The organism is Neisseria sp. P0006.S004, assembly GCF_051963015.1.
GTDB lineage: Bacteria > Pseudomonadota > Gammaproteobacteria > Burkholderiales > Neisseriaceae > Neisseria.
Genome location: NZ_JBQCUS010000006.1, coordinates 1 through 107,438, shown reverse-complemented (window position 1 = coordinate 107,438; position 107,438 = coordinate 1). Strand labels below are relative to the sequence as shown.

94 protein-coding genes and 7 tRNA genes are annotated in these 107,438 nt (G+C 48.6%); 46 read left to right on the top strand and 55 right to left on the bottom strand.

The genetic code is table 11. The features are described 5' to 3' along the window. The 6 genes from ACTHR2_RS09085 to ACTHR2_RS09060 all read left to right on the top strand — a co-directional run. Positions 1-711: RHS repeat domain-containing protein (locus ACTHR2_RS09085; protein WP_440375640.1), on the top strand; the 711-nt coding region annotated here is incomplete at its 5' end. Then, positions 708-1,001: a hypothetical protein gene (locus ACTHR2_RS09080; RefSeq protein WP_070695324.1), complete on the top strand. Its 294-nt coding sequence runs from the start codon at positions 708-710 to the stop codon at positions 999-1,001. The genes ACTHR2_RS09085 and ACTHR2_RS09080, both read left to right, overlap by 4 nt. Positions 1,002-1,003: 2 nt before the next feature. Next, a complete protein-coding gene (locus tag ACTHR2_RS09075) occupies positions 1,004-1,396 on the top strand; it encodes a hypothetical protein (protein WP_263337439.1) in 393 nt (130 codons plus the stop codon). Between the two features lie 253 nt (positions 1,397-1,649). Then, a complete protein-coding gene (locus ACTHR2_RS09070) occupies positions 1,650-2,135 on the top strand; it encodes a hypothetical protein (RefSeq protein WP_150538093.1) in 486 nt (161 codons plus the stop codon). Beyond that, positions 2,074-2,484, top strand: a complete 411-nt coding sequence (locus tag ACTHR2_RS09065; protein WP_224783330.1) for a sel1 repeat family protein — start codon at positions 2,074-2,076, stop codon at positions 2,482-2,484. The genes ACTHR2_RS09070 and ACTHR2_RS09065 overlap by 62 nt, the downstream gene beginning before the upstream one ends. Positions 2,485-3,074: 590 nt before the next feature. Continuing rightward, a complete protein-coding gene (locus tag ACTHR2_RS09060; RefSeq protein WP_263337444.1) occupies positions 3,075-3,362 on the top strand; it encodes a hypothetical protein in 288 nt (95 codons plus the stop codon). A 94-nt stretch (positions 3,363-3,456) separates the two neighbouring features. Here ACTHR2_RS09060 and ACTHR2_RS09055 read toward each other — a convergent pair. Together ACTHR2_RS09055 and ACTHR2_RS09050 are read right to left on the bottom strand one after the other, a co-directional pair. After that, positions 3,457-3,531, bottom strand: a tRNA-Glu gene (locus ACTHR2_RS09055). 12 nt (positions 3,532-3,543) lie between these two features. Then, positions 3,544-3,620, bottom strand: a tRNA-Arg gene (locus ACTHR2_RS09050). A gap of 115 nt (positions 3,621-3,735) precedes the next feature. On the opposite strand from ACTHR2_RS09050, the gene ACTHR2_RS09045 reads away from it, so the two are divergent. Next, the gene (locus ACTHR2_RS09045; protein WP_440375639.1) at positions 3,736-5,127 is read left to right on the top strand and encodes an exonuclease domain-containing protein; all 1,392 of its coding nucleotides are present in this window, start codon (positions 3,736-3,738) and stop codon (positions 5,125-5,127) included. Between the two features lie 197 nt (positions 5,128-5,324). After that, on the top strand, positions 5,325-6,116 hold the full coding sequence (locus ACTHR2_RS09040; RefSeq protein ID WP_263337448.1) for a Cof-type HAD-IIB family hydrolase: 792 nt from the start codon (positions 5,325-5,327) through the stop codon (positions 6,114-6,116). 67 nt (positions 6,117-6,183) lie between these two features. On the opposite strand, the gene ACTHR2_RS09035 is transcribed toward ACTHR2_RS09040, so the two are convergent. The 4 genes from ACTHR2_RS09035 to ACTHR2_RS09020 all read right to left on the bottom strand — a co-directional run bounded on the left by ACTHR2_RS09035 (position 6,184) and on the right by ACTHR2_RS09020 (position 9,275). Beyond that, positions 6,184-6,390, bottom strand: coding sequence for a DUF2788 domain-containing protein (locus ACTHR2_RS09035; protein WP_003680520.1), 207 nt, complete (start codon positions 6,388-6,390; stop codon positions 6,184-6,186). 89 nt (positions 6,391-6,479) lie between these two features. Further along, on the bottom strand, positions 6,480-7,649 hold the full coding sequence (gene metZ, locus ACTHR2_RS09030) for an O-succinylhomoserine sulfhydrylase (RefSeq protein ID WP_263337453.1): 1,170 nt from the start codon (positions 7,647-7,649) through the stop codon (positions 6,480-6,482). A gap of 143 nt (positions 7,650-7,792) precedes the next feature. Continuing rightward, the gene (locus tag ACTHR2_RS09025) at positions 7,793-8,353 is read right to left on the bottom strand and encodes a DUF3465 domain-containing protein (protein WP_107738057.1); all 561 of its coding nucleotides are present in this window, start codon (positions 8,351-8,353) and stop codon (positions 7,793-7,795) included. 121 nt (positions 8,354-8,474) lie between these two features. Continuing rightward, the gene (locus tag ACTHR2_RS09020; RefSeq protein ID WP_263337460.1) at positions 8,475-9,275 is read right to left on the bottom strand and encodes a hypothetical protein; all 801 of its coding nucleotides are present in this window, start codon (positions 9,273-9,275) and stop codon (positions 8,475-8,477) included. Positions 9,276-9,441: 166 nt separating this feature from the next. Here ACTHR2_RS09020 and ACTHR2_RS09015 point away from each other — a divergent pair, with 166 nt between their 5' ends. From ACTHR2_RS09015 to ACTHR2_RS09005, 3 genes are all read left to right on the top strand, one after another. Then, a complete protein-coding gene (locus tag ACTHR2_RS09015) occupies positions 9,442-9,693 on the top strand; it encodes an NGO1151 family protein (protein WP_070588139.1) in 252 nt (83 codons plus the stop codon). Positions 9,694-9,769: 76 nt separating this feature from the next. Next, on the top strand, positions 9,770-10,573 hold the full coding sequence (locus ACTHR2_RS09010) for a basic amino acid ABC transporter substrate-binding protein (protein ID WP_049347925.1): 804 nt from the start codon (positions 9,770-9,772) through the stop codon (positions 10,571-10,573). A gap of 129 nt (positions 10,574-10,702) precedes the next feature. Further along, the gene (locus ACTHR2_RS09005; RefSeq protein ID WP_070588140.1) at positions 10,703-10,942 is read left to right on the top strand and encodes a putative hemolysin; all 240 of its coding nucleotides are present in this window, start codon (positions 10,703-10,705) and stop codon (positions 10,940-10,942) included. Between the two features lie 65 nt (positions 10,943-11,007). Here ACTHR2_RS09005 and serS read toward each other — a convergent pair whose 3' ends face one another. After that, positions 11,008-12,303, bottom strand: coding sequence for a serine--tRNA ligase (serS, locus tag ACTHR2_RS09000; protein WP_003680530.1), 1,296 nt, complete (start codon positions 12,301-12,303; stop codon positions 11,008-11,010). A gap of 125 nt (positions 12,304-12,428) precedes the next feature. Next, positions 12,429-12,504: transfer RNA gene (locus tag ACTHR2_RS08995), tRNA-Glu, on the bottom strand. Between the two features lie 133 nt (positions 12,505-12,637). Between ACTHR2_RS08995 and ACTHR2_RS08990 the strand changes: the two genes are divergently transcribed. The 4 genes from ACTHR2_RS08990 (at position 12,638) to dcd (ending at position 15,546) form a co-directional block, all read left to right on the top strand. Then, a complete protein-coding gene (locus ACTHR2_RS08990; protein ID WP_440375638.1) occupies positions 12,638-13,537 on the top strand; it encodes a recombination-associated protein RdgC in 900 nt (299 codons plus the stop codon). A 78-nt stretch (positions 13,538-13,615) separates the two neighbouring features. Next, positions 13,616-14,398: an ADP-ribosylglycohydrolase family protein gene (locus ACTHR2_RS08985; RefSeq protein WP_263341828.1), complete on the top strand. Its 783-nt coding sequence runs from the start codon at positions 13,616-13,618 to the stop codon at positions 14,396-14,398. Between the two features lie 24 nt (positions 14,399-14,422). Further along, entirely contained in the window at positions 14,423-14,854 is a 432-nt protein-coding gene (locus ACTHR2_RS08980) for a hypothetical protein (RefSeq protein WP_128581718.1), read from the top strand. Positions 14,855-14,979: 125 nt separating this feature from the next. Next, on the top strand, positions 14,980-15,546 hold the full coding sequence (dcd, locus tag ACTHR2_RS08975; protein ID WP_003680541.1) for a dCTP deaminase: 567 nt from the start codon (positions 14,980-14,982) through the stop codon (positions 15,544-15,546). Between the two features lie 55 nt (positions 15,547-15,601). Here dcd and ppsR read toward each other — a convergent pair whose 3' ends face one another. Then, on the bottom strand, positions 15,602-16,423 hold the full coding sequence (gene ppsR, locus ACTHR2_RS08970) for a posphoenolpyruvate synthetase regulatory kinase/phosphorylase PpsR (protein ID WP_070588146.1): 822 nt from the start codon (positions 16,421-16,423) through the stop codon (positions 15,602-15,604). 416 nt (positions 16,424-16,839) lie between these two features. Between ppsR and ppsA the strand changes: the two genes are divergently transcribed. The 5 genes from ppsA to ACTHR2_RS08945 all read left to right on the top strand — a co-directional run bounded on the left by ppsA (position 16,840) and on the right by ACTHR2_RS08945 (position 22,324). Beyond that, a complete protein-coding gene (gene ppsA, locus ACTHR2_RS08965) occupies positions 16,840-19,224 on the top strand; it encodes a phosphoenolpyruvate synthase (protein ID WP_440375637.1) in 2,385 nt (794 codons plus the stop codon). A 270-nt stretch (positions 19,225-19,494) separates the two neighbouring features. Continuing rightward, a complete protein-coding gene (locus ACTHR2_RS08960; protein WP_440375636.1) occupies positions 19,495-20,199 on the top strand; it encodes a peptidoglycan DD-metalloendopeptidase family protein in 705 nt (234 codons plus the stop codon). Positions 20,200-20,371: 172 nt separating this feature from the next. Continuing rightward, positions 20,372-20,866, top strand: coding sequence for a hypothetical protein (locus tag ACTHR2_RS08955; protein WP_036491298.1), 495 nt, complete (start codon positions 20,372-20,374; stop codon positions 20,864-20,866). A 192-nt stretch (positions 20,867-21,058) separates the two neighbouring features. Next, positions 21,059-22,018, top strand: a complete 960-nt coding sequence (locus tag ACTHR2_RS08950; protein WP_263337492.1) for a DnaJ C-terminal domain-containing protein — start codon at positions 21,059-21,061, stop codon at positions 22,016-22,018. A gap of 15 nt (positions 22,019-22,033) precedes the next feature. After that, complete coding sequence (locus ACTHR2_RS08945) at positions 22,034-22,324, top strand: chaperone modulator CbpM (protein WP_049332077.1); 291 nt, start codon at positions 22,034-22,036, stop codon at positions 22,322-22,324. A gap of 117 nt (positions 22,325-22,441) precedes the next feature. Here ACTHR2_RS08945 and ACTHR2_RS08940 read toward each other — a convergent pair whose 3' ends face one another. Together ACTHR2_RS08940 and ACTHR2_RS08935 are read right to left on the bottom strand one after the other, a co-directional pair. Further along, positions 22,442-22,636: a YbdD/YjiX family protein gene (locus ACTHR2_RS08940; RefSeq protein WP_003747442.1), complete on the bottom strand. Its 195-nt coding sequence runs from the start codon at positions 22,634-22,636 to the stop codon at positions 22,442-22,444. After that, positions 22,626-24,707 carry a carbon starvation CstA family protein gene (locus ACTHR2_RS08935; RefSeq protein WP_263337500.1) on the bottom strand — a complete coding sequence of 694 codons (2,082 nt, stop codon included), beginning with the start codon at positions 24,705-24,707 and terminating at the stop codon, positions 22,626-22,628. Before ACTHR2_RS08935 ends, ACTHR2_RS08940 begins: the two co-directional genes overlap by 11 nt. Before the next feature lie 330 nt (positions 24,708-25,037). Here ACTHR2_RS08935 and ACTHR2_RS08930 point away from each other — a divergent pair, with 330 nt between their 5' ends. Next, positions 25,038-25,781, top strand: coding sequence for a pseudouridine synthase (locus tag ACTHR2_RS08930; protein WP_263337502.1), 744 nt, complete (start codon positions 25,038-25,040; stop codon positions 25,779-25,781). Between the two features lie 59 nt (positions 25,782-25,840). Here the strand turns inward: ACTHR2_RS08930 and alr are convergent, their stop codons facing one another. Then, positions 25,841-26,899 carry an alanine racemase gene (gene alr, locus ACTHR2_RS08925; RefSeq protein WP_263337504.1) on the bottom strand — a complete coding sequence of 353 codons (1,059 nt, stop codon included), beginning with the start codon at positions 26,897-26,899 and terminating at the stop codon, positions 25,841-25,843. A gap of 217 nt (positions 26,900-27,116) precedes the next feature. On the opposite strand from alr, the gene ACTHR2_RS08920 reads away from it, so the two are divergent. Beyond that, positions 27,117-27,578, top strand: a complete 462-nt coding sequence (locus ACTHR2_RS08920; RefSeq protein WP_003747450.1) for a winged helix-turn-helix transcriptional regulator — start codon at positions 27,117-27,119, stop codon at positions 27,576-27,578. A gap of 574 nt (positions 27,579-28,152) precedes the next feature. Further along, the gene (locus ACTHR2_RS08915; protein ID WP_263337507.1) at positions 28,153-29,490 is read left to right on the top strand and encodes a GTPase/DUF3482 domain-containing protein; all 1,338 of its coding nucleotides are present in this window, start codon (positions 28,153-28,155) and stop codon (positions 29,488-29,490) included. Positions 29,491-29,564: 74 nt separating this feature from the next. Here the strand turns inward: ACTHR2_RS08915 and ACTHR2_RS08910 are convergent, their stop codons facing one another. The 3 genes from ACTHR2_RS08910 to ACTHR2_RS08900 are packed head-to-tail and all read right to left on the bottom strand — an operon-like array spanning position 29,565 to position 35,520. After that, positions 29,565-30,971, bottom strand: coding sequence for an efflux transporter outer membrane subunit (locus tag ACTHR2_RS08910; protein ID WP_263337510.1), 1,407 nt, complete (start codon positions 30,969-30,971; stop codon positions 29,565-29,567). Positions 30,972-31,027: 56 nt separating this feature from the next. Beyond that, positions 31,028-34,240, bottom strand: coding sequence for an efflux RND transporter permease subunit (locus tag ACTHR2_RS08905; protein ID WP_440375635.1), 3,213 nt, complete (start codon positions 34,238-34,240; stop codon positions 31,028-31,030). Between the two features lie 11 nt (positions 34,241-34,251). Further along, entirely contained in the window at positions 34,252-35,520 is a 1,269-nt protein-coding gene (locus tag ACTHR2_RS08900) for an efflux RND transporter periplasmic adaptor subunit (RefSeq protein ID WP_440375634.1), read from the bottom strand. A 232-nt stretch (positions 35,521-35,752) separates the two neighbouring features. On the opposite strand from ACTHR2_RS08900, the gene mtrR reads away from it, so the two are divergent. Beyond that, entirely contained in the window at positions 35,753-36,388 is a 636-nt protein-coding gene (gene mtrR, locus ACTHR2_RS08895; RefSeq protein WP_440375633.1) for a multidrug efflux system transcriptional repressor MtrR, read from the top strand. A 65-nt stretch (positions 36,389-36,453) separates the two neighbouring features. On the opposite strand, the gene ettA is transcribed toward mtrR, so the two are convergent. Beyond that, positions 36,454-38,130: an energy-dependent translational throttle protein EttA gene (ettA, locus tag ACTHR2_RS08890; protein ID WP_440375632.1), complete on the bottom strand. Its 1,677-nt coding sequence runs from the start codon at positions 38,128-38,130 to the stop codon at positions 36,454-36,456. Between the two features lie 341 nt (positions 38,131-38,471). Between ettA and ACTHR2_RS08885 the strand changes: the two genes are divergently transcribed. From ACTHR2_RS08885 to pgmB, 3 genes are all read left to right on the top strand, one after another. Further along, complete coding sequence (locus ACTHR2_RS08885) at positions 38,472-39,824, top strand: SLC45 family MFS transporter (protein WP_070588154.1); 1,353 nt, start codon at positions 38,472-38,474, stop codon at positions 39,822-39,824. Between the two features lie 74 nt (positions 39,825-39,898). Then, positions 39,899-42,157: a glycoside hydrolase family 65 protein gene (locus ACTHR2_RS08880; RefSeq protein ID WP_263337529.1), complete on the top strand. Its 2,259-nt coding sequence runs from the start codon at positions 39,899-39,901 to the stop codon at positions 42,155-42,157. Positions 42,158-42,169: 12 nt separating this feature from the next. Continuing rightward, a complete protein-coding gene (gene pgmB, locus ACTHR2_RS08875) occupies positions 42,170-42,835 on the top strand; it encodes a beta-phosphoglucomutase (protein ID WP_263337532.1) in 666 nt (221 codons plus the stop codon). Between the two features lie 70 nt (positions 42,836-42,905). Here the strand turns inward: pgmB and murI are convergent, their stop codons facing one another. Together murI and ACTHR2_RS08865 are read right to left on the bottom strand one after the other, a co-directional pair. Then, positions 42,906-43,715: a glutamate racemase gene (gene murI / locus ACTHR2_RS08870; RefSeq protein WP_003747483.1), complete on the bottom strand. Its 810-nt coding sequence runs from the start codon at positions 43,713-43,715 to the stop codon at positions 42,906-42,908. A 61-nt stretch (positions 43,716-43,776) separates the two neighbouring features. Continuing rightward, the gene (locus ACTHR2_RS08865; protein ID WP_440375631.1) at positions 43,777-45,006 is read right to left on the bottom strand and encodes a multidrug effflux MFS transporter; all 1,230 of its coding nucleotides are present in this window, start codon (positions 45,004-45,006) and stop codon (positions 43,777-43,779) included. Positions 45,007-45,247: 241 nt separating this feature from the next. Between ACTHR2_RS08865 and ACTHR2_RS08860 the strand changes: the two genes are divergently transcribed. Continuing rightward, positions 45,248-46,777, top strand: coding sequence for a helicase HerA-like domain-containing protein (locus ACTHR2_RS08860; RefSeq protein ID WP_440375630.1), 1,530 nt, complete (start codon positions 45,248-45,250; stop codon positions 46,775-46,777). A 67-nt stretch (positions 46,778-46,844) separates the two neighbouring features. Here ACTHR2_RS08860 and ACTHR2_RS08855 read toward each other — a convergent pair whose 3' ends face one another. The 3 genes from ACTHR2_RS08855 to ACTHR2_RS08845 all read right to left on the bottom strand — a co-directional run bounded on the left by ACTHR2_RS08855 (position 46,845) and on the right by ACTHR2_RS08845 (position 49,741). Further along, positions 46,845-48,200 (bottom strand): PFL family protein, encoded by a 1,356-nt coding sequence (locus tag ACTHR2_RS08855; protein ID WP_070503808.1) that lies wholly within the window; start codon positions 48,198-48,200, stop codon positions 46,845-46,847. Between the two features lie 15 nt (positions 48,201-48,215). Then, positions 48,216-48,488 carry an ACT domain-containing protein gene (locus ACTHR2_RS08850; RefSeq protein ID WP_003680574.1) on the bottom strand — a complete coding sequence of 91 codons (273 nt, stop codon included), beginning with the start codon at positions 48,486-48,488 and terminating at the stop codon, positions 48,216-48,218. A 107-nt stretch (positions 48,489-48,595) separates the two neighbouring features. Then, the gene (locus tag ACTHR2_RS08845; RefSeq protein WP_263337558.1) at positions 48,596-49,741 is read right to left on the bottom strand and encodes a polyamine ABC transporter substrate-binding protein; all 1,146 of its coding nucleotides are present in this window, start codon (positions 49,739-49,741) and stop codon (positions 48,596-48,598) included. A gap of 328 nt (positions 49,742-50,069) precedes the next feature. Between ACTHR2_RS08845 and ACTHR2_RS08840 the strand changes: the two genes are divergently transcribed. Both ACTHR2_RS08840 and parE read left to right on the top strand, forming a co-directional pair. Then, positions 50,070-50,606 carry an RNA pyrophosphohydrolase gene (locus tag ACTHR2_RS08840; protein WP_070461986.1) on the top strand — a complete coding sequence of 179 codons (537 nt, stop codon included), beginning with the start codon at positions 50,070-50,072 and terminating at the stop codon, positions 50,604-50,606. Positions 50,607-50,674: 68 nt separating this feature from the next. Beyond that, on the top strand, positions 50,675-52,660 hold the full coding sequence (gene parE, locus ACTHR2_RS08835; RefSeq protein WP_440375629.1) for a DNA topoisomerase IV subunit B: 1,986 nt from the start codon (positions 50,675-50,677) through the stop codon (positions 52,658-52,660). Between the two features lie 193 nt (positions 52,661-52,853). On the opposite strand, the gene ACTHR2_RS08830 is transcribed toward parE, so the two are convergent. The 4 genes from ACTHR2_RS08830 to ACTHR2_RS08815 form a co-directional block, all read right to left on the bottom strand. Continuing rightward, positions 52,854-52,930, bottom strand: a tRNA-Asp gene (locus ACTHR2_RS08830). A gap of 32 nt (positions 52,931-52,962) precedes the next feature. After that, a tRNA-Val gene (locus ACTHR2_RS08825) sits at positions 52,963-53,038 on the bottom strand. Between the two features lie 125 nt (positions 53,039-53,163). Next, positions 53,164-53,757: a GTP cyclohydrolase II gene (gene ribA, locus ACTHR2_RS08820; RefSeq protein ID WP_003685106.1), complete on the bottom strand. Its 594-nt coding sequence runs from the start codon at positions 53,755-53,757 to the stop codon at positions 53,164-53,166. Next, the gene (locus ACTHR2_RS08815; protein WP_263337571.1) at positions 53,750-54,415 is read right to left on the bottom strand and encodes a hypothetical protein; all 666 of its coding nucleotides are present in this window, start codon (positions 54,413-54,415) and stop codon (positions 53,750-53,752) included. Before ACTHR2_RS08815 ends, ribA begins: the two co-directional genes overlap by 8 nt. Before the next feature lie 161 nt (positions 54,416-54,576). Between ACTHR2_RS08815 and ACTHR2_RS08810 the strand changes: the two genes are divergently transcribed. Then, positions 54,577-54,661, top strand: a tRNA-Leu gene (locus ACTHR2_RS08810). A 158-nt stretch (positions 54,662-54,819) separates the two neighbouring features. Then, on the top strand, positions 54,820-56,160 hold the full coding sequence (locus ACTHR2_RS08805) for a DUF2868 domain-containing protein (RefSeq protein WP_440375628.1): 1,341 nt from the start codon (positions 54,820-54,822) through the stop codon (positions 56,158-56,160). A 73-nt stretch (positions 56,161-56,233) separates the two neighbouring features. On the opposite strand, the gene ACTHR2_RS08800 is transcribed toward ACTHR2_RS08805, so the two are convergent. The 3 genes from ACTHR2_RS08800 to grpE all read right to left on the bottom strand — a co-directional run bounded on the left by ACTHR2_RS08800 (position 56,234) and on the right by grpE (position 59,511). Further along, positions 56,234-56,452, bottom strand: coding sequence for a hypothetical protein (locus ACTHR2_RS08800; RefSeq protein ID WP_107722973.1), 219 nt, complete (start codon positions 56,450-56,452; stop codon positions 56,234-56,236). A gap of 269 nt (positions 56,453-56,721) precedes the next feature. Continuing rightward, the gene (gene dnaK / locus ACTHR2_RS08795; RefSeq protein WP_263337579.1) at positions 56,722-58,650 is read right to left on the bottom strand and encodes a molecular chaperone DnaK; all 1,929 of its coding nucleotides are present in this window, start codon (positions 58,648-58,650) and stop codon (positions 56,722-56,724) included. Positions 58,651-58,950: 300 nt separating this feature from the next. Beyond that, positions 58,951-59,511: a nucleotide exchange factor GrpE gene (gene grpE, locus ACTHR2_RS08790; protein ID WP_070735055.1), complete on the bottom strand. Its 561-nt coding sequence runs from the start codon at positions 59,509-59,511 to the stop codon at positions 58,951-58,953. 150 nt (positions 59,512-59,661) lie between these two features. Between grpE and cysE the strand changes: the two genes are divergently transcribed. Next, positions 59,662-60,480, top strand: a complete 819-nt coding sequence (gene cysE, locus ACTHR2_RS08785; RefSeq protein WP_070461975.1) for a serine O-acetyltransferase — start codon at positions 59,662-59,664, stop codon at positions 60,478-60,480. 74 nt (positions 60,481-60,554) lie between these two features. Here the strand turns inward: cysE and ACTHR2_RS08780 are convergent, their stop codons facing one another. Further along, complete coding sequence (locus ACTHR2_RS08780; protein WP_440375627.1) at positions 60,555-61,145, bottom strand: tyrosine-protein phosphatase; 591 nt, start codon at positions 61,143-61,145, stop codon at positions 60,555-60,557. Positions 61,146-61,270: 125 nt separating this feature from the next. Here ACTHR2_RS08780 and mnmC point away from each other — a divergent pair, with 125 nt between their 5' ends. Next, a complete protein-coding gene (gene mnmC / locus ACTHR2_RS08775) occupies positions 61,271-62,881 on the top strand; it encodes an FAD-dependent 5-carboxymethylaminomethyl-2-thiouridine(34) oxidoreductase MnmC (RefSeq protein WP_440375626.1) in 1,611 nt (536 codons plus the stop codon). A 77-nt stretch (positions 62,882-62,958) separates the two neighbouring features. On the opposite strand, the gene ACTHR2_RS08770 is transcribed toward mnmC, so the two are convergent. Further along, positions 62,959-65,436: a TonB-dependent hemoglobin/transferrin/lactoferrin family receptor gene (locus ACTHR2_RS08770; RefSeq protein ID WP_440374216.1), complete on the bottom strand. Its 2,478-nt coding sequence runs from the start codon at positions 65,434-65,436 to the stop codon at positions 62,959-62,961. Positions 65,437-65,610: 174 nt separating this feature from the next. After that, positions 65,611-66,234 (bottom strand): biliverdin-producing heme oxygenase, encoded by a 624-nt coding sequence (locus tag ACTHR2_RS08765; RefSeq protein ID WP_314460702.1) that lies wholly within the window; start codon positions 66,232-66,234, stop codon positions 65,611-65,613. A 413-nt stretch (positions 66,235-66,647) separates the two neighbouring features. Between ACTHR2_RS08765 and ACTHR2_RS08760 the strand changes: the two genes are divergently transcribed. Genes ACTHR2_RS08760 through ACTHR2_RS08750 form a run of 3 tightly spaced genes read left to right on the top strand, consistent with a single transcriptional unit; the run spans position 66,648 to position 70,134 of the window. Then, positions 66,648-67,958, top strand: coding sequence for a paraquat-inducible protein A (locus ACTHR2_RS08760; protein WP_263337600.1), 1,311 nt, complete (start codon positions 66,648-66,650; stop codon positions 67,956-67,958). Next, a complete protein-coding gene (gene pqiB, locus ACTHR2_RS08755; protein WP_263337603.1) occupies positions 67,955-69,616 on the top strand; it encodes an intermembrane transport protein PqiB in 1,662 nt (553 codons plus the stop codon). The genes ACTHR2_RS08760 and pqiB overlap by 4 nt, the downstream gene beginning before the upstream one ends. Next, entirely contained in the window at positions 69,616-70,134 is a 519-nt protein-coding gene (locus ACTHR2_RS08750; RefSeq protein WP_070646708.1) for a PqiC family protein, read from the top strand. The genes pqiB and ACTHR2_RS08750 overlap by 1 nt, the downstream gene beginning before the upstream one ends. Before the next feature lie 56 nt (positions 70,135-70,190). On the opposite strand, the gene ACTHR2_RS08745 is transcribed toward ACTHR2_RS08750, so the two are convergent. Continuing rightward, complete coding sequence (locus ACTHR2_RS08745; protein WP_263337606.1) at positions 70,191-70,901, bottom strand: GrxB family glutaredoxin; 711 nt, start codon at positions 70,899-70,901, stop codon at positions 70,191-70,193. Positions 70,902-70,988: 87 nt separating this feature from the next. Between ACTHR2_RS08745 and ACTHR2_RS08740 the strand changes: the two genes are divergently transcribed. The 4 genes from ACTHR2_RS08740 to putA all read left to right on the top strand — a co-directional run bounded on the left by ACTHR2_RS08740 (position 70,989) and on the right by putA (position 80,003). Further along, positions 70,989-73,202: a RelA/SpoT family protein gene (locus tag ACTHR2_RS08740; protein ID WP_263337609.1), complete on the top strand. Its 2,214-nt coding sequence runs from the start codon at positions 70,989-70,991 to the stop codon at positions 73,200-73,202. Between the two features lie 198 nt (positions 73,203-73,400). Continuing rightward, positions 73,401-74,195 carry a formate/nitrite transporter family protein gene (locus ACTHR2_RS08735; RefSeq protein WP_070825559.1) on the top strand — a complete coding sequence of 265 codons (795 nt, stop codon included), beginning with the start codon at positions 73,401-73,403 and terminating at the stop codon, positions 74,193-74,195. Positions 74,196-74,647: 452 nt separating this feature from the next. Beyond that, positions 74,648-76,174, top strand: a complete 1,527-nt coding sequence (gene putP / locus ACTHR2_RS08730; RefSeq protein ID WP_263337615.1) for a sodium/proline symporter PutP — start codon at positions 74,648-74,650, stop codon at positions 76,172-76,174. A 223-nt stretch (positions 76,175-76,397) separates the two neighbouring features. Further along, the gene (gene putA, locus ACTHR2_RS08725; RefSeq protein ID WP_263337618.1) at positions 76,398-80,003 is read left to right on the top strand and encodes a bifunctional proline dehydrogenase/L-glutamate gamma-semialdehyde dehydrogenase PutA; all 3,606 of its coding nucleotides are present in this window, start codon (positions 76,398-76,400) and stop codon (positions 80,001-80,003) included. Between the two features lie 57 nt (positions 80,004-80,060). Here putA and nth read toward each other — a convergent pair whose 3' ends face one another. The 4 genes from nth to ACTHR2_RS08705 all read right to left on the bottom strand — a co-directional run bounded on the left by nth (position 80,061) and on the right by ACTHR2_RS08705 (position 84,327). Next, on the bottom strand, positions 80,061-80,690 hold the full coding sequence (gene nth, locus ACTHR2_RS08720) for an endonuclease III (RefSeq protein ID WP_049323145.1): 630 nt from the start codon (positions 80,688-80,690) through the stop codon (positions 80,061-80,063). Positions 80,691-80,827: 137 nt separating this feature from the next. Beyond that, a complete protein-coding gene (nhaC, locus tag ACTHR2_RS08715) occupies positions 80,828-82,207 on the bottom strand; it encodes a Na+/H+ antiporter NhaC (protein ID WP_039862424.1) in 1,380 nt (459 codons plus the stop codon). A 180-nt stretch (positions 82,208-82,387) separates the two neighbouring features. Further along, positions 82,388-83,011 carry a lysophospholipase gene (locus tag ACTHR2_RS08710; RefSeq protein ID WP_263337633.1) on the bottom strand — a complete coding sequence of 208 codons (624 nt, stop codon included), beginning with the start codon at positions 83,009-83,011 and terminating at the stop codon, positions 82,388-82,390. A 92-nt stretch (positions 83,012-83,103) separates the two neighbouring features. Further along, the gene (locus ACTHR2_RS08705) at positions 83,104-84,327 is read right to left on the bottom strand and encodes a sugar MFS transporter (RefSeq protein ID WP_263337636.1); all 1,224 of its coding nucleotides are present in this window, start codon (positions 84,325-84,327) and stop codon (positions 83,104-83,106) included. Positions 84,328-84,600: 273 nt separating this feature from the next. Between ACTHR2_RS08705 and ACTHR2_RS08700 the strand changes: the two genes are divergently transcribed. Further along, positions 84,601-85,014: a YqaA family protein gene (locus ACTHR2_RS08700; protein WP_440375625.1), complete on the top strand. Its 414-nt coding sequence runs from the start codon at positions 84,601-84,603 to the stop codon at positions 85,012-85,014. Positions 85,015-85,078: 64 nt separating this feature from the next. Here ACTHR2_RS08700 and ACTHR2_RS08695 read toward each other — a convergent pair whose 3' ends face one another. The 4 genes from ACTHR2_RS08695 to ACTHR2_RS08680 all read right to left on the bottom strand — a co-directional run bounded on the left by ACTHR2_RS08695 (position 85,079) and on the right by ACTHR2_RS08680 (position 88,881). Then, positions 85,079-86,272 carry an amino acid aminotransferase gene (locus tag ACTHR2_RS08695; RefSeq protein ID WP_070588069.1) on the bottom strand — a complete coding sequence of 398 codons (1,194 nt, stop codon included), beginning with the start codon at positions 86,270-86,272 and terminating at the stop codon, positions 85,079-85,081. Positions 86,273-86,370: 98 nt separating this feature from the next. After that, positions 86,371-87,021 carry an HAD family hydrolase gene (locus tag ACTHR2_RS08690; protein ID WP_440375624.1) on the bottom strand — a complete coding sequence of 217 codons (651 nt, stop codon included), beginning with the start codon at positions 87,019-87,021 and terminating at the stop codon, positions 86,371-86,373. 69 nt (positions 87,022-87,090) lie between these two features. After that, complete coding sequence (locus ACTHR2_RS08685; RefSeq protein ID WP_440375623.1) at positions 87,091-88,035, bottom strand: cation diffusion facilitator family transporter; 945 nt, start codon at positions 88,033-88,035, stop codon at positions 87,091-87,093. A 15-nt stretch (positions 88,036-88,050) separates the two neighbouring features. Then, positions 88,051-88,881: a ferritin-like domain-containing protein gene (locus ACTHR2_RS08680; protein ID WP_440375622.1), complete on the bottom strand. Its 831-nt coding sequence runs from the start codon at positions 88,879-88,881 to the stop codon at positions 88,051-88,053. Between the two features lie 289 nt (positions 88,882-89,170). Between ACTHR2_RS08680 and lolA the strand changes: the two genes are divergently transcribed. Beyond that, a complete protein-coding gene (gene lolA / locus ACTHR2_RS08675; RefSeq protein ID WP_440375621.1) occupies positions 89,171-89,791 on the top strand; it encodes an outer membrane lipoprotein chaperone LolA in 621 nt (206 codons plus the stop codon). Positions 89,792-89,866: 75 nt separating this feature from the next. Here the strand turns inward: lolA and glmM are convergent, their stop codons facing one another. Together glmM and ACTHR2_RS08665 are read right to left on the bottom strand one after the other, a co-directional pair. Continuing rightward, positions 89,867-91,204 carry a phosphoglucosamine mutase gene (glmM, locus tag ACTHR2_RS08670; protein ID WP_003747557.1) on the bottom strand — a complete coding sequence of 446 codons (1,338 nt, stop codon included), beginning with the start codon at positions 91,202-91,204 and terminating at the stop codon, positions 89,867-89,869. 216 nt (positions 91,205-91,420) lie between these two features. Beyond that, complete coding sequence (locus ACTHR2_RS08665; protein WP_263337662.1) at positions 91,421-92,287, bottom strand: c-type cytochrome; 867 nt, start codon at positions 92,285-92,287, stop codon at positions 91,421-91,423. Positions 92,288-92,572: 285 nt separating this feature from the next. On the opposite strand from ACTHR2_RS08665, the gene ACTHR2_RS08660 reads away from it, so the two are divergent. Next, positions 92,573-92,648: transfer RNA gene (locus ACTHR2_RS08660), tRNA-Arg, on the top strand. A gap of 91 nt (positions 92,649-92,739) precedes the next feature. On the opposite strand, the gene ACTHR2_RS08655 is transcribed toward ACTHR2_RS08660, so the two are convergent. Together ACTHR2_RS08655 and ACTHR2_RS08650 are read right to left on the bottom strand one after the other, a co-directional pair. Then, positions 92,740-93,933, bottom strand: a complete 1,194-nt coding sequence (locus ACTHR2_RS08655) for an amino acid aminotransferase (RefSeq protein ID WP_263337665.1) — start codon at positions 93,931-93,933, stop codon at positions 92,740-92,742. 110 nt (positions 93,934-94,043) lie between these two features. Beyond that, positions 94,044-94,817 (bottom strand): FadR/GntR family transcriptional regulator, encoded by a 774-nt coding sequence (locus ACTHR2_RS08650; protein WP_263337668.1) that lies wholly within the window; start codon positions 94,815-94,817, stop codon positions 94,044-94,046. Positions 94,818-95,156: 339 nt separating this feature from the next. Between ACTHR2_RS08650 and ACTHR2_RS08645 the strand changes: the two genes are divergently transcribed. Next, positions 95,157-97,133: a TonB-dependent copper receptor gene (locus tag ACTHR2_RS08645; RefSeq protein WP_263337671.1), complete on the top strand. Its 1,977-nt coding sequence runs from the start codon at positions 95,157-95,159 to the stop codon at positions 97,131-97,133. Positions 97,134-97,260: 127 nt separating this feature from the next. Here ACTHR2_RS08645 and ACTHR2_RS08640 read toward each other — a convergent pair whose 3' ends face one another. The 4 genes from ACTHR2_RS08640 to ACTHR2_RS08625 all read right to left on the bottom strand — a co-directional run bounded on the left by ACTHR2_RS08640 (position 97,261) and on the right by ACTHR2_RS08625 (position 101,528). After that, positions 97,261-98,598 (bottom strand): sodium-dependent transporter, encoded by a 1,338-nt coding sequence (locus tag ACTHR2_RS08640; protein WP_263337673.1) that lies wholly within the window; start codon positions 98,596-98,598, stop codon positions 97,261-97,263. A 267-nt stretch (positions 98,599-98,865) separates the two neighbouring features. Continuing rightward, positions 98,866-99,771 carry a metal ABC transporter solute-binding protein, Zn/Mn family gene (locus ACTHR2_RS08635; protein WP_107849034.1) on the bottom strand — a complete coding sequence of 302 codons (906 nt, stop codon included), beginning with the start codon at positions 99,769-99,771 and terminating at the stop codon, positions 98,866-98,868. Positions 99,772-99,850: 79 nt separating this feature from the next. Further along, positions 99,851-100,726 (bottom strand): metal ABC transporter permease, encoded by an 876-nt coding sequence (locus ACTHR2_RS08630; RefSeq protein ID WP_003685375.1) that lies wholly within the window; start codon positions 100,724-100,726, stop codon positions 99,851-99,853. Positions 100,727-100,802: 76 nt separating this feature from the next. Next, entirely contained in the window at positions 100,803-101,528 is a 726-nt protein-coding gene (locus ACTHR2_RS08625; protein ID WP_070607635.1) for a metal ABC transporter ATP-binding protein, read from the bottom strand. Positions 101,529-101,798: 270 nt separating this feature from the next. Between ACTHR2_RS08625 and ACTHR2_RS08620 the strand changes: the two genes are divergently transcribed. After that, positions 101,799-102,095, top strand: a complete 297-nt coding sequence (locus ACTHR2_RS08620; protein ID WP_440375620.1) for a DUF2288 domain-containing protein — start codon at positions 101,799-101,801, stop codon at positions 102,093-102,095. A 67-nt stretch (positions 102,096-102,162) separates the two neighbouring features. Here ACTHR2_RS08620 and apaG read toward each other — a convergent pair whose 3' ends face one another. From apaG to ACTHR2_RS08585, 7 genes are all read right to left on the bottom strand, one after another. After that, positions 102,163-102,531, bottom strand: coding sequence for a Co2+/Mg2+ efflux protein ApaG (apaG, locus tag ACTHR2_RS08615; protein WP_003682575.1), 369 nt, complete (start codon positions 102,529-102,531; stop codon positions 102,163-102,165). A gap of 96 nt (positions 102,532-102,627) precedes the next feature. Continuing rightward, positions 102,628-103,116, bottom strand: a complete 489-nt coding sequence (locus tag ACTHR2_RS08610; RefSeq protein ID WP_263337715.1) for a phosphatidylglycerophosphatase A family protein — start codon at positions 103,114-103,116, stop codon at positions 102,628-102,630. Then, positions 103,109-104,065 carry a thiamine-phosphate kinase gene (gene thiL / locus ACTHR2_RS08605; protein ID WP_263337718.1) on the bottom strand — a complete coding sequence of 319 codons (957 nt, stop codon included), beginning with the start codon at positions 104,063-104,065 and terminating at the stop codon, positions 103,109-103,111. Before thiL ends, ACTHR2_RS08610 begins: the two co-directional genes overlap by 8 nt. 185 nt (positions 104,066-104,250) lie before the next feature. Next, complete coding sequence (locus ACTHR2_RS08600; protein WP_003682583.1) at positions 104,251-104,970, bottom strand: SDR family oxidoreductase; 720 nt, start codon at positions 104,968-104,970, stop codon at positions 104,251-104,253. A gap of 95 nt (positions 104,971-105,065) precedes the next feature. Beyond that, positions 105,066-106,373, bottom strand: coding sequence for a hydroxysqualene dehydroxylase HpnE (hpnE, locus tag ACTHR2_RS08595; protein WP_263337725.1), 1,308 nt, complete (start codon positions 106,371-106,373; stop codon positions 105,066-105,068). Next, positions 106,370-107,218: a presqualene diphosphate synthase HpnD gene (gene hpnD, locus ACTHR2_RS08590; RefSeq protein ID WP_263337728.1), complete on the bottom strand. Its 849-nt coding sequence runs from the start codon at positions 107,216-107,218 to the stop codon at positions 106,370-106,372. Before hpnD ends, hpnE begins: the two co-directional genes overlap by 4 nt. A 140-nt stretch (positions 107,219-107,358) precedes the next feature. Further along, a complete protein-coding gene (locus ACTHR2_RS08585; protein ID WP_107723650.1) occupies positions 107,359-107,427 on the bottom strand; it encodes a prepilin-type N-terminal cleavage/methylation domain-containing protein in 69 nt (22 codons plus the stop codon). Positions 107,428-107,438 lie beyond the last annotated feature (11 nt).

Below are 107,438 nucleotides of genomic sequence, written 5' to 3'. Positions count from 1 at the left end.
GACCAAATCGGTATCCCGAGAGAGATGACCGATAAGGACGGCAACCTCTTATGGTTCGGCAACTACACCGGCTGGGGCCGTCTGAAAGAGGAAACCAAGGTAACGGATAGCGCATACCAGCCCTTCCGCCTGCAAAACCAGTATTGCGACCGTGAAACGGGGCTGCATTACAACTTCTTCAGGTATTATGAGCCTGATGGGGGGCGGTTTGTGAATCAGGATCCGATTGGGTTAGAAGGTGGAGAGAATCTGTATGCGTTTGCGCCGAATGCTCAAGACTGGGTTGACCCTCTTGGTTTAAGCAAATGCTCATCAAGATCGAAAACACCAAATCCATATCAAGGTGTAAAAGAAGCATCTAAATATTTAAAATCACAAGGAGTTCCAAGAAAATATAGGAAACAAATTTTAGAATCTTTTGATAGAGAAACGATTAAAGTACGTTCGGCAGGAACTAGTGAATATGGATTAAGGTACTTTGACGGAATAAATGCTCAAGCTAAAGGTCGTTATTTATTTGAAACATTCCCTGCTACCAGAAGTAGCCTCGCAGTCAAACCAAAATGGAACCACATGACTAATATTGCTCAATTTAAAGTGAAACCAGGAACAACTATTATTGAAGGTAAAGCTGCACCTCAAGGTTTGGGGTTGCCTGGTGGACAAACACAAAAATATATTAATGACTTAGAAAGGTTAATAAGACAATGAATCAGGAGCAATTTATAAAAAAGATTAATATAGTTTTAGTCGAAATTGATAAAATGATTAATAATTGTGATGAATATAGTTATACAAATAAACAGCAGTTGATTTCTATAAAAAATGAACTATATGACATGATTAATTATCTAAATTCAGAAAGTATTTTTCAACAAAAAAAAGGAAAAGAATTTTTATTGTCTCGGATAGTAATTGATTCTTGGCCATTTAATAATGAAGTTGGTAAACTCCTTGTAGAATTAGAAGAAGATTTCAATTCTTTGACAAGAAAAATATAAAAATGTCTAAATTAAAAATTTTGAATGAAACTCCTTTAGACTTTCAAGAAAAATTTTTGTTTGACAAATGGGAAGTCAGCTACCTTGATTTGATGGAAGTAAATCAAGGTTCTCCCTTAGTTGGAAGTCTATCCATTAACGGTCAAGTTATTATTAAAGAACAGGGATTTGGAGGGCCTTTGTTGTATTTCAATAGAAAAATATATATTCCAGTTTTCATTAGACGATTTTGCGTTGTTGGATTTAGGCTTGTAACATTAAATTTAGATGATTTATCAATTGAGTATATTGGGGGTATCGAAGACTTGGTTTATCTGAAAGAGATAAAAGGTAATAGAATTTATTTCTATACAGATATATATAAAAGCACAGAAAAGAATTTAACTTTATATTAACAAATATATCTCAATAATATGCTGTAAACTGAAGCGTGCCGAGATAAATAAGATGATTTTTTGAGAAAAATGAAGTGCTGTTTTATTTCATAATGTGAAAGCTATTTTCAAATCCTGCCGATCTTAAGGCAGGATTTTTAATTAAGCGATGGCGTCATCGCTATCCGATAGGGTTGATGGGTGGGATAATCTTTATCAATTTGCACCTAATACCCAAGTATGGGTCGATTGGTTAGGTTTAGCTGGAGTTGATATGAATTTATTCTCAAGTAATGAAGACATACACTCTTACGCTCATAAAGTTGCCAATAAACCGAATACTTTCCAAGTAGGAGGGCATGGTAATCCTTCATTGATGGTAGATGGGGCTACAGGTGAAAGATTAGATGCTAAAAAATTAGCAGCGAGAATTAAAAAAAATCCTAACTATAAATCAGGTATGACGGTTGAGATTTTATCCTGTAATACAGGAAAAGGAGCAAACCCTCTTGGACAACAACTTGCTAATGAATTAAATACTACAGTTAAAGCACCAAATGAATATCTTTGGTTTTCAAGTAACGGGAAATTAACACCGATGGGAATGAAGGCTGATCGCTCGCAAGATACAAGCAAACCAGGCACCATGAGAAGCTTTACTCCTCAAAGTAAAAAAATAAGTAAGGAACATGCTAACTATGGAAATACTGAAAAATTTCTTAATTTTATTTTTGTTATTAACTCCTTTAATATCATGTAAACAACATCCGGAAAGAAATGAGAAAATGACTGACTTTATATCAACAGGTAGTACTTATTGGATTCCAGATGAAGAAATTCAAATTCTCGAAAAGAACGCCACTAATAGAGATAAAAACTCAGCATTCAAATTATATCAATACCATATGTTTGTATCTTTAGATCAAGATTTGGAATTTAAATGGCTAGAGATAGCGGCAAAAAATGGACATCCAATTGCCCAATCCAATTTAGCCGATTTATTTTTCACACAAGGCAATAAAGAAAAAGCCATATTTTGGGCTAAAAAGGCATATAGAAATGGCGCCAAACTACCAGACGAATTAAAAATACTGATAAATATCAATTGATTAATAAGATTTAGCGGATTATCGTTACAAACCTAAAACTTCTAGAGGAGGATTAAGAAAATGTTGGAAACTTCCTAAGGGGCACATTATCGAACGGGACTCATTCCATGGAGAATATTTGATATCAAATAAAGTTTCAAAAATTAATCTTACTTATTTAAGAAATTGGACACAAACAATTATGACTATTTTTTGCCCTGTTAAGAAGATATTGTTTACCCAATAATGTGAAGATAATATCTTAACAGAGCATTAAGTTTGTCTGAAAGGAATGTTTTAAGACAACCTGAATGCCATAGCTCATAATACCTGAAAAAGTTGTAATGCATAATCGAAATGGTTAGCGAGCAGTTCCAGATATGTCCATTTCTCTTTTTAGTTTGCCCCAGTCGTAATAATTCCCAAACCAAAGGTTATCTTCACAGTCGGTCATCCCTCTTAGGATACCAATTTGATTACAGAGGAGGTAGTGTGTCTGTTGGCTGCTTTCTTCTGCAGTTGTCTAATCGTGAATTTACACCAGTAGCTTGACTCTTTCGGCACCTGAAAACCAGAAAGAGAAGATAGTACTGGAATAGAGGCAAGCCCTAATGGGTCAATCTATCTTTCCCCAAAAAATTGAACCTAATTCACAAATCGTCCCTCATATACCGGACAACCCCCTTAAAGAATACAACGGCAGCAACTATTACTACGATCACTTCGGCAACCTGATCCACCGTGAACTGGCCGACGGCGAAGTACAGAACTACTTCTACGATCTGCATGACCAACTGGTCAAAGCCGGAATCTTCAAAAAAGACGGCACAAAAGAGACTTGGGCCTACACCTACGATGCTTTGGGTAGAAGGATAGGCAAAGGACGTCTGAACAACTAAGAAAGCTATTTAAAAAATTAAATAACTATAAACTTTTAAATGTGAAATAAATAAGCCATCACTATTCTTTAGTGATGGCTTATTTTAAAGTAACTGGCACGCCCACGGGGAATCGAACCCCGGTTACCGCCGTGAAAGGGCGATGTCCTAACCGCTAGACGATGGGCGCGGAGATTTTCTGTGGCGCACCCGGAGCGATTCGAACGCCCGACCCTCTGGTTCGTAGCCAGATACTCTATCCAACTGAGCTACGGGTGCATCAAGAAAGATTTGGATTATAAAGAGAGGGCTATTTGCTGTCAAGCGTTTTATTTGGAAAACTTGCAGACAGCGTGTAAAATGCGCATTTGCTATTGAATTTACAGAGAATAAAATGTCAGATTTCGCACGCTGGCCGCTCTTATCCGAAGCATTTTCCCGTTTGGGACGGCCTGTGGTCGTAGTGGATTTGGAGACGACCGGTGGAAATTTCTATCAAGACAGGATAACGGAAGTCGCCCTTGTTCGTTTTGAGCAAGGATGCTCCACACATTACGAGCAGTTGGTCAATCCTTGCCGCAACATTCCCGAATTTGTTGCCAGACTGACCGGGATTCATGATGAAACGGTGAAAAACGCGCCTGTCTTTGCCGATATTGCAGCCGATTTGTTGCCGCTGTTGCAAGGAGCAGTGGTTGTTGCGCACAACAGCCGCTTTGACTACACCTTCCTGCGCCACGAGTTTGCCCGTATCCATACTGACTTTGCCGCACCCTCGCTCTGTACGGTTCAACTGTCACGCCGCCTGTATCCTGAGTTTTACAAACACAGCCTCGACAGCATTATCGAACGCACCGGCATTCAGACGGCCAACCGCCACCGCGCCATGACCGATGTTGCTGCATTGTGTGATTATCTCGAATTAAGTCTGGCAGAAAAAAATCATCAACAATGGGACGAACACGTCCGTGTATTGATGAATCCGAAAATGTTGCCCACTTGGCTGCCTGATTCGCTTGCCCAGCAACTCTATGCCCTACCCGACAGTTACGGCGTATTGGTTTGGTTTGACCATTTCGGCAAAGCCCAAGCCATTGAAGCACACGAACGCGCATACAGTGAAACCGCCACCCTGCTGCACATCAAAAAACTGCCGCCGCACATCAAAGCCGCAGCCTCCATCCGTTTTATTCCGGCAGTCGGACAGCTTCATACATTATGGCTCAAAGCCCAGGCCATGCAGGAATACCAACTGATGCCGTCTGAAAAGTCCACATCGTTTTCTACCGTCCGCTTTATCGCTGACGAACACGGCAGCCTTCAAGCACGCATTGTCTTGTTAAACAGCGGCACCAAAAACTGGCGTCCTTACGGTTTGTTTGCCCACAAAAAAGCAGCCAAACGCGCTTTGACGCAATGGTCGCAAGAACACAGACTCTGCCCGGATTCGCTTAATATTTTGCCGACCAGCTACGCAAAGGGAGAACCCTGCCCAGTCGAGGCTGTCGGAAAATGCAACGGCGACTGCCGCCAGCCAAACGGCATCAAACATCAAAACCAACGCATTACCGAACTGGCCGCCCTACTCCCCGTAACCGATTGGGGCAAAGCGCACGAAATTGAAATTACCGAAACCGACCCCCTGACCGGAAACAGCATTACCCTGCTCTGCGCCGGCGGCGCGTTGGCATTGCCTGATGGAAGCTGGTATTTCGACAGCAGTCTGCCTCTAGTGATTAAAAACAAATTCAGGCAAGACAAAGAAAATATCCGTTTGATTGCTTAAAACAAGGCCGTCTGAAAACCAAATTTTCAGACGGCCTATTGTGAATAACTTTCCGCTTATTCTCAAAATAAAACTCTGCCTAAATTTTAATCAGAACTTATTTTTATAATAGCAATCAAATACTAAACCGATTTATACACAAGCTGTTCACACAATTTTCAATGAAAGCTGTGTATACCCAGCCCGATGAGTAAACCATGAACAATCCTGAAATCATCTTCTTTGACATCGACGACACCCTCTACCGCAAATACACGGATACCCTGCGTCCTTCGGTTACCCAAGCCATGCGCGCATTGAAAGCCAAAGGCATTTTGACTGCCATTGCCACCGGCCGTCCTGAAGCCGCTATTCCTGCCAAAGTCAAAGCCTTGATTCAAGAATGCGGTATCGACATGCTCGTTACCATCAACGGCCAATATATTTCCTTTCGCGGCGAACTCCTGCAAAGCTACCCCTTGGATATTGCCGACATCGAAACCGCCATCAACCTGCTTGAACAACACAAAATAGACTACGCATTCGTCAACAACCAAGAAATTGCCGTTTCCTCCCATTCGCCACGCGTTGTCGAAGGCTTATCGCATATCCTGCCCAACTTCCTGACCGACAAAGAATATTTCCGCAAACAACCTGTTTATCAAATGTTGGTCTTTGTGGATAAGGAAGAAGAAAAAATCCTGCAACCGCTGACCCAGCAACACGGCTTCAAATCCGTCCGCTGGCATGAATATGCTGTGGACCTGCTGCGCAAAGAAGGTTCAAAAGCACGGGGCATCGCCCACGCAGTGGAAAAACTGGGCATTGATATGAGCAAAGTAATGGCATTCGGCGACAGCTTCAACGACTTGGAAATGCTGTCAACCGTCGGTTTTGGCATTGCCATGGGCAATGGCGAAGAAGCAGCCAAAGCGGCCGCACAATTCGTCTGCCCACGTGTTGATGAAGACGGCGTCTTGCGCGGCTTGCAAGAATTGGGCGTAATTTAAAACATCAAATCAAAAGGCCGTCTGAACATTTTTTCAGACGGCCTTGTTCTATCAATAAACTTCCTGCCTACTTCGGCAATACCAAAAAGCTAATCAGCAATTCTTTAAATACGAACCCAAACACACCCAAGCCCAAAACCAAGAAGAGCATGGCAATGCCGAATTTGCCGGCTTTGGATTCTTTACCCAAGTTCCAAACGATAAAGCCCAAAAAGATAATCAGGCCACTCAGTAGGATTTTCATTGCCCATGAGGCGAATTCTGCTTCAGTCATTATTTTTTTCCTTTTATTCTTAAGATGTGTGTTTAATTGCTTTCAGACGGCCTATTAAAATTTAAGGCCGTCTGAAATTTGTTTTTAGATTATTTGTTCAATGCTTGTTGCAAATCATCAATCAAATCGTCGATGTATTCCAAACCGACAGAGAGGCGGATCAAGCCCGGACGGATATTGGCGGCGAGTTTTTCTTCAGGCTGCATCCGGCCGTGCGTGGTTGTCCACGGATGGGTGATGGTCGAGCGCACATCGCCGAGGTTGGCAGTACGGGAGAAAAGCTCCACGCCGTCCACGACTTTCCATGCGGCTTCTTGGTCGGCGACTTCAAAGCCGATGACGATGCCGCCACCGTTTTGTTGCTTGCGGATAAGCTCTGCCTGCGGATGGTCGGGCAAACCGGTGTAGTACACGGCTTGGACTTGCGGCTGTTGTTGCAGCCATTGGGCGATTTTTAACGCATTGTCAAACTGTTTTTCCATACGGATACCGATGGTTTCGATGCCACTGAGCAGTTCCCAAGCATTGAATGGCGACATCGCTAGCCCGCAAGAGTTGCAATATATGGCAACTTGCGTCATCAATTCTTCCGAACCGGCCAACACACCGCCCATCACGCGGCCGTGTCCGTCAATCGCTTTGGTTGCAGAAGACACGGAAATATCCGCACCGTGTTTCAAAGGCTGCGAACCGGCTGGCGACAAGAGGCTATTGTCCACCACCAAAAGCGCGCCGATGCTGTGCGCCAGTTCAGCCAGCGCTTCCAAATCGGCAACTTCGCCCAATGGGTTGGACGGAGTTTCCAAGAAAAACAGTTTGGTATTGGGCTTGATTGCCACTTTCCATTCATCTACATCAACCGGTGATACATGGCTGACTTCGATGCCGAACTTGGTAACGATGTTGTTGATGAAACCGACGGTCGTGCCGAACAGGCTGCGGCTGGAAACAACGTGGTCGCCTGCTTGCAAGAAGGTAAAAAACGCCGCCTGAATTGCAGACATACCGGTCGAAGTGGCTACCGCGCGCTCTGCGCCTTCCAATGCGGCAATGCGTTTTTCAAAAGCGGCAGTAGTCGGATTGGCTGTACGGGTATAGGTAAAGCCTTTAATTTTTTTGGAAAACAAATCTGCCGCATGTTGCGCGCTTTCCCACATGAAGCTGCTGGTCAAAAACAGCGCCTGATTGTGTTCGCGATATTCGGTCTGCTCTTTGCCGCCCCGGATGGCCAGCGTTTGCGGATGAAGTTTTTTGTTCATTTATTCTCCAATCTACTGTGTATTCCAATGGACGGAACAATATTTTCCGTCTGTTTAACTTGTTAACATTTTGCGCCGATTTCTACCATCTTTCAAGCCGAAGGCCGTGTTTCGGGCCGTCTGAAAAAACAGGAAAACCGTTTTTACTGATAAAGTCGGCCATCGTGTTTCAACCAGCCGTCAGTATGCCGGCCTGACGGGTCATGGTGCGTCCAATGGATAACGCCGCCCTGCTCTGACCATTCGTATTCGCCGTAAAATGCTACTTTATCGCCTTTTTTCAAACCCTTAATCTTATCGGCAAGGTCGATATTGTGTGCCACCAAAAGCGTCTGGCCGCTGGAGAGCTTCAAGATAAAGCGTTGGTGGCGCGTGCCTTTGTTGTCATCCGGCAGGGTTTTCCATACCGTGCCCTCGCCCTCAACCTGAATATCGCTTTGTTCGTTTTCAAACGCCTGTTTCAAAACCGCTTCAGCTGATTCTTTGTCCGAACCGATTTGCTGCTGAGCCGTATCGGCGTTTTTTCTACCCGAATTATTTTGTTTTTGAACGGCTTCTATTTTCTGCTGATTCTGCGATTGTACCGGCTGCTTGTTTTGCATTTTGTTATAAGCAAATACGGCAACCAAAGCAATCAGCAATACAATGATTTTATTTTTATTCATAACAATCTCAAAAAAAATGCCCGATTCTGCATCGGGCATATCAACTATTTAGAAAGGATATTTATCACGAAAACGTGAGCCGCTATTATACACGCTTCGTAAAATTTTAAGGGAAATTTACGCCGAAGGCCGTCTGAAACTTTTCAGACGGCCAGGATACTCAACGGCGGTATTTCATTTCAGTCTTCATATCGTCCAAGATACGTTTGACGTTGTGTTCCAATACATCTTCCACCAAGCCCGGCGCCTGCTCGTTGAGCATTTGCTGCAACTGATAAGTGAACAAGGCCATTTGTTTTTGTACGGCAATCCGAATCATGCCGTTGACCGCATCGGCCACATGGGGGCGCAAACGCTTAATCAGGCGCTCGGTCAAATCTTTTTCAGAAACGCAGAATACTTCCCGACGGCCGATCGCTTGCGGGTTCAATACATTGATATGGACATTGATGGCCGGTTCTTCTTCAATGCCGTCTGAAACTGCCTCTTCAGCCGCTTCCGCATCATCATTTTCCGGTTTTTCAGTTTCTTCCACTTCAGGCATATCAAAATCTACCGCACCTGATTTCGGATTCAGTCTGACGGTACGCGTTGATTCGATATGACGCTCTGAAGCCGCGGCCTGCAATGCCGATTGCGCGCTCAACCAGTTGTCCTGCAAAACCACCATCGCATCGGTTTCCACTGCTTCGCCATCGTCGGCCAAGGCTGTATTGTGTTCCAACTGCCAACGGTACAAATACTCTTCCAATACTTTTTCACGATTGCCTGCATCCAATTTATATTCTTTTTTAGACGTGGTTTTAGACACGGCATCGACAGCGTCGTCCGATTTTTTGACCAATGGCGCATGAGTCGGCGCGGTATTGAATTGTCGTGCCTGACGCAATCTTTCCAGGCGTTTTTCCCAATTCAGGTCTTCTTCCTCGAGGGTTGCGGGGTCAAGACGGTTGTTTTCCATAATAATCTCTTTTTTTCATTTTTATTGTGAACCGCATTCAAACCTAAAATCACTTGACATACGGCCGATGGTTGGACATATCCGGCAAGCCGGCGCAAGCGTCACATTTTAATATTAATTCACTATATAATCACTATTTTATTTAATATACCCTCAAGGATACATCATGAGCAGCATCGAACAACGCCTCGAATACTTGGAAGAAGCCAACGACGTTTTGCGTATGCAAAACCACGTCCTCGCCACCGCCCTCAAAGGCCTTATCCGCTCCCTGCCCTCCGACATGGCCAACGATGCCGTAGAATCCATCCAGCTTGCCTTTGAAGACGCGTTGGCGGAATTGAGCTATGAAGACAGCCCGCACACCGACCTCTTCCATGACGTAACCTACGCATTTTTCCGAGAAAAAGACCACTGATTTCGGCTAGTTTGTTCACAAAATTATGCTAAACTAAGATTTTATCCGTTAACATTTTATTAAGAAAGCACATATCATGAACATGAAAAAATGGCTGGCCACTGCCCTCGCTTGTTCCGCCCTTGCCCTGACTGCCTGCGGCGGTCAAAGCAACAATGCCTCTGCTCCTGCCGATAAAGTGTACCGTGTCGGCTCCAATGCCGAGTTTGCCCCATTTGAATCTTTGGATTCTGCCGGCAAAGTGGAAGGTTTTGACGTAGATTTGATGAATGCCATGGCCAAAGCCGGCAACTTCAAAGTCGAATTCAAACACCAGCCATGGGAAAGCCTCTTCCCTTCGCTGAACAACGGCGACGTGGACATCGTTATGTCCGGCGTAACCATCACTGACGACCGCAAACAAAGCATGCTCTTCAGCGATCCATACTTTGAAATTACCCAAGTTGTCCTCGTTCCAAAAGGCAAAAAAGTGGCTTCTTCCGAAGACCTGAAAAACATGGCTAAAGTCGGCGTGGTAACCGGCTACACCGGCGACTTCTCCGTTTCCAAACTCTTGGGCAACGACAATCCGAAAATCGCACGCTTTGAAAGCGTTCCCCTGATTATCAAAGAATTGGAAAACGGCGGTTTGGATTCTGTAGTCAGCGACAGCGCGGTTATTGCCAACTATGTGAAAAACAACCCGACCAAAGGCCTGGATTTCATCTCACTGCCTGACTTCACCATCGAAAACTACGGTATCGCTGCACGCAAAGGCGACGAAGCAACCATCAAAATGTTGAACGATGCGCTGAAAAAAGTACGCGAAAGTGGCGAATACGATAAAATTTACGCCAAATACTTTGCTAAAGAAGGCGAAAAAACCGAAGCAGCCAAATAATCCGGTATGACTTCTTAAACTTAAAGGCCGTCTGAAAACTTTTCAGACGGCCTTTATCTGGTTAACCTCATTTAACGCAAGCGTCCCCTATAATCCGCTTGTTTTTATCCTTCAAATGAAAGACACGCCATGATCAAACCCATTATCCTCAGTCTGGCTGCCGCAACCGCTTTGGCCGCCTGCTCCGCTTCTGAAAAACAAGAATCTCCTAACCTCGGCGCAGCCAATCCGGCTTCCGAATTCTGCGTCAAACAAGGCGGCAAATCCGAAATCAAAAAAGACAAAGATGGTGGCGAATACGGCGTGTGCCACTTGCCTGACGGTACCGTTGTCGAAGAATGGGAATATTTCCGTCAACACAACAAATAATTGTTCAATCATAGAAAAGGCCGTCTGAACCCAAGTTTCAGACGGCCTTTTTATTTAAACAACGATTATTTTACTTCCAATTTGGTCACGCCACCCATATACGGTTGCAACGCAGCAGGAACATTAATGCTGCCGTCGGCATTTTGATGGTTTTCCAATACCGCCACCAAAGTACGGCCGACAGCCAAGCCTGAGCCGTTCAAAGTATGTACCAAACGGTTTTTACCGTTTTCATCTTTGAAACGCGCTTTCATGCGGCGAGCTTGGAAATCTTCGCAGTTGGAGCAACTGGAAATCTCACGATAAGTATTTTGCGCCGGAACCCAAACTTCCAAGTCGTAGGTTTTGGTTGCGCCGAAGCCCATATCGCCGGTGCACAAAGTGATCACTCGGTATGGCAGTTCCAACGCTTTCAAAATATTTTCAGCGTGTCCAACCATTTCTTCCAGCGCTTCGTATGATTTTTCCGGATGAACGATTTGCACCATTTCCACTTTATCAAATTGGTGTTGGCGAATCAAACCGCGCACGTCTTTACCGTATGCACCCGCTTCGGAACGGAAACATGGGGAATGTGCAGTTAATTTCAACGGCAAATCACTGCCGGCCACGATGCTGTCGGCAACAGTATTCGTCAGCGTCACTTCAGCGGTCGGAATCAGATATTGCGTTTTCTTGCTCTCGTCGCCGCCGCGGGTAACGTGGAACAAATCTTCTGCAAATTTAGGCAGTTGACCCGTACCTTGCAGAGTCAGATCATCCACAATGTAAGGCGTGTAATGTTCGGTATAGCCGTGTTTCAGCGTGTGCGTATCCAGCATGAATTGCGCCAGCGCGCGATGCAGACGGGCGATTTGGCCTTTCATCACAGTAAAGCGCGCGCCGGACAGTTTCGCACCGCCTTCAAAATCCAAGCCCAGAGGCTCGCCCAAATCAACATGGTCTTTGATTTCAAAATCAAATTCGCGCGGCGTGCCGACTTTGCGGACTTCAACGTTTTCAGTTTCATCTTTACCGGCAGGAACACTTTCATGCGGCAGGTTCGGAATGGTCAACAACCATGCGTCCAATTCTTTCTGAACGGCATCCAAATCAGCGGCAGCCTGCTCCAAATCCACTTTGATTTGGGCAACCTGATCCATTGCAGCTTGAGCCTCTTCGTGTTTGCCTTGGCCTTTCAACGCACCAATTTGTTTAGAAATACTGTTGCGTGAAGCCTGCAACTCTTCTGTTTTCACTTGAACGGCTTTGCGTTGCTCTTCCAAAGCGTTGAAACGCGCGGTATCAAACTCATAACCGCGTGCGGCCAAACGTTCGGCGACTGCGGCGGTATTGCTGCGGAGCAATTGGATGTCTAACATTGTTTTCTCTCGTTAAGATTCGGAATGGCATTATTGTAAACCAATTTAAAGATATTTTCACAGCGGCAGGCCGTCTGAAAACAAAAAACGCCCCTGCAAAAAGCAGGAGCGTTTTTTAAGAATTTTGGCACGCCCACGGGGATTCGAACCCCGGTTGCCGCCGTGAAAGGGCAGTGTCCTAGGCCTCTAGACGATGGGCGCGTAACCGAAGCGCGAACTATACAGAAAGCCTTTTCTTCTGTCAACGCCTTTACTGCTTTTTTAAAGATGCTGCCGATTTCCGTATGTTATTTTCCCTGTATAATGCCGGTTTTAATAAAAAGGAAAACTCGCCATGTGGTTTAAGCAAATCAGTTTTTATCCACTCAACAAAGACAAGCTGCCCGAATTGGAAGTCCTTGCCGACAAATTGGCGCAATCCGAATTTGCCCATTGTCAGGGTTTGGACTGGTTTAGCGAAGGCTTTGCCACGCCGGTTTCCTTTTCGTCCGAGCTGGTTTTCCCTGCCGATTACACTTGGCGCGTTGCTCTAAAAAAAGAAGAAAAAGTCCTGCCTGCCAGCGTGATCCGCGATATTTTGGATGAAAAGGTTTTGGAAATCCAAAACAACGAAGCGCGCAATGTCGGCCGCAAAGAAAAACAAGAGCTGAAAGAGCAGATTACTGACGACTTGCTGCCCCGTGCTTTTACGCGCAGCAGCCGCACACAGGCGATTTTCGACACGCGCCACGGGTATCTTTTGGTCAACAATGCCGCCTCTGCCAAAGCGGAAAATATCCTGACCAAACTGCGCGAAGCGTTGGGTGGTTTGGAAGCCGCCCTGCCCAACACCAAACAATCGCCCTCCTCCCTGATGACCAGCTGGCTGCTGCAAGGACACTGCGAAGGCGGTTTTGAATTGGACAGTGATTGCGAACTCAAAGGCGTAGGCGATGTTGTTCCGGTCGTCAAAGTTTCCAAACAAGATCTGACCGCCGATGAAGTGGTGCAACACGTCAAAAACGGCAAAACCGTTACCCAACTGGGCTTGGTATGGCGTGAACAAATCGCGTTCATCCTCACTCAAGACTTTACGCTCAAACGCATCCAGTATCTGGACGTGTTGCAAGAAGAAGCCGAAAGCAACGGCGACGATGCCGCCAGCCTCGCCTTTGCCTCGCAAATCCTGATGACCGAAGCCATCAGCACCATGTTGGAAGAACTGGTTTCTTATTTGGGCGGCTGGCAAGAGTAATTTTTCAGACGGCCTTTTGATTGGGAAATATCAAAGGCCGTCTGAAATATAAATAGAAGTATCAGAAAGGATGTCATGATGTTGGGCGCAGTCATCGGCGATATTGCCGGATCACGATTTGAGTTTGACAACTACCGTCATACCGATTTCGATATTTTCAGCCCCGACAGCGACTTTACCGATGACACGATTTGCACTGTTGCCATTGCCGACTGGGTTTTACAAGGCTGCAACGATAATTTGGCCTCTATTTTACAAGGCTGGTGCAGGGCATATCCCTGTCCAAAAGGCGCATATGGCGGCCGCTTTTCACAATGGATAGAATGGAAAGATCCAGAACCTTATAATAGCTGGGGCAACGGCTCGGCCATGCGTGTTTCTGCCGTTGGTTGGGCATTTGCCACATTAGAAGAAACCCTGCATTTTGCTGAACAATCCGCCACCGTAACGCACAACCACCCGGAAGGCATTAAAGGCGCGCAAGCCGTAGCCGCCGCCATCTTTTGGGCGCGTACCGGCATGGGCAAAGTGCAAATCAAAGAAAACATTACACGGCAATTCGGCTACGATTTGAGCCAAAGTTGCGACCAAATCCGCCCGCATTATCATTTCAACGAAAGCTGTCAGGAAACCGTACCTCAAGCAGTTACCGCCTTTCTTGAAAGCGATGATTTTGAACACGCCATCCGACTGGCGGTTTCCCTAGGCGGAGACAGCGATACCTTGGCAGCCATTACCGGCAGTATTGCCGAAGCCTGCTACGGTATCCCTACGTCTATGCGCGAACACGCTTTAGCCATATTGCCACGCCGTATTGCTGAAACCCTGCTGACTTTTGAATCCCAATATCAGGCCGTCTGAAACTGCCTGCAAAAAGGAACAATAATGATGAAATACCTCGCCCTACTCCCTATCGCCTTAATGCTGGGTACGCCTGCCATTGCCGAAACCATCAATCCTTATCAGGAAAAAGGTTGCGCTTATGATGGCGATGTCGGCAAAGACGGCAAACCGTCCGGCAAAGGCACATGGAAATGCCAAGACGGCCGCAGCTATGTCGGAGCCTTTAAAGACGGTAAATTTGACGGCAAAGGCGTATATACCGTTTCCAGCAACAGCGAAACCTTTATCGAACCTTTCTCCTCCAACAGCGCCAAATTACGCAATATGACGCTGGAAGGCGTGTTCAAAAAAGGCAAGGCGCACGGAAACTTTACCGCCTCTCAAAACGGCACACCTGTCTTCATCATGAAATGCGAAGACGGTATGATTAAAGAAGTCAAACTGCCTAAGAAATCTGCTTCCAAAACCAAATAAACAGCCTTTCAGACGGCCTTATCCAGCTTTTAGGCCGTCTGAAACATCAATTGACAAGCCCGCCTAAAGGCTGTTGTGTTGATTTTAAAGAATTTCCAAACAACCCTTACCCCAGGACAACCACCATGAGCATTAAATCCGACAAATGGATACGCCGCATGGCCGAAGAACACGGCATGATTGAGCCGTTTGAGCCCAACCAAATCAAAGAGGCCAACGGCCAACGCATCATTTCCTACGGCACATCCAGCTACGGCTACGACATCCGTTGTGCTAATGAATTTAAAATCTTCACCAATATCAACAGCACCATCGTTGATCCAAAAAACTTCGACCCAAAAAACTTCGTTACAGTCGAAGACGACTGTTGCATCATTCCGCCCAACTCCTTTGCACTGGCGCGCACAGTCGAATATTTCCGCATCCCGCGCAACGTCCTGACCGTCTGCTTAGGTAAATCCACTTACGCACGCTGCGGCATCATCGTCAACGTTACCCCGTTTGAGCCAGAGTGGGAAGGCTACGTTACGCTTGAGTTTTCCAACACCACCCCCCTGCCTGCCAAAATCTATGCCGGCGAAGGCGTGGCCCAAGTTTTATTCTTTGAAAGCGATGAAGTCTGCGAAACTTCATACAAAGACCGCAACGGCAAATACATGGGACAAACCGGTGTTACCCTGCCAAAAACCTAATGTACAAAATAAAAAAAGGCCGTCTGAAGTTTCAGACGGCCTTTTATCATTTCATTTAGAAACGGCGTTTCAGCTTGCAAGCCTGCAAGATATGAACGGCAAGTTCTTCCACTGATTTATCAGTTGTATTGGTAAACGGCACTCCGTGGCGTTTGAACATATTTTGCGCATCGGCAATCTCACTGCGGCAAGTATCGATTTTGGCATAGGTCGAATTAGGACGGCGCTCATGACGGATAGCCTGCAGACGCTCAGGCTGAATGGTCAAGCCGAACAGCTTGTCTTTATAAGGTTTGACCATACGCGGCAAATCGGTCGATTCCAAATCATCGGGAATCAATGGATAGTTGGCGGCACGGATACCGTATTGCAAGGCCAGATAGAGACAAGTCGGCGTTTTGCCGGAACGGGACACGCCCATCAAAATCACATCCGCTTCCTGCAGGTTTTTATCGCTGACGCCGTCATCATGATTCAGTGAAAAATTGACCGCCTCCATACGCGCATCATAGCGTTGGGTATTGCCGATACTGTGGTGCCCCTGCCGGGCGGCAACCGCCTCCGTATTGAGTTCCTTTTCCAAAAGACCGAGAAAGGTTTCAAAGAAATTAATATGGAACGCATTGGCTTTCTTGATGATTTCACGGATTTCGTCATTGACCACACTGACAAAAGCAATCGGGCGCACACCGAATTTTTCAGCTGACTGGTTGACTTTGTCTACAACAGCACGCGCTTTTTCAGGCGTATCGATAAACGGATAGGTATGGCGTTTGAACTCCACATTGCCAAATTGGTTCAGCAAGGCTTCACCGATATTTTCAGCGGTCAGGCCGGTTCGGTCGGAAATATAGAAGACTTGGCGTGGATCAGTCATAATGAATCCTCTTGAGGGTAACGTTTCAGACGGCAATCATAGCAGTTACAGCCTTTGCAATAAAGCGATTCCCGATAGATTACACAGGATTACAACAAATTTGAACAATTTTTAAATTGGCACAAAATTTTATTTTTTTCCATTTTGTAGAATTTTATTCTAAAATTGCAAAATAAATCTTATTTATCAAATTTATTAACTTATTTTGTTTTCCATATTTAACAAGAAGATAACACGTAAAAACATGAATCTAATATTCACATTTCAGAAGGCTACACGCCTGAAAAGCACAATATCACAGACGAATTTGTGATTTTTAAAAAGATAAAACACATGACAGCCATCAAACGAATGGCTACAATAAGCAGGCGGATTTGTTTCTTTTTTAACATTTTTGGATTGGATTGGACACACAAATGGCCGAAAACTACGTTATTTGGTTTGAAAACCTGCGTATGACTGACGTTGAGCGAGTGGGCGGTAAAAATGCCTCTTTGGGCGAAATGATCAGCCAACTGACTGAAAAAGGCGTGCGCGTTCCCGGCGGTTTTGCAACCACAGCCGAAGCTTATCGTGCTTTCCTGGCTCACAATGGTCTGAGCGAGCGTATTTCCGAAGCCCTGAAACAACTGGATGTTGAAGACGTTGCCGAATTGGCACGCGTGGGTAAAGAAATCCGTCAATGGATTTTGGATACCCCGTTCCCTGAACAGCTGGATGCTGAAATCGAAACAGCTTGGAACAAAATGGTTGCCGATGCCGGCGGTGCGGACATTTCCGTTGCCGTACGTTCTTCCGCAACAGCAGAAGACTTGCCGGATGCTTCTTTTGCCGGTCAACAAGAAACCTTCTTGAACATCAACGGCTTGGAAAACGTTAAAGAAGCCATGCACCATGTATTCGCTTCCCTGTACAACGACCGTGCCATTTCTTACCGTGTCCACAAAGGCTTCGAACACGATATCGTTGCCCTTTCCGCAGGCGTACAACGCATGGTGCGCTCCGACAGCGGCGCGTCCGGTGTGATGTTCACCATCGATACCGAGTCCGGTTACGACCAAGTCGTTTTCGTTACCTCTTCTTACGGCCTGGGCGAAAACGTCGTACAAGGCGCGGTAAACCCTGACGAATTCTATGTATTCAAACCTACTTTGAAAGCAGGCAAACCGGCTATCCTGCGCAAAACCATGGGTTCAAAACAAATCAAAATGATCTTTACCGACAAAGCCGAAGCCGGTAAATCTGTCACCAACGTTGATGTACCTGTAGAAGACCGTCAACGCTTCTCCATTACCGATGCCGAAGTAACCGAGTTGGCTCATTACGCGCTGACCATCGAAAAACACTACGGCCGCCCAATGGACATCGAATGGGGCCGCGACGGTTTGGACGGCAAACTCTACATCCTGCAAGCCCGTCCTGAGACCGTGAAATCCCAAGAAGACAGCAGCCGCAATCTGCGCCGCTTCTCCATCAACGGCGAAAAAGTTGTCTTGTGCGAAGGCCGTGCCATCGGTCAAAAAGTCGGCCAAGGCAAAGTACGCCTGGTGAAAGATGCTTCCGAGATGGATTCCGTTGAAGCTGGCGACGTACTCGTTACCGACATGACCGACCCGGATTGGGAACCGGTGATGAAACGTGCTTCCGCCATCGTGACCAACCGCGGCGGCCGTACCTGCCACGCAGCGATTATCGCGCGTGAATTGGGTATTCCGGCTGTTGTAGGTTGTGGCGATGCTACCGATCTGCTTTCAGACGGCCAAGAAGTTACCGTATCTTGTGCCGAAGGCGATACCGGCTTCATCTACTCCGGTCTGCTGGACGTACAAATTACCGATGTTGCTTTGGACAACATGCCTAAAGCCCCTGTCAAAGTGATGATGAACGTTGGTAACCCTGAATTGGCATTCAGCTTCGCCAACCTGCCTAGCGAAGGCATCGGCTTGGCACGTATGGAATTCATCATCAACCGTCAAATCGGTATCCACCCTAAAGCTTTGTTGGAATTTGACAAACAAGACGACGAATTGAAAGCGGAAATTACCCGCCGCATCGCCGGCTACGCTTCTCCTGTCGACTTCTATGTCGATAAAATCGCAGAAGGCGTGGCAACTTTGGCTGCTTCGGTTTACCCACGCAAAACCATCGTCCGTATGTCTGACTTCAAATCCAACGAGTACGCTAACTTGGTGGGTGGCAGCATTTACGAACCGCATGAAGAAAACCCAATGTTGGGCTTCCGCGGTGCAGCGCGTTATGTAGCCGATAACTTCAAAGACTGCTTCGCACTCGAGTGTAAAGCCTTGAAACGCGTTCGCGATGAAATGGGTTTGACCAACGTCGAAATCATGATTCCATTCGTTCGTACTTTGGGTGAAGCAGAAGCTGTTGTTAAAGCCCTGAAAGAAAACGGTTTGGAACGCGGCAAAAACGGCCTGCGCCTGATCATGATGTGCGAATTGCCAAGCAACGCAGTATTGGCAGAACAATTCCTGCAATACTTCGACGGCTTCTCCATCGGCTCTAACGACATGACCCAGCTGACCCTCGGTCTTGACCGTGACAGCGGTTTGGTATCCGACTCCTTCGACGAGCGCAACCCTGCCGTTAAAGTAATGTTGCACTTGGCAATCTCTGCTTGCCGCAAACAAAACAAATACGTCGGTATTTGCGGTCAAGGCCCATCAGACCATCCGGACTTCGCCAAATGGCTGGTTGAAGAAGGTATCGAGAGTGTATCGCTCAACCCTGATACCGTCATTGAAACTTGGCTGTATCTGGCTAACGAATTGAACAAATAAGTTCGATGAGACAAAAATCCCCTGCCCGTTTATCCTGGCAGGGGATTTTTATTGCCTTATTCAATGCCGTCTGAAAAAACTTTCACTTTCTTTTACCTTACTGAAAAAGTCCTTTATCATCAAAATGATAAAAAAATATGCTGCTATATCCAAAAATTTTCAATGTTAAGATACTGCCTTTCTGTATTTTATCCCATGCCTTTTGAGTGAACCTTTTTTCACTCTTCCTATCTATCATACACAGCATAACGATACATTTCGAAACAACCCATGAATACAACCTTTATTTCCACCTTTCAGACGGCCTTGAAACGTCTGGTACTCATCAGCACCATTACCGTCTTAGCAGCCTGCGCCGGCAACAACACTTCTTCCAACCGCGCCGTACCCGACGGCTACTACAAAGTCCGCCCCGGCGATACCCTGACCCAAATCGCCAAACGCTACGGACAAAACGTCAATACACTGGTTGCATGGAACAACCTTCCCAACGCCTCACAAATCGAAGTCGGCCAAGTATTGCGCGTCCGCCGTCATGTTGCCTCCCGCAATACTGCTACGCAGCAACGCCAAGCAACCGCCGTTACCCCGATCAACCGGTTAAGCTTGCAATGGCCGACCGATAACGCCTCATCCTCCATTATCCAACGCTACAACGGCACAACCAGCAAAGGCATAGATATTGCGGGCACGCAAGGCCAACAAATCCGTTCTGCCGCAGCCGGTACCGTCATCTACGTTGGCGAAGAAGTCCGCGGCTACGGCAAGCTGATTTTAATCAGCCACAACGACTACACCATTACCGCCTACGCCCATAACGACACGCTTTTGGTACAAAAAGATCAAAAAGTCCAAGCAGGTCAAGTTATCGCCACCATGGGCAGCAGCGATTCAGACAGCGTCAAGCTGCATTTTGAAGTTCGTCTAAACGGCAAAGCAGTCGATCCCCTGCCTTATTTGACTAGAACAAATTAATACCTCAATCAAAAGGCCGCCTGAAATAACTTTATTTCAGACGGCCTTTTGATTTGTCTTACCATAACACCCATCTCAACAAAGCATTGACCAACTTAACTTATGTTGATTGAGTGAAAACACCGTTATACAATAACAACTCTTTTTAACATTCTATTTTAGGTGCCCTACTATGTCTCCTAACCGCATCCTTGCAACCGCATTCTTGTTTGCTTCTGCATTTGCCAGCGCAGATGTTCATATTGATGAAAGCATCCCTTACCGTCATGCAGAAGAAATCGATACCCGTATCGTTTCCGAATGTTTACAAATAGGCAACGTCATGTCCAAATCTTTGCAAGAAACTGCAGCCAAAAGTGATGTAACTATTGTCCGTGACGGTAAAAAACAAGGCACATACGCAGATATCTCCATTACTTCCGCCATGAGCGCAGGCGTAGCCTTTGTCGGCCACGCCAAAAGTATTACAGCCGTTGCCACTTTGTATGTTGATGGCGAAGAAGTCAATAAAAAAACCTTTACCCGCAATTCTTCCGGTGGCATGCTCGGTGTTTATAAAAGCTCTTGTGCAGTCTTAAATCGCACTTCTAAAGTCTTGGGTTCAGATATTGCTCAATGGATTGTTAGCGAACAAAAAACGCTCAAGACAAATAAAACCCCAATTTGATAAAGGCCGTCTGACAAACCGTATTTCAGACGGCCTTTATATTTTCTATTTCTCTAGAAACAAAGAAATAAATTATCCATTAATCATTGTCAGAAATAGAGAATTTTATTTTCAACGCCCTTGATTTTAGAATATCTACCCTCAATTATTAAAACTATAAGAATTTTGTATATGAGCAGTCAAAGGAATAACATGGCAGAAAAAAACTATTATGAAATACTAGGCGTTGCCAAAGATGCGGATGAGGCCGAAATCAAAAAAGCCTACCGAAAACTGGTGCGCAAATACCACCCCGATGTCAGCAAAGAACCTGACGCAGCCGAACGTACGGTAGAAATCAACCGTGCCTACGAAACGCTTTCCGACAAAGAAAAGCGGGCCGAATACGATGAAATGTTGGCTAATCCTTACGGACGCAGCGCCGGAGGCAATCCGTTCGGTCAAGGCGGCAATCCGTTTGGCAATGGATTTAACGGTGGCGGCTTCCACTATGAACGTTATGAAGGCGAGCCGTTCGGAGCGGGAGACTTCAATTTTGAAGATCTGTTTTCATCATTCCGCCAATCCCACACTCGTTCCGAGCAACCCCGCGGCCCAATAAAAGGCGAGGATCAACATGCTGAATTGAGTATTGATATTTACGCAGCGTATGTTGGCGCAGAACGTAGCATGACTTTGAATGTGCCGACTCTAGACGAATACGGACATGCGGTTTATCAAAATAAAACCCTCAACGTCAAAATCCCCAAAGGCATTGCAGAAGGCCAACAAATCCGTTTGGCCGGTCAAGGTTTGCCGGGATATAACGGTGGAGAAAACGGTGACTTGTACTTAAAAATCAAGTTCCACGACCAACCTGATTTATACGTCAAAAACAGGAAAGACGTATATCAAACAATAGATGTCAAACCTTGGGAAGCCGTATTGGGCGGCAAAATCATCGTCCCTACCGCTTCAGGCCGCTTGCAGGTCAATCTGCCTGCCAACAGCCAAAGCGGTAAAAGCATCCGCCTCAAAGGCAAAGGTATTCCTGCAAAAGAAGCCGGAGACCTTTATCTCAATATCCGCATTAATGTTCCGCCAGTAGAGAGCGAAGCCGACCGTGCCGCATGGGAAAAATTGGCCGAACACTTTGCCGCGAAACAAGCATAAGAGAAAGGATAAATTATGATTCAGTCCTCCGATGTTACCCTTACTTTTGAAGAAATCGTTGCCGCCAGCCGCTGCCGTCGTGATTGGCTGTTGGAACTTATAGCAGAAGACATCATCAGCATAGATGGTGCGCCCGAAAAAAGTACCTTCAGTGGTTTTCATCTTGCCCGCATCCGTCGTGCACAACGCTTAAGCCGTGATTTTGAGGCCGGCATTCCTGCATTGGGGCTGATTATGCGGCTGTTGGACGAAGTGGAAGATCTCAGAAAAATACAGCGTCCACTGGTACTGCTCGAAGAAGAGTAAATATTGGCAAGTTGTTCGATTAAATATTGATGAAAAGACAAAGTTTTTGATTTTTATTGATATTCCATAATGAAAGGCCGTCTGAAAATATTTTCAGACGGCCTTTTTATGCCTTCATTAACAACAGCGTCCGCCGTTGCCGCCGCAACGGCGTTTGCGGCAGTAGTCTTGGAATTGCAGCTCGGTCATGACCGGTGCATTGGGATTATGTTTGCGCTGACGGGCAACGTAGTTTTCATAATCTGGAACACCAGCCATCAAGTTTGCTGTCAGCTTGATGGTTTTCCACCAAGATGCGAGCTTATGCTTCATGCTGAGCCTCCGGCTGTTTACCGTCGCGGTACACTGCTGGAATTTCTTTAGCAGTTGGCCAGCCGACTTTGCGGGCTTTCATGGCGGTACGGAAACCGTACACGGCGACAATCACGACAACTGCCAAGAACAAAGCAGTCAGACCGGCATTGATTTGGTCGTTGAAGATGATTTGTGACATTTCGCCAATGTCTTTAGCTGGAGCAAGGACTTCGCCTGAAGCCAAGGCATCGCGGTATTTGCCTGCGTGAGCCAAGAAGCTGACGCGTGGGTCGCTGTGGAACAGTTTTTGCAAACCGGCATAGCAGGTCACAAACAAGACGCCGACAGCAGGAACCAAAGTTACCCAAACATAGCGGTCGCGTTTCATTTTCACCAATACAACAGTACACATAATCAACGCTACGCCTGCAAGCATTTGGTTGGCGATACCAAACAACGGCCAGAGCGAGTTAATACCACCCAGAGGGTCAGTTACGCCGGTATAGAGGAAGTAACCCCACAATGCCACGGCAAAGAATGTGGCAACCAAGTTGGCAGGGATAGAGTCGGTGTTACCGAATGGTTTGTAGAAGATACTGCCCAAGTCTTGAATCATGAAACGGGCAACGCGTGTACCGGCATCAACCGCGGTCAAGATGAACAAGGCCTCAAACAGCAAGGCAAAGTGATACCAGAACGCCATCATGGCTTCGCCCGGAATCAGACGGCTCATGATGTGTGCCATACCGACTGCAAGAGTTGGTGCACCGCCTGCACGGGACAGAATGGTGTTTTCGCCCACTTCTTTAGCAGTATGTAACAGAGTTGCGGCATCAACAGAGAAATTCAGTTTAGTGGTGATGACTTCGGCAGCTGTGTTGGCATCTGTACCAATCAGCGCGGCTGGGCTGTTCATCGCGAAGTACACGCCTGGCTCAAGCGAAGCGGCGGCAGCCAGCGCCATAATGGCCACAAAGCTTTCCATAATCATGCCGCCGTAACCGATCATGCGGACGTGGGTTTCGTTTTCCACCATTTTTGGTGTGGTACCTGAAGAAATCAACGCATGGAAGCCTGAAACCGCACCACAAGCAATGGTAATGAACAAGAATGGGAACAATGCACCGGAGAATACCGGGCCTGAACCATCGATAAAGTGGGTAACTGCAGGCATTTGCAGAGTCGGGTTAACAATAACGATACCCAAAGCCAAAGCTGCAATCGTACCGATTTTCAGGAAGGTAGACAGATAGTCGCGCGGAGTCAGCAAGAGCCAAACCGGTAATACGGAAGCCACAAAACCGTAAATCATAATCGCCCAAGTCAGCTGAATGCCGTCAAGGTCGAACCAATGGCCGAAGGAGCTGTGGGCAACATCTTCACCGTAAATCACGGCCAACATCAGCAAAATAAAGCCGACGATGGAAATCTCGCCAATTTTGCCCGGACGGATGTAACGGGTGTAGATACCCATAAACAGGGCAATCGGCATAGTCGCTGCGATGGTGAACGTACCCCAAGGGCTGTGAACCAATGCTTTCACAACGATCAGCGCCAACACCGCCATAATGATGACCATAATCATCAAAATACCGATGGATGCAATCACGCCGGGGACGGTACCGAGTTCTTGTTTCACGATATCGCCCAAAGACTTACCGTCACGGCGCATAGAAACAAACAGTACCATCATATCCTGTACGGCACCGGCAAATACCACGCCGAAGATAATCCACAAAGTACCGGGCAGATAACCCATTTGCGCTGCCAATACAGGACCAACCAGAGGGCCTGCGCCGGCAATAGCGGCAAAGTGGTGGCCGAACAGTACGCCTTTATGTGTGGGAACATAGTCCAAGCCGTCATTGTGGCGTTCTGCCGGAGTCAGACGGTTAGGATCAAGCTGCATCACACGGTTGGCAATGTAAAGACTGTAGAAACGGTAGGCAATGCAGTATACCGAAATGGCGGCCGTAACCATCCAAATCGCACTGACTTGCTCGCCACGGCTGAGAGCTAAAGTAGTAAAGGAGGCCAAGCCTACCAAAACCACAATGCCCCAGATCAAAAATGATTTGAGCGATTTCATTGATTTATCCTTAAAACGTGATGCACCAAGGCTTGCTTTAGCGACAAACTGCCTTAATGCGCTTCAGAAAGACCAGTCATTATAGTCTTCATGATTTCATGAGTGAAATGTCATTTCAACCCCAATTCGACTGAAAACAAAATGATTAGTTCGTCCGTAAGGTTAACACAAACAGACAATATACCCTTCATTTTTTACTTCAAAACCAAATATTCCTTAACATATAGCAAACGAAAGGCCGTCTGAAAACCCAAATATTCAGTTTTCAGACGGCCTGACAAACGGTCAATGCTATAATCCGACATTCCCATTTCTCTATATTGCCATACCATGCAAAACAACGATTCCGAAACCATGCGCCTCTCCAAACGCATGGCGCAATTAGGCTTATGCTCTCGCCGCGAGGCAGACAGCTACATCGAGCAAGGCTGGGTCAAAGTCAACGGCCAAACCGCCGTACTCGGTCAAAAAGTTACCGAGCGCGACCGCATCGACCTCAACAAACAAGCCCATGAAAAACAAGCAGCGCGTGTAACCATCCTGCTGAACAAACCTGTCGGCTACGTCAGCGCGCAGGCAGAAAAAGGCTATAAGTCCGCCGCCGAACTCATTACCGCCGAAAACCACTGGGAAGGCGACGACAGCCGTATCCCTTTCAGCGAAAAACACAAATTCGGCTTAGCTCCTGCCGGCCGCCTGGATATCGACTCCGTCGGATTGTTAGTACTCACTCAGGACGGCCGCATTGCCAAACAACTGATTGGCGAAAACAGCAGCAGCGAAAAAGAATACCTCGTCCGCGTCCGTGGCAAATTGGACGACAAAGGCCTCACCCTGCTCAACCACGGCTTGAGTTTGGACGGAGAAAAATTGCTCCCCGCCAAAGTCGAATGGCAAAACGAAGACCAGTTGCGCTTTATTTTGCGACAAGGCAAAAAACGCCAAATCCGCCGCATGTGCGAACTGGTCGGCCTGCGCGTCGTCGGTTTGAAACGCATCCGCATGGGCAAAGTCAAACTCGGCAGACTGCCGCCGGGCAAATGGCGTTATTTACGCGCTGACGAATCGTTTTAATTGCAGATAACAAAAAGGTCGTCTGAAAACACATTTCAGACGGCCTTATCTTTTACTGCTTACTCAATATAAGTAAACTTCGCACGTTTGATATTGCAGAGGATTTCGTACGGAATCATACCGGCAACTTCGGAAACTTCATTGATATTAATCACATCGCCCCAAAGCTCAACTTCCGCGCCCAAGCCCTCTTTCGAGGCTTCCAGCTCAACCGTAATCATATCCATAGATACCCTGCCGATGATACGGCTGCGTTTGCCATCCACCGCCACAGGAGAATTAGTGGAAGCGCGACGCGGATAGCCGTCGGCATAGCCGCAGGCAATCAAACCGACACGGGTAGATTTGCTGGTGTAGAACGTTGCGCCGTAGCCAATCGGAGAATGTGGTTGCAACACGCGCTCGCCGAAAACACGGGAAGTCAGGCGCATAACAGGTTTCAAACGCTCATCCACGCCGCCGAAAGGCGAAATACCATATAAGGCCAGACCGGCACGTCCCCAATCACGACGTGCTTCAGGTACGTTCAAAATCGCGGCAGAATTGGCCAAGCTCTCTTCTCCTTCCAAACCTTCACACGCCAAATCAAACGCTTCAATCTGCATTTCGGTCATGCCGTTTTCCGGCTCGTCCGCGCAGGCAAAATGGCTGAATTTCACAATATTTTCAACCGATTCGGATTGTTTCAATGCAGTATAGGCGGCGGCATAATTGTGTGGAAAGAAACCGGCACGGTGCATACCTGAGTCCATTTTCAGCCATACAGTTGTCGGATGTTGCCACTCATGATGCACAAACGCCTCCAGCTGCCATTGACTGCCGATTGCCGGCCACAAATCATAACGGTCAACATCCGCATACTCCGCAGCCTCAAACACGCCTTCCAACAAAACAATCGGATTTTTAATGCCGTTTTGACGCAATTCCACGCCTTCATCTACCGTTGCCACCGCAAAGCCGTCGGCAATATCCGCCAACGCGTGTGCGCATCTGACCGCGCCATGCCCGTAAGCATCGGCCTTAATCACAGCCAACAATTTATTGCCGTGCAACTCTTTGAGAAAACGATAATTTTGACGTAAATTATCCAAACGGATTTGCGCATTGAGCGGACGCATAATGTATTCCTCTTATCGGCATTCCGTTTCAGACGGCCTGCCCCATTACTTTGAAGTAAATATTATAGGTCAAAAACTACACAGGATTCCATGAAATACACAAGAATAATCTATTCATAATTTAGACCTCATGCGCGCCTTCAGACATTTATGCTTCTTCTCAGCCTGTTTTAAGGTTATGATGTCATCCAAATTGAAAACGACAAGCATCAAAGCCATGAAAGAACTCGACAAAACCGACTTAAAAATTCTCAAGCTCCTGCAACAAAACGCACGCATCCCCATGACCGAATTGGCTGAAAAAGTCGGCCTCTCCACTACGCCGGTAACCGAACGCGTCCGCCGCTTGGAACGCGACAACCTCATCACCGGCTATCACGCCCATCTGAATCCTCATGCCTTAGGTCAAAGCCTCTTGGTTTTTGTCGAACTAAAACTGCGTTCAAAATCCGGCAATATTTTTGAAGACTTCAAACGCGAAGTGCTGAAGATTCCGCAAATTTTGGAATGCCACTTGGTCTCCGGCGAATACGACTACCTCATCAAAGTCCGCCTGCCCAATATGTCCGCCTATCGCGATATGCTCGGCAATATCCTGCTGCAACTGCCGGCAGCAGCCGAAAGCCGCAGCTATGTCGTGATGGAAGAAGTCAAAGAAGAAGTAGTATTAGACATCTAATTCTATTCAACCAACAAATGCCGTCTGAAAGATTACAACATTCAGACAGCCTTTGTTTTAAACAGGCAAAAAAAATGCACACATCCGATAGAATGTGTGCCAAGTCTACAAAGGAGAAATAGAGGAGAAACTATTAACTGACTACTCGAACCAGCTAACGAAACGAATTATGCAACAAGAGCTTCAACCGCGCAAGTATTTTTCTTGTAAAATTTCTTAATTATCCAATTTACAGAACTTAAATGTAATCATGTTTCAAAGCAGATAAAAAAATGCGCATACCGTTTCGATATGCGCCAAGTCTACAAAGGAGAAATAGAGGAGAAAAATCAAGCTGCATCAAGCAACTCAACGGCGCGAATTATCCTAGCCTTCTACCCGACTGTCAACTGTTTTCCTACCTATTTTCAAGCATTTTGCCAAAAAACAACAAATCCGCTATTCCCCTCTTTTTCTGGCTATTTTCGCCCATATATAAAGGAAATTTAGGGCCGTCTGAAACACATATTGCCACTGCAGGCAAACAGCCCCATACTCACACATTCATAGCCCATATCCGTCCCAACCCACGACCATGACCACCCCACTTTCCCTTGCCGTCGTCGGCCATACCAACACAGGCAAAACCTCACTCTTACGCACGCTTTTGCGCGACAGCACCTTCGGCGAAGTAAAAAATGCGCCCTCGACCACGCGCCATGTCGAAGAAGCCCTCATCAATGATGGTGAAGACAACTTGGTTTACCTCTACGACACACCCGGCCTTGAAGATGCTGGCGGCGTGTTGGACTGGCTGGAAACCCACACATCCGCACGCGATGACGGCATTGAGCGCATCCAGCAATTCCTCAGCAATCATGAAGCGCATCACGAATTCAACCAAGAGGCCAAAGTGCTGCGCCAAGTCATGCAAAGCGATATGGCCATGTACGTTATCGATGCGCGGGAACCTGTCCTCGACAAATACAAAGACGAGCTGACCATTTTGTCTTGGTGCGCCAAGCCCATCATGCCCGTGTTCAACTTTACCCAAAATCAAGACCTGACCGCTTGGACCAATATGCTCGCCCGCAGAAACCTGCATGTTTACGCCGGTTTCGATACCGTTGCCTTCGACTTTGAAGGCGAAATCCGATTGTGGGACAACCTTGCCACCATGTTACCTAAGCGCGACACCCTCGACCGCCTCATCAATATGCGCCGTCGCGAGTGGCAACGGCTGGATACGGAAGCGCGCCGTGAAATTGCCGATTTTCTGCTGGATGCCGCTGCATTTACCCAAGAAATTGCCGAAAACGACGACCCTGCCCCGACTTTGGAAGTCATGCAATCGGAAATCCGACAACTTGAGCGGCAAATGCAACAACGCCTGTTCACACTTTACCGCTTCTATCACGACGAAGTCGGCAGCGACAGCACATGGATGCCCAAAGCCTTCAAACAAGATCCGTTTGACAGCGAATTGCTCAAACATTACGGTATCCGTACCGGTACCGGCGCAACCGCAGGCGCACTCATCGGCTTAGGCTTGGATATTGCCACGCTTGGCGGATCGCTTGGTTTAGGTACAGCCATCGGCGGACTATTGGGTGGTATTTTGCCCAATGCCCAAGACATTACCGACAAAATCAATGGCCGACAAACCCTGCATACCGATCCGGAAACCCTTACCCTACTCGCCGCACGCGCACTGGATTTGTTGCACGTCTTGCAAACGCGCGGCCACGCAGCTCAATCGCATATCGAGCTAAAAGAACGCAAAGCGCCATGGAATGCGGCAAAATTACCAAGCGAACTCAACAAAGCGCGCAGCAACCGCAAATGGTCTTCGCTCAACACACACCAGCCCGAACTCAGCCGTAATGAACGCGCAGCCTATGTCGGTTCTTTAAGCGAGAAATTAAAAGCTTAGAATTGCCGCGTAACAAAAAGGCCGTCTGAAACCCAAATGTTTCAGACGGCCTTTTGATTTTAGAAGGAAAATACTTATTCAGCAGCTTTGGTTTCTCGTTTCAAACCGCCGCCAAGTGCTTTATACAAGTCGGCAAGGTTTTCCAAACGGGTCAGCTGATTAGCCAAAAGAGCAGTTTCTGCGCTGTAACTGCTGCGCTCGGCATCCAGCAAATCCAATGCGCTAGATACGCCATGTTTGTAGCGCAGGCTGATGAGGCGCAGGCTGTCGTTGTAGGCGCGGCTTTGTTTGCTCAACGCTTCATAGCTTTTATCCAGCTGTTCGCGCGCAACCAAAGCATTGGAAACGTCTTTAAATGCGGATTGAACAGCGGCTTCATAAGCAACGATTTGTGCCTGTTGGCGCAGTTTGGCTACGTCAAGATTGGCTTTGTTTGTGCCCCAGTCAAAGATAGGCAGAGTGATGGATGGTGCAAAAGCCCAAATACCCGTGCTGCTTTTAAACAGGCCGCTCAACTCTCCGGAAGCTGTACCGACAGAACCGGTCAGGCTGATGCGTGGGAAAAACGCCGCACGTGCCGCACCAATATTGGCATTGGCTTGTTTGAGCGCGTGTTCGGCCGCACGGATATCCGGACGGTTGAGCAATACGTCCGAACTCAAACCGGCAGGCAGTTTGGTCAATTTGAACTGCTTGCTCAAAGACAAACCGGCAGGCAGGTCTTCGGGTAAAGGTTGATTAATCAACATAGCCAAGGAATTACGCGCTTGCTCGCGGTTTTTTACCGCAGAGGCGTAATCCGCTTTGGCCGATTCAATCAGCGCCTCCTGTTGGCGCAAATCAACGGCGGAAATCACACCGGCCTTATGGCGTAATTGTGAAAGCTTGTAAGTCGCTTCACGGGTTTGCAATACGCGTTGTGCCAATGCCATGGTTTCTTCGGCGTAGCGTTCGTTAAAGTAGGCTTTGGCAACGGTAGAAATCAGGGTCAGATGGGCGGCATCGCGGTTGGCGGCCACATTGAAATAACCTTGCAACGCAGCTTCGCTGGTACTGCGGACACGACCGAAAAGGTCAAGTTCATAAGAGGCTGCGCCCAAACCCACGCTGTATTGGCTGCTGACGCTGCCGCCGCTCAAGCTACCTTGACGCGAACCCGTACCGCTGGCATTGACGGTTGGCAACAAATTATTACGCTCAATCATGTATTGCTTGCGGTAGATTTCCGCATTCAGTGCGGCTGTTCGCAAATCGGTATTGCGTTCCAATGCGATGTCGATCAGGCGATGAAGGCGCGGATCGGCAAAGTAATCTTGCCAACCCAATTCAGCGGCACGGATACCGTCGTCAACAGTATTGTATTTAAACGTATCAGCAACGGCAACTTGAGGCTGCTCATATTTCGGCATCATGGTACAGGCCGACAAAGCCACGGCGGCGGCAACGGTGGTCAGTACCGGTTTGAATGTAATCTTCTTCATTTTAGAATCCTTTAGCATTTTGAGGCCGTCTGAAAAGTTTTCAGACGGCCTTTGCTTTAGTGCTTGTCTGAATCGTGTTTACCGTCTTCAATCATGCCGGCTTCAGCGGCGTGTTTGGCGGCCATCTCATGCTCGTGTGCAGTTTCTTTAAAGAATTTGCGCACAACCACATAGAACAAAGGCACAAGGAACACGGACAGAATCGTACCGATCAACATACCCCAGAACACGGTCGTACCAATCGCACGTTGACTGGCGGAGCTGGCACCGCTGGCAACATAGAGTGGTACCACGCCCAAGATGAAGGCGAACGAAGTCATGATAATCGGACGGAAACGCAGGTGTGCGGCGGCAAGCGCAGCTTCAAGCGCGCTCTTGCCTTGCGCTTGCAGGTCTTTGGCAAACTCGATAATCAAAATCGCGTTTTTCGCACTCAAACCCATCACCGTAACGAAACCGACTTGGAAGTAGATATCGTTGGCGTATGCCGGAATACTGCCCAGCAATGCTTCAAACATATTGCGACCCGTAACGCCCAATGCCGCGCCAATCAAGCCCAACGGAATCACAAGGATAACCGCCAACGGGATAGACCAGCTTTCGTACAAAGCAGCCAATACCAAGAATACAGCGGCAGCGGCCAATGCGTACAACACGACAGTTTGCGAGCCGCCTTTAGCCTCTTCACGAGACTGACCGCCCCATTCCAAACTGTAACCGCCGCCCATTTCATCCACCATTTGCTGTACTGCGGCCATAGCTTGGCCTGAAGATACACCGGTGGCAGGCGAACCGGAAAGTTCCATGGCAGGATAACCGTTGAAACGGACGCTTTGTTCCATACCGTTTTCCCAAGAAACAGTAGCAATGGTAGAAAGCGGTACGGCAACGCCGGATTTATTCGGCACGGTCAGGTTCAGAATATCGGCAGGCTGCATACGGGCACTCGCATCAGCTTGTACCATCACGCGTTGCAGACGGCCTTGATTCGGGAAGTCGTTGACATAAGACGAACCCAAAGAAGAAGCCAAAGCAGTACGGATATCAGAGAACGAAATACCTTGTGCGGCTGCTGCAGAGCGGTTGATGTCGATTTTCAACTGCGGCGCATCTTCCAAACCGCTCGCACGAACGGTACTTGGGTTAAACAAACCGCTTTTGCGCATTTTGTCAATCAACTCATTGCGCTTGGCCAACAATGCAGCATGGCCGCTGTTGTTACGGTCTTGCAGGTAAATCGTCAAGCCGGAGCCTGTACCCAATTCCATAATGGCAGGAGGCACAATCGCCAAACCGAAACCGTCTTTCAGCGTGCCCATCATCATGCCGGTCAACTTACCGGAAATAGAAGTCGCATCGCTGCCCGGAGCAGTACGTTCGCTCCAGTCTTTCAGAATAACAAAGCCCAAAGCCATGTTTTGGCCGGAACCGCTAAAACTAAAGCCGGAAACGGTAATAATGTTCTCGATCTCAGGTACAGATTTCGCCAGTTGAGTGATTTGAGCCAAAGTTGCATCGGTACGCTCTTTGGTCGCACCGGCAGGCAGCTGTACGCTCAACATCAAGTTACCTTGGTCTTCAGACGGCAAGAAGGAAGTCGGCAGACGCATAAACAAGAATACGCCCACAACAGTCAGACCAATATAGACAACCATCATGCGCAAAGTCTTACGCAAGACTTTGGCAACCCAACCTTCGTAGCCGTGCGTCCAGTTGTCAAATTTCTTGTTAAACCAACCGAAGAAACCTTTTTTCTCTTCGTGATGACCCTTCTGAATCGGTTTGAGCATAGTGGCACACAATGCCGGAGTCAGCGTCAAGGCAAGGAATGCGGAGAATGCAATCGATGCCGCCATGGTCAAGGCAAACTGTTTGTAAATGTTACCGGTTGCACCGCTAAACATTGCCAGCGGAACAAATACGGACATCAACACGGCAGTAATACCGATAACCGCGCCGGAAATCTGACCCATCGCTTTTTTGGTGGCAGCCTTAGGCGACAAACCTTCGCTCGCCATAATACGCTCAACGTTTTCAACGACCACAATTGCGTCATCGACCACAATACCAATCACCAACACCATCGCAAACATGGTCAATACGTTAATCGACATACCCATGTATGAGATAAATGCAAAACCGCCCAACAGGGAAATCGGTACAACAATGGTCGGAATCAGCGTATAGCGGATGTTTTGTAGGAAGAGATACATCACTAAGAATACCAATACGATGGCTTCCAAAAGCGTATGGATCACTTTCTCAATCGAAATTTCCACAAATTTGGAAGTATCGTAAGGAACTTTCCAGCTCATGCCGTCTGGGAAATACTTCTGCAAAACCGCCATTTTTTCTTTTACGGCAGTCGCCGTTGCCAAAGCGTTACCGCTGTTAGACAGCATCACCGCCATACCGGTAGTGTTGACGCCGTTCAAACGGGTGGAAGAAGAATAGTCTTCCATACCCAAGCCGACTTTTGCCACATCTTTCAGATAGACATTAGAGCCGTCGGTATTTGATACCAAAATGATGTTGCCGAACTCTTCAGCCGTTCTTAATTGCCCTTCCGCAGTAACGGTCGCCGAAATGGTCTGACCTGCAGCCGCCGGCAAAGAACCGATGGAGCCTGCTGAGATTTGAATGTTTTGTGTCGCAAGCGCATTGGTTACCGTTGCAAAAGACAAGTTGTAGTTTTGCAGTTTTTTCGGGTCAACCCAAATACGCATGGCGCGTTGCGCACCAAACAATTGTACCTGCCCTACCCCATCGATACGCTGCAGTTCAGGAATGATATTACGCTGGGCGTAATCGTTCATTTCCTCAATGGATTGCCTTTCAGAAGAAAGCATGACCACTTGCAAGAAGTTGGAACGCGCTTTAGATACGGTTACACCATATTGCTGTACGGTAGACGGCAATGTGGACAACACTTCCGACAATTTGTTCTGCACGTCCACCTGCGCCAAATCTTCATCGGTCTCAGGCGTAAACGTCAGACTGACGCTGCCGCTGCCGCTGGAATTGGCAGAAGTCATCATATAGTCCAAACCTTCCACACCGTACATATTACGTTCGATAACGGCCAGTACGCTGTCTTCCATTACCTGAGCAGAAGCGCCCGGATAAGTAGCGCGCAAAGTAATGGTCGGCGCTGCAACGGACGGATATTGAGAAATCGGCAGTTTTTGAATGCCGAAAATACCCGCTGCGATGATAAAAATCGCAATAACCCATGCAAAGATGGGGCGGTCAATAAAAAACTTAGACATTCACGCGTTCCTTATTTAGCTTCAGATGCAGCTTTAGCTTCAGGCTTGGCCTCGGATGCAGCCTGGCCGTCTGAAACTGCCGGTGTTGCTGCCGCAGCACTTGCAGGCGGAATCCATTCTTTCGGCGTTACCTGTTTAGCACCCGACATAGCGGCAATGCTGATGCCTTCAACAATCACTTTGTCGCCGTCTTTCAGGCCGTCTGTAATAACCCAATTGCTACCTTGCTGTTGAGCAATGGTCACGACACGCGCTTCCATTTCGCTCTTGTCATTCACCACCATCACAGTATCTTGCGAACCGCGGGTAACTGCTTGTTGCGGCACTACAAATGCATTATCCACTGCCACTTGTTCCATCAATACGCGCACATACAAGCCCGGCATCAAGATATTTCTGTCGTTAGGAATGGCGGCGCGCAAGGTAATTTGACCTGTCGTTTCGTTGACAGTCGGATCTGCAAACAGCAGACGGCCTTTTTCAGGGTAAACGGTACCGTCGTCAAATTTGATATCCACTGCAATCGCGCCGTTTGCCGCCAACAATTTGCCTTCGGCAACCTGTTGACGCAGTTTCATGACCTCACTCGCAGATTGGGTAACGTTAACATACATCGGATTGGTTTGTTGGATAGTGGCTAAAACAGTAGTATCGCCGGAATTCAGCAACGTACCTTCAGAAACTTTAGATTGACCGATAAAGCCGGAAATCGGCGCAGTAATGCGGGAGCGGTTCAGGCTGATACCGGCAGATTTGATGGCTGCTTGAGCGGATTTGACGCCTGCCTCTGCTGAACGCTTGGCCGTTACGGCCGCATCATATTCTTGTTGGCTGATGGCATCGGCGGCAACCAGCGGTTTGTAGCGGGCCAGGTCGGCGTTCGCTTTGGCCAAAGTCGCTTGCGCACTTGCCAACTGGGCGCGTGCGCTTTCTAAGTTTGCTTCATAAGATGAGCTGTCGATTTGATATAAAGGCTGACCGGCTTTAACATAGCTGCCCTCTTGGAACAGGCGTTTTTGCAAAATACCGCCGACTTGGGCACGAACTTCGGCAGTACGCAATGATTCCAGACGGCCTGGCAATTCGGTTGTCAATGCAACGACTTCCGGATGTACAGTGACCACGCGCACTTCAGGCGCAGGTTGTTTTTGCTGTTGCTGACTGCCTTGCGCCTGTTGGCCGGCTGCTTTTTCATCGCCTTTGCCGCAAGCGGAAAGCGCCAACGCAGTAGCTGCTGCAATTGCCGCGACACGCATCATTTTAGAAGCATAAAGAGCCATAATTTTCCTATCTCTATGATAAATAAGGGTTTGACTAATTAAAAATTGATTACTTTAATCTCATATTTCACAAACAGAAATTGCCTGCTTTTATAAAAAAACAGGCTGATTATATTATATAGTGCTGAGAAACACTATCAAGTATTGAATCGAATTATACATACATTCTTGCATGTTCAGAAGTAATTTTTTATAATCCAAACCATAAATTTACATTTCCTACAAAACAACTATGAGAAGAACCAAAACCGAAGCCTTAAAAACCAAAGAATATCTCATGCTTGCCGCATTGGATACGTTTTATCAGAAAGGCATTGCCCGCACCTCACTTAACGAAATCGCCCAAGCTGCAGGCGTAACGCGCGGCGCGCTGTATTGGCATTTCAAAAACAAAGAAGATTTGTTTGACGCCTTGTTCCAACGGATTTGCGACGACATCGAAAGCTGCATAAAAGAAAACTCGAACAACAATAACGAACAGGCTTGGTCAAGCTTCCGACTGACTCTGACCCGTTTTTTCGAGCGCCTGCAACACAACGAGCTTCACTATAAATTCCACAGCATTTTGTTTTTAAAATGCGAACACACCGAGCAAAACGAGGCGGTTATTGCCATCGCTAAAAAATACCAATCGCTATGGCGTGAAAAAATCGTTGCTGTCCTGACTGATGCGGTACAACAAAAAGCGTTGGCGGATAATTTGGATATCGATATGGCAGTCATATTCATCAAGTCTTCATTAGACGGCTTGATTTGGCGCTGGCTTTCTTCAGGTCAAAGCTTCGATTTGGCACAAACTGCCCCACGCATGATTGAAATCATCATTGATACATTGGAAAACCATCCGCAATTAAGAAAACAATCATAAACATCAAAAATAAAAGGCCGTCTGAAACATTAAAAGTTTCAGACGGCCTTTTGGTTCAAACCTAATTAACGTGTTACCGGTTTGTAACGGATACGTTTCGGTTTTGCGCCCTCTTCACCCAAACGGCGTTTCTTATCGGCTTCGTATTCCTGATAGTTGCCGTCAAAGAACACCCATTTAGAGTCGCCTTCACAAGCCAAAATATGCGTAGCGATGCGGTCGAGGAACCAGCGGTCGTGCGAAATCACCATCACGCTGCCGGCAAATTCCAGCAACGCGTCTTCCAACGCGCGCAGGGTTTCCACGTCGAGGTCGTTGGACGGTTCGTCCAGCAGTAAGACATTACCGCCGCTCAACAAGGTTTTTGCCAAGTGCAGACGGCCGCGTTCGCCGCCAGACAATTGACCTGCAATTTTGCTTTGGTCGCTGCCTTTGAAGTTGAAGCGTCCCAAATATTGGCGGGCTGGAATTTCAAACTGACCAACCTGCAAAATGTCGCGGCCTTCGGCAATGTTGTCGAACACGGTTTTGTCGTTTTGCAAACCTTCGCGGCTTTGGTCGATCAAGCTCATTTTCACGGTTTGACCGATTTTCACTTCGCCGGAATCAGGCTGCTCTTTGCCTGAAATCATTTTAAACAGCGTAGATTTACCCGCGCCGTTCGGGCCGATGATGCCGACAATCGCACCTGCAGGTACTTTGAAGCTCAAATCGTCAATCAGCACTTTATCGCCAAACGACTTGGAAACATTCACAAATTCAATCACTTCGTTGCCCAAACGCTCGGCAACGGGAATAAAGATTTCCTGCGTTTCATTGCGTTTTTGGTATTCGTAGTTGCTCATTTCTTCAAAACGCGCTAAACGCGCTTTGGACTTGGCTTGGCGGCCTTTGGCATTTTGGCGCACCCATTCCAATTCCTGCTTCATCGCTTTCACGCGCGCAGCTTCGGATTTCGCCTCGTTTTCCAAGCGTTTTTCTTTCTGCTCCAGCCAAGACGAGTAATTGCCTTTCCACGGAATACCGTGCCCGCGGTCGAGTTCCAAAATCCATTCAGCGGCGTTGTCGAGGAAGTAGCGGTCATGCGTTACCGCAACGACTGTACCGGGGAAGCGCACCAAGAATTGCTCCAGCCATTCGACAGATTCTGCGTCCAAGTGGTTGGTCGGCTCATCCAACAAAAGCATATCGGGCTTGCTCAACAAGAGTTTGCACAAAGCTACACGGCGTTTTTCACCGCCGGACAAATTGCCGATTTTGGCATCCCAATCAGGCAGGCGCAACGCGTCGGCAGCAATTTCCAATTCATGCTCTGCACCGCCGCCGGTAGATGAACCCGCCGCAATAATCGCCTCCAAACGGCCTTGTTCTTCAGCCAGCGCGTCAAAATCCGCATCAGGATTGGCGTACTCGGCATACACTTCTTCCAAACGTTTTTGTGCGGCAGCCACTTCGCCCAAACCGCTTTCCACTTCCTCGCGCACAGTTTTTTCAGGATCAAGCTCAGGCTCTTGCGACAAATAGCCGATTTTAATGCCGCCCATCGGCACGGCTTCGCCCTCAAATTCTTTATCCACGCCAGCCATAATCCGCAGTACAGTAGATTTACCCGCACCGTTCAAACCGAGCAGACCGATTTTTGCACCGGGGAAAAATGAAAGGGAAATGTCTTTAATAATGGTTTTTTGCGGCGGCACAACCTTGCTCACGCGCAGCATAGAATAGACGTATTGTTGGGACATAGTTTTCTCGTTTCCGTCAAACAAATTTCAGACGGCCCATTTTAACCTATTGCCCCAATACTTGCTTGTTCAAATGCCGTCTGAAAATAGAAATAAGCATCAAAATATACACCGAGCCGAACCGATACCCTCATTGCCCGACGGTATCAATGCCAAACCGCAAAAAATTTGATTTAAGCCAGTTTATCCTTGAACTGGCATTGCCAATATCCGGCGCGCTTCATAAAATGCACCTATATCCTTGAAAGTACGTACACAAAACAATAACGACAGAGAACACCACACCAAGGAACCTTTCAGATTTCTCAATAAAAATACTTTTCAAAAAAAGGATTTACCTCATGTCGGAAAATACGCAAAAAACAGCAAAACAAGGTTTGCCGTCACTGGCAAAAAGTACGATTTGGATGCTGAGCTTCGGCTATCTCGGCGTTCAGACGGCCTTTACCCTGCAAAGCTCGCAAATGAGCCGAATTTTTCAAACTTTAGGCGCTGACCCGCATAATTTGGGCTGGTTTTTCATTCTGCCCCCATTGGCCGGTATGTTGGTTCAGCCGATTGTGGGCTACTACTCAGACCGCACTTGGATGCCGCGCTTGGGCGGCCGTCGTCTGCCCTATCTGCTTTACGGCACGCTGATTGCGGTTATCGTCATGATTCTGATGCCGAACTCAGGCAGCTTCGGTTTTGGCTACGCTTCTTTGGCGGCTTTGTCGTTTGGCGCGCTGATGATTGCGCTGTTGGACGTATCCTCCAATATGGCAATGCAGCCGTTTAAAATGATGGTCGGCGACATGGTCAACGAGGAGCAGAAAAGCTACGCCTACGGGATTCAAAGTTTCTTAGCGAATACGGGTGCGGTTGTGGCGGCGATTCTGCCGTTTGTGTTTGCGTATATCGGTTTGGCAAACACGGCCGAAAAAGGCGTCGTGCCGCAGACCGTGGTCGTAGCATTCTATGTGGGCGCAGCCTTACTGATTATTACCAGTGCGTTCACCATCTTCAAAGTCAAAGAGTATGATCCGGAAACCTACGCCCGCTACCACGGCATCGACGTGGCTGCAAATCAGGAAAAAGCCAACTGGTTCGAACTCTTAAAAACCGCACCTAAAGCGTTTTGGACGGTGACTTTGGTACAATTCTTCTGCTGGTTTGCCTTCCAATATATGTGGACTTACTCGGCAGGCGCGATTGCGGAAAACGTTTGGCAGACAACTGATGCCTCCTCTGTAGGCTACCAAGAAGCAGGCAACTGGTACGGCGTTTTGGCGGCAGTACAATCCATTGCTGCCGTTATCTGCTCGTTTATTCTGGCAAAAGTACCGAATAAATATCATAAAGCCGGTTATTTCGGCTGCTTGGCTCTGGGTGCGCTCGGTTTCTTCTCCGTTTTCTTCATCAGCAATCAATACGCACTGGTTTTGTCTTATACCTTAATCGGTATTGCGTGGGCCGGTATTATTACCTATCCTTTGACGATTGTAACCAATGCCCTCTCCGGCAAACACATGGGTACTTATTTGGGTCTGTTCAACGGCTCTATCTGTATGCCTCAAATCGTCGCCTCGCTGCTGAGCTTTATCCTCTTCCCTATGCTGGGCAGCCATCAGGCAACCATGTTCTTGGTTGCAGGCGCGGTCTTGCTGCTGGGAGCCTTCTCAGTCTGTCTGATTAAAGAGACCCACGGCGAATAATCCATCAATACCATCGGCAAAGGCCGTCTGAAACCTTTGCCGAACTTACAATTTTAATAACAGGAGCTTCATAAATGTATACAAGAATCATGGAAGTCAGCCCTTGGACACTGCGTTCGGCAAAACTGGAAAAAGAACACAAACGGCTGCAAGAGAGCCTGACCAGTTTGGGCAACGGCTATATGGGCATGCGCGGCAACTTTGAAGAAACCTACTCCGCCGACAGCCACTTAGGCACCTACATCGCCGGCGTGTGGTTCCCCGACAAAACCCGTGTCGGCTGGTGGAAAAACGGCTACCCCAAATATTTCGGCAAAGCCATCAACGCGCTCAATTTCAGCAAAGTTAAAATCTTTGTCGACGGGCAGGAAGTGGACTTGGCGAAAAACGACGTTACCAACTTCTCCGTCGAACTCGATATGCAGCACGGCGTGTTGCGCCGCTCGTTCACCGTATTCGGCGTGCGTTTCGATGTGTGCAAATTCCTGTCCGTCGCGCAAAAAGAGCTGGCTCTCATCCGATGGGAAGCAGTATCCGTTGACGGCAAAACCCACCAAGTCCGCATCGATTCCATCATCGACGCCGACGTGAAAAACGAAGACTCCAACTACGAAGAAAAATTCTGGCAGGTATTGGACAAAGGCGTTTCAGACGGCCGCTCCTACATTGCTACCCAAACCGTCGCCAACCCTTTCGGCGTGGAACAATTCATCGTCAACGCCGAGCAAACCTTCGCCGGCAGCTTTAAAGCCCTCGGCGGCAGCCAAACCGATTGGCAGGTCTCTAATTCTTTCGAGACCGAAGTCGGCAGCACACCCGAAACCTTTGAAAAACGCGTGATTGTTACCACCAGCCGTGATTATCAAGGCTTGGAAGCAGTAAAAGCCGCAGGCCGCAACTTGTCGGAAAAAATCGCAGGCGTTGCGTTTGAAACCTTGCTGGACGCGCACAAAGCAGGCTGGCTGCATCGTTGGGAAATCGCCGACGTAGTCATCGAAGGCAGCGACGAAGCGCAGCAAGGCATCCGTTTCAACCTGTTCCAACTGTTCTCCACCTACTACGGCGAAGACGCGCGCCTGAACATCGGTCCGAAAGGCTTTACCGGCGAAAAATACGGCGGCGCGACCTATTGGGATACCGAAGCCTACGCCGTACCGCTCTACCTCGCACTGGCGGAACCCGAAGTTACCCGCAACCTGCTGCAATACCGCCGCAACCAACTGCCGCAGGCGCAGCACAACGCGCGCGAACAGGGCTTGGCGGGCGCACTTTATCCGATGGTAACGTTTACGGGCATCGAGTGCCACAACGAATGGGAAATCACCTTCGAGGAAATCCACCGCAACGGCGCGATTCCTTACGCCATCTACAACTACACCAACTACACCGGCGATGAAAGCTATCTTGCCAAAGAAGGCTTGGAAGTCTTGGTCGAAGTGTCCCGCTTCTGGGCGGACCGCGTCCATTTCTCCAAACGCAACGGCAAATACATGATTCACGGCGTAACCGGCCCGAACGAATACGAAAACAACATCAACAACAACTGGTACACCAACACCCTCGCCGCATGGGTATTGGACTACACCCGCGAAGCCCTGGCGAAATACCCGCGTCCGGATTTGAACGTGAGTGCCGCCGAGCTGGAAAAATGGGCGGACATCAGCGCGAATATGTACCGTCCGCATGACGAAGAACTCGGCGTATTCGTGCAGCACGATGGCTTCCTCGACAAAGACATCCGCCCCGTGTCTGCGCTTTCACCCGACGATTTGCCGCTCAACCAAAAATGGTCGTGGGACAAAATCCTGCGTTCGCCTTTCATCAAACAGGCGGACGTCTTGCAAGGCATCTACTTCTTCGGTGACCGTTTCAATATCGACGAAAAACGTCGCAACTTCGACTTCTACGAACCGATGACCGTGCACGAAAGCTCGTTGTCTCCATGTATCCACTCCATCCTCGCTGCCGAACTGGGCAAAGAAGAAAAAGCCGTGGAAATGTACCAGCGCACCGCCCGCCTGGACTTGGACAACTACAACAACGACACCGAAGACGGCCTGCACATTACTTCTATGACCGGCTCGTGGCTCGCCATCGTCCAAGGTTTCGCCCAAATGAAAACTTGGGGCGGCAAACTCAGCTTCGCACCGTTCCTGCCGAGCGCATGGACAGGCTACGCCTTCCATATCAACTACCGAGGCCGTCTGATTAAAGTCGCCGTCGGCAAAGAAAACGTCGTCTTCACCCTGCTCAAAGGCGAACCGCTCGATTTGCAGGTGTACGGCAAAGACATCACGCTCAACGGCAGCCACACCGTTGCGTTGGAAAAATAAGGAGGGCGCAAAATGACTTTCACCGCAGTCCTATTTGACCTCGACGGCGTCATCACCGACACCGCCGAATACCACTACCGCGCATGGAAAAAGCTCGCCGAAGAACTGGGCATCAGCATCGACCGCAAGTTTAACGAGCAGCTCAAAGGCGTGTCGCGCGACGATTCGCTCAAACGCATCCTCGCGCACGGCGGCAAAACCGTCGGCGAAGCCGAGTTCGCCGAACTGACCCGCCGTAAAAACGACAACTACGTCGAGATGATTCAGGCAGTCAAACCCGAAGACGTGTATCCCGGTATTTTGCCCCTGCTGGAAACATTGAAAGCAAACGGCAAAAAAATCGCCCTCGCGTCCGCCAGTAAAAACGGCCCGTTCCTGCTAGAACGCATGGGGCTGACCCACTTCTTCGACGCCATTGCCGACCCTGCCGCCGTCGCGCATTCCAAACCCGCCCCCGACATCTTCCTCGCCGCAGCCGAGGGTGTGGGCGCAGACATCCGCCAATGCATCGGCATTGAAGACGCCGCCGCCGGCGTCGCAGCCATCAAAGCCGCCGGCGCCTTGCCCATCGGCGTGGGCAAAGCCGAAGACTTAGGCAGCGACATCGTGCTGGTGTCCGGCACCGCCGAGCTGACCTACGCCTACCTGCAAAACGTGTGGGAACAGTCGGGCAGATAAAATATTAGGGAAGTAAAAAGGCCGTCTGAAAACCTGAATCAGGTTTTCAGACGGCCTTTAATATTTCTAATCAACCCAACGTTACCATTTCAATTTGTTCCATACTTCTACCCAAGAAACGTTCGCCGATGGTGCGGAAGCGTAGTGGGATGTCGCTGACGTAGAAGCGGTAATCTGGATTGTCGTTTTCTGTATTCAGCAAACCTGCTTGCGCCAAGGCTTTGGCGGTAGCTTCGGCGGTGGTAATGGCGGAATCGACCAAGGTAACGTTTTGTGCTTCACGGCCGATAAGCGGTTTGAGCAGTGGGAAGTGGGTACAACCCAACACCAGCGTGTCGATGTCGTCAGCCAAAAGCGGCTTGAGATATTCGCGCACGGTCAGGCGGGTAACTTCGTGATCGAGCCAGCCCTCTTCCACCAATGGCACAAGCAGGGGAGCGGCTTGTGTGCGCACCAGCGTGTCGTTGTTTTGCGAATGGATGGCGCGCGCGTAGGCGTTGCTGTTGACGGTGGTATTGGTTGCGATAATGCCGATTCGGTTGTTTTTGGTGGTTTGCAAAGCGGCTTCCGCGCCGGCGGAGATGACGTCCAATACGGGCATATTGCCTGCTTTTTGGCGGATTTTTTGTCCGGCAACGGCAGCAATGGTATTGCACGCGATGACGAGTGCTTTAACATCGTTTTCCAGCAGGAAATCGACAATCTGCATGGCGAAGGTTTCGATGGTGGCGCGGGATTTGGTGCCGTAGGGAACGCGTGCGGTATCGCCGAAATAGATGATGTTTTCCATCGGCAGGCGTTCCATCAGGGCGCGGACGTTGGTCAAGCCGCCGACGCCGGAATCAAATACGCCGATGGGGCGTTGTTTGCTGGTACTCATGGTTAATTTCTTCAGTATAAAGTCGAGGCCGTCTGAAACCGTTTTTCAGACGGCCTGAAGGTTAAACATATTCTTTTTTATCGTTTTCCATCCAAGCCTGATGCGAGCAAACCCACAACAGCACAATGCCGCATACAGTCGAACTCAACATCATACCGGCCATCACCAAGGCAGAACCATTGTGCAGCCAAGTTGTTGCCATACCGACCGATGCGCCGATAAGGGATTGGAACACGCCCAAGACGGCATTTGCGCTGCCGCCCTCTGCGCTGAAATAGCTCATAAAGCAGGCTTGAGTGTTCGCACCGACCAAACCTTGCGTACCGACTGAAAACATCACGCACAGCACCAAAGCCCACAAAGGCGGCAAAGACAGCGACAACACCAAAACCGTCATCAGCAGATTGGCGGCAAATTGGACGATAATGCCCCATTTGAGGATGTTTTGCGGATGCGTACCGGTTTTCAAACGCCATGCGGTAATGCGGTTAAACGACATCATGGTAATGATATTGAGCGCAAATATCCAAGCATATTGGTTTGGTGAAACATGATACAGTTGTTGGTACACGAACGACGATTCGGTCAAAAAGGCAAACATCGAACCGAAACTGAAAGCTTGGAAAAACAAATAGCCCATCGCGGCGCGCGTTCTCAAAACGCGTTTAAACCTGCCGGCCACCACGCCGAACACGTCCATGCTGATTTTGCCTTTTTGGTGCGGCTTGGGCAGGAAATACCACATCAAACCCCAAAGCAGCAGCGAATAGCAGGCCAGAAAGCCGAAAATCATGCGCCAGCCGCCCAAATTCTGCAAGCCTGCACCAATCATTGGCGCCATCAGCGGCACAATCATCAGAATAATGCCGATTAAGGCAAACATCTGCGCGGCTTTGCGTCCGGAATAATAATCGCGCACCATCGCGCCGGAAATCACCACGGTCATCCCTGCGCCAAACGCCTGCAAGGCACGCAAGTTCAGCAGCTGCTCGACATTATTCACCATCGTCAAACCGATAACGGCGGCAAAGTAAATGCTCAAGCCCACCAAGGCGACAGGTTTGCGGCCTTTAATATCCGAAATCGACCCACCAACCACCTGACCAAACGCCACGCCAAACATAAAAAAGCTCAGGCTTTGCTCAATACGGTGGATGTCCGAACCCAGCGACTTCGCCATTTCGGGAATCGCAGGCAGATAGGCATCGACAGAAAACGGCATCAGCGCGACCAACATCGCCATCAGCACGGCCATGGTTTTTTCGCCCAAAGGGGCTTGTTGTGCAGTCATTCCGACTTTCGCTTTCGTAAAAAATATTCAAAAAACAAAGAAAACAACCGCCTTGTCAGACGGTTGCGGATTGGATGAAATTATAGCAGATTTCAACCTTGTCCAATCACTGCAAAAAAACCTTTGCAAAACTTAAGGCCGTCTGAAACTTTGCTTGGTTGAATCCCCTTGCTTCAAACGTTAAAATGCTTGTTTCTTAAGACAACAAATTGTTTCACATCACGGATTCTAAGGAATAATCATGACTACATTTCAAATTGCGCGTGCCGACGGGAAAACGCTCGAAATCCAAGGCAAAATGGCCAACCGCCACGGCTTGATCGCCGGGGCGACCGGTACGGGTAAAACCGTTACCCTGCGCCGCATGGCGGAAGCCTTCAGCAGCGAAGGCATCCCTGTATTCTTAGTCGATGTCAAAGGCGATTTATCGGGCATCGCACAAGCCGGTACCAACAGCGGAAAAGTGGGCGAACGCATCGCCGAGTTTGGTTTGGGCGAACAATGGCTGCAAAATTTCCCCGTGCGCTTTTGGGATGTTTACGGCGAAACAGGTATTCCCGTACGCGTAACCGTTTCAGAAATGGGCCCTATGCTTTTGGCGCGCCTGATGAATCTGAACGACACGCAAGAAGGTCTGCTCAACCTCGTGTTCAAAGTTGCTGATGACAGAGGCTGGCACATTCTGGACTTGAAAGACCTGCGCAGCATGTTGAAACACGTTTCCGACCATGCTTCGGAATACCGCACGCAATACGGCAACGTTTCTGCCGCCAGTATCGGCGCGATTCAACGCCAACTGCTAACTTTGGAAAACGAAGGTGCAGAAAAATTCTTCGGCGAACCTTCCCTCAACCTGCAAGACTGGATGCAAACCGACAACGGCAAAGGCATCATCAACATCCTCAACTCCGAAAAACTGATGCGCTCTCCGCGTATGTACAGCGCGTTTTTGCTGTGGATGCTGGCGGAGTTGTTTGAAACCCTGCCCGAAGTCGGCGATTTGGACAAACCAAAATTCGTGATGTTCTTCGATGAAGCGCATTTAATGTTCGACAATGCCGCCAATGCGCTGGTCGAACAAATCGAACAAGTCGTGCGCCTGATCCGTTCCAAAGGCGTGGGCGTATATTTTGTTACCCAAAACCCGCTCGACTTGCCCGATACCATTCTCGGCCAACTGGGTAACCGCGTGCAACACGCCCTGCGCGCCTTCACACCGCGCGACCAAAAAGCAGTCAAAGCTGCTGCCGAAACCTTCCGCAGCAATCCGAATATCAAAGTTGCAGAAGTGATTGCCGAACTGGGCGTCGGCGAAGCCCTCGTTTCCTTCCTTGATGAAAAAGGTATGCCCGAGCCGGTAGAACGCGCCCTTATCCTGCCGCCGCAATCTTCCTTAACCCCGCTTGCCGCAGAAGAGCGCAACCGCTTGTTCCAAAACGATGATTTGTATCCGACCTACAAAGACATGGTGGACAACTATTCCGCCTTTGAAGCCTTAGCCGAAGCAGACAACCAAGCAGCCGCAGAAAAAGAAGCCGCCAATGCTGCCAAAGAGCAGGAAAAAGCACAAAAAGCCGCAGAAAAAGAAGCTGCCAATGCCGATCCTGGCATCCTCGGCGGACTGATCGGCGGTTTGAGCGGCGGACGTAAAAAATCCGGCCAAGGTTTGGGCTACAACGTTGCCGACGCCATCGGCAGCCAAATCAACCGCCAAGTAACCAACGCCATTTCCCGCAGCGTAATGGGCATTATTAAAAATATGTTCAAATAATCAGCCTGCGAAAATAAAAGGCCGTCTGAAAATCAATTTCAGACGGCCTTTTTATTCATCAATCCAATTAGTTTTTCATCGATTGAACCGGAGCCGGGATTCTGCCGCCTCGGTTGACGAACACTTCGCACGAACCTTCTTTGACCGGCATTACAGGCGCGTAGCCCAATAGGCCGCCGAACTCGACGCTGTCGCCGACGGTTTTGCCGGTTACCGGAATAATGCGCACGGCAGTGGTTTTGCTGTTGATCATGCCGATGGCGGCTTCGTCAGCGATGATGCCGGAAATGGTATGCGCAGGCGTATCGCCGGGTACGGCAATCATGTCCAAACCAACGGAGCAGACAGCAGTCATGGCTTCAAGTTTGTCCAGTGTCAGCACACCGGCTTCAGCAGCCGCAATCATGCCCTCGTCTTCTGAAACGGGGATAAATGCGCCGCTCAAACCGCCAACCGCGCTGGAAGCCATCATGCCGCCTTTTTTCACGGCATCATTCAGTAAAGCCAAAGCCGCTGTCGTGCCGTGCGTACCGCAGACGCTCAAGCCCATTTCTTCAAGAATGCGCGCCACTGAGTCGCCGACGGCAGGGGTTGGTGCCAACGACAAGTCGAGAATACCGAATGGGATATTTAGCATTTTTGAGGCTTCGCGGCCGATAAGTTCGCCCACGCGGGTAATTTTGAAAGCAGTTTTCTTCACTACTTCCGCAACTTCGGTCAATGTCGTTGCATCTGAATTTTCCAACGCGGCTTTTACAACACCCGGGCCGGATACGCCGACATTGATAACGGCATCCGCTTCGCCCGAACCGTGAAACGCGCCCGCCATAAATGGGTTGTCTTCCACCGCGTTGCAGAACACGACTATTTTGGCGCAGCCGAAACCTTCGGGCGTGATTTCAGCCGTGCGTTTGATGGTTTCACCTGCCAGTTTGACCGCATCCATATTGATACCGGCGCGCGTGCTGCCGATATTGATGGAGCTGCACACGATATCGGTAGTCTTCATCGCTTCGGGAATGGAACGGATCAGCACTTCGTCCGAAGGCGACATGCCTTTTTGCACCAACGCAGAAAAGCCGCCGATAAAGGACACGCCTATCGCTTTGGCAGCCTTATCCAAAGTTTGCGCCACACTGACGTAAGAATCAGCATGGGTGGCCGCGGCGATTTGGGCAATCGGCGTAACGGAAATGCGCTGATTTACAATCGGCACGCCGTATTTGGCAGACAGATATTTTGCCGTCTCCACCAAATCTTTGCCGACGGTGGTGATTTTGTTGTAAATATTTTGGTTCAACACATTGATATCGCTGCTGATGCAGTCGTGTAAATCAATGCCGATGGTAATGGTGCGCACGTCAAAATTCTGGTCGGCTACCATTTTGACGGTTTCTAAAATCTCGCCGGATTGAATACTCATGGCTCTTCCTCCGACTTAAATACGGTGCATGGCTTGGAAAATTTCTTCGTTTTGCATACGGATATCAAGCGCGAGTTTTTTGCTCTCTTCCGCAAACAAATCCAAAACCTCTTGACGCGATTTGGTGCATTTTGAAGTATCCACCAAAATAATCATGGTAAAAAAATCATCCATCAGCTGTTGGCTGATGTTGAGAATATTGATTTGGTTTTCCGCTAAAATTTTGGAAACGTCGTACACAATGCCCACACGGTCTTTGCCGATGACGGTGATGACTGAATTGTTCATAACGCTGTTTCTCCTCATAGGATATTTGAAAAGTGTTGACAATTATAACACTCAGGCCGTCTGAAAAACTGTTTCAGACGGCCTGAGTATTCAAATTTCAATTTTGATTATCGCCCTGCTTTCAAAGCCTGCCACAGGCGAACGCTGAGTTTGCTCGCATCGGTTGACTTGGGGGAGACGATGAAACTTTTTTCCATCAATTCTTTGCTTGGGAAAATCGATTCGTCAGAGGTATATTTTTCATCCATCAAATCACGCGCCGGACGGCTGGCAGGAGCATAAGTCACATAGTTGCCGTTTTTGGCCGCTGTTTCCGGATTGAGCGTGTGATTGATGTATTTGTGTGCATTGGCCACATTTTGCGCATCACGCGGAATCATCAGCGAATCCACCCAAATACCGACGCCGCTTTTCGGCGCCAATACTTCGACTTCGACGCCGTTTCCGGCTTCTTTGGCACGGGTTTTGGCAATATTGAGGTCGCCGCCGTAGCCTACCGATACGCAAAGATTACCGGCCGCCATATCGTCGATATAGCCGGACGAAGTAAAGCGTTTGATGTCGGGACGCACTTTTTTCATCATATCAACGGCGGCTCTGATGTCGTCAGGGTTTTCGCTGTTCGGATCTTTGCCCAAATAATGCAAAGCCAAAGGAATCTGCTCGATGGCGCTGTCGAAATAGCTGATGCCGCAGGATTTCAGTTTTTGGGTGTATTCAGGATTGAACACCAAATCCCATTCATTTTCAGGCAACTTATCCGTACCCAACGCCTTTTGAACCTGCTGTTTGTTAATCGCCAGCGTATTGATGCCCCAGAAATAAGGGACGGCATATTCGTTACCCGGATCGACGGTTTCCATCATTTTCAACAAATCGGGATCGATATTGGCGTAATCGGGAATTTGCGATTTGTCGATTTTTTGATACGCGCCGGCTTTAATCTGACGGCCGACATTGGCAATAGAAGGCGCAACCAAGTCATAACCCGACTTGCCGGTCAGCAGCTTGGCTTCCAGCGCTTCGTTGCTGTCGTAGTAATCGTAGCGGACGTTGATATGCGTATTTTTTTCAAACGCAGACAGCGTGGCCGGATCGACATAATCCGACCAGTTGTAGATATTGAGTTTATCCGTTTGAGAGGAAGAAGTTTGAGTTTGAGATGCGGAAGATTCTGCGGCGGTTTCTTTTCCACCGCTACACGCAGTCAAGACGAGGCTCACGATTGCCGCCGCCATCAAAGATTTTTTCATGGTTTCAGACCTTTTGTTCGGGGGGTAAAAATATTGCAGCGGTGGCAGATGCCACTTACAAAAGGGAAACTGTGGGGGCGGCCGGCATGTGTCCTTTGCCCTTGATTCAGCAAGGTTTGCATTAAACGGCAAAAAGCTTTTGAATGCAAGACCTTAAAACAGAAAAAATTCTCCCTTTTCAGACGGCCTGAAGCTATGGTTTTATTCATAAACAACATTTTTTCAGAAACGGTTTCATGCCGTCTGGAAAAAACTGTGGGCTTATTCAGACGGCCTCAAGATTTGTCAAAACCGCCCAATTTGTGGGAAAATTGCACGATTGAATTTAATGAAGGGCGACCCCGTGTTAGACAGAGAAGGCTATCGCCCCAATGTCGGTATTATCCTGATTAACGAACGTAACGAAGTCTTTTGGGGCAAACGCGTACGCGAACATTCTTGGCAGTTTCCGCAAGGCGGCATCAAGCCGGGCGAAAGCCCTGAAACCGCCATGTACCGCGAGTTGTACGAAGAAGTCGGCCTGTTGCCGCAACATGTCAAAATTATTGGCCGCACGCGCGACTGGCTGCGCTATGACGTGCCCAGCCACTGGGTGCGCCGCGAATGGCGCGGTTCGTATCGCGGACAAAAACAGATTTGGTATCTTTTGCGTTTGGTCGGCCGCGACAGCGACGTCAACCTCCGCGCCTGCCACCATCCTGAATTCGACGGCTGGCGTTGGCACCAATACTGGGCGCCGGTTGACGAAGTCATCGACTTCAAGCGCGGCGTGTATTTGGACGCATTAACCGAACTCTCCCGTTTCTTGCGCGGCATAGAAAGCTATGAAGACTTTATCCGTCGCAATCCAATAGAAAACCTATAACCCAAACGCTTTCAGGCCGTCTGAAAGCGTTGTTTTTCATCCTTTCAGACGGCCTTTACATTATTCCTATGGCTAAAAACAATCAATACAGCGAATCCAGCATTACCGTCCTCAAAGGCTTGGAGCCGGTCAAAGAACGTCCCGGCATGTACACCCGTACCGACAGCCCGACCCATATCTGTCAGGAAGTGATTGATAATGCGGCGGATGAGGCGTTGGGTGGTTTCGCGACTGCAATCGACGTGCAAATTCATGAAGACGGTTCGCTTTCCGTCCGTGATAACGGCCGCGGCATTCCCGTCGGCCTGCATCCTGAAGAAGGCGTACCTGTAGTCGAACTCGTGTTCACCCGTCTGCACGCAGGCGGCAAGTTCAACAAAAAGGACGGCGGCAGCGCGTATGCCTTTTCAGGCGGTCTGCACGGCGTCGGCGTATCTGTTACCAACGCCCTTTCCACCCGCCTTGAAGTAACGGTCAAACGCGAAGGCAAAGTCCACCGCATCATCTTTTCGGGTGGCGACGTCATTGAGCCATTGACTGAAGTGGGCAAATGCACCGTCAAAGACAGTGGTACCGAAGTGCGCGTATGGCCGGATGGCAAATATTTTGAAAGCCCAAATTACAGCATTCCCGAACTCGAACGCCTACTACGCGCCAAAGCCGTATTACTGCCGGGCGTACGCGTTTCCCTGACTCGTCCGGTCAAAGGCGAAGACGAAGCGCATACCCAAACTTGGCACTATCCAGACGGCCTGAAAAGCTATCTGACCGACCTGATTGCCGACGCTCAGAAAGCCGTACCTATCTTCTCCTGCGAAAACTACATTTCAGACGGCCACAACGGCGATTTCAGCATTGGCGAAGGTGCAGCATTTGCCCTGACTTGGCTGGAAGAAGGCTCATGCGCCAACGAAAGCTATGTCAACCTCATCCCCACCCCATTGGGCGGGACGCATGAAGCAGGCTTAAAACAAGCCGTGTTCAACGCCGTCAACAACTTCATCAATCTACACAACCTTTTACCACGCGGCGTAAAAGTACAAAGCGACGACGTGTTCAGTAAAACCGCCTTCGTCCTCTCTGCCCGGGTCCTCGACCCACAGTTCCAAGGTCAAACCAAAGACAAGCTGACCAACCGCGACGCGCTGAAACTCGTTGCCGCCGTATCGGGCGACCCTTTGGAATTGTGGCTGAACCAAAACGTGGACTTCGGCAAAAAAATCGCCGAACTCGCCATTCGTCAGGCACAGGCGCGGATGCGTTCGGTTAAAAAAATCGAAAAGAAAAAAGGCAGCGGCGTCGCCGTCCTGCCCGGCAAACTGACCGACTGCGAAAGCGAAGACATCCGCGAAAACGAACTCTTCCTTGTCGAAGGCGATTCTGCAGGCGGTTCCGCCAAACTTGCTCGCGACAAAGCCACCCAGGCCATCCTACCCCTGCGCGGCAAAGTGCTCAACAGCTTTGAAGTCCACCCCGACCAACTCTTCGGCAACGCCGAAATCCATGATATTTCCGTTGCCATCGGCGTCGATCCGCACGGCATCAACGACAATCCCGACTTAAGCGGCCTGCGCTACGGCAAAATCGCCATCCTGTCCGATGCCGACGTGGACGGCTCTCATATTCAAGTTTTGCTGCTGACCCTGTTCTACCGCCACTTCCCGAAACTGGTCGCCGACGGACACATCTACGTCGCCCAGCCGCCGCTGTTCCGCGTCGATGTCAACGCACAAGGCAAAAGCAAACCTGCCCGCAAATTCTACGCCCTCGACCAAAACGAACTTGACAGCATTTTGGAGCGGCTGCAAAAAGAAGGTGTCAAAGAAACCGCCTATTCCATCAGCCGTTTCAAAGGTTTGGGCGAGATGAACCCCGACCAGCTCAAAGACACCACCATGCACCCCGACACCCGCCGCCTGTTGCAGGTACAAATCCCGGAAGGCGCAGATGACGAAACACGCGACATCTTCGTCAAACTGATGGGCAAAGGCGAAGCCGCCGCCCGCCGCGCATGGATGGAAAAAGAAGGCGATACGGCAGAATTGGATATTTAATCCATTGTTTCAATAGACTAAAGGCCGTCTGAAACTTTAAAAGCTTCAGACGGCCTTTTTTTTTAAAATCATCAGAATTTAAGGTTAAACAGTATTTCAATATCCTGTTACTTACCTGTTTCTATTTTTGCAGCTGAATTGTGTGTTTAAGACAAATAAAAAAGCACTGATATTATCAGTGCTTTTTAAATAATGGCGCGGCGGACGGGGCTCGAACCCGCGACCCCCGGCGTGACAGGCCGGTACTCTAACCAACTGAGCTACCACCGCGCATCCACTGTCAAAGACAATGAAAGGAAACTTGGTGGGTGATGACGGAGTCGAACCGCCGACATTCTGCTTGTAAGGCAGACGCTCTACCAACTGAGCTAATCACCCGATAAGCTGACATTAAATCAAAAAATCAGGCTACGCGCAAGGTTTTTATTTAAATAAAAATATATCCCATTGAAAGAATATAGAATATTTTATTTACCCGCAAAAATTACCGTTATACCTATCCATCAATCAAAAATCAAATGCCCCAATTTATCCGCTTTAGTATGCAGATAACGTTCATTTTCCACATTTTCGCCGACATGCAATGCAATCCGTTCGACCACATTAATGCCGGAATCTTTCAACGTTTGGATTTTTTCAGGATTATTGGTCAACAATCTGACCTCCCGAATATGCAGATAATCATAAATCTGCTTGGCCAAAGTGAAGTCGCGCGCATCAACAGGAAGGCCGAGTGCAACATTGGCTTCAACCGTATCCAAGCCTTGGTCTTGCAGACGATACGCACGGATTTTGTTTATCAAACCAATGCCCCTGCCTTCTTGGCGCAAATATACGATAACGCCACGCCCTTCTTTTTGAACGGCCTGCATCGCCGCTTGCAACTGAGGGCCGCAATCACATTTCACCGAAAATAAAGCGTCACCAGTCAAACACTCGGAATGAATACGCGACAACACAGGCAGGCCGTCTGAAACATCGCCCATCGTCAATGCGACATGTTCCTGCCCGCCCTCTTCTTCGAAGCCGTGCATGGTAAATTCGCCCCATTCCGTAGGCAAACGGCATGACGCGACAAACTTCAACGCGTTACTCATTTTCCGCTTCCTCGTTTTCAGCTACGCCCAAGAGGTTTTTCAAAGGTTCTGCCAAGGCTAATGCAAGGGCAATCCAGGCCACCAACACTTCGTCAGGCGCACCGTCCTTGACATCAAATTCAGCATATACCACGCCTAAAACTGCACCGCTGGGCATACAGACAGGAACAGAAATCTGGCTCAAACCGGGATGATTGCGTTCGGCCGACAATTCACCAATTTCCTGCCAATACGCCACATTCTGACAAACATTCATCCAACCGCTTTGCGCCGTACGCACAGCCAAAAAAGCCTGTCCGGCCTGCTCGTCGATTGGAATCACATTTTCCAACGGCACGCCCCAACGGCTCAGTCGAACCAGCGACAACGCACCATCTTTCGGAAACGCAGTATAAACGGCTGCGCTTTTCAAATGCTCGGTGCGCTCGGCAACCGAATCCAAAGCCATAAAAATCTGTTTCAGCAACCATTCATGTTCGGCATCGACATAATCCGCCAACTGCCAACCATTTTCAGACGGCCACAAAATCGAACGCTCAACCGAAGCATTGCCCATTTTAATCACAGCCTGGGCAGTCAAATAAGCAACATGTATCTCATCCGCAGGCAGCTTCAAACCTTGCGTCTGCAAAAAATCTTTAATTAATAAAGCAGGCATCTGCCCTTCCTCACCAATAGTAAAGTTGAGGCCGTCTGAAAACAAACCCTGCTTTCAGACGGCCGGAATAAATCATTATATAAGGGATAAACCGAAAAATTCAAGCAAACAAGACTTTGCGCCCCCATTAATCTTGTGTATAATCCACGATTCAAATTAGTGCGGACGTGGCGAAATTGGTAGACGCACCAGATTTAGGTTCTGGCGCCGAGAGGTGTGAGAGTTCGAGTCTCTCCGTCCGCACCACACTCAAAATAAGCAGCTTTCGGGCTGCTTTTTTTACATCTATTCCACTATATACCCTATTCAAAACTGCTTTTAATTTTTTGACCTTTGCAAAAAAGGGGTTTATTTGGGGGGTATAACAGACGTTTCCATTTTATCTTTCAAACGGCCTATCATTTATGTTGAATCCATCGCAAAAACTTGTCGAATTGGTCCGTATCCTTGAAGAACGTGCCTATATTTTTCCGGGAGATCCTGTACAGGCGACGGAAGCGTTGCGACATATTGATGGCGGCAATGAGGAAAAACTGATACGCCGCGCTCAAATTATTGACCGCGACCAGCATTTGAAATATGTGCTGCAACAGGTGGAGACAGGCTCGTTTTGGCTTTGGATTGTTGCGGCGACATTGTTGTTTACGGTCGGTTTTTCCAGCACTTATCTTTTAATGGATAATCAGGGGCTGAACTTTTTTCTGGTATTGGCCGGGATTTTGGGCATGAATACAGTCATGCTGCTGGTGTGGCTGGCGACTTTATTCCTGCGTTTGAAAAATATGCACTTTATCAGCAGTCCGACAACTTGGTTCCGAGGTAAAGACCCGGTCAATCAGGCAATTTTGCGGCTTTATGTGGATGAATGGCGCAAACCGCAAACGCGTTGGCTGATTGGTGCAACTTCACACGGCCTGTGGCTTTGTACGCTGTCGGGAATGTTGGTTTCTGTTTTGCTGCTGCTTTTGGTGCGTCAATATACGTTCAACTGGGAAAGTACGCTTTTAAGTAATACGGTATTGGTGAAAACAGTTGAGGCTTTGTCATGGCTGCCGGAACGTTTGGGCTTTCCTGTTCCCGACAGTCAGGCCGTAATTGCAGGCCGTCTGAACAATCATATCGAAGATGCACGCGCTTGGGCGGGTTTACTCATCGGCAGCATTATCTGCTATGGCATTCTGCCGCGCTTGCTTGCTTGGCTGGCTTGCAAGATTACTTTAAAAACCCTTCGCGAACGTTTGGATTTGAATCAGCCCTACTATCAAAACATCCTCCGCACATGGCAAACGAAAATTGTCGACGCCGATGATTTTCAGGAAAACATCGTTCCCGTTTCATCTAAAATTACGCTGAATAATGCGCCCAAATGGGCTGTTACACTGGAAACGGAATGGCCTGATCCGCTTTGGTTTTCCGGCGTTTTGGCGCAAGAATGGATAGACAAAGGCGTAGCCGCCGGCAGAAAAGATTTGGAACAATTAGAAGCCGAATTGAAACAAACTCCGGCGCAACTTCTCATCGGCGTACGCACGCAAACTGTTCCCGACCGCGGCATTTTGCGTCAAATCAGTCGCTTAGCTGAAGCTACGGACGGCGGCGTTATCATTCAACTTTTGAATCAAGACAGTTTCTCTGAAGATTTGGACACCAAACTGGATTATTGGCGCGATGCGCTGGCAGAAAGAAACATTGCTTGGCTGGAGCCGACCCGTTTGGCACAAGAAAAACGGCAAAGCGCTATTTGACAGATAAACCGAAGGCCGTCTGAAACCTGATGTTTGGGTTTCAGACGGCCTTATTTATTGTTGAGGATTCATCTTAATGATGTTCGTGGCGATGCTCTTGATGATGTTTGGGCTTGGCTGCATGGTGTTTGGCTTTAGGTACAGGTTTTTTCATTTTTTGCGGTTTGGCTTTTTTGTGCATACGCTCTTGTTTCGGATGCATTTCATGTTTGCCGTGTGCAGAAGCGACCGGAGCCAATACCAAACCGGCAGCTGCAACCATCAAAGAGGTCATTTGAATCAGTTTTTTCATATTTATCTTCTTTCAAGGGATTGATTTGAGGTAAGAACTAAGAACTTATTCGCACTCAAGCGATGGACAAAATATTAATGGCTTTGACTGTCAGCTGCTGTCAGATGTCGGCGAAATCTGTTCAAAATTCGGCAATAGAAGTATGGCGACACAATGATGTAGCAAGGTTTTGAAAGTTTACCGTCAATTTTGACCAAGCGTCTTTACACATTTCCCAAACAACAAAAAGCGCGAACCTTTCGATTCGCGCTTTTTTCAGACGGCATCAATTATTTTTTGTCGTCTTTTACTTCTTCAAAGTCGGCATCTACAACGTCGTCGTCTTTCTTAGCAGAAGACTCGGCTTGTGCGCCCTCGCCTGCTTGTGCTTCGGCTTGCGCTTGAGCGTAAACCATTTCGCCCAATTTTTGGCTGGCTGCACCCAAAGCTTCGGCTTTGGCGTCGATGGCGGCTTTGTCGTCGCCTTTCACGGCTTCTTCGGCTTCTTTCAACGCGGCTTCGATTTTTTCTTTCTCGGCAGCGTCGAGTTTGTCGCCATAGTCAGTCAGAGATTTTTTCACAGAGTGAATCAGGGCTTCGGCTTGGTTGCGGGAAGCGACCAATTCAGTCAGTTTTTTATCTTCTTCAGCATTGGCTTCGGCATCTTTTACCATGCGTTCGATTTCTTCTTCGCTCAAACCTGAAGAACCTTGGATGGTGATGTTAGCCGCTTTGCCGGTGCCTTTGTCTTTGGCAGAAACGTGCAAGATACCGTTGGCGTCAATGTCGAAAGTAACTTCAATTTGCGGCATACCGCGTGGTGCAGGTGCGATATCGGTCAAGTTGAACTGACCCAAAGATTTGTTGGCAGAAGCGCGTTCGCGTTCGCCTTGCAGTACATGGATGGTTACTGCGCTTTGGTTGTCTTCGGCAGTTGAGAACACTTGAGACGCTTTAGTCGGAATAGTAGTGTTCTTTTGAATCAGCTTGGTCATCACGCCGCCCATGGTTTCGATACCCAAAGACAGAGGAGTTACGTCCAGCAGCAATACGTCGCTACGGCCGCCGCTCAATACTTCGCCTTGAATCGCCGCACCTACGGCAACGGCTTCGTCAGGGTTCACGTCTTTACGAGGCTCTTTACCGAAGAAGGCTTTAACGGCTTCTTGTACTTTCGGCATACGGCTTTGACCGCCGACCAAAATCACGTCGTCGATGTCGCTGGTGCTCAAGCCGGCATCTTTCAATGCGACTTTACAAGGCTCGATAGAACGTTGGATCAAGTCTTCAACCAGGCTTTCAAATTTAGCACGGGTAATTTTCATGGCCAAGTGTTTAGGACCGGTTGCATCCATAGTGATGTATGGCAGGTTGATTTCGGTTTGCTGACCGCTGGACAATTCGATTTTGGCTTTCTCAGCAGCTTCTTTCAGACGTTGCAATGCCATCACGTCTTGTTTCAAATCAATGCCTTGTTCTTTTTTGAACTCGGCGATGATGTGGTCGATGAGGCGTTGGTCGAAGTCTTCGCCGCCGAGGAAGGTATCGCCGTTGGTTGCCAATACTTCAAATTGTTTGTCGCCGTCGAGGTTGGCAATTTCGATGATGGAGATATCGAAAGTACCGCCACCCAAGTCATATACGGCTACTTTGCGGTCTTTGTTGTCGCCTTTGTCCATACCGAATGCCAAAGCGGCAGCAGTCGGCTCGTTGATGATGCGTTTTACGTCCAAACCGGCGATGCGGCCTGCGTCTTTGGTGGCTTGACGTTGGCTGTCGTTGAAGTAGGCCGGAACGGTAATCACGGCTTCGGTGACTTTCTCGCCCAAGTAAGCTTCAGCGGCTTCTTTCATTTTGCGCAGAACTTCTGCGGAAACTTGCGGCGGAGACAACTCTTTGCCTTGCGCTTTCACCCATGCGTCGCCGTTGTTGGCTTTGATGATTTCGAAAGGCATGGATTCGATGTCGCGTTGGACTTCTTTGTCTTCAAATTTATGACCGATCAAACGTTTGACAGCGTAGATGGTGTTTTTAGCGTTGGTTACCGCTTGGCGTTTTGCAGGCGCGCCGACGAGGATTTCGCCGCCGTCCAAATAAGCGATAACGGAAGGAGTGGTGCGTGCACCTTCTGCATTTTCGATCACTTTGGTTTGACCGTTTTCAGAAATGGCCAAACAAGAGTTGGTTGTACCTAAGTCAATACCGATTACTTTTGCCATATTATGTTGCTCCTAATAAAATTTTCTAAATTAATAATCCTGTGGAACATTTCGTTCCGATGGCTTGTAAATAAGGTTGCTTCATTTTTTTTCAAGGCTTAATTTGAATTTTTTTTCAAATTAAATTCAAGTACTTGATTTATTTATCCACAAGCCGCTTATTCTTTTTTCAGACGGCCGGTTTTCATTTTCCGATTCCGGTTTATCGGAATGATTTTCCAATAGCGAAATATCGGGCTTTGAAACCGGATAAGGCCGTCTGAAAATTTTATGCCTGATAAACTTTATCAAGCGGTGCCTTCAATCTTCTTTTTTCGCCACGACAACCATCGCAGGACGCAGCACGCGGTCGGATAATGTGTAGCCTTTTTTCATCACACTGACGATGGTATTCGGCTCTTGCTCGCTGACGACTGCCTGCATCGCTTGATGTTGGTGTGGATCGAGTTTGTCACCCGGCTGTGGGTTGATTTCTTTAATGTGTGTGGCATCAAATGCTTTTTGCAGCTCGTTCAAAGTCATTTGCACGCCCATTTTCAGTGCATCGAAATTGCCGCTTTGGTCCAGCAGCGCCATTTCGAGATAATCTTTAACCGGCAACATTTCTGCTGCAAATTTTTGTCCGGCGAATTTATGGGTATCGGCAATTTCCTGCTGATGGCGGCGGCGCAGGTTTTGCTCGTTTGCCAGACCGCGCAATTCGCTGTCTTTGAGCTGGCCTTCCAACTCGGCGACACGCGCCTGAAGTTCTTCGTAAGTCGGTTCGGCTTGTTCGGTTTCAACGGTTTCGGCAGTTTCTACGGCTGCCGCTTCTTCTGCTTCGTGTTGATGTTGTTCGTTATGCTCCGTCATTTCTGACATCCTTTTAGCGTGTTGATATTCGATGTTTCATATATAAGGCCGTCTGAAAAAACTTCAAGCATTTGAATACCGATTATCAAATGCCTTGTTAAAAGACGTTGGAAAACGGTAAGATAGCCATCTGATTTTATTCTTCAGACGGCCTCGAATATGAAAAAAGACCATTTGAATTCAACCGATTTTAATCTGTGGCACACCATCCGCGAAGAAACCGAAGCTGCCGCCGCGGCCGAACCGATGCTGGCAAGCTTCCTGCATCAAACCGTGTTGCGCCACGATTCGCTCGATTCGGTACTTGCCTACCATCTTTCCAGCAAACTCGGCAGCCCGATTATGGATGTGCGCGCGCTGTTTGAAATCTATCAGCAGGCTTTGAGCGTGGACACCCGTATCAGCAAATGCGTCGAGGCCGACTTGAAAGCCATTTACGAGCGCGACCCGGCTTGTGATGAATATTCGCTGCCGCTGTTGTATTTCAAAGGTTTCCACGCCGTACAGGCGCACCGCATCAACCACTGGCTCTATCAAAACGACCGCAAAACGCTGGCGTATTTCCTGCAAAACCGCATGTCGGAAGTCTTCGGTGTCGATATCCACCCTGCCGCCCGTTTCGGTCACGGTTTGATGCTCGACCATGCCACCGGTTTTGTGGCCGGTGAAACCGCCGTCTTAGGCAACAATATTTCCATCCTCCACGGCGTAACGCTGGGCGGTTCGGGCAAAGAAAGCGGCGACCGTCACCCGAAAATCGGCAATGGCGTGATGATTGGTGCGAATGCCTCAATTTTGGGCAACATCCGCATCGGCGAAAATGCCAAAATCGGCGCTGGCAGCGTGGTGGTTGCCGACGTACCGTCTTCGATTACCGTTGTCGGCGTACCGGCCAAACCGGTCGGCCGCTCTTCCAAAACTCCGTCTGCCGATATGGATCAAAGCATTCAATTATCGACTACGGATTTTGTGATTTAAGTTATCTGCCATTAAAAAAGGCCGTCTGAAAGATTTACTCTTTCAGGCGGCCTTTTTCTATTTAAATCTTGGTGTTAACCGTGTTTGCGCAAGGCTTCCAAGTGCATTTTAACCTGCTTGACTTTCTCTTCGGTAAACAGGTTGGCAATGTTTTTCCAAATACTGTGATAACCATACGGCCCATGTTGCATTTCGGCTTTTGCCTCTTCCACCGGCCAGCCTTGATAAATGATGCGGTACATTCCGGCAATCAAACCGGTACGGTCTGCGCCATGATAACAATGAATGAGCACTGCGCCGTTTTGCTGTTGTTTTTCAATCAGGTATAGGATTTCCGCAATCTCTTTCGGCTTAATGCTCCATGACAGCAACGGACGGTTTAGCAAGGTTAAACCATACGCCTTCAAATGGTCGTCATCGTTGCGGTCGAAAAAGCGCAGGTTGATCACGCTTTGAATGCCCAGCTTGACAATGGCTTCGCCATCTTCGGCAACAGGCTGCTCGCTGCGGTAAAGCTTGTCGTCAATGCGATAAAGGTTGGCATCGTGTTTGACGGGGGTTGCCCAGCGTTTGGACTGAGCGGCTTTGCTGCCGTTATCCGGCGGCGCGGACGAACAAACGATGGGCAAGCCGGAAGCGAGAAGGCACAATAAAAGACGGCGCATAAAATTCCTGTATGAAAATCAATTGGAAATCAAAATATCATGCGATTCTATCAAAACCAGTTCGGATATTCTATCCGCGCAAACCGCGTTACAATAAAGCCTCTTTTTTCAGACGGCCTTTCATCATGACCTGCCTTGCTTGGAACACCACACCCACCCTTGCCGACCTTTGCCACGCGATCGAACAACATACCGCGCCGCTTTATTTGATTGTCTGCCTGCCTGAAAACCATATTCCCGATTTTCCATTATCGAATCATCCCTCCGAGCTTGAAGGCCGTCTGAACAACCTTCTCGTTCAAGCCATGAAATGCCTTCAGTTCAACAGCGTCAACGTTTTAGAAAACCTATTGCCTGATATGCATCTCTGGCTGGTTCCGCTACACCGTGCCGACCACTTACACGAACATTTCCATCATATCGAATGGCAAACCGAAGCCATACCCCAACCCTCCCCTGTTCCTCTAAAACCTTGGTTCAGACGGCCTGAACATCAAGCCGCACCCGAACACGTCCTGATCATCGGCGCAGGCATCGCCGGCGCGGCAACCGCGCGCAAACTGGCGGAGCACGGCGTACGCGTTACGGTTTTGGAGGCAGGCAAAGCGGCGCAGGCAGGCAGCGGCAACCGCCAAGGCTTGCTCTACTCCAAAATCTCGCCACACGATACCGAACAAACCGAGCTGCTGCTGACAGGCTACGGCTACACGCGCCGATTATTGGAAGACTTGCTGCCTGATTCTGACGTATGGGGCGGCGACGGCGTATTGCATTTGAATTTTGACGAAAGCGAACGCAAACGCAATCAAGCCTTGGGTTTGCAACACCAGCATAAACACCTCTACCGCAGCGTATCTGCCGAAGAGGCTGCGCACATTGCAGGCATAGACGTATTTTCAGACGGCCTTTACTGGCCGCAAGGTGTATGGCTGAATCCGCCCACTGTCGTGCATGCCTTATTGAATCATCCGCTGATTGAGTTGCACGAACACTCGCCGCTGACCGCAGTATCGCATGACGGCACACACTGGACGGCACACACGCCAAACGCGCATTTCAATGCCAGCCATATCGTTTACTGCATGGGCGCACACAGCCCGACTGCCGCTGACACCAACGTCTCCGCCCTGCCTTTCCGCCAAATCCGCGGACAAACCGGCGTTGTGTCCGCCAGCCCGTTTTCACAAAAGCTGAATTGCGCCATTTCCGGCGAAAGCTACATCAGCCCAAGCTGGCAAGGCCGCCACTGCTATGGCGCGACATTTGTCCTCAACAGCAACGATGAAACTTGGTATCCGCACGAAGAAACCGAAAACCGTGCCGCTCTGCAACAGCTCAATCCCCCATTGGCACAATCCCTGTTTGAGCAAGATTCGTTTTCAGACGGCCTTCAAGACACGCAAGGCCATGCCGCCCTGCGTTGCGACAGCCTCGACCACTTGCCCGTTGTCGGCGCACTCGGCGACATCGCCGCAATGCAGTCCGCCTACGCCAAACTGGCATTGGACAAAAACTACCGCCTCGACAATATCCCCTGCCCTTACCTGCCCAATGCCTACATCAATACGGCACACGGTACACGCGGACTGGCGACAGCCCCCATCTGCGCCGCCGCCATTGCGGCCGAAATACTCGGCTTGCCGCACCCACTATCGCAAAGACTGAGAACCGCGCTGCACCCCAACCGCGCCATCATCCGCGCGATTGTTCGGCAGCAGCCGTTGTTATCCGTTTAAAGATTTCGTTTTAAATAAAAAAGGCCGTCTGAAAGTCATCAAAACTTTCAGACGGCCTTTAGCTATCCGTTAACTGCTTAGAATTTCCATTCCAGCGATACAGCGTAATTGCGGCCTGGGGCATAGTAGCGTTCCAAGCCCTGGGCTGCTGATTTAGTATCACTTGTGCTTAAAGAGTTAATAGTCGATCTCGGATTGATGCCGCGCAAGCTGTCCCATGTATGGTATTTCCGGTTAAACAGATTATAAACGCCCGCCCGTAAAGTCATACGTTTTACCGGTTTGTAGTAGCCGAATACATCCACAACAGTTGCCGCTTTATTCAACCAACGGAAGTCGATTTTATCGTCACGATACTGCAAGGCAACAGCACAATCATCTGTTTCCTCACCTGTCCAAGGATCGAGCTTATAGCTTGTGCAATAGCTCTTTTGTTCAATTACTTGGGCATCTTTGGCTTTTTTCCTGCCCATATAGCTGACACGGGAGAAAATACCCCAACGCTCATCAGGAGACTCATAATCGAATCCAAGCACCAACTTCAGCGGCTGGATGGACAGCATACTGCCGCGATCGCCGGACAATTTGCCTTTGCTGTAACCCAATGCGCCGGATAATTTGAAACCTTCCGGCACGGGCATTACTTGATGTAGGTTCATCTCGCCTTTAAATTCAATGCCCCTCACCCTTGCTTTATCGATATTAACCATTTGCTGACCGATTTGGGTAAGCGTAGCACCGCAATAGGTCGGATCCGTATAACAAGCATACCAATCACCAGCAAATGGATTGGGAGCTTGGAAGGTATGTTCTTCTTCAAACAGGAAATTGCGGTAACGGGTTTGATACAGGCTGAAATCCAAAGACCCTTTGTCGTTTTTACCATGCAGCGACAATGTTTGATTAAGGCTGCGTTCAGCTTTCAGCGACGGATTCGCTATCCAGTTGCCATACACGCTGGTATAAGTAAAATACATTTCCGATGCTGTCGGCACGCGATGCCCCGTATTGATTTGATAGGCTGCACGCCAAGTATCATTAAAGCGGTAACCCAAGCCTAAAGTACCATTCCATGTATTAAAACTTCTTGCGGCAGGATTGCCATCATTAACACAGGTACTCAAACAAGGCGTATCTGGCTTGAAAGCCTGTGGTTTTACCTTCTCATGGTCGTAGCGCACCCCTGCATTTACAGAGAACTTATCGCCTAAAGCGATTTTATCCTGCAATGAAAAACCGATTTGATCCGTCTTCATAGGACGCATAATGGTGTAATGTTTACGGCCAGTTATATTACCTGTTGAATTAAAATCTAAATCATCATTTACATTTTCAAAGTCGCGACGACTGGCAAAAGTCTTAAAAGATAATCTGTGTTCACCTTTCCACAGTGAAAAAGGCTGGCTGTCCAAACGGAAGGTAATGCGCTTGTATTTGGTATCCATATTCCGCTCGTCTCTATCAGCCATAAAACCGTTGTGATACTGATAACCTGTGCGCCAATCTCCGGTACGAACCATATCGCCTTTATAGTTTATCGCTCCATTGCGGGTCTTCTGATAATCCAAGTCCGTACGTAGCAAAGCAAGAATGGAAGAGGTAGGGGTCCACTCGTGGTTTAGGTTAATATTGGTGCGTTTCTGCACATCGTCTGCCTCCCTCCAATAACTTGTTAGGGAGTAAGTTTTTTCATGAGTGTAATTACTGTTATTTTGTCCGTTAACAGAAAAACCGAAACGGTGCGAATCAGCCGGCTGCCAGCCTAATTTCACCAAATAACTATGGTTATTGTGTTTGGATGGATCAGGATGAATACGCGCTGAGCCACGCTCTGCCTTATCCTGTTTATCCAATTCATCAAAACCTACAAAATCAACGATATCACCGCCCCTGCTTTTCATTTCGTGCCCGTGTCGGCGAGAATACAAAACCACTGCATCAAAAACATTGCCGGCATAGCCGAAACCTGCGGTATTCGCCCACTCTCTGTTTTTACTTGCGTAACCGCTGCGTAGAAGTGCGCCGAAATTTTGTTCCGGCAAAACAATATCCCGTGCATCAAGCGTGCGGTAGTTCACATTACCACCCAAAGAACCGCTGCCGCTTTCAAATGAATCCGCACCTTTCGTAATATCCACACCTTTAACCAACTCGGTATCGATGCTTAAACGGGAATTATTGAAGTTTCCGTAACGCGCATAGAGTGAATTTTCTTCCGAACTGGGCAATGCCACACCGTCGATACTGATACCTACACGGTTATCTTCCACACCGCGCATGGCAAAGCCTTTCATGCGACGACCATCATCAGAAACACCAACATCAGAAGAGTAACGCACCAAATCGCGTGTATCCCGAATCATTTGTTCTTGAATAGTTCTAGCATTTACTCGTTCCACAGTGGTAGCTGCATTGCGCTGACCTTTAACGCGGACTTCTTTTATCTCTGCTTTAACGGGTGTGGTTTCAGTTGCAGCTTCATCTGCTGCTAATACTGGATTGCCAAAAATACTACCGACTAGCACGGCAATAGGGAGCATTTGTAATGGTTTCATATTATCAACTCAAGATGTAATGGATTGTTCATCCATCAGTTAATGCATAAAAAATTTCTGATAATCATTAATGATTAATAAGACAGCAACCCGTTCAAACAAAACTTTGTTGTGTAATTAAAGGCCCCTGCAAACATCTACGCCGAGACCTTGTCTGTTTGATTTAATTATTTTTTAGAGTCTGTGCGGCGTCATACCTTCAGGCGCTTCCGCACCTTCCGGCAGACCGAAGGTTTCGCGCAGAATCACTTTATAGAATTCAAAAGCTTCGCGCGCTCCTTGAATGGCTTCTGCTTCAGCTTCCGGAGTCAAGTTCAAAGCGTTCAGATGCTCGACAAAAGCACGCCAGTGTTTGCCGCGGCCGTTCGGATGAGGAGCCAGGTGGCGTGCGCCGAATTCGCCGTTGTATTCGAGTTTTTGAGCGTGTTTGAACAAGAATGCCGCTCCTAAATTAGAACCTTCGGCGCAATACAGCCAGCCGATGGCTTTATTGCCGGTTTCGTGTGGCAATTCTTTGTCAAATTGGTAAGGCTCTTCGCCCAAGTCTTTCAAGTCTTGAGTTACGGCATCGTAACGCGCCATGTATTCAAGCTCTGGAATGGCTTTGTTCAATTCGGCATCTTTATAGATATGATCGACAGCCTTGTGGAAAACAGATTGAAGTTTCAAGAATTTGATGTAGTTTTCTTTGCTGGAAAAAGGCTGAACGGACATAACCAAGTTATCAACGCTGTCGTGTGTAACTGTGGTTTGCTCTTTTAAGCGTTTGGCGAAAGTCAGCTCTTGTGTTTCACTCATGATGTTTCCTTTGAATTAAGAGACTAATAGTTTCAGATGGTTTCAGACGGCCTTTATGGTTAAAAATCCGTCTAATTTGAAAAGAATCGTTTTAAAAACAAAGAAGATAATTTTTAGCCTGCTTCGGGTTCGTTGACCGTGTACCTTCCACAAATCTACAAGGATTATCGTGTTTTTAAATATTGAGAATATATCTTATTTTTATCCTAATGGCAATAAACCAAACTAAGACCTATTAATAAAATTTAACGGTCCATAGCAATAACCTTCTAAACTCTTTTCAAACTTTTCAGACGGCCTAAACCTTATTAAGCAGCCGCCATTCAATCAAATATCGACCTAAATTTGGGCTATCCTGCTGTTTTCCTTTATAATGCGACACTCTTTGCACCTTCTTTATCCCCTGCCGAACCATGAAACGGATTCCTGCCTACCATCGCTGGTGGCGCTACAAGTCTTATCTTCCTGATGCGACGCTGCCTGCACATACGGTGGAATGCCCTGATTGCGGCTGCCGTATGGATATTCCGCGCCTGCGTCAGGGACAGGAAGCGCATTGTCCGGTGTGCAACCATGAAATTGTAGAGGTGGAAAACAATCCGTATATCGCGCCGATTGCCTATGCGCTGACAACCTTGATTCTGATGGCGTTCGCGTACAATATGGTGTATATCCGCGTCGATTTGTTCGGCGTAACATCGATTTTGTCGCTGCCGCAAATGATGCGGCTTTTGATTTCGCTGGATTATGGTTTTCTGGCGGAAGTGATGTTTATCCTCACCTTTGGTGCGCCTTTACTGTTTTTGCTGCTCTGCCTGTATGTTTATACGGCTTTGATACGCGAAAAGGCCTACCCTGCGCTGCGCTTTGCGACGCGTGTATTGGTTCGGCTGCGTCATTGGATTATGGTGGATGTGTTTTTTATTTCCACTTTGGTGGCGTATATCAAGCTCTCGTCCGTTGCTACAGTGGAATTCGGCTCGGCGTTTTATCTGATGTTTCCGTTGTCGGTCATGCTGATTCGGACTTCGGTATCGATTCCGCAGCATTGGGTTTATTATAAGATTCACCGTTTAACCGGCGGCCATGCGGTTCAGACGGCCGCTGAAGACAAAATCTGTTGCAGCCGCTGCCTGTATTTCCGCGATAAAGACGAGCAACCTTGCGGCGTATGCGGTGCGGACTTATACCGCCGCCGCCCGAAAAGCCTGAGCATTTCGCTGGCGTTTTTAATGGCGGCATTTATCCTATATTTCCCTGCCAACATCCTGCCGATTATGATTTCGTCCAATCCGACGGCTTTGGAGATCAACACGATTTTCAACGGCATTGTTTATATGTGGGACGACGGCGACCGATTGATTGCCGTGATCATCTTTAGTGCCAGTATTATGGTGCCGGTTTTGAAGATTATTGCGATGGCGGTTTTGATTTATTCCGCATACTTCAAACCCGTGATGAGTGCAGACAAGATGTCGGTTTTGTATCGGATTACCGAATCCATCGGCCGCTGGTCGATGATTGATATTTTTGTGATTATTATTTTGATGAGTTCGTTCCACACCAATATGGCGCGCGTCGTGCCCGGGGGGGCGGCGATTTACTTCTGCCTGGTCGTTATTTTGACCATGCTTTCGGCCTATTATTTCGATCCCCGTCTGATTTGGGACAAGCAACAGCAGCTTTCAGACGGCCTTGATTCTGACCAGACCTTAACACAATGAAAAAACACGATTCTTCACCCAATTACCACGCCCCGGCGCGTGTCAAGAAAACCAATGTCTTCACATCTATCGTGTGGCTGATTCCGCTGATTGCGCTGATTGCCGGCGGCTGGCTTTTGGTTAAAGACATCCGCAACCGCGGCCCTGTCGTTACACTGTTGATGGACAGCGCGGAAGGCATCGAAGTCAACAACACCGTTATTAAAGTGTTGAATGTCGATGTCGGACGCGTTACTCGCATCAAATTGCGCGACGACCAAAAAGGTGTGGAAGTCACGGCCCAACTCAGCGCCGATGCCAAAGACCTTATCCGCAGCGATACCCAATTTTGGGTGGTCAAACCGCGTATCGACCAAAGCGGCGTTACTGGATTGGGAACCTTGCTTTCCGGCTCATATATTGCATTTACACCGGGTAAAAGCCAAGAAACCAAAGATGTATTTGTCGTCCAAGATATTCCTCCGATTGCCGCTATCGGTCAAAGCGGTCTGCGCCTGAATTTGATCGGCAAAAACGACCGCATCCTCAACGTCAGCAGCCCGGTTTTGTATGAAAACTTTATGGTCGGCCAAGTAGAAAGCGCGCATTTCGACCCGTCCGACCAAAGCGTGCATTACACCATTTTCATCCAAAGCCCCAACGACAAACTGATTAATTCCGCCAGCCGTTTTTGGCTGGAAAGCGGCATTAATATCGAAACCACAGGCAGCGGTGTCAAACTCAATTCCGCCCCTCTGCCTGCCCTGCTGTCCGGCGCGATTTCCTTTGACTCTCCTAAAACAAGCGACAGCAAGAACGTCAAAAGCGAAGACAACTTCACGCTTTATGACAGCCGCAGCGAAGTCGCCAACCTGCCTGACGACCGCTCGCTGTATTACACTGCGTTTTTCAAACAATCCGTACGCGGCCTGACTGCCGGTTCGCCTGTCGAATACAAAGGCCTGAATGTCGGCGTGGTTTCCGATGTCCCTTATTTCGACCGCAACGACAGCCTGCATTTGTTTGAAAACGGTTGGATTCCCGTACGTATCCGCATCGAGCCTTCCCGTTTGGAAATCAATGCCGACGAGCAAAGCAAAGAACATTGGAAACAACAATTTCAGACGGCCTTAAACAAAGGCCTGACCGCCACCATCTCCAGCAACAACCTGCTGACCGGCAGCAAAATGATTGAGTTGAACGATCAGCCTTCCGCCTTGCCTAAGCTGCGACCGCATACCGTTTATGCAGGCGATACCGTTATCGCAACCCAAGGCGGCGGTTTGGACGATTTGCAGGCAAAAGTAGCCGACTTGTTAGACAAGTTCAATAACCTGCCATTGGATAAAACCGTTGCCGGCTTGAACGGTTCGCTTGCCGAGCTCAAGTCCACACTCAAATCTGCCAATGCCGCCCTAAGCTCCATCGATAAACTGGTCGGCAAACCGCAGACACAAAACATTCCGAACGAGTTGAACCAAACTCTGAAAGAGTTGCGTCAAACCCTGCAAGGCGTATCGCCTCAATCGCCTATCTACGGCGACGTACAAAATACGCTGCAAAGTTTGGACAAAACCTTAAAAGACGTTCAACCCGTGATTAATACTTTGAAAGAAAAACCCAACGCGCTGATTTTCAACAGCAGCAGCAAAGACCCTATCCCGAAAGGAAGCCGATGATGCGCCTCTTCCCGATTGCCGCCGCCCTGACGCTTGCCGCCTGCGGTACTGCGCAAAGCACACAATATTTCGTTCTGCCCGACAGCCAGTACATCCGACCTGCTGCGCATGGCAACGAAATCGCGGTCAAAGTCAACCTTGCCGAACCGCTTGCCAACGGCGGCCTCGTTTACCAAACCGATGCCTATCATGTGAATCTGGCGAAAAACCACCTTTGGGCGGCGCCGCTCGATGGCGCGTTGGCAGCAAACCTCAGCAACAAGCTCAACCGCCTCAATCCGCATCGCACCTTCGTGCCTGCTTCACGCAGCCAAAGCAGCCAAACCCTGAAAGTCTATATCGAAGCCTTCCAAGGCAGCTATCAGGGACAGACCACCATCAGCGGTTATGCACAATGGCCGGACGGACGCAGCAAACCGTTTAACGCCGTCACGCCGCAACAAGGCGATGGCTATACCGCCATGCTCGAATCGTTGGAAAACGGTTTGTCACAGGTTGCCGATACGATTGCCTATTAAACCAAAAGGCCGTCTGAAAAACTTTCAGACGGCCTTTTTCATGTTTCAAACATTCATTACAACGCGCGGTCAAAATACAAAGCCACGCCGGAACACTCGCTCATCGCCAACAAATAATCCATCAACTTTTGCGGCCATTGAATACCGCGCACAACGGTCAGGTTGCGCAAAATAGGGAAAGTCAGGATATCTTCAAAACTGATTTCACCGCCCAAGCCCTCGCCTTCGCACACCAGCGCTTCCAGCTCTGCCAAGTCTTGATGCAGACGCTCCAGATATTGTACCGTTTTATTCAGATTAGTATCGAAATTGCCGATACTTTTCTCTTTTTTATCGATAAAGTATTTTTTCGCTTCATCGGTCTCAAATTCAGGCAAGCCGATTTTGACCATGCGCGGCTGTACCAATTTGTTATTGTATTCGCCCACTTTATCCAACCAAGCCTGAACTTCTGGACGAACTTCTTCTTTCAGACGGCCTTGATCGATGTAACGGACAATATCCAAACTTTCGCCCATAAACGAACCGTCTTCTTTTTGCAAAATCGGCACTTGTTTTGAGCCAATCATGCCAATAGGCGTAGCTTCGTCATCATTTGCCAAGACAACTTCTTCCACCGCCACATCACGCAAGCCGAAAATCATCCGCGCACGGACGCAAAACGGGCAATGGTCGTAAATATACAGTTTCATCGAAATGCTCCTTAAAATTTCAAAACGGTTAACCATAACACCCAAGGCTGTCTGAAACAAGGCTTCCTGAAACATAGTGCCACATTCGCATACAAATCTAGGGCTGTCGGCAATAAACTGTTACAATGGCAACGTTTTTATCAAAAAGAAAAAACGCACGCCATGACCATTATTCGCCAAACGCCCCAAACATCGAGTGCAACGCTGGAAGGCCTCCTCGCTTGGTTCGACGGCTATGTTGCCGCGCTGCCCGATTCCGATAAAAACCTGATTCAGACGGCCTTTGACTTAGCTAAAGAACATTATCCTGCCGATGCCCTAACGACTTACGGCGAGCCATTGCTGGAACATTTCCTCGGCTCGATGCAAATCGTCAGCGAACTCGACCTCTTGCCCGATGCCGTGGCCGCTACGATTTTGTCCGATATTGGCAAATACGTTCCCACATGGCAAGAATTGGTTGCCGAACGCTGCAACAGCACCGTTTGCGAGCTGGTCAAAGGCGTGGACGAAGTACAAAAATTGACCCAATTCGCACGCGTGGACAGCCTTGCCACGCAGGAAGAGCGCGCCCAACAAGCCGAAACCATGCGTAAAATGCTGTTGGCGATGGTTACCGACATCCGCGTCGTCCTGATCAAACTGGCGATGCGCACACGCACCCTCCAATTCTTAAGCAACGTTCCCGACAATCCTGAAAAACGCGCCGTTGCCAAAGAAACCCTCGACATTTTTGCCCCGCTCGCCAACCGCTTGGGCGTGTGGCAACTCAAATGGCAGCTCGAAGATTTGGGCTTCCGTCATCAAGAACCGGAAAAATACCGCGAAATCGCCCTGCTTTTGGACGAAAAACGCACTGAGCGCCTCGAATACATCGAAAACTTCCTCAATATCCTGCGTACGGAACTGAAAAAATACAATATTCATTTTGAAGTTGCCGGAAGACCGAAGCACATCTACTCCATTTACAAAAAAATGGTGAAGAAAAAGCTCACTTTCGACGGCTTGTTTGATATCCGCGCCGTACGGATTTTGGTGGACACCATTCCCGAGTGTTATACCACCTTGGGCATTGTCCACAGCCTTTGGCAGCCGATTCCGGGCGAGTTCGACGACTATATTGCCAACCCGAAAGGCAACGGCTATAAAAGTTTGCACACCGTCATCGTCGGCCCGGAAGACAAAGGCGTGGAAGTCCAAATACGTACCTTCGATATGCACCAATTCAACGAATTCGGTGTTGCCGCCCACTGGCGTTATAAAGAAGGTGGTAAGGGTGATTCCGCCTACGAACAGAAAATCGCCTGGTTGCGCCAACTCTTGGACTGGCGCGAAAACATGGCCGAAAGCGGCAAAGAAGACCTTGCCGCCGCCTTTAAAACCGAGCTGTTTAACGATACGATTTATGTTTTGACCCCGCACGGCAAAGTCCTCTCCCTGCCTACGGGCGCCACCCCCATCGACTTTGCCTATGCCCTGCACAGCAGCGTGGGCGACCGTTGTCGCGGTGCAAAAGTCGAAGGACAAATCGTACCACTGTCAACGCCGTTGGAAAACGGACAACGCGTTGAAATCATTACCGCCAAAGAGGGAAATCCTTCCGTCAACTGGCTCTACGAAGGCTGGGTCAAATCCAACCGCGCCATCAGCAAAATCCGTGCCTATATCCGCCAGCAAAACGCAGATACCGTGCGCGAAGAAGGCCGCGCCCAGTTGGACAAACAGTTGTCAAAAATCTTCCCCAAACCCAATCTGCAAGCATTGGCGGAAAAACTCGGCTTCAAAAAAACCGACGAACTCTATACGGCCATCGGTCAGGGCGAAGTTTCCAACCGCGCCATCCACAAAGCCTGCGGCGCGCTGAATGAACCGCCTCCCGTCCCGATTGATGAAACCAATATCGTCAAGCAGTCCAAAATCAAAAAAGGCGGCAAAAATGGCATTTTGATTGACGGCGAAGACGGCCTGATGACCACGCTTGCCAAATGCTGCAAACCAGCACCTCCTGACGACATTATCGGTTTCGTTACACGCGACCGCGGTATTTCCGTCCATCGCTACACCTGCCCTTCTTTCCGTCACCTTGCCGAGCAGGCTCCGGAAAAAGTGTTAAATGCAAGCTGGGCAGCCTTGCAAGAAGGACAAGTGTTTGCCGTCGATGTTGAAATCCGCGCTCAAGACCGCTCCGGTTTGCTGCGCGATGTTTCGGATGCGCTGGCACGTCATAAACTCAACGTTACCGCGGTGCAAACCCAATCACGCGATTTGGAAGCCAGCATGCGCTTTACCCTTGAAGTCCGCCAAGTCAACGACCTGCCGCGCGTATTAGCCAGTCTGGGCGACATCAAAGGCGTTTTAAGCGTAACGCGCTTATAATTCCCATTCCCCCATCTAAAGGCCGTCTGAAAGTATTGCTTTCAGACGGCCTTTCACACATCAGCTGCCAATATATAACCTACGCTTCTATCCTTACAATCAGCCGTTATTTCCTGTCCGCCATATTCTCAGGCAAACTCGCCATCCGTATGATAAAGAAAGATATTTTTATTCTTATATTAACCTTAAGGAAACTTCATGGATACACGAGACCTGTTCCCTCATGAAATTTTGCAGGACGCCATCGGCAAGAGTTGCGCCAAATCTGAATTCAGCATCAAAATGTTGGTGATTTTGAGTTTCTTAGGCGGCGGTTATGTCGGCTTCGGCTATCTTGCCTGCCTGCGCGTCATCAGCGGCATTCCAGCCGAATGGAACGGCCTGGCCGCCCTTTTGGGCGCATCCGTGTTCCCTATCGCACTGATTTGTATCTTAATCGGCGGCGGCGAGTTGGCAACAGGCAATATGATGATTATGGCTTTGGGCAGATTGACCGGCCGCGTCAGCACCCACAAACTGGTGCGCAACTGGCTGATTGTCAGCTTGGGCAATCTGGCAGGCGCCGTTGCCATGGCCTATTTTCTCGGCCACTACGTCGGCCTTGCCGAAGGGCCGGCCGCAGCGAAAACCATTGCCATTGCCGAAGCCAAAGTCAATATGGACTTCGGCCGCGCATTCGTTTCTGCCATCGCATGTAACTGGATGGTGTGTATGGGCATCTGGTTTTACTTCGGCGCACGCCATACTTCAGGACGAATCTTAGCCATGTGGTTCCCGGTTATGATCTTCGTATTAATCGGCTTTCAACATTTTGTTGCCAATATGTTCATCATTCCGGCCGGCATTTGGGCGGGCGCAAACGTCAGCTGGGGTCAATTTTTCTATAACATGATTCCCGTTTTCTTAGGCAACGTCCTGGGCGGGTCATCCTTTGTCGCAGCCTCTTATCTCTTTGCTTACAAACACTTACTAAAAGACGATTTTTCTATTTAATGTAGTCTTTTTTTCTAAAAACCCCGTATCTGCCCGACACAGATACGGGGTTTCTGCACAGGGCCGTCTGAAAGTCCAAGTCGTTTAATTACTTTTTCTCTTTAATCCCCAAAAAACATCAGGAAAGATAGTTTCACACACTTTCCTTCGTCATCATCGGTAAAAATTTATATATTTTTATGTTTTTAAATGACTTAGCCAAAAGGCGGCATCAATTTCGAATAAAGGCTGAGTTCTTCGCTTTGCAAAAGCGACTTTTTGCGGTATGCTGGTTTAAATTATTTACAATTTAATGCATTAAGATTTCGTATTTTATTGTATTTGAAAATAATTTATCCTGACTCTCTCGTGAAAAACAGGATTTTTAAGCTGTATTTTTATTAGAAAAAAGTTTGGGTATGAATTGCTTGCAATTTCAAACCCGTTTTAAAAGTTAGATGAGGAATAAGTACATGAACCCCATGTATATCACTTTCGCGATCTATTTGGTCGCCGTATTACTGATCGGCCTCGCCGCCTATTTTTCAACACGAAACTTCGACGACTACATTCTCGGCGGCCGCAGCTTAGGTCCGTTCGTGACCGCGATGTCTGCCGGTGCTTCCGATATGTCAGGTTGGCTTTTGATGGGTTTGCCAGGTGCCATTTACCTGAGCGGTTTGAATGAAGCTTGGATTGCCATTGGTCTGATTGTGGGTGCATACCTCAACTGGCTCTTGGTTGCAGGCCGTTTGCGCGTGCATACCGAATACGCCAACAACGCACTGACGCTTCCTGATTACTTCTTCCACCGCTTCGGTGCCGGCGGTCACTTGATGAAAGTGGTTTCTGCACTGATTATCTTGTTCTTCTTCACTATTTACTGTGCTTCAGGCATCGTAGCCGGTGCTACCCTGTTCCAAAGCCTGTTCCACGGTATGTCTTACACTCAAGCCATGTGGTTGGGTGCCGGCGCGACCATCGCCTACACTTTCTTGGGCGGTTTCTTAGCCGTAAGCTGGACCGATACCCTGCAAGCTTCTTTGATGATTTTTGCATTGGTACTGACTCCTGTAATGGTGTACTTGGGTTTGGGCGGTGCAGATCAAATGAACGCTGCCATCCAACAAGTTGCCGCTTCTACCGGTAAAGAATACGGCAGTCTGTTTGCCGGTACTACTTTCATCGGCATTATCTCTACCGCTGCTTGGGGCTTAGGCTATTTCGGCCAACCACACATTTTGGCCCGTTTCATGGCTGCCGAAAGCGCTAAATCTCTGGTTTCTGCACGCCGTATCGGTATGACTTGGATGATTCTGTGTATGGCCGGTGCCGTGGCTGTCGGCTATTTCGGCATCGCTTACTTCGGCGCCAACCCTGCCCACGTTGATGAAATGAACGGCAACCACGAACGTATCTTCATCGCTTTGGCTACCCTGCTCTTCAACCCTTGGATTGCCGGTATCATCTTGAGCGCGATTCTTGCTGCTGTAATGTCTACCCTGTCTTGCCAATTGTTGGTTTGCTCCAGCGCGATTACCGAAGACTTCTATAAAGGCTTCCTGCGTAAAAACGCCCAACAAGCTGAATTGGTATGGATTGGCCGCGTAATGGTATTGGCTATCGCCGTGATTTCCATCCTGATTGCTTCTGACCCTGAAAGCAAAGTATTGGGCTTGGTAGCTTACGCATGGGCCGGCTTTGGTGCTGCATTCGGTCCGGTTGTTATCCTGTCTGTTCTGTGGAAACGCATTACTGCCTACGGCGCACTCTCCGGCATGATTGCAGGTGCACTGACTGTAGTAGTTTGGGCCGAGTGGATCAAAAAACCTGCTTTGGCTGCACAAGAAACAGGTTTCGCTACTGTCTATGAAATCGTTCCTGGCTTTATCATTTGCACACTCGTGATTGTTTTGGTGTCCCTGATCGACAAAAAACCTTCACGCGAATTGCAAGAACGCTTTGAAAAAGCAGACGCAGAATACCGCGCCTCTAAATAAGACGTTTTCAGACGGCCTGCATGATTCCGTGCAGGCCGTCTTTACGACATAAACTGTTTCAAAATAATCTGAGCCTTATCAGAAAAAACAGCAATTTATGCGGATGCATCTTGTATCCGCATCATAATTTTATTACGATATTACTATCCTTCAGAATGCTTGTTTTAGCAGTCTTAATTCAGGCCGTCTGAAATCATGAAAAAACCTTTGGAGAACATAAATAATGTTTAACTTCGCTTTTCCAACACAAACTCCTCTGCGTCAAGCTGTAACTGATGCCTACCGCCGCGACGAAATCGAGGCCGTTCAGGATATGTTGCAACGTGCACAGATGACCGACGAAGAGCGCAATGCCGCCTCCGAGCTTGCCCGTCGTTTGGTTACCCAAGTCCGTGCCAGCCGCACCAAAGCAAGCGGTGTAGATGCCTTGATGCACGAGTTCTCTCTCTCCAGTGAAGAAGGTGTTGCACTGATGTGTCTGGCCGAAGCCCTGCTGCGTATTCCGGACAATGCAACCCGCGACCGCCTGATTGCCGACAAAATCTCCGAAGGCAACTGGAAAAGCCACTTGAACAACAGCCCTTCCCTCTTTGTTAACGCGGCTGCATGGGGTCTGTTGATTACCGGCAAACTGACCGCGACAAACGATAAACAGATGAGTTCCGCATTGAGCCGTCTGATCAGCAAAGGTGGCGCGCCTCTGATCCGTCAAGGTGTGAACTACGCAATGCGCCTGTTGGGCAAACAGTTCGTAACCGGCCAAACCATTGAAGAAGCGCTGCAAAACGGTAAAGAGCGCGAGAAAATGGGTTACCGCTTCTCTTTCGATATGTTGGGTGAAGCCGCATACACCGAAGAAGATGCCAACCGCTACTACAACGACTACGTTCAAGCCATTCACGCCATCGGTAAAGATGCCGCAGGCCAAGGCGTTTACGAAGGCAACGGTATCTCCGTTAAACTTTCCGCCATCCACCCACGCTACTCACGCGCCCAACACGAACGCGTGATGAGCGAACTGTTGCCGCGCCTGAAAGAATTGTTCCTTTTGGGTAAAAAATACGATATCGGTATCAACATCGACGCCGAAGAAGCCAACCGTCTCGAATTGTCTTTGGACTTGATGGAAGCTTTGGTTTCCGATCCTGACTTGGCCGGTTACAAAGGTATCGGTTTCGTTGTTCAAGCCTACCAAAAACGTTGCCCGTTCGTTATCGACTATCTGATCGACCTGGCCCGCCGCAACAACCAAAAACTGATGATCCGTTTGGTTAAAGGCGCATACTGGGACAGCGAAGTGAAATGGGCTCAAGTAGACGGCATGGAAGGCTATCCGACTTACACCCGTAAAGTCCACACCGACATCTCCTACCTCGCCTGCGCACGCAAACTCTTGGATGCACAAGATGCCGTGTTCCCACAATTTGCCACCCACAACGCCTACACTTTGGGCGCAATCTACCAAATGGGTAAAGGCAAAGACTTCGAACACCAATGTCTGCACGGCATGGGCGAAACCCTGTACGACCAAGTAGTCGGCCCGCAAAACTTAGGTCGCCGCGTACGCGTGTATGCCCCGGTCGGCACACACGAAACCCTGCTTGCCTACTTGGTACGCCGTCTGTTGGAAAACGGTGCGAACTCTTCTTTCGTGAACCAAATCGTTGACGAAAACATCAGCATCGACCGCCTGATTAAGAGCCCGTTCGACACCATCGCCGAACAAGGCATCCACCTGCATCCGGCATTGCCTCTGCCGCGCGATTTGTATGGCAAAGGCCGTCTGAACTCCCAAGGCGTCGATTTCAGCAACGAAAACGTATTGCAAAATCTGCAAGAAAAACTCAACCAAGCTTCTTCCGAAGACTTCCACGCCGCGTCTATCGTCAATGGCGAAGCGCGTAATGTAGGCGAAGCGCAACCCGTCCGCAACCCTGCAGACCACAACGATGTTGTCGGCACTGTCAGCTTTGCCGATGCGGCATTGGCTCAAGAAGCTATTGGTGCAGCCGTTGCCGCCCTGCCGGAGTGGAGCGCCAAACCTGCTTCAGAACGCGCCGACTGCCTGCGCCGTTTTGCCGATTTGTTGGAACAACACACGCCTGCATTGATGATGCTGGCCGTCCGTGAAGCCGGTAAAACCTTGAACAACGCCGTTGCCGAAGTACGCGAAGCCGTTGACTTCTGCCGCTACTATGCCAACGAAGCTGAAAACACCCTGCCTAAAGATGCCAAAGCGGTTGGCGCAATCGTTGCCATCAGCCCATGGAACTTCCCATTGGCCATCTTTACCGGCGAAGTGGTTTCTGCATTGGCAGCCGGTAACACTGTTATCGCCAAACCTGCCGAACAAACCAGCCTGATTGCTACTTACGCCGTTTCCTTGATGCATCAAGCCGGTATTCCGACTTCTGCGCTGCAACTCGTACTCGGCGCAGGCGATGTCGGCTCCGCCCTGACCGGCGATGCCCGCATCGGCGGCGTGATCTTCACCGGTTCTACCGAAGTAGCGCGCCTGATTAACAAAGCCCTGTCCAAACGCGACGACAGCCCTGTCCTGATTGCCGAGACCGGCGGTCAAAACGCGATGATCGTGGACTCTACCGCCCTGCCGGAACAAGTCTGCCTCGACGTATTGAATTCTGCCTTCGACAGCGCGGGCCAACGTTGTTCCGCCCTGCGTATCTTGTGTGTTCAAGAAGATGTTGCCGATAAAATGATCAACATCATCAAAGGTGCAATGGACGAGCTGGTTGTCGGCAAACCGATCCAACTGACCACAGACATCGGCCCTGTCATCGATGCTGAAGCCCAACAAAACCTGTTGGCCCACATCAATAAAATGAAAGGCGTAGCAAAGGCTTACCACGAAATCAAAACTGCCACCGACGTTGATGACAACAACTCTACCTTCGTTCGTCCAATCCTGTTTGAATTGAATAACCTGAACGAGTTGCAACGCGAAGTGTTCGGTCCTGTACTGCACGTTGTCCGCTACCGCGCCAGCGAATTGGATCAACTCATCGACCAAATCAACGCCAAAGGCTATGCTCTGACCAGCGGTGTACACAGCCGTATCGAAGGCACTGTCGACCATATCCGCGACCGCATCGAAGCCGGTAACATCTACGTTAACCGCAACATCGTTGGTGCTGTTGTCGGCGTACAACCTTTCGGCGGTCACGGCTTGTCTGGTACCGGTCCAAAAGCAGGCGGTTCATTCTATCTGCAACGCCTGATTCGTACTCCTGAATGGGTTGCCCCAACCCTCAGCCGCATCGGCCAAGCAGACGAAGACGCACTCAAACGTTTGGAAACCCTGGTTCACAAACTGCCGTTTAACGCAGAAGAGAAAAAAGCCGCAGCCGCAGCTTTGGGTCACGCACGCGTCCGTACCCTGCGCAAAGCCGAAACCGTATTGGTCGGCCCGACCGGCGAACGCAACTCATTGAGCTGGCGCTCTCCAAAACGTGTTTGGGTACATGGCGGCAATCTGCTGCAAGCCTTCTCTGCCCTGACCGAGCTGGCAGCCGCAGGCATTCAAACCGTTGTTGAGCCTAACAGCCCGTTGGCTTCCTACTCAGCCGATTTGGACGGTTTGTTGCAAGTCAATGCCAAACCTGAAAACGCAGGCATCAGCCATGTTGCCGCTATCGAGCCTTTGAGCAGCGAGCGCAAACAAGAGTTGGCCGGCCGCGACGGTGCGCTCATCCGCATTCTGCCTTCCGAACAAGGTCTGGACATTCTGCAAGTATTTGAAGAAATCTCTTGCAGTATCAATACTACCGCTGCCGGTGGTAACGCCAGCCTGATGGCAGTTGCCGACTAATCGTAGCCAAATCAAAGGCCGTCTGAAATTCAGACGGCCTTTTTTATGTTTTTTTATTTACATTTTTGCCGGATATTCGCACAAATCGTTAATTAGGCATTTACTGCATTGCGGTTTCAAAGCCTTACACGTATAGCGGCCATGCAAAATCAACCAGTGATGGGCATCCATCAAAAATTCTTTGGGAATAAAGCGCATCAGCTTGTCTTCAACTTCACGCACATCCTTGCCCGGCGCGATTTTGGTGCGGTTGGCCACACGGAAAATATGGGTATCGACCGCCATAACAGGTTGCCCGAATGCAGTGTTCAACACCACATTGGCAGTTTTGCGGCCAACACCGGGCAAAGATTCCAAAGCCTCTCGGTCAGCAGGTACTTCGCCGTTGTATTTCTCCAGCAAAATACGGCAAGTCTGCATGATGTGTTTGGATTTGGTTTTATAAAGGCCTATGGTTTTGGTGTATTCCATTACGCCGTCCAGTCCCAAATCCAACATGGCTTGCGGCGTATTGGCAACGGGAAAGAGTTTGGCAGTCGCTTTGTTCACGCCGACATCAGTTGCTTGTGCAGACAATAAAACGGCAATCAGCAGCTCAAACGGCGAGCTGAAATTCAACTCGGTAGTCGGATGAGGATTGGCAGCGCGGAAACGCTCGAAAATTTCTTGGCGGATTTGTTTGTTCATTGTTTAGATTATTTTTTTATTGGCGCAGCAATTATAGTGAAATCATGCTGATACGGCTACTTCAAGTAAAGCAAGGCCGTCTGAAATTGTTTTCAGACGACCTTGTTTTATAAAAGCATTGCTATTTTAAATGCGGTTTACTTCTTACTCAAAGTCAACCCTGTCCAGCCAAACACCAGCGTCAGAGCCAAACTCAAGTAGCAGAAGAAGGCATAAGGCAGGTATTCCCAAACAGGCACACCCAAGGCATGGCTGATAAATACGCCGCAGACGCTCCAAGGCACCAACGGGTTGATGACCGTACCCGCATCTTCAAGCGTACGGGCAAGGTTGCGCGAATGCAGGCCGAGTTTGTCATATACCGGCTTAAAGGTTTCGCCGGAAAGCAGGATACTTAAATATTGCTCGCCAATCAGGAAGTTAACACCAACCGATGTCATGGCCACGCTGAAAGTAGCGCGTCCGGCATTGGTCAGGAACGCACGAATGGCTTCCAACAAAGACGGAATCACACCGATGCTAAACAACAGGCCGCCCAAGCTCATGCCGAGTATCACAATAGTTTGCGTAAAGAACATGCTTTCCAAGCCGCCGCGAGAAATCAAACGGGCAATGTCTTTAAATGCTTCGCCTTCGAGTTTGTATCCGCCGTAAAACCACGCGCCTAGCTGTTTCAAATCAGGCGTACTGTGGAAGTAAGTGACAATCAGCGCCACCACAACGGTAAACAACATGGCCACAATGGCATTGACGCGCATCAGGGCGAGGACAACCAGCAAGGCAAACGGAATCAGCGAATAGGCATGCACCAAACCGGTTGCTTCCAATTGCGCGCGGAAAGCTTCGACGCTGTTCATATCATGCGCGGCAACATTAGGCAAGAGCCACAACATCAATGCTGCACTGATCAACCACGCAGGCACAGTGGTGTACATCATGTTTTTGATGTGTTCGAACAAATCAATGCCGACAATCGAAGCGGAAATACCGGTCGTATCGGAAAGCGGCGACATTTTATCGCCAAAGAACGCACCCGACACAATCGCACCTGCCGTCATCGCCATATCGGCATGAAACGCAGCCGCCATACCCATAAATGCCACGCCGACAGTTGCACAAGTCGTCAAACTACTGCCGATGGAAATACCGATGACCGAGCAAAGCGCAAACGCCGAGAAATAAAAATAAGTCGGCGAAATCAATCCGAAACCGTAATACATCAGCGTCGGAATCGCACCACTCATCATCAGCGCACTGACCATCAGGCCGATAAAGAAGAACAGATAAATCGCGCCCATGCCCTGCCCGACCGCGCCTATCATACCGTTTTGCATATCTTGATATTTCAAGCCGCGCATCAAACCGTACAACAGCAAGACCACAATCGCCGTCACAATCGACATATGCGGCAGCCATTCAAGCGAAATAATCGTATAACCCATTGCTGCCACCAAAGCTAAGGCCACCGCAATGGCCTCAAAGCGCGGCATATTAAGTAAGGATTTGAAAGCAAACATTGTTCTTTGCCTTTTTAATAAGTACTTAACAGATTTTAGCATAACAGGCCGTCTGAAACCCGATTCTCAGACGGCCTGCCTGTTATTTTATAAAAACAGCTCCAGTAAAACTGCGACACTTTCTTTAAAATATATTAAATTATTAACATTAAATACTTTTAAATTAGAATAAATGAAATTTTATTGCTTTTTAAAACGTCCATCATGCAAAAATGCCACCACTTGCTCGACCGTTTTACGGTTAAACAACATACCGCTATGGCTGACAGGCAAAACGACATGATCACGCATATTCGGACAATGCGTTTCGCTGACCAAAACCGTACCATCATGTTCACCATGCAAACCTAAAACACGGCCCAGCCCATACGGTTTATTGCCGGCGATACTGCCCAACTCAACGCATTCTGGCAATTCAGGCATACTGCCGTCCAAAGCGCCTTTATACGAGCCGCCCAATACCGGCTTTTGCAAACCCAAATTGAGCACACGTTGCGCAGCCCGGCTGCCTTGGTGCGGCGTACCCATAGTAACGATACGGCCGCTGACTTTATTCGGATATGCAGCCGCAAAATTGCGTAAGACCAACCCGCCCAAACTATGGCCGACAAAGTGCAGTGTTTCATCAGCATGGTTCTCATCAATCCATCGCGCCAAATCTTCAACATGTCGGTTCATCGAATGCAAAACACTGTAATAATCGAACAGCGCAACTTCAAAACCTTCTTGTTCCAGCAAATACTCCAGCGGTTTCATTACCCATGAATGCATGTGCAAGCCATGCAGCAAAATGATTTTGGCCATTTTTTCCTCCTGTCATTTAAATCATTATGCCACAAAGTAAAAAGGCCGTCTGAAATCCAATAAGGTTTCAGACGGCCTTTTATCATGATGAATTATTCGTCAGCTTTAGAGCCTTTAATCGCAAAAAAGACGATGTATGCATAACAAATCACTGATACAACGAAAGAAACTAGCAAGTTATAAGTATCTGCTACCCAGCCATGTGCTAAAGGAACAAACGCACCACCAACAATCGCAGTACACAATACGCCGGAAGCTTTACTGGTGAATCGACCCAGCCCTTTGGTTGCCAAAGAGAAAATCGTTGGGAACATGATCGAGTTGAAGAAACCGATAGCCAACAATGCCCACATTGCAATATTTGGGTTACCTTTACCCGCCATTATAGCAATGATCAACAGAGTTGCTGCTGCTGTAGCATTGAATGCTAAATAGCGGTTGGGAACAATTTTTGTCATTACAAAAGAACCCAAGAAACGACCAAGCATCGCACCACCCCAGTAGACCATCAGATAATTTGCAGCAGATGAATGATCTAAACCTTGCAAAAAACCCAAAACATTAACCATCAATGCGCCGATAGATACTTCTGCACCAACATAGCAGAAAATACCGGCCACACCGAAAACCAAATGACGGTATTGCCATACGTTGAGTTTGCCATCATGATTGTGTTCGCTCTCTTCTTCGGCAATTTTACGTGCATCAGGCAGACGAATCATTTTGACAAATACTGCCAAAATAATCAGCAGACCGGCCAAACCCAAATATGGAATCTGAACGGAAGAAATTTGCTCGGCTTTATTAGCTACTTTTGTTGCATCAGACAAAATCAATAATGAGCCAACATATGGAGCAACAGTTGTACCTACAGAGTTAAATGCCTGAACTATAGTTAAAGTCGCAGACTCTTTACCTGGTTTTGCCAATAAAGTTACATATGGATTACCGGCCACTTGCAACAAAGTTATACCAGAAGCCAAAATAAACAGCGCACCCAAGAAAGTAGGATAAGAATGGCTGCCGGCGGCAGGATAGAACAACAGACAACCGATGGCAGCTAATGCAAAGCCTCCAATTACACCATTTTTATAGCCGATTTTACTGACCAAATAGCCCATCGGCATCGACATAACACCATAAGCAGTAAAGAAGCAGAACTGAACCAGCATCGCCTGAAAATTGGTTAGCGTGAAAATTTTCTGCAGATGCGGAATCAAAATATCGTTCATGCAGGTAATGAAACCCATCATGAAAAAGAGTGTGGTTAGGACAACCAGCGCAGGAGTATGATTTTGTTGTGAATGCGCAGACATGATTTGCCTTTCGTTTTGTTAAGACTCGCTAAAAGATGAGCTTAAATCAGTTCATTAAACTTAACACCCATTAACAGCCGCCCGTATCATACTGATAATCCGTTACTTTGAAAACTATTTTCTAACAGCCGACTACATTATCCTTCAGCCGTTTAATTTTAAAAATTTAAATAATATTGGATTTATCTTTTATTAGATTAAAAAATAAAGGCATAATCCTCTTATTAAGCCTATTATTTCTTTTTTACAATATCACTTGATGTAACTCAAAATATGCCCTCTCTTTACGCTTACCTTGCCCTGATTGCTTCTGCCTTCACTTCAGCCACACTACTTCCGGGTACATCCGAGGCGGCATACGCCGCATTTGTGTACCAATATCCGCAACATGCCCTCGGCGCATGTTTGTGTGCCGGTTTGGCGAATGGCTTGGGCAGTATGGTTTCTTATTACATGGGCAGAATGTTTCCGGCCAAGAAAAGGCCGTCTGAAAAAGTATTGGCGCGTATACAAAGATGGGGAATTTGGCCGCTATTATTTGCATGGTTGCCGATTATCGGCGATGCCCTCCCCCTTGCCGCAGGCTGGCTCAGGCTCAATGCCTTGCATTGCACTATCATTCTGATTACAGGCAAACTGCTGCGTTATGCCATGATTTATTGGGGAATGAACGCAGTTGCCGGATAAGCTTACAAGTCAAAAATAAAGGCCGTCTGAATAATTCAGACGGCCTTTGCCTTTAATTCGACAATTACAAGACTTTCACAATGCTCTCGCACAAATAATCGATGTTGTCATCGGTAATGCCGGCAACGTTAATGCGGCCGGAGCGGACGGCATAAATGGCAAACTCGTTTTTCAAACGGTCGACTTGTTCGGGAGTCAGACCGCTGAAAGAGAACATACCGTTTTGTTCAATAATGAAATCAAAGTCTTGGGTTGCACCTTTGGCTTTGAGCAACTCGACAAATTTTTGGCGCATGGCTTTGATGCGGCCACGCATTTCATCGAGTTCGGCAATCCATTGTGCTTTCAAATCATCATTTTTCAACACCAGCGCAATGGTGTTCGCGCCGTGTGAAGCCGGGTTGGAATACAAGGTACGGATGATGGTTTTGACTTGGCTGTGGGCACGGGCTGCTGTTTCTTCATCTTCGGCCACCAAAGTGAACGCGCCGACGCGCTCGTTGTACATACCGAAGTTTTTGGAATAAGAGCTGGCAATCAGCAATTCTGTATTGTGTTTCAAGAACACGCGCAAGCCGTAGGCATCTTCTTCCAAGCCATTGCCGAAGCCTTGATAAGCAAAGTCAAACAGTGGCAACCAGCCTTTTTCGGCAGAAAGTTTTGCCAAAGTTTCCCATTGTTCGGGCGTAGGGTCGATGCCGGTAGGGTTGTGGCAGCAGCCGTGCAGCAGGACGATGTCGCCTTTTTGAGCTTGGCTCAAGTCTTCAATCATGCCGTCCCAATCCAAACCATGTTTGGCGGCATCATAGTAGCGATAAGGTTTGTCTTGGATGCCGACCGCTTTGGCGATGGCATTGTGGTTAGGCCAAGTTGGATTGGAAATCCAGATGGTTTGCGCGTTCAACTGACGTTTGGCAAACTCGGCCGCAATACGCAATGCGCCTGTACCGCCAAGGCTTTGCGCTGTTTTGGCGCGACGGCTGGCAATGATTTCGTGGTCTTTACCAAACAACAGGATTTGGGTTTGCTCGTTGTAATCGGCAACGCCGTCGATGGTCAGGTAATTTTTAGTTGTCTCGCTTTCCAGCAGGCGTTTTTCAGCCTCTTTGACGGCTTTGACAATAGGCGTCGCGCCGGACGCGTCTTTGTACACGCCGATACCGAGATTGACTTTCTCCGGACGGGTTTCAGCTTTAAACGCCTCGCCCAAACCTAAAATCGGATCAGCAGGAGCTGCTTCGATATGCTTGAAGAACATGATTTTTCTCTTTACAAGTAGTAAAACGGTTGAAAAAATACAAATTTATGTAATTTTACGCCGTTTCAGGCCGTCTGAAAACGGATTATTACAGGGTTTTAACGCAAGATTGCCAACAAATCCAAAGGCGTGGCAATACGGAAATCGGCAAGCCAGTTTTCGGTTTGGTCTTCGGCAGAAATATAGCCCCAATCGGCAAGCACGGTCGTCATGCCTGCATTCTTGCCTGCCTGCATATCGCGCTCTGCATCACCGACATAAAAACATCGCTGCGCCTCAACGCCAATCTGTTCACACGCGTAAAACATAGGTTTCACGCTGGGCTTTGGCTCATCGCATGTATCGCCGCTAACAATCACGGCAGGAGGCACGGTAAACCCGAGCTTAGGCACGAGGACATCGGTAAAACGCATGGGCTTGTTAGTAATAATGCCCCATTGAATACCGCGTTGTGTTAAAGCTTCCAACATTTCGTTTACGCCGTCGAACAAGATGGTTTGGTCGGCATAGCAGCGGCTGTATTCGTCCAAAAACTCTTTGCGCCATTGCATATAGTCCGGATGGTCGGGCGTAATGCCTGCGCCAAGTTTGAGCAAACCACTCGCACCATGACTGGCCTGCGGACGGATTTCATCCATGCTTTTTTCTGGCAAACCGTGTCGGCGCAATACCGTGTTGAGCGCGCCACCCAAATCAAGTGCGGTATCGGCAAGCGTGCCGTCAAGGTCGAATAATACGGCTTGGGTCATAAGTGTTCCTTTGATAATTTTAGAAAGCCGTCTGAACAATCCAACAAGTTTCAGACGGCCTGAATATGGTTAATGGTGATGGTGTTCGTGCATTTCCTGTGAACACAAAACTTCATCTTTATGCGGATGCTGTTCGCTTTCAATCTGAATCGTACAATGCCCGATGTTGTGATGCGCCAATTCATGTTCGATGCGGTAGACAATTTGTTCGGACTCTGCAACCGTCATGCTGCCATCTACAACAATATGGCAGGACAAAACGTGGATATTGCTGGTAATCGTCCAAACATGCAAGTCGTGAACGGATTTTACGCCCTCCGTATTGCGGATAACGCTGAGCAACTCATCGGTATGGATGTTTTCCGGCGCGCCTTCCATCAAAATGTGCAAAGTCTGTTTAAACAGCTTCCAGCCGCTGCGCCCTACCAAAGCCGCCACCAATACGCTGGCAACCGTATCCGCCCATTGCCAGCCATACACCATCATCAGTACCGCTGCAACAATCGCCCCTATCGAACCGAACAAATCGCTGATTACATGCAGATACGCGCCGCGCATATTGACGTTTTCTTCAGTATCGCCATTTTTCAACATATAAACGGCGACGCCGATGTTGACCAGCAAACCGATGATACTGACCACCAACATGCCGCCCGTCAAAATTTCCGGCGGATAAAACAATCGTTTGACTGCTTCATAAAAAATCATCGTCGCAATCAACACCAGCGACAATCCGTTAAACATCGCCGTCAAAATTTCAAAACGCTTGTAACCGAATGTCTTTTGCAGCGTGGTCTGTTTCTCGCCAAGTTTGAATGCCCACAATGCTACGCCCAGCGAAAACGCATCGCTGAACATATGCCCCGCATCGGAAAGAAGGGCCAAAGAGTTGGTCAGCCAGCCGCCAACCGCCTCAACCAGCATAAATCCGGCAATGACGAAAAATGAAATACGCAATACCTGCTTATTGGCGGTATGCGTGTGCGCGTGCGAATGATCGTGATGATGTGCCATGATGATTTTACCGTTTCAGACGGCCTTTTTATCCTGTTTTAAACTTTTCTCAAAATCTTCCAACATATCCAGCTCAAAACGGCTGAATCCTGCACGTTCCCGTGCTTCGATATTGACGTAGCCGCGGAAGATAAACATATCGTAACGCGCAATCAGGCTGCGGAACAGGGCAACCGGTTCCAAACCGCGCTCACGGCAAAGATGCTGATACCAATGATTGCCGATGGCGACATGCCCCACTTCATCGCGATAAATAATATCCAACACATCGCAGGTTTCCATATCGCCGCGCTGTGCCACTTTTGCACGAATACCCGGCGTAACATCCAAACCGCGCGCTTCCAATACCCGCGGCACCAAAGCCATACGCAACAAGGGATCGTAAGCAGTTTTATACGCCATATCCCACAAATGCCCGTGCGCTTCAAAATCGCCGTAATCGTAGCCCAAGCTGTTCAGACGGCCACGCATCAAGCCGAAGTGAAACACTTCTTCTTTCGCCACCCTTACCCAATCGCGTACAAACTGAAACGGCATATTGCGAAAACGATATGCCGCATCCAAGGCCAGATTAATCGCATTAAATTCAATGTGTGCAATCGCATGCAACATGGCCGCATAGCCTTCGACCGTATTCATCTTGCGCGGTGTAACCTCCGAAGGCGCAACCAAACGCGGACGGGACGGATGTCCGGCAAAACGGCAATCCACGGGTTTCGACTCATCAACCATCAAACCTTCCGCCTCGCCCAACTGCGCAAACAAAGCCTGCGTCAATCTTCCCTTTTCATCCGGATTGTCCGACAGCAAAGCCTGTTCCAATAAAGGATAAGGATTCAGATACATACAAAACCATTGTTTTAAAAAGACAAATATTATAACCGTTTTAAAAAGCAAACAGAAAGACTATAATTTCAAGCTTTCCGTAAAATGACATTAAATACCACACCAAGCCCTTATGCGTTTCATTAAAAAAACGTCAAAACCAAATACAGGCCGTCTGAAGAAATAAAATTATTTCAGATACTTGCTTAGTTTTTCCATATTTACACAAATTAAACCCGCCATTCAGCCCCTTGCCTGTTACACCATAACGTCTATACTGAACCCATCTCTCCGAACAAGGAACCAAAACATGAAAACTACCCGACTGTTCACCCTGACCGCTGCCGCGCTGCTTTCTTCAGCCATCGGCTTTGCACAAGCCGGCGCAGTGGACGCACTGAAAAAATTCAATAATGACACCGACGGTATCAGCGGCAACTTCAGCCAAACCGTTCACAGCAAAAAGAAAACCCAAACTACATACGGTACATTCAAAATCCTGCGCCCTGGCTTGTTCAAATGGGAATACACCAAACCCTACAAACAAACCATCGTCGGCGACGGCAAAACCATTTGGCTCTATGACGTAGATTTGGCGCAAGTAACCAAGTCCTCACAAGACCAAACCATCGGCGACAGCCCTGCCGCCATCCTCTCCAACAAAACGGCATTGGACAGCAGCTACACGCTGAAAGAAGACGGCTCTGCCAACGGCATCGACTATGTTTTGGCTACGCCTAAGAAAAACAACGCCGGCTACCAATACATCCGCATCGGCTTCAAAGGCGACAACCTCGCCGCCATGCAGCTGAAAGACAGCTTCGGCAACCAAACCAGCATCAGCTTCAGCGGTTTGAACACCAAGCCTAACCTTTCCAGCGGTATGTTCAAATTCACGCCCCCTAAAGGCGTTGATGTCTTGAGCAACTAAGCTTCCAATGAAACACAAAGGCCGTCTGAACAACAGACGGCCTTTTATTTATTCAATTCAACATCAAACACACTGTTACTTTTGACCTTGAATGGCAGCGGCAATTTTTTCTGCGCCTTTTTTCGCCCAGTCCGCCTGTTTGGCTTCCACCATCACACGCACGACAGGCTCGGTACCGGATGCACGCAAGACCACGCGGCCTTTGCCTTCGAGTTCTTTTTCCACTTCAGCCAAAGCCTCTTTGGAAGCATCCTGCCAGTTTTGACCTTTTTTGATGCGGACGTTAATCATGGTTTGCGGATACGGCTGCCAATCGGCGCAAACAGTGGCAAGGTCTTGATTCAAGGTTTGCAGTGCGGCCAAAACTTGCAGCGCGGAAATAATGCCGTCGCCGGTATTGTGTTTGTCCATGCACAAAATATGACCGCTGGCTTCGCCGCCAATCAGCCAACCGCGTTGATGGAGCTGTTCCAACACATAGCGGTCGCCCACTTTGGCGCGGCAGAAATCAACGCCCTGCTCTTTCAAAGCAACTTCCATCGCCATATTGGTCATCACTGTACCCACCACGCCGCCGATTTCCACACCTTCGTGCGCGCGTGCTTTGGCAATTACATAAATCAAGCTGTCGCCGTCATACACTTTGCCATTGCGGTCAACCATCATCAAACGGTCGCCGTCGCCATCCAAGGCAATGCCGTAATCGGCTTCATTTTGCAACACAGCGGCTTGCAAAGCTTTCGGATGGGTCGCACCGCATTTTTCATTGATGTTGTAGCCGTTTGGCTCATTACCGATACTGACCACTTGCGCACCCAATTCATGGAATACTTTAGGCGCAACCGCATAGCCTGCACCATTAGCGGTATCAACCACCAATTTCAGACCGCGCAAGTCCAAATGGCTTGGGAAAGTGGATTTACAGAACTCGATATAGCGGTCATCCGCACCATTAATCCGACGCGCGCGGCCAAGACGGCTGGACGGCTGGGTTTTCATTTCCTCATCGATTTTGGCTTCGATTTCCAACTCGATTTCATCGCTCAGCTTCACACCGCCTTCGGCAAAGAATTTAATGCCGTTGTCGGAATAAACATTGTGGGAAGCAGAAATCATCACGCCGGCAGACAAACGCAAAGCACGGGTCAAATACGCTACGCCCGGAGTCGGCAGAGGGCCGGTTTGAATAACATTAACACCGGCGGCGGTAAAACCGGCAATCAGCGCGGCTTCCAGCATATAGCCTGAAATACGCGTGTCTTTACCGATTAAGACGGTCGGTTTGATTTCGCCTTCGTGCTGCACCAAAACCTGACCTGCCGCATAGCCTAATTTCAGGACAAAATCAGGATTAATAGGGAATTGACCAACTTCGCCGCGCACACCGTCAGTACCGAAATATTTTTTTGCCATGAGATAACTCCGTGATTGTTTTGTCGTATGTGAATATGGTTGAACTTCTTTAAAAGAATCTTGATTGTATTCGAAGGCCGTCTAAACCTTTCAGACGACCCTTGATCATGAGAATAATTTACTACTTCAGTATTATAGCAAGATCCGGATTTCCTGCACGAAAAAAGCGCATCCTTTTGTAGAATGCGCTTTCTATTCGAGATTCAAAATCAAATCTTAGAATTTAGCACCAGACTGATTAGCCATGTAATCAACTGCAGCTTTCACTTCATCATCGCTCAGGCTACCGTTACCGCCTTTGGCAGGCATTGCGTTAAAGCCTTCGAGTGCGTGTTTGTGCAGGGTGTCTTTACCTTGTTTGATACGAGGAGCCCAGTCTTCTTTTTTACCTACATGAGGAACACCTGGAACTGCACCGCCGTGACATGCTTGGCAGTTGGCTTCGTAAACTTTTTTGCCGTCTGCGCCGCCGGCTGCCGGAGCTGCCGCACCTTTGTCATCTGCTTTGGCCGCATCTGCTTTAGGGGCTTCTGCAGGAGCTGCACCTTCAGCCGCCAGAGCTGAAGCGGCTTCACCGGAAGCGGCTGCATCGGCAGGGGCTGCGGCATCCGGATCAGGGAAGGTACCGCCGCTCTTGTTCGCCATGTAAGTGATGACGCGTTTGAGTTCTTGGTCGGTCAAATCGGCTGCGCCGCCTTTTGCAGGCATGGCGTTAAAGCCGTTCAAAGCGTGTTGGAACAAAGTATCGAAACCTTGTGCAATGCGAGGCGCCCAATCGCCTTTGTTTTCAAATTTAGGCGCTTTAGGAACGATGCTGTCCGCAGCGTGACATTGAATACAGATTTTGTTGAAAATCTGATCGCCTTGACGCTCGCCGACTGGAATACCGTCGCCCAATTTCAGTTGGCCGACTGGCTGGATACGGGTTTGAGTCGCAGCTTCGGTTGTTTCGGCAACATCGCCGAATGAACCGCTTCCCGCCAGTTTGATCAGGAAGTAAATCACTGCAATGACAATAACGATACCGCTCACAAGGGTGAACAATGCAGAGCCTTGGGCTTTGTGGTCGCGGAGTTGTTTCATTTGGTAGGCCTCGCCGTTAGGTTAGGTTGTGCTGTAAGTTATAGTTTATGTGTTAAACGCAGTTAACAATATTTTGCTGGATTATACTGAATTCGCAAAGGCTTTCCAATCCATCTTGAGAAAAAGATACGCAAAAATCCTCAAAAGGCCATCTAAATTCTGCTAAGCCTTTGTAGTTAATTGATTATTCCAGCCATACAAAAAAGTGACCGCCAATGCCACTTTCAGACACTTTCAAGATAAACTTTGCCAATAAAGCCAATATGCGTTAACCTTACGGCTTCCGCACCCATAGCTCAGTTGGAAGAGTGTCAGTTTCCGAAGCTGGAGGTCACAGGTTCGATCCCTGTTGGGTGCGCCAATTATAAAGAGGCCGTCTGAAAGATGAAAATTTTTCAGACGGCCTTTTGATTTACTTCAAATAAAACTACATTCAATTTCAGATTGAACGGCTATTGCAACACTTTGGCAAATGCTTCGGCCACATAATCGATATTCGATGCATTCAATCCTGCCACACACATCCTGCCTGAATCCAGCAGGTAAACGGCAAACTCGTCACGCAGGCGGTGTACCTGCTCTACGGTTAGGCCTGTATAGCTGAACATACCGCGCTGTTTGATGAAATAGCTGAAATCGCGATTGGGAATTTTGGCCGTCAAAACATCATAAAGTTTCTGACGCATGGCACGGATGCGGTCGCGCATGGCATAAACCTCGTTTTCCCACAAAACGCGTAAATCATCGCGGTTCATCACATCAGACGCAATATATGCACCATGCGCGGCAGGGCTGGAATAAATACGGCGGACGGTAAATTTCAACTGTCCGAACACCAGCTCTGCTTCTTCCTTATTAGGACACACTACGCTCAAACCGCCGACACGCTCGCCGTACAGCGACAGGTTTTTCGAGAAAGAGTTGCTGACAAACAAAGGCAATCCCATTTCGACGGCTTTACGAATCGCATAGGCATCGCTGTCCAAATCCTCGCCGAAACCTTGATAGGCAATATCCATAAACGGAATCAGCTTGTGCGTTTTGATGATGTCCAACACTTCATCCCATTGCGCTTGCGACATATCTACGCCGGTCGGGTTTTGGCAACATGGATGCAAAATCAAGACACTGTTTTCCGGTAATGTTTTGAAAAACGCAGTCATCTCTTCAAATTTCACGCCGACGGTTTCAGGGTTGTAATAAGGATACGTCCCCACTTCAAAACCGGCGCCTTCAAAAATGCCTTTATGGTTGTCCCACGTCGGATCGCTGACATAGGCTTTTGCATCGGGGAACCAACGGTGCAAAAAGTCGGCACCGACTTTCAACGCTCCTGAACCGCCTAAAGTCTGTACGGTCGCAACGCGCCCTTCTGCCAGCGCCGGATTATCCTGCCCGAACAGCAAACGCTGAACTGCGCTTCGATAAGTGTCCAAACCTTCCATCGGCAGATAAGGAGATGGGCGCGGTACAGCCGCACGCTCTGCTTCTGCCCGGCGGACAGATTCCAAAACCGGCATTTTGCCTTCGTCATCAAAATAAATGCCTATGCTCAAGTTGACTTTTTCAGGACGCTCGTCGCGTTTGAAGGTTTCAACCAAACTCAAAATCGGATCGCCCGGATAATACTCGACATGACGGTACATGGTGCTTCCTTTGTTTTCAGACAGAATTGATGCAAATTGTGGCACTAAAAGTCCTTATTTGCAAAATCAGGCCGTCTGAAAAATTCAGACGGCCTGATTATTTTTAAACGCTACCAATCTACCCGTTTTAAATCATTTTGTGCCAATACATCCGCATGCTCGCTGCGGCTTTGATATTCCCTGTCCTGCAAAATGCGGCGAGCGACATAATTCAAATGCAGCTTGGCTGCCTCAGCAGCTTCCGACGGTTTAGCCTGGGCAACGGCTTCAAAAATAGCGCGGTGCTGGGCAATCAGCGTCGGGCGCGGGTCTTCGGTTTGATGGATATAGATAATGCCGCTGCGTGTTTGCTGATAAAGCATTTTGAGCAGGCTGCTGGAAAGGTGGCTGAATAGGATATTGTGCGCGGCATCGGCAATGGTTTGATGGAAGCTGACGTCTGCTTCGGCTTGATGCTCCAAATTTCCGCTTTCACAGGCCGTTTCAAACTTCTGCCGCCAGAAGTCAATACGTTTCAAATCAGCATCAGTCCGTCTTTCGGCGGCCAGCGCCGCCATACAGCCTTCAATGTGACAGCTGAAATCGAATACGTCTGTTTCCCAATTGGTATGTTTGCCGAGCAATTCCTGCCAGCTTTGCAAAAAATCCTGTTGCGGCTTGACGGAAACATAATAGCCATCGCCCTGCCGCGCTTCCAAAACCTGCTTGGCAATTAAAATATTCAACGCCACCCTGACCGACGGACGCGATACGCCGAATTCTTCCGCAAGCGTACGTTCGGGAGGCAATTTACTGCCTTCTTCATAAATGCCGGTCGCGATACGTTCTTCCAAAATGGCTAAAACCTGATCGCTGATTTTTTGCGGACGAACCAATTTCGTCATGTTGTATTCCTGATGATTGAAGGACAGTTGTATTCAAACGGCCATAAATTGGATTGACCAATTGGCCGCTCATTCTAATCAATCCCCTATTTTTTCGTCAAGGAATGCCATTCTCCCCATCGCAAGCAGTTTAATTCAAACACATTCATTTTTATCAAGTAACCTCACCAATGCCTTCAAATCAATATTTTGGTATGACCAATCTTAATAAACAACCTATGCGCCCAAAATCTGAAAATATTGATTTAGATTAAAATCCCACTGCTTCTATTTAACTAGACTTTATGTATAATACTTAGGTATTAGTTAACATAATTCCTAATAATAGAGAGAAACGATATGAAATACCCACCATTACTTATCTTACCCATTGCCTTAGCCGTATCCCAAGCATGGGCAGATACCGATCCTACACCTGAAGAAACGGTTACCCTTTCCCCTGTCACCGTCACCGGCACACAACAAGAAAAAGCCAATCGCGTTACTTTCAACCCCAAAGCTGCTTTGCAACCCCTCCCTGCCGGAGACGGGGCAGACCTTTTACAATCCGTGCCCAACATGAGCATCATCCGCAAAGGCGGCAGCTCGGGCGATCCGCTGTTCCGTGGTTTAGGCGGCTCGCGCCTCTCCGTCAATGCCGACGACCAGTTTATTTATGGCGGTTGCGGTATGCGCATGGACCCGCCGACTGCCTATATTCACCCAAATTCATTTGATAAAGTCGTGGTCACCAAAGGCCCACAAACCGTTACCCAAGGTATGGGCTTGGTCAGCGGTTCGGTGCAATTTATCCGTAAAGATCCTGATTTCACTGAAAAACCTTACAACATCAACGCCACCCTGACAGCAGGCAGCAACGACCGCCTTGACGGCTCGCTGGAAGCCGAGTTCGGCGGCAAATACGGCTACGTCCGTACCAATATCTCCCATAACGAAGCCGACGACTACAAAGACGGCGACGGCAACCGCATTCACTCCAACTTCAAACGCGACAGCCAAATGTTGCAACTGGGTATTACCCCGACAGAAAACACCACCATTGCCGGCACATACGAGCGCAGCAGAGCCAAGGTTGCCTATGCCGACCGTATGATGGACGGCAGCAAATTCGACCGTGATGCGTGGAACATCCGCTTTACCCAACGCAACCTTACCCCATGGTTCAGCGAGTTGGAACTGCGCTACGGTAAAAGCGAAATCGACCACGTGATGGACACATACAGCCTGCGTACCATCTACAATCCTGCCGGCAAGCAGATTAAAAATGCCAACAACCCTAAACGTAATACCGATACAGGCCGTCTGAAAGCCACTTTCGACTGGGACAAGCTCAACCTGCAAACCGGTTTGGATTATCTGGACGACGTCCACGTCGCACGCATGGAGCGTGGTGGCGACGGCTACAGCCACAAGCCTTACATGCCCAACCAAAGTTTCAAACAATGGGGTATTTTCACCGAAGCCTCTTGGCAGCAAACCGACAATCAACGTTGGGTAGCAGGTTTGCGCCATGACCAAGTCAAAGCGCATTACGATACCGCGCGCGTGACCGACCCCGTTTTGAAACATCAAAAATTCAATTTGAACTCAGGCTTCCTGCGCTGGGAAAGAAATGCGGACAACGGCCTGAAATACTATGCCGGCTTCGGTATTGCAGAACGCGCACCTGACTACTGGGAACGCCTGCGCTCGGAAAACAAAGCCATCCGCGCAGAGCAAAACCGCCAAATTGATGCAGGTGTAATCTGGAAACGTCCTAATCTCCACGCTTCCGTATCCGTATTCGGTAGCGACATCAAAGACTTCATCATGATGGAGCGCCAAGGCATGAATTTCGGCGTGCGCAACATCAACGCTTCTCGCTTTGGCGGCGAAGCCGAAGTCAAATGGACATTTGCGCCTAACTGGGAAGTTGGCACCAGCCTCGCATACACCCACGGAAAAAACCGCACCGACGGCAAACCTTTGGCACAAACACCGCCGCTCGAGTGGAACAACACCCTCGCCTTTGACAACGGCAAATTCAGTGCGGGTGCATTATGGCGTGTCGTGGCCAAACAAAACCGTTACAGCAAAGGTCAAGGCAATATCGTCGGCCAAGACATCGGCGCTTCTTCGGGCTTTGGCGTACTCTCGCTCAACGCCGGTTGGAAATTCAGCAAATACGCCACATTGCAAGGCGGCGTGGACAACGTGTTCAACAAAACCTATGCTGAATTCGTCAGCCGCGGCGGCGACCCTTCTGCCGGTACACAAACCATGCGCGTGAACGAACCCGGCCGTACTGCATGGCTGAGACTGCAAGCGAAGTTCTAATCAGCCTCGCGCATATATAAAAAGGCCGTCTGAAAAATTTTCAGACGGCCTTAATATTTTTAATGATGTTTTTAAACAAACAGTCCGGCGAAACAATGCAACGCCGGACTGTTTGCTCTCTATCGGATTAAATCAAACCCAAAGAGTTGATGAACACCACAATAATCGCAATCGGCGCAAGATAGCGAAGCACACCCAGCCACAGGTAAAGCAACTGTTTCGGAATGGTACTGCCCATGCCCGCATCGCGCAGGACGGACTGTTTGTCCTGAACCCATGACGTAAATACAGCAACGCTCAATGCGCCAATTGGCATAATAACGGCGGAAATAATGAAGTCCCACAAGTCAAAAATGGTTTTGCCGAAAATTTTAAACTCGCTCCAAACGCCAAATGACAGCGCCGAAGGAATACCAACTATGAAAATCGCAATGCCGGTTACCCAAGCGTGGCTGCTGCGCTTTTTTTCGTCTTGGCGGATGGTTGCCGCGATAACGGTTTCCAGCATCGAAAATGCGGAAGTCAGCGTCGCAAAGACAACCAACAGCATGAACACGGCAAACAAATATGTACCCATCGGCATTTTCATGAAGACTGCAGGCAACACGACAAAAATCAAACCAGGGCCTTGGCCGGGTTCAAAACCGAAGGCAAATACCGCAGGGAAAATCACCAAACCGGCCAGCAGCGATACAAACAGGTTCATCCACATAATCATATGGCCGGAGCGGAACATATCCTGATCCTTACCCAAATACGAGGCATAGGTAATCATCGCGGACACGCCGATACTCAAAGCAAAAAACGCCTGCCCCAAAGCAGTCAGCATCGTACCCGGTTTCAAATACGACCAATCCGGTTTTAACAAGAATGCCACGCCCTCCATTGCGCCGGGCAAAGTCAGCGAACGAACAGCCAGCGCGATAAAGAGGATAAACAAACCCGGCATCAACACGCGGTTTGCCTTTTCAATGCCGTCTGAAACGCCGCCTTTGACCACCCAAATGGTAATCAGCATGAACAAGCCTTGGTAAAACAGCGAACCAAACGGCGAAGAAATCGTTTTGCCGAACAAGGCTTCAAAGTCTGCACCGGCATGAATTTCGCCGGTAAAGCTGTGCACGACGTAGTTCAATACCCAGCCGCCAACCACGCTGTAAAACGATAGCAAAATAAAACACGCGGCCACACCCATGCGGCCAACCCACGGCCACTGCGAACCCGGGCGCAATGCTTTGAAGGAATCAATGGCGTTTTTACCGCCTGTACGACCGATGTAAAACTCGGCCAGTTGAACCGGTAAAGCCACCAAAATGGTGAAAATCAAAAACAAAAGAAAGAATACGGCGCCGCCGTTGGTACCGGCTGTATAAGGGAATTTCCAAATTGCACCCAAACCGATGGCCGAGCCTGCCGCAGCAAGCACAAAGCCGATTTTGGATGACCAAGATGAATGGTTGCTCATGATGTAATATTAAGAAACGTGAAGATGCCGAATTGTAACAGGGTGAAGTCAAGCCGTGAGTGGCTGACGGACAGCCGATAAGCAATTCGCACGGATGGTGCGTACTTACCAAGCAAATTAGCATGAATTTTTGATAATTAAACTTCTAATAGCACAAATTTTATTTTTATATTCTAAATTTGACGGTTTATTTCAAAAATAAGCATATAAAAGGCCGTCTGAAACCTTGTTTTTAAGGTTTCAGACGGCCTTTATCCTTAAGCCGCTTTATTTTTTCATGGCATCGGTCATAACTTTGACATTGTAGCGGTACATGCCGATGTAGCTGTTGGCCGGTGCGCCACCCAATGCATCGGAATACAAACGTCCGCTGACATTGACGCCGGTTTCTTTGGCGATACGGTCAATCATGCGCGTGTCTTTGATGTTTTCAGTAAAGACGGCTTTAATACCCTCGCGTTTGATTTGGCGGATAATGGAAGCCACTTGTTTGGCAGACGGCTCGGCTTCGCTGCTCACGCCTTGAGGGGCGATAAATTCAATATTGTAGCGTTTGCCCATGTAAGAGAACGCATCATGCCCGGTCAAGACTTTACGCTTGGCGGCAGGTACGGCATTAAAGGCAGCCTGCGCATCACTGTGCAATTTTTTCAGCTGCATTTGATAGTTGCCCAAACGTTGCTGATAGTAGGTTTTGCCTTCAGGATCGACTTGAATCAAAGCATTGGCAACGTTTTGCGCATATGTGCCCATCAGGACGGGGTCGGTCCAAACGTGCGGATCAAACTCGCCGTGATCGTGATGATGGCCTTCATGATCGTGGTCATGATGATGGCCGCCCTCTTCTGCTTTCAAAGCCTGAATGCCTTTTGTCGCTTCGGCGAAAGGCACTTTGCTCTGTTTGACTGCACGCTGTACATCGGCGGCTTCCAAGCCCAAACCGTTAAGCAATACCAATTTGGCACTGCGGATTTTTTTGATGTCGCCACTGGTCATGTGGTAGGCATGGCTGTCTTGGTTAGGGCCCACCAAGCTTTGAACGGCCACACGGTCGCCACCAATCTGTTTGGCCACGTCGCCCAAAATGCTGAAGCTGGTGACAACAGGCAGCGGAGCGGCATAAGCTGCACCGGTCAATAATGCGGCAACGATGCCGAGTTTCCAATGTTTCATATTCTCTCCAGTGATATAACGTAACATTAACATCATCATAAAACAGACCGCCTGTTTATTCAAGCGGCCGTCTGAAAAATCATGCCGTGCGGTGTTTCTTGCGGCGCAGCCATTTTGCCAAAATGCCGCCTTCCCAACCGAACACGACGGAAATCAGGTAAAGCGTACCGCAGCATAAAATAATCGCAGGGCCGGACGGGATTTCGATATGGTAAGAAAACAACAGTCCTGCCAAGCCGCAAAGTAAAGCCAATGCGACAGACAAAATCATCAGCCAACCCATGCTTTTCGCCCACAGTCTGGCGGTAATTGCCGGCAACATCATCAAACCGACCGACATCAGCGTACCCAATGCCTGAAAACCGGCAACCAGATTCATCACGACCAGCACCAAAAACAGCACATGCCAAAAGCCGCCCTTACCGCCGACAGCCTTGAGGAACAAAGGATCTATGCTTTCCAACACCAGCGGGCGGAACATGACCGCCATAAGCAAAATAGTGACGCTCGCAGAAACGGCAATCAGCTGCAAAGCCGGAATATCCACCGCTAACACCGAGCCAAACAGCAAATGCAGCAAATCGACGCTGCTGCCGTTTTTGCTGACCAAAACCACACCGATGGCGAGGCTGCTCAAATAAAATGCGGCAAAGTTCGCGTCTTCTTTCAATGAAGTAAACCGGCTGACCAAACCTGCTAACAAAGCCATCAGCAAACCGGCCGCAAAACCGCCGACACTCATTGCAGGCAAACTCAAACCGGCAAACATATAGCCAATGGCCGCACCGGGCAAAACCGCATGGCTCAAGGCATCGCCCACCAAACTCATGCGGCGCATCACCAAAAACACACCGACGGGCGCCGCACTCAATGCCAGGCAGAAAATCGACGCCAGGGCATAGCGCATAAAGTCAAATTCGGCAAACGGCGCGACGACTAAATCATATAAATCCATGTTTTATCGCTTTTTTATTAATCTCTGAAAGCCTGAGGCCGTCTGAAAAATACTTACTTTCAGACGGCCTTGTCCATTAAACCGCGCACCAATCGGCCGCTTCCTGTTTCTGCATCATTCGGTTTGCCTGTGCCAAAAACTCATCGGTCAACACATTTTCAGTCGCACCGGCAGTCACTTTTTCACGCGCCAAAAGCAACGTGTTGGCAAAATATGCCCTCACCTGCTCGTAATCATGCAACACGGCAATTACCGCCTGACCGTCCTGATGGCATTGGCGCAAAACTTCCAACAGCGCATAAGTCGTCCGCGCGTCCACCGCGTTAAACGGTTCGTCCAGCAACAAAAATTTGGCATCCTGCACCAGCATCCGCGCAAACAATACGCGTTGGAACTGGCCATTGGACAAATGCGCAATTTGGCGCGTGGCAAAATCCTGCATTTCCACGCGTTCCAAAGCCGCCATCACGCGCTTTTTCTGCGCCGCGTTCACACGCCCGAAAAAGCCGATTTCATACCACAGCCCCATCGCCGCCAGTTCAAACACCGTCATCGGCTGGCTGCGGTCAATATCCGACTGCTGCGGCAGATAGGCAATGTCCTTGCGCGCCATATTTTCATAGCGCACGCTGCCCGTGTCCGTCTTCTGCAAGCCCATAATGGCTTTGAGCAAAGTCGATTTGCCCGCGCCGTTCGGCCCGAAAATCGTCCACATCTTGCCATCTTCAAACACCATATCGACATGGTGCACCACCGGCCTGCGCTGATAGCTGACCGTCAGATTTTCCACCACGATACTCATGGCGACACCGCCCAAAAATATACAGCCCACAACGCCGCCAATGCGACAAGCGCAATCAGCAGCCTTTGCAGCAATCCGGTCAACAATACAGAATTCATAAGCCTAAAACCGCCCTTGCCCGAATACGGACTACAGGCCGTCTGAAAGAAAATTAAAACATTAAAATGATACTGTATAACGTTAACCCTGTAAATTTCTTTCGTTTTCAGACGGCATCAGGCAAAAGGCCGAATATCGGTTACAATCCATTTTTTATTTGATGATTGTCCTATGTCTATTCCACTCTTAAACGAAAAACTCAACACCGAAACCGCCCGCATTTCATGGGAAGAGCTGCAACCCCACTTCGCACGCGGTGCCGCCGTCTATGTTGCGCCCGATTTGGATTTGATTGCCGTCGCCCGTCATGTTGCCGAAGATGAAGCCGCGCCATTGAAACAATGGATGGAACAAGGCAAATTCGGTGTCATCAGCGATGATATGGCGCGCACATTTTTAGCGGATAAGCAGGAAATGTGGGCGGTTGTCGTGGCGCCGTGGGTATTGGTACAGCCCTGCAAAGACTGATAAGGCCGTCTGAAAAATGAAAAACCGGAACATGTGAAATGTTCCGGTTTTTCATTTTTCAGACGGCCTATTGCAACGTAAAGCCTGCTTTGAATTCAAGCTTCGGCACCCCGATAACGAAACGTTTGCCGATGCTGTCTTCAAACTCATACGCGCCTTCGATACTGCCCCAAGGCGTGCTGATTTGCGAACCGCTGTTGTACTCATAGGCTTCACCCGGGTACAAAACAGGTTGCTCTTCAATCAAGCCGGCATGTCCGACCTGCTCTGTCTCACCGTGTCCGTCGGTGATTTCCCAAAAACGCTGACGCAAAGTAATGATTTCATCACTGCGGTTGCAGATGGTAATCAGATAATTGAAGGCATAGCGGTCGCGGTAGACGTCGCTCTGACCGGCCATATAACGCGGCTCCACGTTAATCTCGATTTCATTCATAATTGTTTACCCCGTATGGTATTTATTTTATTTCAATCCGGATAATTCCGGCGTGCCCGCCCTATTTTTGCAAAGGGTCGAAACACTTAAAACGCATCACGCGATCCAATAAAACAGGCCCAAGACCATCAAGGTCATCGCAGCTGCAATCAAATCATCAAGCATAATGCCTAAACCTCCATGAATCCGCCGGTCAAACCATTTGATCGGCCATGGTTTCAACGCATCAAACAAGCGGAAAATAACAAAAGCCACCAGCCACCAGCTCCATTTAAACGGAATCAGCGACAGCACCAACAGCATCGCGACAATTTCATCCCAGACGATACCGCCGTAATCCTGAATGCCCAGTTCCCTCTCGGTATAACCGCAAATGCGGATACCCCAGAAAAACAAGGCGATACACAATAAAAGCAATATCCAGCCGTCTATGCCCAACAGGCACAATACAAAAGCCAGAGGTAATGCTGCCAGCGTTCCGGCCGTACCCGGCGCAACCGGCGACAAGCCGCTGCCGAAACCGAATCCTAAAAAACACAATGGTTTTTGCAACAGCCAAGAAAAAGTAGGTTTACGTTCAGCCAAAATGATCAAATCCTAAAGAAGTCAGTTCCAATACGCCGCCTTCGGCATCCAAAATATTCAGACGGCCTGAGTCAGTAATTTTACCAATTCGGGCAACCGGTACGCCACTTTGTTCCGCTGCCTGACAAACGCGTTCCCTGTCTTCTGGAGCGGCAGTAAAAATCAGTTCGTAATCATCGCCGCCGGCCAATACCGCCGACAACCATTGTTCGCGCGACAATACGTTTTTCAATTCAGGCAACGACGGCACACAATCGGCAAATATTTCCGCCCCGACAGCAGAGGCTTTCAAAATATGCCCCACATCTTGAGCCAGGCCGTCTGAAACATCTTGCGCGGCATGGGCAAACGGCAACAATGCCTGACCCAATGAAACGCGCGGCTCTGGACGGAGCAATTTATCATCGCAAACCGCCATGATTTCAGACGGTAATTGATAATGCCCCAGATGTTTGTTCAAAGCAGCGGCAGCCAAACCCAACCGACCCGATACCCAAATATCGTCGCCGACTTCGGCCGCATCACGCCGCAGGGCATTCCCTGTCGGAACTTCACCTACTATTGTTACATTAAAGACCAAATCGCCTTTGGTGGTATCGCCACCAATCAACACCGTATCAAAACGCGCGGCCAAAGCAAAAAAGCTATCGCAAAAACGTTTGAGCCAGTCTTGATTCAATTCAGGCAGCGCAGCACTGAGCAACACCCAACGTGGCTTGGCACCCATAGCGGCCATATCGGATAAGTTTACTGCAAGCATTTTCCATGCCAAATCTTCGGGCAAAACATCTTCAAAAAAATGTCTGCCCTTGACCAACATATCAGCGCTAAAACATAAATCAAATCCGTTACTTGGGCGAATAATAGCGGCATCGTCCCCTATGCCCAAAATCAGACCTTCCGATTTTTGTCGCTGCAAATATTGTCTGATAAAGTCAAATTCCGTCATATTTATCCAATACAACTATAACTTAGATTACTATATCTAATTTTGTGCCAGCCTGATGAGTGCCTATTAACACATCAAACATCAAACTTCCATTATTTAGATATAAAACTCAATAAGTTAAAGGCCGTCTGAAAATATAGATTTCAGACGGCCTCATGTTTTCAAACCACTCTGAGCAGGTATATTTACAGATAGACGATTTCGCCTGTCCGCCCCCTGCTCTCTTGACTTGCCCACCAAATAAATTGCGGCAGGACATCTTCGTAGTTTTTACGTTCGCTTTTCGATTCACCCGGATGCGATTTGATACGTTGTGGCGAATTGATGGCACCCGGCACCAAAACATTGGCACGCAGGTTGTCAAAACGTTCCCACTCGTCCGCGGCCACTTTACACAAATAATTGAGCGCGGCTTTGGAGGCACCAAAACCACCCCAATAAGCTTGCGGTTTTTCGCCGTGGCTTTCGCCGACAAAAATCACAGAAGCATCTTCGGATTGCTTCAACAATGGGAACAGCGCACGGGTCAAGCCCATAGGCGCAACGGTATTGATGCGGTATTGGTTGACCCATTCCGATACGGTTTGGAAGTCCAATGGCGACAAGGCATAGAAATAGCTGGCGCAATGCACCACGCCATCCAATTTTCCGCCGGTTGCTTCATCAATAGTTTCCGCGAATTGCTTAAACTCTTTCTCCTCCGCGCTCATCAAATCAAAGCAGATAGCAAACGGCTCAGGGCTGCCCGCAGCCACAATGGCATCATAGACTTTTTCCAAACGCTTTTGATGACGCGCCACCAAAATGACAGTCGCTCCGGCAGCCGCATAGGCTTTGGCAACCTGTTCGCCCAAGCCTTGGGATGCGCCGGTAATCAAGATGGTTTTGTTCGCTAATGTCGTCATGACTTTTCCTTGAACTTTATGGTTTTAGATATTGTATCGGCTTGGTAAGTTTTGTAAAGTCAAAAAGGCCGTCTGAACATTCAGACGGCCTCAGTTTATTCAACCCTCAAATCCAGCATAAGCTTTTCAGCCGCTGCAAAGCCCGACTGAACCGCAGCCTCCAATGTCGCCGGATAGCGCGGATGGAGATAGTCGCCAGCCGGATAAATACGGCGATGGTGCAACCATGAGAAATCAGGTTGTACAAAATCAACCGTTGCCGCCGTAGTCGCGCGTTTTTCCGTAATAATACGTACGGCTTCGGGCTTACCCAAATCCGGACAAATCCGCTTAATGTCCGCATGAGCTTTCTCGGCCAAATCTTTATCCTTCCAAGCCTCGGTGCAATCGGAAACGCTGATGACAACCGCGACTTCATTATCCGGTAAACCCAATGCCCCCCGATGTAACACCCATTGCGCCGTACCATCAGAAAACCCTGTTAAAGGCGCCGGCAGTTTGACTGCTTGGGCATAACGCAAATAAACCGTGGTAATCGCATGATAGTGCAACGATTGATAGGCCGTCTGAATATAGTCAGGCGTATCTTCAGGCAAAAGCGCGTCAACATGATATGGCGCAACAGCCAAAATCACCGCATCAAATACTTCGCCATTGATTTCAATCCGGCCATCAATATGATGGTTTAAGTGGGAAACACGAGTTTCAAGATGTATTTTTGCACCATTCTTATGCAGAAAATCCGAAGCCGGTTCGGCTACGATCCGCCCTAAATCCTGCTTAGGCAAAAGATAATCGCTGTTTGCCTTTTCAGACCACACACCATCATTCAATACATTGCATAAAATACGCAACGATGCCTGTTCTAACGGCGTATTTAAAGCACCCCAGACCAAAGGTTGCCAAAATTGGCCAAGCAGACTGCGGGGAACATTTCGTGTTCTCAACCACTTCGCAACCGTCAAATCGGTTTTATGATGAGCTGCCCAACGTTGCAATGCCGACATATCCGACAGCAATTTGATTTTCAATGAAAAAGAAAGATTTTTTGCACGCAGGATACCGACAAGCAAATGCCAAGGCGCAGGCAGAGAGGCCGTCTGAAACTGTAATCCTTCATGGATGTACCATTGCAAAGGCTGACGTAAAAAGGCAGACTCGGGTTGAACACCAATATGTTGCATCAAAGTTTGAACACCATGATACGCACCCAATAAGATATGCTGCCCATTATCCAAAAAGCTGAATCCATCATCTTTCCCAGCTAAGGTACGCGCCCTACCGCCAGCCTGTCTCCCAGCCTCAAACAAAGAAATATCAGCTTGATGAATCAGAGAAACCGCCGCAGACAAACCTGTCCAACCGGCACCAATCACAGCAATTTTGGGACGCTTAGTATTCATGGTTTAAATCCAAACAGCCAAGTTTTTAAAGCAATACGTTTTTTACGGGGAGAAGGAATCGCAATTTTATAAGTCAACACATTTTGCGCACCATCACGGTCGATTTCATTCAACAACGCATAATAAATAGCCGCCATAATCAGGCCGACTTTTTGCGATTTCTTATCCTCAGCCGGCAAAAACAACATCGCTTCACGATAAGTTTCACGCGCCCTATTCACTTGAAATTGCATCAATTTTGCAAAATTGTCTGTCGGTTTGCACTGCATGATTACATTGGCAGGTACATCAAACTTCTGCATTTCCTCTATCGGCAGATAAATTCTTCCCTGCCGCGCATCTTCGCCCACATCGCGAATAATGTTCGTCAACTGCAAAGCCAAGCCCATTTTGTCCGCATATTCCAAAGTTTTCTGATTGGAAAAACCTAAAATCCGCGCAATAAGGCACCCCACTACCCCTGCAACACGGTGGCAATACAGCTTTAATTCATCAAAACTACCATAACGAGCCTGCTCCAAATCCATCTGCATGCCATCAATCAAGGCCTCAAATTCATTCTTCGGCAAGTCAAAATTTGCCCGAATATCTTTTAAAGCCTGATGAACGGGATGCTCAGGCATCTCATTATTAAATACTTTCTCCAAATCACTGCGCCACCAGTTCAACGTTATCTGAGCTACATTTGGATCGGTACAGCCATCAACCACATCATCTAGTTCGCGACAAAAAGCATATAAAACAGTGATCGCATTTCTTTTTTCTACCGATAAAAAACGAAAGCCGGATAAAAAACTAGAATGGCTTTCTGCAGCCTTTTGATGACAATAATCCAAAGCAAGCACTGTGTATCCTAAAAATATCGTTATAAATAATTAGCAGGGATTTTATCTGTATTTAAAAAAGTACGCCAATATCAAAAACTCATCTTACAACAAGGCCGTCTGAAAGCTGATCTTAAGTATCTTTCAGACGGCCTAATATCTTACGTCGCCAATATCGAAACCAACAGCATCACCACCAACAGCTGTATCAAAGAATACCCCCTCTGCACAGTTGCCCTAT

Coding starts and splice junctions, on each gene's coding strand:
- ACTHR2_RS08695 (WP_070588069.1), bottom strand. CDS start 86,272: ATGTTCTTCAAGCATATCGAAGCAGCTCCTGCTGATCCGATTTTAGGT.
- ACTHR2_RS08865 (WP_440375631.1), bottom strand. CDS start 45,006: ATGACTGCACAACAAGCCCCTTTGGGCGAAAAAACCATGGCCGTGCTG.
- ribA (WP_003685106.1), bottom strand. CDS start 53,757: ATGAGTAACGCGTTGAAGTTTGTCGCGTCATGCCGTTTGCCTACGGAA.
- mtrR (WP_440375633.1), top strand. CDS start 35,753: ATGAGAAGAACCAAAACCGAAGCCTTAAAAACCAAAGAATATCTCATG.
- serS (WP_003680530.1), bottom strand. CDS start 12,303: ATGTTAGACATCCAATTGCTCCGCAGCAATACCGCCGCAGTCGCCGAA.
- ACTHR2_RS09060 (WP_263337444.1), top strand. CDS start 3,075: ATGGGTCAATCTATCTTTCCCCAAAAAATTGAACCTAATTCACAAATC.
- ACTHR2_RS09005 (WP_070588140.1), top strand. CDS start 10,703: ATGATCAAACCCATTATCCTCAGTCTGGCTGCCGCAACCGCTTTGGCC.
- glmM (WP_003747557.1), bottom strand. CDS start 91,204: ATGGCAAAAAAATATTTCGGTACTGACGGTGTGCGCGGCGAAGTTGGT.
- ACTHR2_RS08765 (WP_314460702.1), bottom strand. CDS start 66,234: ATGAGTGAAACACAAGAGCTGACTTTCGCCAAACGCTTAAAAGAGCAA.
- ACTHR2_RS08630 (WP_003685375.1), bottom strand. CDS start 100,726: ATGGATTTATATGATTTAGTCGTCGCGCCGTTTGCCGAATTTGACTTT.
- ACTHR2_RS08985 (WP_263341828.1), top strand. CDS start 13,616: ATGTTGGGCGCAGTCATCGGCGATATTGCCGGATCACGATTTGAGTTT.
- ACTHR2_RS09035 (WP_003680520.1), bottom strand. CDS start 6,390: ATGACTGAAGCAGAATTCGCCTCATGGGCAATGAAAATCCTACTGAGT.
- ACTHR2_RS09040 (WP_263337448.1), top strand. CDS start 5,325: ATGAACAATCCTGAAATCATCTTCTTTGACATCGACGACACCCTCTAC.
- ACTHR2_RS08915 (WP_263337507.1), top strand. CDS start 28,153: ATGACCACCCCACTTTCCCTTGCCGTCGTCGGCCATACCAACACAGGC.
- ACTHR2_RS08860 (WP_440375630.1), top strand. CDS start 45,248: ATGACTACATTTCAAATTGCGCGTGCCGACGGGAAAACGCTCGAAATC.
- dnaK (WP_263337579.1), bottom strand. CDS start 58,650: ATGGCAAAAGTAATCGGTATTGACTTAGGTACAACCAACTCTTGTTTG.
- ACTHR2_RS08685 (WP_440375623.1), bottom strand. CDS start 88,035: ATGGCACATCATCACGATCATTCGCACGCGCACACGCATACCGCCAAT.
- ACTHR2_RS08855 (WP_070503808.1), bottom strand. CDS start 48,200: ATGAGTATTCAATCCGGCGAGATTTTAGAAACCGTCAAAATGGTAGCC.
- ACTHR2_RS08645 (WP_263337671.1), top strand. CDS start 95,157: ATGAAATACCCACCATTACTTATCTTACCCATTGCCTTAGCCGTATCC.
- ppsR (WP_070588146.1), bottom strand. CDS start 16,423: ATGACTGATCCACGCCAAGTCTTCTATATTTCCGACCGAACCGGCCTG.
- ettA (WP_440375632.1), bottom strand. CDS start 38,130: ATGTCCCAACAATACGTCTATTCTATGCTGCGCGTGAGCAAGGTTGTG.
- ACTHR2_RS08800 (WP_107722973.1), bottom strand. CDS start 56,452: ATGAAAAAACTGATTCAAATGACCTCTTTGATGGTTGCAGCTGCCGGT.
- ACTHR2_RS08910 (WP_263337510.1), bottom strand. CDS start 30,971: ATGAAGAAGATTACATTCAAACCGGTACTGACCACCGTTGCCGCCGCC.
- ACTHR2_RS09065 (WP_224783330.1), top strand. CDS start 2,074: ATGGAAATACTGAAAAATTTCTTAATTTTATTTTTGTTATTAACTCCT.
- ACTHR2_RS08815 (WP_263337571.1), bottom strand. CDS start 54,415: ATGCCTGCTTTATTAATTAAAGATTTTTTGCAGACGCAAGGTTTGAAG.
- cysE (WP_070461975.1), top strand. CDS start 59,662: ATGAAAAAAGACCATTTGAATTCAACCGATTTTAATCTGTGGCACACC.
- ACTHR2_RS08905 (WP_440375635.1), bottom strand. CDS start 34,240: ATGTCTAAGTTTTTTATTGACCGCCCCATCTTTGCATGGGTTATTGCG.
- ACTHR2_RS09080 (WP_070695324.1), top strand. CDS start 708: ATGAATCAGGAGCAATTTATAAAAAAGATTAATATAGTTTTAGTCGAA.
- ACTHR2_RS08625 (WP_070607635.1), bottom strand. CDS start 101,528: ATGAGTATCGTGGTGGAAAATCTGACGGTCAGCTATCAGCGCAGGCCG.
- ACTHR2_RS08665 (WP_263337662.1), bottom strand. CDS start 92,287: ATGAAACAACTCCGCGACCACAAAGCCCAAGGCTCTGCATTGTTCACC.
- ACTHR2_RS08845 (WP_263337558.1), bottom strand. CDS start 49,741: ATGAAAAAATCTTTGATGGCGGCGGCAATCGTGAGCCTCGTCTTGACT.
- ACTHR2_RS08980 (WP_128581718.1), top strand. CDS start 14,423: ATGATGAAATACCTCGCCCTACTCCCTATCGCCTTAATGCTGGGTACG.
- ACTHR2_RS08620 (WP_440375620.1), top strand. CDS start 101,799: ATGTCTATTCCACTCTTAAACGAAAAACTCAACACCGAAACCGCCCGC.
- ACTHR2_RS08655 (WP_263337665.1), bottom strand. CDS start 93,933: ATGTACCGTCATGTCGAGTATTATCCGGGCGATCCGATTTTGAGTTTG.
- ACTHR2_RS08600 (WP_003682583.1), bottom strand. CDS start 104,970: ATGACGACATTAGCGAACAAAACCATCTTGATTACCGGCGCATCCCAA.
- murI (WP_003747483.1), bottom strand. CDS start 43,715: ATGAGTACCAGCAAACAACGCCCCATCGGCGTATTTGATTCCGGCGTC.
- dcd (WP_003680541.1), top strand. CDS start 14,980: ATGAGCATTAAATCCGACAAATGGATACGCCGCATGGCCGAAGAACAC.
- ACTHR2_RS09070 (WP_150538093.1), top strand. CDS start 1,650: ATGAATTTATTCTCAAGTAATGAAGACATACACTCTTACGCTCATAAA.
- ACTHR2_RS08940 (WP_003747442.1), bottom strand. CDS start 22,636: ATGAAGCATAAGCTCGCATCTTGGTGGAAAACCATCAAGCTGACAGCA.
- hpnE (WP_263337725.1), bottom strand. CDS start 106,373: ATGAATACTAAGCGTCCCAAAATTGCTGTGATTGGTGCCGGTTGGACA.
- ppsA (WP_440375637.1), top strand. CDS start 16,840: ATGGCCGAAAACTACGTTATTTGGTTTGAAAACCTGCGTATGACTGAC.
- putP (WP_263337615.1), top strand. CDS start 74,648: ATGAACCCCATGTATATCACTTTCGCGATCTATTTGGTCGCCGTATTA.
- ACTHR2_RS08955 (WP_036491298.1), top strand. CDS start 20,372: ATGTCTCCTAACCGCATCCTTGCAACCGCATTCTTGTTTGCTTCTGCA.
- ACTHR2_RS08705 (WP_263337636.1), bottom strand. CDS start 84,327: ATGTCTGCGCATTCACAACAAAATCATACTCCTGCGCTGGTTGTCCTA.
- ACTHR2_RS08750 (WP_070646708.1), top strand. CDS start 69,616: ATGCGCCTCTTCCCGATTGCCGCCGCCCTGACGCTTGCCGCCTGCGGT.
- pgmB (WP_263337532.1), top strand. CDS start 42,170: ATGACTTTCACCGCAGTCCTATTTGACCTCGACGGCGTCATCACCGAC.
- mnmC (WP_440375626.1), top strand. CDS start 61,271: ATGACCTGCCTTGCTTGGAACACCACACCCACCCTTGCCGACCTTTGC.
- ACTHR2_RS08700 (WP_440375625.1), top strand. CDS start 84,601: ATGCCCTCTCTTTACGCTTACCTTGCCCTGATTGCTTCTGCCTTCACT.
- parE (WP_440375629.1), top strand. CDS start 50,675: ATGGCTAAAAACAATCAATACAGCGAATCCAGCATTACCGTCCTCAAA.
- ACTHR2_RS08840 (WP_070461986.1), top strand. CDS start 50,070: ATGAAGGGCGACCCCGTGTTAGACAGAGAAGGCTATCGCCCCAATGTC.
- alr (WP_263337504.1), bottom strand. CDS start 26,899: ATGCGTCCGCTCAATGCGCAAATCCGTTTGGATAATTTACGTCAAAAT.
- ACTHR2_RS08710 (WP_263337633.1), bottom strand. CDS start 83,011: ATGGCCAAAATCATTTTGCTGCATGGCTTGCACATGCATTCATGGGTA.
- thiL (WP_263337718.1), bottom strand. CDS start 104,065: ATGACGGAATTTGACTTTATCAGACAATATTTGCAGCGACAAAAATCG.
- ACTHR2_RS08920 (WP_003747450.1), top strand. CDS start 27,117: ATGAAAGAACTCGACAAAACCGACTTAAAAATTCTCAAGCTCCTGCAA.
- apaG (WP_003682575.1), bottom strand. CDS start 102,531: ATGAATGAAATCGAGATTAACGTGGAGCCGCGTTATATGGCCGGTCAG.
- ACTHR2_RS09025 (WP_107738057.1), bottom strand. CDS start 8,353: ATGCCCGATGCAGAATCGGGCATTTTTTTTGAGATTGTTATGAATAAA.
- ACTHR2_RS08640 (WP_263337673.1), bottom strand. CDS start 98,598: ATGAGCAACCATTCATCTTGGTCATCCAAAATCGGCTTTGTGCTTGCT.
- grpE (WP_070735055.1), bottom strand. CDS start 59,511: ATGTCAGAAATGACGGAGCATAACGAACAACATCAACACGAAGCAGAA.
- ACTHR2_RS09045 (WP_440375639.1), top strand. CDS start 3,736: ATGTCAGATTTCGCACGCTGGCCGCTCTTATCCGAAGCATTTTCCCGT.
- ACTHR2_RS08945 (WP_049332077.1), top strand. CDS start 22,034: ATGATTCAGTCCTCCGATGTTACCCTTACTTTTGAAGAAATCGTTGCC.
- ACTHR2_RS08780 (WP_440375627.1), bottom strand. CDS start 61,145: ATGCGCCGTCTTTTATTGTGCCTTCTCGCTTCCGGCTTGCCCATCGTT.
- nth (WP_049323145.1), bottom strand. CDS start 80,690: ATGAACAAACAAATCCGCCAAGAAATTTTCGAGCGTTTCCGCGCTGCC.
- ACTHR2_RS08770 (WP_440374216.1), bottom strand. CDS start 65,436: ATGAAACCATTACAAATGCTCCCTATTGCCGTGCTAGTCGGTAGTATT.
- ACTHR2_RS08930 (WP_263337502.1), top strand. CDS start 25,038: ATGCAAAACAACGATTCCGAAACCATGCGCCTCTCCAAACGCATGGCG.
- ACTHR2_RS08740 (WP_263337609.1), top strand. CDS start 70,989: ATGACCATTATTCGCCAAACGCCCCAAACATCGAGTGCAACGCTGGAA.
- ACTHR2_RS08960 (WP_440375636.1), top strand. CDS start 19,495: ATGAATACAACCTTTATTTCCACCTTTCAGACGGCCTTGAAACGTCTG.
- ACTHR2_RS08900 (WP_440375634.1), bottom strand. CDS start 35,520: ATGGCTCTTTATGCTTCTAAAATGATGCGTGTCGCGGCAATTGCAGCA.
- metZ (WP_263337453.1), bottom strand. CDS start 7,649: ATGAACAAAAAACTTCATCCGCAAACGCTGGCCATCCGGGGCGGCAAA.
- ACTHR2_RS08990 (WP_440375638.1), top strand. CDS start 12,638: ATGTGGTTTAAGCAAATCAGTTTTTATCCACTCAACAAAGACAAGCTG.
- ACTHR2_RS08690 (WP_440375624.1), bottom strand. CDS start 87,021: ATGACCCAAGCCGTATTATTCGACCTTGACGGCACGCTTGCCGATACC.
- ACTHR2_RS09015 (WP_070588139.1), top strand. CDS start 9,442: ATGAGCAGCATCGAACAACGCCTCGAATACTTGGAAGAAGCCAACGAC.
- ACTHR2_RS08680 (WP_440375622.1), bottom strand. CDS start 88,881: ATGTATCTGAATCCTTATCCTTTATTGGAACAGGCTTTGCTGTCGGAC.
- putA (WP_263337618.1), top strand. CDS start 76,398: ATGTTTAACTTCGCTTTTCCAACACAAACTCCTCTGCGTCAAGCTGTA.
- ACTHR2_RS08650 (WP_263337668.1), bottom strand. CDS start 94,817: ATGACGAAATTGGTTCGTCCGCAAAAAATCAGCGATCAGGTTTTAGCC.
- ACTHR2_RS08760 (WP_263337600.1), top strand. CDS start 66,648: ATGAAACGGATTCCTGCCTACCATCGCTGGTGGCGCTACAAGTCTTAT.
- ACTHR2_RS08885 (WP_070588154.1), top strand. CDS start 38,472: ATGTCGGAAAATACGCAAAAAACAGCAAAACAAGGTTTGCCGTCACTG.
- ACTHR2_RS09020 (WP_263337460.1), bottom strand. CDS start 9,275: ATGGAAAACAACCGTCTTGACCCCGCAACCCTCGAGGAAGAAGACCTG.
- lolA (WP_440375621.1), top strand. CDS start 89,171: ATGAAAACTACCCGACTGTTCACCCTGACCGCTGCCGCGCTGCTTTCT.
- ACTHR2_RS08850 (WP_003680574.1), bottom strand. CDS start 48,488: ATGAACAATTCAGTCATCACCGTCATCGGCAAAGACCGTGTGGGCATT.
- ACTHR2_RS08735 (WP_070825559.1), top strand. CDS start 73,401: ATGGATACACGAGACCTGTTCCCTCATGAAATTTTGCAGGACGCCATC.
- ACTHR2_RS08635 (WP_107849034.1), bottom strand. CDS start 99,771: ATGAAACATTGGAAACTCGGCATCGTTGCCGCATTATTGACCGGTGCA.
- ACTHR2_RS08935 (WP_263337500.1), bottom strand. CDS start 24,707: ATGAAATCGCTCAAATCATTTTTGATCTGGGGCATTGTGGTTTTGGTA.
- ACTHR2_RS09010 (WP_049347925.1), top strand. CDS start 9,770: ATGAACATGAAAAAATGGCTGGCCACTGCCCTCGCTTGTTCCGCCCTT.
- ACTHR2_RS08805 (WP_440375628.1), top strand. CDS start 54,820: ATGTTGAATCCATCGCAAAAACTTGTCGAATTGGTCCGTATCCTTGAA.
- ACTHR2_RS08880 (WP_263337529.1), top strand. CDS start 39,899: ATGTATACAAGAATCATGGAAGTCAGCCCTTGGACACTGCGTTCGGCA.
- ACTHR2_RS09075 (WP_263337439.1), top strand. CDS start 1,004: ATGTCTAAATTAAAAATTTTGAATGAAACTCCTTTAGACTTTCAAGAA.
- nhaC (WP_039862424.1), bottom strand. CDS start 82,207: ATGTTTGCTTTCAAATCCTTACTTAATATGCCGCGCTTTGAGGCCATT.
- ACTHR2_RS08745 (WP_263337606.1), bottom strand. CDS start 70,901: ATGTTTCAGGAAGCCTTGTTTCAGACAGCCTTGGGTGTTATGGTTAAC.
- pqiB (WP_263337603.1), top strand. CDS start 67,955: ATGAAAAAACACGATTCTTCACCCAATTACCACGCCCCGGCGCGTGTC.
- ACTHR2_RS08950 (WP_263337492.1), top strand. CDS start 21,059: ATGGCAGAAAAAAACTATTATGAAATACTAGGCGTTGCCAAAGATGCG.